Origin of the sequence: Pedobacter frigoris (assembly GCF_005116445.1) — a bacterium.
Taxonomy (GTDB): Bacteria; Bacteroidota; Bacteroidia; order Sphingobacteriales; family Sphingobacteriaceae; genus Pedobacter; species Pedobacter frigoris.
In genome coordinates, this window is sequence record NZ_SWBQ01000004.1 from 1 (window position 1) to 115,343 (window position 115,343).

103 protein-coding genes, 1 tRNA gene and 1 pseudogene (1 of these 105 running past the window's edge) are annotated in these 115,343 nt (G+C 41.0%); 39 read left to right on the forward strand and 66 right to left on the reverse strand.

What is annotated here, in order from left to right:
- A partial coding sequence (locus FA047_RS20690; protein ID WP_205943315.1) for a hypothetical protein occupies positions 1-316 on the forward strand: 316 nt, incomplete at its 5' end.
- A 107-nt stretch (positions 317-423) separates the two neighbouring features.
- Here the strand turns inward: FA047_RS20690 and FA047_RS13765 are convergent.
- The 4 genes and pseudogenes from FA047_RS13765 to FA047_RS20695 form a co-directional block, all read right to left on the reverse strand.
- Complete coding sequence (locus FA047_RS13765; protein ID WP_205943316.1) at positions 424-1,167, reverse strand: LytR/AlgR family response regulator transcription factor; 744 nt, start codon at positions 1,165-1,167, stop codon at positions 424-426.
- On the reverse strand, positions 1,164-2,870 hold the full coding sequence (locus FA047_RS13770; RefSeq protein ID WP_169304413.1) for a sensor histidine kinase: 1,707 nt from the start codon (positions 2,868-2,870) through the stop codon (positions 1,164-1,166). The genes FA047_RS13765 and FA047_RS13770 overlap by 4 nt, the downstream gene beginning before the upstream one ends.
- A gap of 56 nt (positions 2,871-2,926) precedes the next feature.
- A complete protein-coding gene (locus FA047_RS13775; protein WP_136836664.1) occupies positions 2,927-4,093 on the reverse strand; it encodes a TlpA family protein disulfide reductase in 1,167 nt (388 codons plus the stop codon).
- A gap of 102 nt (positions 4,094-4,195) precedes the next feature.
- Positions 4,196-4,405: pseudogene (locus FA047_RS20695) on the reverse strand (HigA family addiction module antitoxin); the annotation flags it as partial.
- Positions 4,406-4,516: 111 nt separating this feature from the next.
- Here FA047_RS20695 and FA047_RS13785 point away from each other — a divergent pair.
- Positions 4,517-5,080, forward strand: coding sequence for a thiamine pyrophosphokinase (locus FA047_RS13785; protein ID WP_136836665.1), 564 nt, complete (start codon positions 4,517-4,519; stop codon positions 5,078-5,080).
- Complete coding sequence (locus FA047_RS13790; RefSeq protein WP_136836666.1) at positions 5,077-5,571, forward strand: GNAT family N-acetyltransferase; 495 nt, start codon at positions 5,077-5,079, stop codon at positions 5,569-5,571. The genes FA047_RS13785 and FA047_RS13790 overlap by 4 nt, the downstream gene beginning before the upstream one ends.
- Before the next feature lie 2 nt (positions 5,572-5,573).
- On the opposite strand, the gene FA047_RS13795 is transcribed toward FA047_RS13790, so the two are convergent.
- Together FA047_RS13795 and FA047_RS13800 are read right to left on the reverse strand one after the other, a co-directional pair.
- Entirely contained in the window at positions 5,574-6,524 is a 951-nt protein-coding gene (locus tag FA047_RS13795) for a M20/M25/M40 family metallo-hydrolase (RefSeq protein ID WP_136836667.1), read from the reverse strand.
- A 5-nt stretch (positions 6,525-6,529) separates the two neighbouring features.
- On the reverse strand, positions 6,530-7,615 hold the full coding sequence (locus FA047_RS13800; protein ID WP_136836668.1) for a DUF4407 domain-containing protein: 1,086 nt from the start codon (positions 7,613-7,615) through the stop codon (positions 6,530-6,532).
- A gap of 246 nt (positions 7,616-7,861) precedes the next feature.
- Here FA047_RS13800 and FA047_RS13805 point away from each other — a divergent pair, with 246 nt between their 5' ends.
- Both FA047_RS13805 and FA047_RS13810 read left to right on the forward strand, forming a co-directional pair.
- Positions 7,862-8,179 (forward strand): rhodanese-like domain-containing protein, encoded by a 318-nt coding sequence (locus FA047_RS13805; protein WP_136837104.1) that lies wholly within the window; start codon positions 7,862-7,864, stop codon positions 8,177-8,179.
- Between the two features lie 2 nt (positions 8,180-8,181).
- Positions 8,182-8,370 (forward strand): DUF6358 family protein, encoded by a 189-nt coding sequence (locus FA047_RS13810; RefSeq protein WP_136836669.1) that lies wholly within the window; start codon positions 8,182-8,184, stop codon positions 8,368-8,370.
- Here the strand turns inward: FA047_RS13810 and FA047_RS13815 are convergent.
- Entirely contained in the window at positions 8,357-9,394 is a 1,038-nt protein-coding gene (locus FA047_RS13815; protein ID WP_136836670.1) for a dipeptide epimerase, read from the reverse strand. The two genes, FA047_RS13810 and FA047_RS13815, sit on opposite strands and share 14 nt — an antisense overlap.
- Positions 9,395-9,472: 78 nt before the next feature.
- On the opposite strand from FA047_RS13815, the gene FA047_RS13820 reads away from it, so the two are divergent.
- Complete coding sequence (locus tag FA047_RS13820) at positions 9,473-10,441, forward strand: hypothetical protein (protein ID WP_136836671.1); 969 nt, start codon at positions 9,473-9,475, stop codon at positions 10,439-10,441.
- On the opposite strand, the gene FA047_RS13825 is transcribed toward FA047_RS13820, so the two are convergent.
- Genes FA047_RS13825 through FA047_RS13835 form a run of 3 tightly spaced genes read right to left on the reverse strand, consistent with a single transcriptional unit; the run spans position 10,438 to position 13,534 of the window.
- Positions 10,438-11,055 carry a rhomboid family intramembrane serine protease gene (locus tag FA047_RS13825; protein WP_136836672.1) on the reverse strand — a complete coding sequence of 206 codons (618 nt, stop codon included), beginning with the start codon at positions 11,053-11,055 and terminating at the stop codon, positions 10,438-10,440. The genes FA047_RS13820 and FA047_RS13825 overlap by 4 nt on opposite strands.
- 2 nt (positions 11,056-11,057) lie before the next feature.
- Positions 11,058-12,800, reverse strand: a complete 1,743-nt coding sequence (locus FA047_RS13830; protein ID WP_136836673.1) for a M14 family metallopeptidase — start codon at positions 12,798-12,800, stop codon at positions 11,058-11,060.
- A 20-nt stretch (positions 12,801-12,820) separates the two neighbouring features.
- Positions 12,821-13,534: an outer membrane beta-barrel protein gene (locus tag FA047_RS13835; RefSeq protein ID WP_136836674.1), complete on the reverse strand. Its 714-nt coding sequence runs from the start codon at positions 13,532-13,534 to the stop codon at positions 12,821-12,823.
- A gap of 67 nt (positions 13,535-13,601) precedes the next feature.
- On the opposite strand from FA047_RS13835, the gene pepT reads away from it, so the two are divergent.
- Positions 13,602-14,855: a peptidase T gene (pepT, locus tag FA047_RS13840; protein ID WP_136836675.1), complete on the forward strand. Its 1,254-nt coding sequence runs from the start codon at positions 13,602-13,604 to the stop codon at positions 14,853-14,855.
- A 27-nt stretch (positions 14,856-14,882) separates the two neighbouring features.
- Here the strand turns inward: pepT and FA047_RS13845 are convergent, their stop codons facing one another.
- The 8 genes from FA047_RS13845 to FA047_RS13880 form a co-directional block, all read right to left on the reverse strand.
- Complete coding sequence (locus FA047_RS13845; protein ID WP_136836676.1) at positions 14,883-15,572, reverse strand: class I SAM-dependent methyltransferase; 690 nt, start codon at positions 15,570-15,572, stop codon at positions 14,883-14,885.
- Positions 15,573-15,590: 18 nt separating this feature from the next.
- On the reverse strand, positions 15,591-16,988 hold the full coding sequence (locus tag FA047_RS13850) for an MBL fold metallo-hydrolase RNA specificity domain-containing protein (RefSeq protein WP_136836677.1): 1,398 nt from the start codon (positions 16,986-16,988) through the stop codon (positions 15,591-15,593).
- 6 nt (positions 16,989-16,994) lie between these two features.
- Positions 16,995-17,201, reverse strand: a complete 207-nt coding sequence (locus FA047_RS13855; RefSeq protein ID WP_136836678.1) for a YtxH domain-containing protein — start codon at positions 17,199-17,201, stop codon at positions 16,995-16,997.
- 663 nt (positions 17,202-17,864) lie between these two features.
- On the reverse strand, positions 17,865-18,761 hold the full coding sequence (locus FA047_RS13860; protein WP_136836679.1) for a BT_3044 domain-containing protein: 897 nt from the start codon (positions 18,759-18,761) through the stop codon (positions 17,865-17,867).
- A 23-nt stretch (positions 18,762-18,784) separates the two neighbouring features.
- A complete protein-coding gene (locus FA047_RS13865; RefSeq protein WP_136836680.1) occupies positions 18,785-20,806 on the reverse strand; it encodes a RagB/SusD family nutrient uptake outer membrane protein in 2,022 nt (673 codons plus the stop codon).
- 106 nt (positions 20,807-20,912) lie between these two features.
- Complete coding sequence (locus FA047_RS13870) at positions 20,913-24,038, reverse strand: SusC/RagA family TonB-linked outer membrane protein (RefSeq protein WP_136836681.1); 3,126 nt, start codon at positions 24,036-24,038, stop codon at positions 20,913-20,915.
- Positions 24,039-24,052: 14 nt separating this feature from the next.
- Entirely contained in the window at positions 24,053-25,369 is a 1,317-nt protein-coding gene (locus tag FA047_RS13875; protein ID WP_225872737.1) for an IPT/TIG domain-containing protein, read from the reverse strand.
- 59 nt (positions 25,370-25,428) lie between these two features.
- Complete coding sequence (locus FA047_RS13880; RefSeq protein ID WP_136836683.1) at positions 25,429-27,009, reverse strand: calcineurin-like phosphoesterase C-terminal domain-containing protein; 1,581 nt, start codon at positions 27,007-27,009, stop codon at positions 25,429-25,431.
- Between the two features lie 172 nt (positions 27,010-27,181).
- On the opposite strand from FA047_RS13880, the gene FA047_RS13885 reads away from it, so the two are divergent.
- A complete protein-coding gene (locus tag FA047_RS13885; RefSeq protein WP_169304415.1) occupies positions 27,182-28,006 on the forward strand; it encodes a glycerophosphodiester phosphodiesterase in 825 nt (274 codons plus the stop codon).
- Between the two features lie 40 nt (positions 28,007-28,046).
- Here FA047_RS13885 and FA047_RS13890 read toward each other — a convergent pair whose 3' ends face one another.
- The 5 genes from FA047_RS13890 to FA047_RS13910 all read right to left on the reverse strand — a co-directional run bounded on the left by FA047_RS13890 (position 28,047) and on the right by FA047_RS13910 (position 34,036).
- Complete coding sequence (locus FA047_RS13890) at positions 28,047-28,637, reverse strand: hypothetical protein (protein WP_136836685.1); 591 nt, start codon at positions 28,635-28,637, stop codon at positions 28,047-28,049.
- A gap of 119 nt (positions 28,638-28,756) precedes the next feature.
- Positions 28,757-29,575 (reverse strand): HNH endonuclease family protein, encoded by an 819-nt coding sequence (locus FA047_RS13895; protein ID WP_136836686.1) that lies wholly within the window; start codon positions 29,573-29,575, stop codon positions 28,757-28,759.
- Positions 29,575-31,140, reverse strand: coding sequence for an AAA family ATPase (locus tag FA047_RS13900; RefSeq protein WP_136836687.1), 1,566 nt, complete (start codon positions 31,138-31,140; stop codon positions 29,575-29,577). Before FA047_RS13900 ends, FA047_RS13895 begins: the two co-directional genes overlap by 1 nt.
- Positions 31,130-32,638: a restriction endonuclease subunit S gene (locus tag FA047_RS13905; RefSeq protein ID WP_136836688.1), complete on the reverse strand. Its 1,509-nt coding sequence runs from the start codon at positions 32,636-32,638 to the stop codon at positions 31,130-31,132. The genes FA047_RS13900 and FA047_RS13905 overlap by 11 nt, the downstream gene beginning before the upstream one ends.
- A gap of 3 nt (positions 32,639-32,641) precedes the next feature.
- On the reverse strand, positions 32,642-34,036 hold the full coding sequence (locus FA047_RS13910; protein ID WP_136836689.1) for a class I SAM-dependent DNA methyltransferase: 1,395 nt from the start codon (positions 34,034-34,036) through the stop codon (positions 32,642-32,644).
- 150 nt (positions 34,037-34,186) lie between these two features.
- Here FA047_RS13910 and FA047_RS13915 point away from each other — a divergent pair, with 150 nt between their 5' ends.
- Positions 34,187-35,749, forward strand: coding sequence for a recombinase family protein (locus FA047_RS13915; RefSeq protein ID WP_136836690.1), 1,563 nt, complete (start codon positions 34,187-34,189; stop codon positions 35,747-35,749).
- 359 nt (positions 35,750-36,108) lie between these two features.
- Here the strand turns inward: FA047_RS13915 and FA047_RS13920 are convergent.
- Both FA047_RS13920 and metG read right to left on the reverse strand, forming a co-directional pair.
- Positions 36,109-36,180 (reverse strand) — tRNA-Arg (locus tag FA047_RS13920).
- A gap of 72 nt (positions 36,181-36,252) precedes the next feature.
- Positions 36,253-38,361, reverse strand: coding sequence for a methionine--tRNA ligase (gene metG / locus FA047_RS13925; RefSeq protein ID WP_136836691.1), 2,109 nt, complete (start codon positions 38,359-38,361; stop codon positions 36,253-36,255).
- Positions 38,362-38,401: 40 nt separating this feature from the next.
- On the opposite strand from metG, the gene FA047_RS13930 reads away from it, so the two are divergent.
- Positions 38,402-39,256, forward strand: a complete 855-nt coding sequence (locus tag FA047_RS13930; RefSeq protein WP_136836692.1) for a S66 peptidase family protein — start codon at positions 38,402-38,404, stop codon at positions 39,254-39,256.
- Positions 39,257-39,315: 59 nt separating this feature from the next.
- Here FA047_RS13930 and FA047_RS13935 read toward each other — a convergent pair whose 3' ends face one another.
- The 6 genes from FA047_RS13935 to FA047_RS13960 all read right to left on the reverse strand — a co-directional run bounded on the left by FA047_RS13935 (position 39,316) and on the right by FA047_RS13960 (position 52,689).
- The gene (locus tag FA047_RS13935) at positions 39,316-39,831 is read right to left on the reverse strand and encodes a hypothetical protein (RefSeq protein WP_136836693.1); all 516 of its coding nucleotides are present in this window, start codon (positions 39,829-39,831) and stop codon (positions 39,316-39,318) included.
- Between the two features lie 12 nt (positions 39,832-39,843).
- Positions 39,844-41,457, reverse strand: a complete 1,614-nt coding sequence (locus FA047_RS13940; protein WP_136836694.1) for a SusD/RagB family nutrient-binding outer membrane lipoprotein — start codon at positions 41,455-41,457, stop codon at positions 39,844-39,846.
- A 27-nt stretch (positions 41,458-41,484) separates the two neighbouring features.
- On the reverse strand, positions 41,485-44,724 hold the full coding sequence (locus tag FA047_RS13945; protein ID WP_136836695.1) for a SusC/RagA family TonB-linked outer membrane protein: 3,240 nt from the start codon (positions 44,722-44,724) through the stop codon (positions 41,485-41,487).
- A 528-nt stretch (positions 44,725-45,252) separates the two neighbouring features.
- On the reverse strand, positions 45,253-46,758 hold the full coding sequence (locus FA047_RS13950; protein ID WP_136836696.1) for a SusD/RagB family nutrient-binding outer membrane lipoprotein: 1,506 nt from the start codon (positions 46,756-46,758) through the stop codon (positions 45,253-45,255).
- 11 nt (positions 46,759-46,769) lie between these two features.
- Entirely contained in the window at positions 46,770-49,889 is a 3,120-nt protein-coding gene (locus FA047_RS13955) for a SusC/RagA family TonB-linked outer membrane protein (RefSeq protein ID WP_136836697.1), read from the reverse strand.
- A 322-nt stretch (positions 49,890-50,211) separates the two neighbouring features.
- On the reverse strand, positions 50,212-52,689 hold the full coding sequence (locus FA047_RS13960; protein WP_225872738.1) for a M14 metallopeptidase family protein: 2,478 nt from the start codon (positions 52,687-52,689) through the stop codon (positions 50,212-50,214).
- A gap of 90 nt (positions 52,690-52,779) precedes the next feature.
- Between FA047_RS13960 and FA047_RS13965 the strand changes: the two genes are divergently transcribed.
- Positions 52,780-54,081, forward strand: coding sequence for a UDP-N-acetylmuramoyl-tripeptide--D-alanyl-D-alanine ligase (locus tag FA047_RS13965; protein ID WP_136836698.1), 1,302 nt, complete (start codon positions 52,780-52,782; stop codon positions 54,079-54,081).
- Here the strand turns inward: FA047_RS13965 and FA047_RS13970 are convergent.
- The 3 genes from FA047_RS13970 to FA047_RS13980 are packed head-to-tail and all read right to left on the reverse strand — an operon-like array spanning position 54,064 to position 57,141.
- A complete protein-coding gene (locus tag FA047_RS13970) occupies positions 54,064-54,540 on the reverse strand; it encodes a gliding motility lipoprotein GldH (RefSeq protein WP_136836699.1) in 477 nt (158 codons plus the stop codon). The two genes, FA047_RS13965 and FA047_RS13970, sit on opposite strands and share 18 nt — an antisense overlap.
- Entirely contained in the window at positions 54,527-55,990 is a 1,464-nt protein-coding gene (locus FA047_RS13975) for a PSP1 domain-containing protein (RefSeq protein ID WP_136836700.1), read from the reverse strand. The genes FA047_RS13970 and FA047_RS13975 overlap by 14 nt, the downstream gene beginning before the upstream one ends.
- A 2-nt stretch (positions 55,991-55,992) precedes the next feature.
- Positions 55,993-57,141 (reverse strand): DNA polymerase III subunit, encoded by a 1,149-nt coding sequence (locus FA047_RS13980; protein ID WP_136836701.1) that lies wholly within the window; start codon positions 57,139-57,141, stop codon positions 55,993-55,995.
- 403 nt (positions 57,142-57,544) lie between these two features.
- Here FA047_RS13980 and ruvX point away from each other — a divergent pair, with 403 nt between their 5' ends.
- The 9 genes from ruvX to FA047_RS14025 all read left to right on the forward strand — a co-directional run bounded on the left by ruvX (position 57,545) and on the right by FA047_RS14025 (position 65,503).
- Positions 57,545-57,964 carry a Holliday junction resolvase RuvX gene (gene ruvX, locus FA047_RS13985; RefSeq protein WP_136836702.1) on the forward strand — a complete coding sequence of 140 codons (420 nt, stop codon included), beginning with the start codon at positions 57,545-57,547 and terminating at the stop codon, positions 57,962-57,964.
- Positions 57,965-57,968: 4 nt separating this feature from the next.
- A complete protein-coding gene (locus FA047_RS13990; RefSeq protein WP_136836703.1) occupies positions 57,969-58,604 on the forward strand; it encodes an O-methyltransferase in 636 nt (211 codons plus the stop codon).
- Between the two features lie 3 nt (positions 58,605-58,607).
- Complete coding sequence (locus tag FA047_RS21055) at positions 58,608-59,288, forward strand: glucosaminidase domain and LysM peptidoglycan-binding domain-containing protein (protein ID WP_136836704.1); 681 nt, start codon at positions 58,608-58,610, stop codon at positions 59,286-59,288.
- Entirely contained in the window at positions 59,288-60,199 is a 912-nt protein-coding gene (locus tag FA047_RS14000) for a glucosaminidase domain-containing protein (RefSeq protein WP_136836705.1), read from the forward strand. Before FA047_RS21055 ends, FA047_RS14000 begins: the two co-directional genes overlap by 1 nt.
- A gap of 92 nt (positions 60,200-60,291) precedes the next feature.
- The gene (locus FA047_RS14005) at positions 60,292-61,002 is read left to right on the forward strand and encodes a hypothetical protein (protein WP_225872739.1); all 711 of its coding nucleotides are present in this window, start codon (positions 60,292-60,294) and stop codon (positions 61,000-61,002) included.
- Positions 60,999-61,334 carry a hypothetical protein gene (locus tag FA047_RS14010; protein WP_136836707.1) on the forward strand — a complete coding sequence of 112 codons (336 nt, stop codon included), beginning with the start codon at positions 60,999-61,001 and terminating at the stop codon, positions 61,332-61,334. Before FA047_RS14005 ends, FA047_RS14010 begins: the two co-directional genes overlap by 4 nt.
- Positions 61,335-61,406: 72 nt before the next feature.
- Positions 61,407-62,435 carry a DUF3078 domain-containing protein gene (locus FA047_RS14015; protein WP_136836708.1) on the forward strand — a complete coding sequence of 343 codons (1,029 nt, stop codon included), beginning with the start codon at positions 61,407-61,409 and terminating at the stop codon, positions 62,433-62,435.
- A gap of 115 nt (positions 62,436-62,550) precedes the next feature.
- Positions 62,551-63,891: a signal recognition particle protein gene (gene ffh, locus FA047_RS14020; protein WP_136836709.1), complete on the forward strand. Its 1,341-nt coding sequence runs from the start codon at positions 62,551-62,553 to the stop codon at positions 63,889-63,891.
- A gap of 73 nt (positions 63,892-63,964) precedes the next feature.
- Positions 63,965-65,503: a YifB family Mg chelatase-like AAA ATPase gene (locus FA047_RS14025; RefSeq protein ID WP_136836710.1), complete on the forward strand. Its 1,539-nt coding sequence runs from the start codon at positions 63,965-63,967 to the stop codon at positions 65,501-65,503.
- 3 nt (positions 65,504-65,506) lie between these two features.
- Here the strand turns inward: FA047_RS14025 and FA047_RS14030 are convergent, their stop codons facing one another.
- The 8 genes from FA047_RS14030 to htpG form a co-directional block, all read right to left on the reverse strand.
- Positions 65,507-65,770, reverse strand: a complete 264-nt coding sequence (locus FA047_RS14030; protein ID WP_136836711.1) for a hypothetical protein — start codon at positions 65,768-65,770, stop codon at positions 65,507-65,509.
- A gap of 38 nt (positions 65,771-65,808) precedes the next feature.
- A complete protein-coding gene (locus FA047_RS14035) occupies positions 65,809-67,041 on the reverse strand; it encodes a hypothetical protein (RefSeq protein WP_136836712.1) in 1,233 nt (410 codons plus the stop codon).
- On the reverse strand, positions 67,028-67,597 hold the full coding sequence (locus tag FA047_RS14040) for an RNA polymerase sigma factor (RefSeq protein ID WP_136836713.1): 570 nt from the start codon (positions 67,595-67,597) through the stop codon (positions 67,028-67,030). Before FA047_RS14040 ends, FA047_RS14035 begins: the two co-directional genes overlap by 14 nt.
- Before the next feature lie 58 nt (positions 67,598-67,655).
- Positions 67,656-68,342, reverse strand: coding sequence for a DUF4397 domain-containing protein (locus FA047_RS14045; RefSeq protein WP_136836714.1), 687 nt, complete (start codon positions 68,340-68,342; stop codon positions 67,656-67,658).
- Positions 68,343-68,459: 117 nt separating this feature from the next.
- A complete protein-coding gene (locus tag FA047_RS14050) occupies positions 68,460-69,179 on the reverse strand; it encodes a hypothetical protein (protein WP_136836715.1) in 720 nt (239 codons plus the stop codon).
- Between the two features lie 21 nt (positions 69,180-69,200).
- On the reverse strand, positions 69,201-70,112 hold the full coding sequence (locus FA047_RS14055) for a tetratricopeptide repeat protein (protein ID WP_136836716.1): 912 nt from the start codon (positions 70,110-70,112) through the stop codon (positions 69,201-69,203).
- A 144-nt stretch (positions 70,113-70,256) separates the two neighbouring features.
- Entirely contained in the window at positions 70,257-71,849 is a 1,593-nt protein-coding gene (locus FA047_RS14060) for a hypothetical protein (protein WP_136836717.1), read from the reverse strand.
- Positions 71,850-72,031: 182 nt separating this feature from the next.
- Entirely contained in the window at positions 72,032-73,921 is a 1,890-nt protein-coding gene (htpG, locus tag FA047_RS14065) for a molecular chaperone HtpG (protein WP_205943317.1), read from the reverse strand.
- Between the two features lie 141 nt (positions 73,922-74,062).
- On the opposite strand from htpG, the gene FA047_RS14070 reads away from it, so the two are divergent.
- The 5 genes from FA047_RS14070 to def all read left to right on the forward strand — a co-directional run bounded on the left by FA047_RS14070 (position 74,063) and on the right by def (position 78,601).
- Complete coding sequence (locus tag FA047_RS14070; protein WP_136836718.1) at positions 74,063-75,043, forward strand: DUF2157 domain-containing protein; 981 nt, start codon at positions 74,063-74,065, stop codon at positions 75,041-75,043.
- Positions 75,040-76,206, forward strand: coding sequence for a hypothetical protein (locus tag FA047_RS14075; protein WP_136836719.1), 1,167 nt, complete (start codon positions 75,040-75,042; stop codon positions 76,204-76,206). Before FA047_RS14070 ends, FA047_RS14075 begins: the two co-directional genes overlap by 4 nt.
- Positions 76,207-76,264: 58 nt before the next feature.
- Positions 76,265-76,696, forward strand: a complete 432-nt coding sequence (locus FA047_RS14080; RefSeq protein ID WP_136836720.1) for a hypothetical protein — start codon at positions 76,265-76,267, stop codon at positions 76,694-76,696.
- Between the two features lie 35 nt (positions 76,697-76,731).
- On the forward strand, positions 76,732-77,961 hold the full coding sequence (locus FA047_RS14085) for a M16 family metallopeptidase (RefSeq protein WP_136836721.1): 1,230 nt from the start codon (positions 76,732-76,734) through the stop codon (positions 77,959-77,961).
- A gap of 85 nt (positions 77,962-78,046) precedes the next feature.
- Positions 78,047-78,601 (forward strand): peptide deformylase, encoded by a 555-nt coding sequence (gene def / locus FA047_RS14090; protein WP_136836722.1) that lies wholly within the window; start codon positions 78,047-78,049, stop codon positions 78,599-78,601.
- On the opposite strand, the gene FA047_RS14095 is transcribed toward def, so the two are convergent.
- Genes FA047_RS14095 through FA047_RS14105 form a run of 3 tightly spaced genes read right to left on the reverse strand, consistent with a single transcriptional unit; the run spans position 78,598 to position 80,651 of the window.
- Entirely contained in the window at positions 78,598-79,239 is a 642-nt protein-coding gene (locus FA047_RS14095) for a hypothetical protein (RefSeq protein WP_136836723.1), read from the reverse strand. The two genes, def and FA047_RS14095, sit on opposite strands and share 4 nt — an antisense overlap.
- 55 nt (positions 79,240-79,294) lie before the next feature.
- Entirely contained in the window at positions 79,295-79,540 is a 246-nt protein-coding gene (locus FA047_RS14100; protein ID WP_136836724.1) for a NifU family protein, read from the reverse strand.
- 34 nt (positions 79,541-79,574) lie between these two features.
- A complete protein-coding gene (locus tag FA047_RS14105) occupies positions 79,575-80,651 on the reverse strand; it encodes an Mrp/NBP35 family ATP-binding protein (RefSeq protein ID WP_205943318.1) in 1,077 nt (358 codons plus the stop codon).
- A gap of 204 nt (positions 80,652-80,855) precedes the next feature.
- Here FA047_RS14105 and FA047_RS14110 point away from each other — a divergent pair, with 204 nt between their 5' ends.
- Genes FA047_RS14110 through FA047_RS14120 form a run of 3 tightly spaced genes read left to right on the forward strand, consistent with a single transcriptional unit; the run spans position 80,856 to position 84,233 of the window.
- Positions 80,856-82,955, forward strand: a complete 2,100-nt coding sequence (locus FA047_RS14110) for a biosynthetic peptidoglycan transglycosylase (protein ID WP_225872740.1) — start codon at positions 80,856-80,858, stop codon at positions 82,953-82,955.
- Between the two features lie 9 nt (positions 82,956-82,964).
- On the forward strand, positions 82,965-83,522 hold the full coding sequence (gene hpt / locus FA047_RS14115; RefSeq protein WP_136836726.1) for a hypoxanthine phosphoribosyltransferase: 558 nt from the start codon (positions 82,965-82,967) through the stop codon (positions 83,520-83,522).
- Between the two features lie 51 nt (positions 83,523-83,573).
- On the forward strand, positions 83,574-84,233 hold the full coding sequence (locus tag FA047_RS14120) for a phosphatidylserine decarboxylase family protein (RefSeq protein ID WP_136836727.1): 660 nt from the start codon (positions 83,574-83,576) through the stop codon (positions 84,231-84,233).
- A 70-nt stretch (positions 84,234-84,303) separates the two neighbouring features.
- Here FA047_RS14120 and FA047_RS14125 read toward each other — a convergent pair whose 3' ends face one another.
- From FA047_RS14125 to FA047_RS14145, 5 genes are all read right to left on the reverse strand, one after another.
- Entirely contained in the window at positions 84,304-85,404 is a 1,101-nt protein-coding gene (locus FA047_RS14125; RefSeq protein ID WP_225872741.1) for a mechanosensitive ion channel family protein, read from the reverse strand.
- A gap of 2 nt (positions 85,405-85,406) precedes the next feature.
- Positions 85,407-86,633, reverse strand: a complete 1,227-nt coding sequence (locus FA047_RS14130) for a Glu/Leu/Phe/Val dehydrogenase dimerization domain-containing protein (protein ID WP_136836729.1) — start codon at positions 86,631-86,633, stop codon at positions 85,407-85,409.
- Positions 86,634-86,902: 269 nt separating this feature from the next.
- A complete protein-coding gene (gene rplS / locus FA047_RS14135; protein ID WP_131593363.1) occupies positions 86,903-87,250 on the reverse strand; it encodes a 50S ribosomal protein L19 in 348 nt (115 codons plus the stop codon).
- A gap of 130 nt (positions 87,251-87,380) precedes the next feature.
- The gene (locus FA047_RS14140; RefSeq protein ID WP_136836730.1) at positions 87,381-87,674 is read right to left on the reverse strand and encodes a hypothetical protein; all 294 of its coding nucleotides are present in this window, start codon (positions 87,672-87,674) and stop codon (positions 87,381-87,383) included.
- A 1-nt stretch (position 87,675) separates the two neighbouring features.
- Complete coding sequence (locus FA047_RS14145) at positions 87,676-87,999, reverse strand: hypothetical protein (protein WP_136836731.1); 324 nt, start codon at positions 87,997-87,999, stop codon at positions 87,676-87,678.
- A 125-nt stretch (positions 88,000-88,124) separates the two neighbouring features.
- Between FA047_RS14145 and FA047_RS14150 the strand changes: the two genes are divergently transcribed.
- Positions 88,125-88,478, forward strand: coding sequence for a hypothetical protein (locus FA047_RS14150; protein ID WP_136836732.1), 354 nt, complete (start codon positions 88,125-88,127; stop codon positions 88,476-88,478).
- On the opposite strand, the gene trmD is transcribed toward FA047_RS14150, so the two are convergent.
- The 3 genes from trmD to FA047_RS14165 form a co-directional block, all read right to left on the reverse strand.
- Positions 88,479-89,156 carry a tRNA (guanosine(37)-N1)-methyltransferase TrmD gene (gene trmD / locus FA047_RS14155; protein ID WP_136836733.1) on the reverse strand — a complete coding sequence of 226 codons (678 nt, stop codon included), beginning with the start codon at positions 89,154-89,156 and terminating at the stop codon, positions 88,479-88,481.
- A 15-nt stretch (positions 89,157-89,171) separates the two neighbouring features.
- On the reverse strand, positions 89,172-89,699 hold the full coding sequence (gene rimM, locus FA047_RS14160; protein ID WP_136836734.1) for a ribosome maturation factor RimM: 528 nt from the start codon (positions 89,697-89,699) through the stop codon (positions 89,172-89,174).
- 84 nt (positions 89,700-89,783) lie between these two features.
- Positions 89,784-90,392 (reverse strand): 30S ribosomal protein S16, encoded by a 609-nt coding sequence (locus tag FA047_RS14165; protein ID WP_136836735.1) that lies wholly within the window; start codon positions 90,390-90,392, stop codon positions 89,784-89,786.
- Positions 90,393-90,598: 206 nt separating this feature from the next.
- On the opposite strand from FA047_RS14165, the gene FA047_RS14170 reads away from it, so the two are divergent.
- Positions 90,599-90,919 (forward strand): YbjQ family protein, encoded by a 321-nt coding sequence (locus FA047_RS14170; RefSeq protein WP_069378284.1) that lies wholly within the window; start codon positions 90,599-90,601, stop codon positions 90,917-90,919.
- A gap of 30 nt (positions 90,920-90,949) precedes the next feature.
- Here the strand turns inward: FA047_RS14170 and pfkA are convergent, their stop codons facing one another.
- The 3 genes from pfkA to FA047_RS14185 all read right to left on the reverse strand — a co-directional run bounded on the left by pfkA (position 90,950) and on the right by FA047_RS14185 (position 93,321).
- On the reverse strand, positions 90,950-91,933 hold the full coding sequence (pfkA, locus tag FA047_RS14175) for a 6-phosphofructokinase (protein ID WP_136836736.1): 984 nt from the start codon (positions 91,931-91,933) through the stop codon (positions 90,950-90,952).
- A 165-nt stretch (positions 91,934-92,098) separates the two neighbouring features.
- The gene (locus FA047_RS14180; protein WP_136836737.1) at positions 92,099-92,545 is read right to left on the reverse strand and encodes a protein-disulfide reductase DsbD domain-containing protein; all 447 of its coding nucleotides are present in this window, start codon (positions 92,543-92,545) and stop codon (positions 92,099-92,101) included.
- A complete protein-coding gene (locus tag FA047_RS14185) occupies positions 92,542-93,321 on the reverse strand; it encodes a biotin--[acetyl-CoA-carboxylase] ligase (protein WP_136836738.1) in 780 nt (259 codons plus the stop codon). Before FA047_RS14185 ends, FA047_RS14180 begins: the two co-directional genes overlap by 4 nt.
- A 41-nt stretch (positions 93,322-93,362) precedes the next feature.
- Here FA047_RS14185 and rsfS point away from each other — a divergent pair, with 41 nt between their 5' ends.
- From rsfS to FA047_RS14205, 4 genes are all read left to right on the forward strand, one after another.
- Entirely contained in the window at positions 93,363-93,737 is a 375-nt protein-coding gene (gene rsfS, locus FA047_RS14190) for a ribosome silencing factor (RefSeq protein WP_136836739.1), read from the forward strand.
- Between the two features lie 29 nt (positions 93,738-93,766).
- Positions 93,767-95,857 (forward strand): ATP-dependent zinc metalloprotease FtsH, encoded by a 2,091-nt coding sequence (ftsH, locus tag FA047_RS14195; protein WP_136836740.1) that lies wholly within the window; start codon positions 93,767-93,769, stop codon positions 95,855-95,857.
- Between the two features lie 61 nt (positions 95,858-95,918).
- Positions 95,919-96,563, forward strand: a complete 645-nt coding sequence (locus FA047_RS14200) for a LutC/YkgG family protein (RefSeq protein WP_136836741.1) — start codon at positions 95,919-95,921, stop codon at positions 96,561-96,563.
- A 65-nt stretch (positions 96,564-96,628) separates the two neighbouring features.
- On the forward strand, positions 96,629-97,711 hold the full coding sequence (locus tag FA047_RS14205) for a 3-oxoacyl-ACP synthase III family protein (protein WP_136836742.1): 1,083 nt from the start codon (positions 96,629-96,631) through the stop codon (positions 97,709-97,711).
- 3 nt (positions 97,712-97,714) lie between these two features.
- Here the strand turns inward: FA047_RS14205 and FA047_RS14210 are convergent, their stop codons facing one another.
- The 5 genes from FA047_RS14210 to FA047_RS14230 form a co-directional block, all read right to left on the reverse strand.
- Positions 97,715-99,205, reverse strand: coding sequence for a tetratricopeptide repeat protein (locus tag FA047_RS14210; protein ID WP_136836743.1), 1,491 nt, complete (start codon positions 99,203-99,205; stop codon positions 97,715-97,717).
- 154 nt (positions 99,206-99,359) lie between these two features.
- Positions 99,360-100,103, reverse strand: coding sequence for a zinc ribbon domain-containing protein (locus FA047_RS14215; RefSeq protein WP_136836744.1), 744 nt, complete (start codon positions 100,101-100,103; stop codon positions 99,360-99,362).
- On the reverse strand, positions 100,103-101,200 hold the full coding sequence (locus FA047_RS14220; RefSeq protein ID WP_136836745.1) for a Nif3-like dinuclear metal center hexameric protein: 1,098 nt from the start codon (positions 101,198-101,200) through the stop codon (positions 100,103-100,105). The genes FA047_RS14215 and FA047_RS14220 overlap by 1 nt, the downstream gene beginning before the upstream one ends.
- Positions 101,201-101,220: 20 nt before the next feature.
- Positions 101,221-101,580: a TM2 domain-containing protein gene (locus tag FA047_RS14225; RefSeq protein ID WP_136836746.1), complete on the reverse strand. Its 360-nt coding sequence runs from the start codon at positions 101,578-101,580 to the stop codon at positions 101,221-101,223.
- Positions 101,573-101,893, reverse strand: a complete 321-nt coding sequence (locus tag FA047_RS14230) for a DUF2752 domain-containing protein (protein ID WP_136836747.1) — start codon at positions 101,891-101,893, stop codon at positions 101,573-101,575. Before FA047_RS14230 ends, FA047_RS14225 begins: the two co-directional genes overlap by 8 nt.
- Before the next feature lie 68 nt (positions 101,894-101,961).
- Between FA047_RS14230 and mfd the strand changes: the two genes are divergently transcribed.
- Together mfd and FA047_RS14240 are read left to right on the forward strand one after the other, a co-directional pair.
- A complete protein-coding gene (gene mfd / locus FA047_RS14235; RefSeq protein ID WP_136836748.1) occupies positions 101,962-105,318 on the forward strand; it encodes a transcription-repair coupling factor in 3,357 nt (1,118 codons plus the stop codon).
- Positions 105,315-105,530, forward strand: a complete 216-nt coding sequence (locus tag FA047_RS14240; RefSeq protein ID WP_136836749.1) for a DUF3820 family protein — start codon at positions 105,315-105,317, stop codon at positions 105,528-105,530. Before mfd ends, FA047_RS14240 begins: the two co-directional genes overlap by 4 nt.
- Before the next feature lie 18 nt (positions 105,531-105,548).
- Here the strand turns inward: FA047_RS14240 and ccsB are convergent, their stop codons facing one another.
- The 3 genes from ccsB to FA047_RS14255 all read right to left on the reverse strand — a co-directional run bounded on the left by ccsB (position 105,549) and on the right by FA047_RS14255 (position 110,841).
- Positions 105,549-108,821 (reverse strand): c-type cytochrome biogenesis protein CcsB, encoded by a 3,273-nt coding sequence (gene ccsB, locus FA047_RS14245; RefSeq protein WP_225872742.1) that lies wholly within the window; start codon positions 108,819-108,821, stop codon positions 105,549-105,551.
- Between the two features lie 320 nt (positions 108,822-109,141).
- Positions 109,142-109,951, reverse strand: a complete 810-nt coding sequence (locus FA047_RS14250) for a phosphatidate cytidylyltransferase (RefSeq protein ID WP_136836750.1) — start codon at positions 109,949-109,951, stop codon at positions 109,142-109,144.
- Complete coding sequence (locus FA047_RS14255) at positions 109,948-110,841, reverse strand: CPBP family intramembrane glutamic endopeptidase (RefSeq protein ID WP_136836751.1); 894 nt, start codon at positions 110,839-110,841, stop codon at positions 109,948-109,950. Before FA047_RS14255 ends, FA047_RS14250 begins: the two co-directional genes overlap by 4 nt.
- A 52-nt stretch (positions 110,842-110,893) precedes the next feature.
- On the opposite strand from FA047_RS14255, the gene dusB reads away from it, so the two are divergent.
- Positions 110,894-111,901, forward strand: a complete 1,008-nt coding sequence (dusB, locus tag FA047_RS14260) for a tRNA dihydrouridine synthase DusB (protein WP_136836752.1) — start codon at positions 110,894-110,896, stop codon at positions 111,899-111,901.
- Between the two features lie 33 nt (positions 111,902-111,934).
- Positions 111,935-112,321 carry a Co2+/Mg2+ efflux protein ApaG gene (apaG, locus tag FA047_RS14265; protein ID WP_136836753.1) on the forward strand — a complete coding sequence of 129 codons (387 nt, stop codon included), beginning with the start codon at positions 111,935-111,937 and terminating at the stop codon, positions 112,319-112,321.
- Positions 112,322-112,330: 9 nt separating this feature from the next.
- Here apaG and FA047_RS14270 read toward each other — a convergent pair whose 3' ends face one another.
- The gene (locus FA047_RS14270) at positions 112,331-113,026 is read right to left on the reverse strand and encodes a zinc metallopeptidase (protein WP_136836754.1); all 696 of its coding nucleotides are present in this window, start codon (positions 113,024-113,026) and stop codon (positions 112,331-112,333) included.
- Between the two features lie 226 nt (positions 113,027-113,252).
- Here FA047_RS14270 and FA047_RS14275 point away from each other — a divergent pair, with 226 nt between their 5' ends.
- On the forward strand, positions 113,253-114,548 hold the full coding sequence (locus tag FA047_RS14275; RefSeq protein ID WP_136836755.1) for a DNA recombination protein RmuC: 1,296 nt from the start codon (positions 113,253-113,255) through the stop codon (positions 114,546-114,548).
- 136 nt (positions 114,549-114,684) lie between these two features.
- Here FA047_RS14275 and thiL read toward each other — a convergent pair whose 3' ends face one another.
- Positions 114,685-115,343 carry the 3' portion of a thiamine-phosphate kinase gene (thiL, locus tag FA047_RS14280; RefSeq protein ID WP_136836756.1) on the reverse strand. The gene runs 382 nt beyond the window's last position, so the window shows 659 of its 1,041 coding nt (coding positions 383-1,041); its start codon lies off the right edge, out of view; its stop codon occupies positions 114,685-114,687.

Sequence of the window (115,343 nt, forward strand, 5' to 3'; positions counted from 1 at the left end):
GCAATCAGTCTTCTTCAGTTTATCCTGGTCGTTTCGTCCAGATTCAGTTTCTAAAAACTTATTGTTTCAATCTTGTGTATTCCGTTACCAAACTCCGTTTGGTAACTCCCGTTCTGTTTGGGATTGCAAAGGTAGAAATCTTTTTATTATTGTCAAGCTTTTTTTAAAACTTTTTTTCTTTTTGTTTTTCATGCTTTTCAAAGCAACAACCGCCGAAGCAGACCCAAAAACAAAAGAGACATTTCCTATCTCAACAACCTTTCAAAAACCAGCCTTTCGACTGTCGCTCTTCCTCCGAAGCGGGGTGCAAAAGTAGGAAAAAATATCCCCTCTCCAAACAATCCGCAACATTTATTTTCATAAATTTCTTAATCACCTGTAAAACAAGGAGAAAAATTGACGCCACGGTTTAAGAATCCAAACCTATAGTTCTTTTAGCAAATGTTTCCTCTGCCTGCTCACCGGGATACTCATCCTGTTGGCCATTATCAAATAACCACCATCCGCTTTTTTAAATGAATCAATATGGGTGCTATTGATCAGCCAGGACTGATGGATCCGGATAAAACCATAGACTGAAAGAACCTGCTCATATTCAGAAATGGGTTTCGAGACAACAATAGGCTTATTCTCTCCGTTGATGTAAAAACTGGTGTAAGTATTGTCGGCGCCGCAGCAGACGATATTTTCTATCAGCACATACCTTATCTCATGCTGATCGGGCAAGGCTATTCTTTTCTGTGTGTTGTCCCGCTGGTGTCTATACGACTGCAACAGCATCGCAAGCTGCTCGGCCTGGGAACTTTTCTGCTGACCAACTTTGTGAACTGCAGCGATCAGTTCTTCCGGCATCACCGGCTTTAGCAGGTAGTCTGTCGCAGAAAATTTGATGGCCTGTATCCCGTATTCGTCGTGTGCGGTAACGAATATAACATGCGCTTTATGCTCTGGCAGCTGTTTCAGCAGATCAAATCCGGTTTCCTGCTGCATCTTGATATCCAGGAAAAGAATGTCAACAACATGATCGGCCAGAAATTCCAGCGCCTGTTTTACCGAATTTGCACTGCCGGTAATGGTCAGATACGGACAATAGTTGCCCAACAACTGTGATAGCGTTTCGACAGCATTTTGTTCGTCATCCAGGATAAAACAGCAAAGATTATTCATGAAAGCCAGTTTTGAAGCGTAAATCTAGTCATTGTTCCTGTTCCTTCCTTATAGTTTATCTGCATATCAATGGACATCATTTCAAGTTTATCATTATATACCGCCATACGTTTTCTGATTAAAGACAAGCCATGGCCTTCATGTACCGCAGCACTGTCCCAACTGGCGTTACCATTGTCAGCAATATCAACATACAGCGTGTTGTCCTCATTAAAGACCCTGATGTAAATCACCGGCGATGCTAAATCCCGGTTAAAGGCATGCCGAATACTGTTCTCCAGTACTGGCTGCAACAACAGAGGAGGAAAGTCAATCATTGAAGCCTGGATTTCCGGTGCAATCTCAATCGAATAAGAAAAATCCATTCTCTCCTGTTCCAGCTTTAAATAATCCGTTTCCAGCGCGAGTTCCTCATGTAATGATATAAACTCCTTCCTGCCGTTGTTCATCACATCCCTCATAAATCCGGCAACATTTCCAATGTAAGCGTTTACCCGCTCAGGGTCACGACTATTGAATGTACCCTGAATCGCATTCAGTGAGTTGAAGAGAAAATGGGGGTTAAGTTGCCCACTCAGCAATAAAAGCCGGGCCTCCGTATCCTCGCTCTTACGTTTCAGCGCCGCGAGCTTCCTCTTACTCCTCCTGTCCCGCAGATAAAACCATAGTCCACCGACAGCAACTAAAAGCAGACTAATCACCGCCACCTTTCTCCAGGGCATTTGAAATGGCCGCTGTTTTACGCGCATTGTTATCTTATGTACCGTCTCAGGCTGACTACTGTACCTAAGGTAGATGTCCTGTGTTTTCCCTTCCGGCAACTCTGCACCAAAAATGATATAAGCTGAGTTCTCACCATTTAATCCTTCTATCGACTTCCATTGGTCAGAATTTTTTTCAAAAGCGTACTGAAGTTCATCATTCCCCAGCTCGCCAAATCTTAAGATGCCGATAGTACCGTAGTCCTTTTCAAAAATATTGGATTTACGTCCCTGCTCCGTTTTAGGTATACCTGAATTTATATTTAAAATATTTTGTAAATTGATGCTAAAATCCTCACTCTCCATCGGCAATTCATAAAACACGAAATTAGTGGCCTTATCTTCTACACGGATAACGGTAATGGTCTTCACAATTTTTTTAGTTTCAATGGCCCTAACGGTAACCTCCACGGTGTCGTTGATGTGAAGGTTGAAGGTCCCTGCATGGAAGCTGGGCATATCTATTGAGTAATCTTTATCTTCCTGAAGCTCAAGAATCGGAATCCAGGATTGAATAGTCTTGCCATTCTGTTTTGCAGAAAATTCAAGCTTCCGGTAATCCGTTCCTCCATACGAATGAAAATATCGGACTCTCTTTCCTTTTTCCATCAAAAAATTTGGGAGGAACGTGATCCCAATCAGCCCGGCCGATATCAGGTGTTTAGCATTCCTAAATTTACCAAAAGCTGGATCGCTATCATTTCGCCCACAACAAAACCTTTGCGGCGTAAATCCGGACCCGGTCATTACATAACTAAAATCAGGTTCGGCATCAACTGCGAAATCTACCTGACAGCTATCGCAGATTTTTCCCGCCACCCGTTTCTTCAGTGAAATGTTCGAAAAACCACGATCCAGATATTGACCCTTTCGCTTCTGTCTGCCAGAGACGCTTTGGTAGACCACACAGATCAATAGAAGAAGGACGATGCTTTTTGACATTTTACAATTGCGGGAAAAGGTCGGCAAGATCGAAAAATATATGTGAAAACCGTATTTCATCGTCTGCTAAAATTAGGTTGTGATTTCAGTTCTTTTCTGATCGCCTGCTCCAGCTTTTGCTCCGTGTCCTCACCTTCCCCGATCTCCACCAGTTTTACCTGCCCATCCCTGCCAATAATCATCGTAGTAGGAAAAGCATATAGCTTATAATTAGTCATCATTGATCCCGCCATGTAATATTGCGAAAAGAGGATTTTCCTTTCCTTTAAGAATTTCCTGATCTCTCTGGCCGAGGTATCACGCACATTGATCCCAACGATGGCAACATCTTCATTTTTAAATTTCTCCTGCAGCCGCTGGATCTTGGGAATCAGAACCTTGCATGGCATGCAGGAAAGATACCAGAAATCCAGCAATACAACCTTGCCTTTGAATACTTCATGCGACACTGGTCTTCCGTTTCTCACATTCACTGCAGAAAACTTAGGGGCAAAGCTTCCTGGCTTTAAAGTTTCATAGTTGTTTTTATCCAGTTCCTTTTCCACCGGCCCGGAGAGGAATGCCGAAGCGACAGAGGCCTCGGCATCGGATGTAGGGATGGACAGGGAAAAATCATAGATATCCACAGCCTCCTTTCCACTTTCCAGCTTTTTGGAATACATCAGTCTTCTCACCGGCAAAAGGTTTTTCTTGTCGATCCAATACCGGTTGTAGTATCGCTTGCTGATCAGATCTATCGTTCCGTAATCAATTTTTTTCCTGACTATATCTATAATATAAAACTTTTCCTTTTCAGGCCCGGACACAAACCTGATCGAGTCATCATGCTTACTCAGAAGGGGACGCTCCTTACCGAGGATGTTATAAGGATTAAAAGGGGCGAGGTCATGGCTGTCCCACTTGGTAGTATAAGTAGCCGTTGCTTGCGGAAACTTCTTTTTATATAAGGTATCATTACGCACAAGCCATACCGAAAGGTCTTCGAAGTAGATAAGCCAGTCTCTGTTTTTGCTTATAGTTCCGTTGACCTCCGACCTCACCACTCTGGGCCATCCATCCCTGATCATGGTATCGAGTTTAGTCATCCGATAATTAATCGGTTTTATCCTGGCCAGTCTGTCGTAAGATCTCTGAAGGATCCCCAGAGCAGCAGTATCAATGGATTGTGCGGAGCAATAACACGCCGATATAATAATGGACAAAAGAATAACTGTTTTTTTCATTTCTATCTGTTTTTTGATCAAAAATGAAGAGCAGAATCCTTAGCTCATTACCAAAACCTGAATTCGGCATCCTTTTCTTTGAATATGTCGGTCGGCATCCAGTTACAGAACAGCAGCTTCCCAGAAAACACGAATACTCGTGGTATCCACTTTCTTTATGGTCTGGAAAAGATCATAATTATCCTGTACCTGTAGCCAGAACTCGGCAGTAGTATTGCTAAATCCTGTAGACAATTTTATAGCCATCTCCGGAGTTACAGACTGTTTAGCATTAATTATTGCCGATAAAGTTTTCCTTGTAGTCCCTAAACCGACAGCTACTTCTCAACAGTAAGCTTCCTCCCTGTCGCTTCAATAATGCCATCATTTGTTTCTCTGATCAATTCTCCCGTGATTATAATTTAGGTCCTTATATTTGCAGGTATGTCGTCACATCATATCGTTAGAGAAAGGCAGGAGCCAGCACTTTACATTCATCACCTGGGTGATTTTAATGAAGAATACCTGGGTCAGCTATTGGAATGGAGTCCTACGCTGATTGTCAATGCTGCTGTTTATGAAAAGATAGTCAGTCTTGGCCTTAAGGTAGATGCCGTTGTCACCACGACAGACGAGGACTTCTTTCAGGAGAACATCAGGATCATCAAAACAGAGAAAGACGAACTGGACGCCGTACTAGATTTTCTGATCGGCGAAAAATACCCTGCTGTAAATGTCATTGACCTGAAAAGCAATTTACGGGAAATGGGGGATTATGTCGCAGCAATCAATATCGTAGTATTTACGGAAACTGAAAAAGCATATGCAATAAAGCCTGGGTTTAAAATATGGAAGCCCAAGGGCAGAATATTCAACATTGAGGTGGTTTCTTATTTTGAAACGAGCAACCTGATGCAGAATGAGCATGAAGAGTTTGTGGTCGTCAATGATGGGTTTGTGGAATTTAACTTCACAACTCCTTATTTATTTATAAGTGAAAGGTTATGATCGTCTTAAGAAGAGCCAAAGAAGCTGACATTGCGAGTATCCAGGATTTAGCCAACCGTACCTGGAGGGTTACCTACGCTGAATATTTGTCTGCCGAACAGATTGACTACATGCTCAGGAAAATGTATAGTACCGAAGAACTGCTGTCCCAATTGCAGCAGGGTCATACTTTTTTAGTAGCACGGGAAGGAGAGGATGATCTTGGCTTTGCCGGATTCTCTTTAACTGATCCTGAAAACAAGCTTTATAAACTGCATAAACTTTACGTACTTCCTGAGACCCATGGAAAAGGCGTCGGTAAGCTACTGATCAATGAGGTCATCAATTTAATAAAGGACAAAGGGGCAAGGGCGGTGCAGCTTAATGTAAACAGGAATAATAAAGCGGCTGATTTTTATAAAAAGGCCGGCTTTGAAATAAAAGAAACCGTCGACCTGGATATCGGCGACGGTTTCTATATGAATGATTACGTAATGGAGAAATCCCTGTAGTCTTATTCTACAAGTCTGGGAATCCTGGTCGGAGTATCTGTACCCTTCACAATAGAAATGGCACTTTTTGCAATTGCTTTAATGGTAGATAGAATATTATCAGCATCCAGCGTGCTATACTCATCTTTAATCGTGTGGTAGAATTTATCTGTATCTATCTGATCTGTACTTATGGTATGCGCCGGGACTCCCAGTGCAGCTAAAGTTGCATTGTCACTTCTATAGAACAGGTTTTGCCTTGGGTATGGATCTGGATGAAAAGTGAACTCGGTACCGGCAAGGTTCTTTTGCAGTATTTTGCCAAAATCAGATTTGTCAAAGCCAGTAATGAATGCGGTGTTCTTGCCAAACTTACTTTCCTTACCGATCATCTCGATATTGAACATCGCCACCACATGATCTGGATTTAGCTGTTTTGAAAAGTGCCTGCTCCCGAAGCCACCGATTTCTTCGGCTGTAAAGGCAACGAATATCAGCGTGCGCTCATTGTTTTTTAGCTTCTTATAATATTTGGCAAGGGCAATCATGGCCGTAACACCAGAAGCGTCATCATCAGCACCATTGGCTATGCTGTCCTGTCCATCCCCTTTTATAATTCCAAGATGATCATAATGTCCGGAAAAAACCACCAACTCAGCCGATTTTGATTTTCCGGGGATCACCCCCACCACGTTAAACAGTGGTCTTTTGTCTGTCGAGTCTTTAAAGAAGGTTTGCCTGTAGCTATCCGCTCCATTCAGGGGCTGTAACCCTATTTCTTTAAACTGCGCTTCTATAAAGGTAGCCGCCCTGTCAATCCCGGGGGTAAAAGTTCCCCTGCCTTCCATCTCGTCACTGCTCAGTGTTTTGATCAGGTTATCTACATATTCTTTGGTAATGATCTTGTTGATGTCCTGAGCAAATGTTTGCTGTGTAATGAGTAATGCCAGTAAGGTATAAAAGATTCGTTTCATAAATATTAGCTGTTTCTTAGTTGACTTTTTCTTTTTTCTATTGCTGTAGACACCCGCGTGTCGTGTACTTCATCAATTACGGTGACCTCGAAGTCCCTGTCCTTATCGGATTCATGGACTTGTGCAGTCTCAATGTTTTCTATAGATTTGTCATAGGGCCCCCGGCTGCTCATCAGCTTGACAAATACAGGGAGACATTCAAAGAAAACAAAAAGTAGTCCAATAAAAGTAATGGCGAGCGAAGTATTTAAATCCCGTTTTCCGTTGGAGGTAAAGCTCAATTGCCCAAGTGCCCAGTTCCTGTCGGCGAAGCCGGCGATGCTTGTCAGACTATCCAGCTCTTTAGTGGTGTATAGCTTTTCTGTCATGAGGCCGTCAAACTGCTTTCTCCCGTCGACAAAACCTTCCAGCTTTCTGATTTCGGCAGAGAGGGTATCCAGTTGCTGCTGGCGTTGTTGCAACTCCACTTCTTTTCTTTTGGCATATGGACCATAACCCATGATGCCGGAGGTTTCAGTGGTTTTATTGCCAAAGATTTCAAAGTTCAGTTTCTGACGGTCGGCCTTAATACCGGAGTGCATGGAATCCCGCCGTGCTTTTGTTTCATTCAGTTTGCCGATCTCAATCTTGTATTTATTGTCGAAAGCAGCATTCAGGGTATCAATCTTTGAGCGCTGGTTGTTGAGATAGCTTACTTTCAGCCGCTCCTTAATTTCTTTATCAAATATCTTCAGCTCAAGTGGTCGGGATATGACAATCCCTATCATGATGGCCAGCAAAATCCGTGGCGTTGCCTGCCATACCTGTTTGGTGGTCGATGCGCTTTTATTGATGCTGGATACAATGTACCGGTCCATATTAAAAATAGCAAGACCCCAGATTAGGCCAAACAGCAAGGCAAAAACAACAGCCATTGCATCTCCCTTAAATACAAAGTACATGGCATAACCACCGGATAACGCAGCGAACAATCCGGTAAAAAATATGGTAGCCCCAATGCCAATGTATTTATTGTGCTCTGTGGGATGTTTTTCCAGAGTAGAGATGTGTGCACCGGAACAAAACCAAAAGAAACGTGATATAGCATTCATGATATGATCAAAGTTAATAAAGAATACTATTTAAACGCCCGAGGTATTAAGTTGTTACAGGATTTTTTGTGATTTACTTTAGTTTATGTTATGTTTTCTAGCCCCATCGTCATCCTGAATTTATTTCAGGATCTTAATGCGACCGCTATTACATCGATGTATGGGCGGAGATCCTGAAATAAATTCAGGATGACGACTGCTTTAAATAAGCAATTTAATTATCTTTGAAAAAACTTATAGGATATGATTAAGGAAATAACTGTTGAAGAGCTGAAGGAAAAAATAGACAATAAAGAAGATTTTCAGCTGATTGATGTGAGAGAAACATTTGAGTATGAAACCTCAAATCTTGATGGTCTTAATATCCCTTTAGGCGGCATTTTAATTGAAGCAGATCAGATTGCTACAGATAAGCCGGTTATCATTCATTGCAGAAGCGGCAAGAGAAGTGCTGCTGCAGTAATGCAATTGGAGCAACAATTAGGATTGACTAATTTATACAACCTTAAAGGTGGGATTCTTGCATGGCAGGAAGCTTTTGATCCAAATATGCCGGTTTACTAAGCATGGGAAAAAAGATCGCATTAAACGTTTTTTATAACCTGGGTATCATCGTTTCTATTTTCGGAATGGTATGGGCTTATAACAACACGAAATATTTGGTGATTGCACTATTTGTTGCTACAGCTGCATTTTTTGCTTATCAGAAAATACAGCTGATCAAGGAAATGCGTAATTCACTTAAGAAGAAGTAAACAGCGTAGCTGGCACTTCTTCCAAACCTAATCCGGGCAGGTCATTTAACTGATACCTGCCCGCATTTATTTCAGGGGCTTTAAAAGGATTGTTTTTGGTGAGCCATGGACCGTCCAGGTCCGACCAGTTGCACAGGGGCGCCAGTGCAATACCAGCCAGTGTAGCACAGGAGGTCTCACTCATACAGCCAATCAGGACCTTCATGCCGGATGCGCGGGCTTTTAGGATCATCCGGTGCGCTTCATACATTCCCCCGCTTTTCATCAGCTTTACATTAATGCCATGATAGGCTCCTTTTACGGCATCAATCTCTGCCAGCCTTTGTACGGCTTCATCTGCTAATATCGGAATCGGACTCCTCCCGGTCAGCCAGGCATTTCCTTCAATATCATTTTTATCCATGGGTTGCTCAATCAACAGCGCACCCTGATCATGCAGCCAGTAAATCATGTCAATTGCCTGGGCTTTGTCTGTCCATCCCTGATTGGCGTCGATATATAAGGGCAGGCTACTCACGCTCCTAATGGTATTGATCAGTTCTTTATCATTGTCCCTCCCCAGTTTTATTTTGAGCACTTTAAATCCCGTCGCATCTGCAACTTTCTCGCGGATCACTTCCGGGGTGTCAATTCCAATGGTATAGGAGGTCAGGGGCATTTTTAGCGGATCTGCACCGTAGATCTGGTAACAGGGGCTACCTGTGATTTTCCCTTTAAGGTCATTCAGGGCTATATCTATAGCCGCTTTTATGGCGGGCTGACCTTTATCTATGCCATCCAGGTAAGCAATGATGGTTTCAAAATCAAAAGGGAAAATGAACCGTTTCCAGTCTACTTTATTCAAAAAAGCAATAGCAGTTTCTACGGTTTCCCCCATATAAGGTACCATGGAAGCTTCGCCGTAGCCCTCAATATTTTCGTAGGTCAGCCTGATCAGCATGACCGGTGTGCTTGTTCTTGAAAATTTTGCAATGGCAAAAGGGTGTTTCAGTTCCAGCTGATATGAGGTATAGGCTAACTGCATTGTAGATGTGCTTTGCTAATGTAAAATAATAGGCGTTGAAGCGAATGTAAAAATAATATGCCTAATTTGTGCCACAGTATGAATAGCACAATATACCAACCCTTTAAAAACTTTGATTTCAAGTACAAAAACTGCTTTTTAAGCGGAGATATCTTTAGTACGCCTGTGGTAGAAACTACAATATTGCCGCAATGGCTCTTAAAGGTTGCCAATTTTACGGGGAATGAACAGATTAAACTGCTGGATGAAAGTGTGCGTGCTTACAATACATTAAAGGTTCCCTGCAATACAGAGGTACTTACGCATTTTATTGAGCCCCTGGAAGAGAAGATCGCAGGTGCTTTTGCAGGAGGGTATGTGCCAGTCGCAAAACTGGATCAGAAAGACCTGTTCAATTGGATCGGCAAATTTATGTACAGCCTGATCTATATAGAAATGAATGCCGCAGTTCGCCTTCAGCAGCTGAGTGCCGACGGGGTAAATATGTCGCAGGGCTTAATGCATAAGTTTGGCAACCTGCACACCATGATCCAGGGTATTTACCTGGATGTTGTGTTTGAAGATTTTACTCCATGGTCAATTGTTGTGGTCCCATTGAAGGAAAAAGACACTCCTTTTAGTTTCAGGGATGAGATCAATACCATGACCTTTTCTATGAAATTAAATGACTTCGGAATCATTGCCTGTTTGCAAGACAATGGCACAAACAAGAAATACCACGGGGAACTCATCAGTCAGATTGAAGGGACTGAATTGTCGGCCGAACAGTTTGAGGAATTATGCGCCAGGTTTTATTATTCTGCCTACTTGTTTAACCGCTTGCCGGAATATGCCATCCTTCCGGTAGAAGGTTCTATATATATAGATGCCATGCCCCTTAGGGGCACTTTAAATAAAGCACTGTTTGATCATTGGCAACATAAGACCTACGCACAGGTGCTGCAGGACTTCTGGAAACCATGGGGGCATACCTTGTTTGAGATCATCAAAGATCCCACAAAACCAATGAGTTATTTTGAGCCTGCTGCTTTGCCTGAAACCAATTAACCAATCTTGGCCATAATCTGTGCAAGGAAATTAGGGATCACTCCTGGAACAATTAACACAGTAACAACTAATCCTGTTAATGCGCCGAAAAAGTGTGCGTCATGATTGATGTTATCTCCCGATTGCTTTGCGGCATACACACAGTAGATCAGGTAAAGGGGACCAAATACAATAGCCCAGATCGGGAGCGGTATTGGCATAATGTACATGGTTATAAAAGGATCGAGCAGGATAGCGCTAAACAATACAGCACTGATGGCTCCTGATGCACCAAGGCTGTTATACCAGAGATCATTTTTGTGTTTAAAAATGGTAGGTATGTCACTCAGAATAAGACCTGCAAAATAAATTATTGCGAACGGGACTGAACCAATCCTTGCTTCCAGTGCAAATCCGAAAGAGAAAAAAGTAATCATATTGAAAATCAGGTGCATCCAATCGGCATGGATCAGTCCGCTTGTGATTAGTGTATATATTTTATGCCTGCGGTAAACACTATAAGGGTGCAGCATAAACTTCCCATACAATCCATGGTCATTAAAAGCATAGATACTGGTCACAATTGTAAATACAAATATCAGGGAGGCAACGGGCGTGTAAATTAAATATTCCATGCTTATTTAAGGGTTAATTTAGTGTCGGTTAGTAATCTGGCAACTGGGTATCTCAAGTGCGTTTTTTCGTAATAATCAGAATTTTTATAGACAAATTCAAGCTGGGCATCAGCATTTTCACGAAGTTCAGGGTTTTTAGCCTTTGCCTCCTCTAGTTTTTCTCTAAGTCCGGGAGTCTTTTTCAATAACTCTGCTGCGGTATCTTCAAATACATAGGCAGAAAAATGCTCTTTCATTCCAAGGATTCCATCAAAGAAATTCCAGTTAAAAAATGAATCCATTGCCTGAGGTTCTAATGTTTCGACAATGTAGCGATTTACGGGCTGGTTTACATATACCAGGTAGTCTCCTTCATAAAACTGCAGCTTTTGTTTCACCGGATTTAGCTTTACCGCAGAGTGCAGGTAGTGTCCCTCGAATGGCTTGCTCATGGTTTTGTAATCGGCAATATAGTAGGACTCTGCTTCTATTAGTGCGTCTTTTTGCAATTCTAAGACTTTAACATTGTTTAATTTTAAAAGGCCGATGACCTTGTCCCATGCTTTTGGGATGATGTAGGCAACGGGTTTATCTACTATGACTGAAGGCTCAAATTTATTCCACTGCTTAATAAGTTTCGTATATGGCGCATTTTTGTCGTAGTATAAACGATCAAGGCCGCTGACTTCGCTGGGTTTATATTTTGCTGCGTAACCTTTGAACTCCAGTTCATCAGAAATCTTGTCATTTAATTTCCACTCTAAGGCAAACTTCTGCTGGCGGGCGGTTTCTTCATCCGCCTTGCGTTTGTTTTCGCCTATTACCTTAGCGTCGCGTACCACCACATCAATATAGATCTGCAATAATTTGTAGGTGGCATCCACCCTTTTATCGTAATCCTTTAGCATGTGGGTTTCGGGCATGAAGCCAATCGTATTGTGCAATGTCGTATAACCCGTCGAGTAACGCGGAGATTCCAGAAACCCGGTGATGCCGGCATCGGGTGTTTCCTCTACAGAGTTTACATAAGGGATCATCTCGTAACCGCTCTTTTTCATCTGGTCATATAAGGACGGTATCATAGTACCTGTCATGTAGTTCGACAATATAGGATTCAGCTTGTCTTTCTGTGTAGGAATCAGCGTCATTACATATTGGTAGTCTGCCCCGTTGCTGGTGTGGGTATCTACAAAAACCTCAGGCTGCCAGGTATTAAATATTTCCTGAAAAGTCCTCGAGTTCCTGCTGTCTGTTTTGATAAAGTCTCTGTTAAGGTCGTAATTTTTGCTGTTTCCTCTAAAACCATAGGCAACAGGTCCGTTCTGATTGGCCCTTGAAGTGCCTGTTCTGTTGAAACTCCCGTCTATATTATAAACGGGGATGATGCAAATCACAACATCTTTGGACAAACGATCTGACTTTAACAGATCTCTTGCCAACATCATGCTCGCATCGATGCCTTCCGGCTCACCGGGATGAATCCCGTTATTGATCAGCAAAACTCTTTTATTTGCCTTTCTTATAACCAACGGATCAAAAGTTTTATCCTTTGACAGCACCAGCACATGCAGCGGTCTCCCAAAATCTGTACTTCCGTAACTCAGCAATTTAGCCTGTGGGTAGGTTGCCGACAGCGTCTTATAATGTTTGATCGCCTCCTCATAGGTAGCAGTTTCTTTTTTACCGCTTAACTCATATGGTGTCTGTTGTGCTGAAGTATTCATGGTAATGAAGAGAAATAATAAGAGTAGATAGCCGTATTTCATGGTTTGAGATTGGAACAAAATCAATATAGTGATTTGGAAGACAGGCCTATAAAACCAAAGTTATACCTTAAGCCAATGGAAAAATAGGTATAAATATCTGGGTTGCCGTTTTTAAAAATAATGGGCGAATCGTCGTATCCATCCAGACCTTCACCAAGGGTAACATTTGTCTGGTAGTTGATATTGATACCAAACCGGGGTCTTTGCGCAAAATCAGGAAAGTAAAAATTAATTCCCACATTTAAAGGTACCATCAGGTCATTAGAGGAGTTCTTTCCAGGAAATACATAGGGATTCCCGGAATTGACAGTGCTGGGCTTGACGGTTACACGGTTTACGTTATTGTGCACTATTCCGGCACCGGCACCCACGTAAAACCACTTTACCGCTCTTGCAAAACTGCTCCTGTCGTAATCAATTAAAGCGCCCAGGTATATTTTCCCATTGATACTTGCAGCCTTATATTTATTGATGAACTCTCTTTCATGGGGATCAGTCTGAACGTCTCCTCCCCTGATCTGGCCCATTTGCAATTCCCCCCCGAGGCTTAAAAATGGGGTAAAAAAATAATCAGCAGTTCCATAGCCTGCAAAATCATAACCATGCTTCTTCACATCAGTAAAAGATTGAGTTGGCCCATATCCGGCACCGAGGCTGAGCTTGTAAAAATTAGACTGTGCATCTGCATTTAAACAAATTAATAAGGAGAGAAATGAGATAAAGGTAATTTTCATTGGTATAAATTGGCTGGAGTGGTCTAAATGATAATCTTATATATAACTTTGTTTTTTTAATATGAGTATGCTAAATTATCAAAATAAAAACAAAACACTTCAAAGCCGTTTTACAAAGTATGTGCAGATAGATACACAATCTGATCCGCTATCGAAAACGATACCATCAACGGCTAAGCAAAAGGACCTTGGAAAAGTATTGGTAGCTGACCTTTTGGAAATAGGAATTGCTGATGCACATCTTGATGAATATGGTTATGTATATGCGACCATCCCTTCCAATACAGATAAAAAAGTACCTGTAATCTGCTTTTGCTCGCATATGGATACTTCGCCTGACTGTACTGGTAAGGATGTAAAACCAATTATCCATACGAATTATCAGGGACAGGATCTGGTGCTGCCGGATGATCATGCTATTGTATTAAAAATGTCTGAACATCCGGATCTTAAAGATCAGATCGGCAATGACATCATCACGGCAAGCGGAACCACCTTGCTGGGTGCGGATAATAAAGCTGGTGTTGCGGAGATCATGGAAGCTGCAGCTTTCATGGTACAAAACCCGGAAATTAAGCATGGAACTATTAAAATTCTTTTTACCCCTGATGAAGAGATCGGCCGTGGGGTAGATAAGGCGGATCTTCAAAAATTGGGCGCCGATTTCGGCTATACCATAGACGGTGAAACGCTGGGTTCTATAGAAGATGAGACTTTCTCAGCTGATGGTGCCGTGCTTACAATCAATGGTGTAAGTGCGCATCCGGGATTTGCCAAAGGTAAAATGGAAAGCGCCATCAAAATATTATCGGATGTAATTGCTGCATTGCCTGCCGACTGCCTTTCTCCAGAATCAACGGAATTAAAAGAAGGTTTTATTCATCCGGTGAGCATCAGCGGAAATGTAGAACAGGCGGAAGCACGTTTTATCCTTCGCGCGTTCAATGATGAAGAGCTTCAGGCCAATGGGGAACTGCTGGATGCAACGGTTCAAAATATCATTGAGGATTTCCCTAATTCTACCTACGAACTAAAGATTACAGAACAATACCGCAATATGAAAAAGGTATTGGATCAGTATCCTGACATCGTTGCGAATGGTATAGAGGCGATAAAAAGAGCCGGGATTACACCAAAACAACAAAGTATCAGAGGAGGTACAGATGGTTCACGCCTCTCTTTTATGGGCCTTCCCTGCCCGAATATCTTTGCCGGAGAACATGCTTTTCATGGTAAACAGGAATGGGCATCTGTTCAGGATATGGAAAAGGCAGTGCAGACCATTGTTAACATTGCTCTAGTCTGGGAAGAGAAAGCATAGAGAACACTTTTATGTTATCTGGCGAGGCTAAGCAATTTGCGTAAGCCTCGCCAGGTATTGATCAGCATCATCTACAAAAATGATTTCTGTATGCCATCCCTGCTTTTTAGCGACATCTATCAGGGTTTTCTGGTCGACATAGATCCACTTGAACCAGTTCCCTTTAATGCTTTTATATTCATATCTGAAGCTTACTTCTCCATAATAACCATTTAACGGAAAGGCTACTTCCTGGTAGAGGTAAGAAAGATCTGAACTGTCGAATACAAGTTGGCCACCAGGATTTAATAATCCTTTTACATGCTTAAAGAAAGATTTCAGGCCCGGAATCGACCCCGTAAGCCCAATCCCGTTCATCATAAATAATAAGGTGTCGTAAGTAGCGTCTTTATAGGTAAGAATATTTCCTTCAATGGCTTGCTTTAGTCCACGCTGCTTCATGATGGTTACTGCAGGAACAGAAATATCCATCCCCGTTACATCAAATCCACGGTTTTGTAAGACCAATGCATGGCTGCCTACTCCTGCGCCGACATCCAGTATTTTTCCTTTGCAAAGTTCGAGGGCTTTCAGTTCCAGTTCGGGCATTTCACCTTCATCCCTAAAGTAGATGTCCACAGGCATCTCCTCTGGTTCATCGTAAGAATTGTGTACCCATAAGGTCTCAGCAGGTGGTTTTGTATATTGATCCTTTAAAGCTTCACCGAAAACATCCATGCCGCAAAATTAAAAAAATTACAGCTCAAATTCCTGGTGATATTGCGGAATCTCTACATTTCTAAAACCCTGAGCGGCCAAGCGCTGCGCAAAATTTTGCTGCACATCAAACTCCCCGTGAACTAAAAATAGCTGCTTTACTTTGGAAGCATCCTGACCGGCAAGAAATTGCAATAGGTCCTCGTAATCTCCATGTGCGCTCATTGATTTGATAGCGCGTACTTCTGCAGCCACATCATACTCCTGTCCAAATAACCATACTCGCTTCTGCCCTGCAATCAATCTGCCTGCCAGGGAGCCCGGACTGGCATAGCCTACCATTAAAATGGTATTCTTCCTGTCGCTGATGTTATTCCGTATGTGATGTCTCACTCTTCCGCCTTCAGCCATACCGGATGAAGAGATAATTACACAAGGTTGCAGGTCGCTATTCAGCGCTTTAGATTCAGCCACACTCTCAATAAACCTCAACCCTTTAAAACCAAAGATGTCACGGTCTACTTTCATCACTTCTTTTACCCCGTTGTTATAAACTTCAGGATGATCCTTCAATACCTCCGTTGCTTCCAGAGAAAGCGGACTGTCTACATAGTAGGGGATGGCAGGAAGTTTTCCTTTTAGTTCCAGCCCGTTTAAGGCGTAGAGTAACTCCTGGGTACGACCAACACTGAATGCTGGAATGATGACTTTCCCTTTTTTATCTAAACAGGTATGTGATATGACCTGCAATAACATTTCTTCTATAGGGTCTAGATCCGCATGCAAAGAATCGCCATAGGTGGATTCCATGATGATGTAATCAGCCTGAGGGAAAGTCTGCGGACTCTTCAATAACAAATCCCCATATCTTCCTACATCGCCACTAAAGGTAATGCGGGTTTCTTTTCCATCTTCATTTATTTTCAGATGAACTACAGCACTCCCAACAATATGCCCGGCATCTGTAAAACACAGGGTTACATTCGGATCGATAGTAAAATCCTGCTCATAAGGGATGGTTTTAAACTGACTCAGGGTTTGAGTTACGTCCTCGTCAGTATAGAGTGGCATTTCCTGATCCTCTACCCGCTTAATTTTCCGGTTTGTATATTCTGCATCCTGCATTTGAATCTTAGCCGAATCCATCAGGAGGATCCTTGCCAGATCTTTTGTGGCCGGAGTACAATATATATCACCCCCGAAGCCTTCTGAAACCAGGCGGGGCAATAGTCCGCAGTGATCTATATGGGCATGTGAAAGGACAAGATAATTCACCCTTGAGGGTTCAAACCCAAAGTGCTCGTTTAAATTGTCTGTCACATCTCCCATGCCCTGAAACAGGCCACAATCCAATAAAATCTGAGTACCGTTATTTAGCGCAATCAGGTGTTTACTACCGGTTACAGCACGTGCTGCACCATGAAAAGCAATCTTCATTCAGTATTAGACCCTTACTTTAGCTATCGTATCTTTTACCCTGTCGGTAACATCCGCAAGTGTATCTTTAGAAGAATCGATCAGGTCACAGAACCAATCTGCTACCTTATCTTTCATATCTCCGCTTTTATCTGATGACAATATCAATGCTACTGCTGCGCCAAGAGCTGCTCCTGCCAATACGCCAGCTATAATTTTCGTTTCTTTCTTCATGATCTTTTTGTTTTATGAAAGGTAAACAAAAATGAGGCCTAAATAGTTTTTTGTTTTATCCTCCGCCTTTGAGCTTGTCCTGTATATCCTCACGCCCTATTTTTTTTGCTTTTTTACCAGATTTTGATATCTGAAGCGGTAAGAGAATGAAAGAATTGCCCTTATGCTGTCCAGACAGATACTTTTTTTAATATTCCATTTTATGGCCTGCTTTTCAAACTAAGTCGGAGCGCCCCCATTCTTGAAATACCGTGAACGCCCGACAAGAAGTCAATCATATAATCTGGTGTTGACTCTCTTTTTATGAGGGCTGTTTGTGTAGCGCGGCGAAGCACGAGTTTTCTCCCCCATGCATCGGGCATTGAATCCAGCTTAATATTCTCACCAAGCTGATCCCGAATTTTTTGATATTTGGGAAAACCACAATCTTCCTTGACTTCATAATGGGGTAATATTATATCCAAGTATAACTAAGACTTATAGAAAGATATATTAAAGGATAAGAAAGTCAACACAATAATAAGGTTGATAAACATAAAAAAGGCTTTAAACAAATCTAAAGGCTTTTTTATTCTGTGGTCCCCAAGATATAGAACTCGAACACTTTCCTAGCTGACTTGAACGTAAGTCTGCAGCTATGTTTGAACCGTATGGTTGAATAAATTAGCGATTGATCTCGATCCGTAGCTCTTCTTGCATACGTCGCGTAGTACCATTAACTACATACTCATACGATAATAAAAAAACATTGAATTTCCGACCAAAAGATTCCTCTACCCTGAAGACATTGGGATATCTTGTATCACCGTCCAATTGCTTCAACACGATATCCTTGTATGGCTTAATAGTGATTTTGTTATCAGCCCCCACTTCCAGTACAATGGAGTTCTTATTGATATGAGTCACATTACTTTCAAATGACTCCGTCCCGGCGATTACCCGGACACTATTACCCGTGAGGGGGAACAATTTCTTATTACCCGCTGTTACCATATCGTTTGCCAATCCAGTCATAGAGTAAAAGGTGTTTTCTGCCTGAGATGCATAATCGTTCTTGATGAGTACCTGATAGAGGAGCGTATTTTTCTTCGAATTTATTTCAATCCCAGAGACATCTGTAGCTTTTAATTCGATAAAATAAGTCGAATCCGGCGACAAACCATCCGGGCGTATCTTAACCATCGTACGTCCAGTACGTTCTCCAGCCTTGATCAGGATTTTATAATCCAGGATTTCATATTTATCCTTAGACAAGAGCTTTGCATACAAGTTCTTATCGGCATCAAAAAGCGACCTATTGTAAAAATCTAGCTGAGCGTCATCTTCTTCCAATTGGATAACCATGTCCTTTGTCGGCGAATGTGTCCCCCCAGCAGAAGCAGCAATATATCCTGTTACCTCCTTGCCTGTCAGGGGAACGATTTCCTGAAAAGTATTGTAATAGCTGCTACTGATCAAAGCAACCTCATTTTTGTACATTTCCTTTTCAAATATTTCGTTGTCTTTGCAGGACGAGAGCGCCGTAGCGAGTGCCAGCATCGTTATATACCTTCGTTTCATGTTTTCTATTTTTATCGTTTAACCTAATAGCCCGGATTCTGATCCAGAGAAGGTAATCTTCTCATTTCGGCGCGTGGTATGGGTACAAAAGCTAACTTTTTGTGGACTACCCGCGTCATAAATGATGATGTCCCTGGGATAACGCGTTGGTAATACGTTTCCTTAGTAGCGCCATCCGGATTCATACCGCGTATAGGCTCGCGTTCCGTTTCTTCATAGATTCCCCAACGGCGCACGTCATAAAAACGTCTATTTTCCCACAACAGCTCTACCATACGTTCACGTTCAATCTGTTTTTGAACTTCTGTGGTGCTATTGAGTTGGCTTGCCTTTAATCCTGGTAAGCCTGCACGATAGCGCACCAGATTAAAAGCACCTTTTATCTCTTCCGGATTTCGGGACACGGTATATTGCTGATCTCCCAGTTGTACAGTATGACTTCCAGTCAAATTATTAAGTGCTTCAGCATACGACAAGAGTATCTCTGCATAACGGATGATGGAATAAGATTTTTTCATGTGGCGGGCACCTGTACCCAGAAAAGCATCCATTGGGTGATTATATTTTTTGATGACGTAACCTGTGATCGGATAGTTAGGCGAAGCCGCAGTCACCCCTCCACGACCATCAGGCCCCTGGTAGTAGTACTTGGCTGTATAATTATTGACCGAGGTACTAGACTGTGCCTGCCATACCGCTTCGTTGAACCCAATGGAGGCGTAGAAGCGCATCTCGCGGTTAGCATACATTTTATATACGCCGGAATTGAGCGGGTATCCCGAAAAATTCCGAGGTTGAGTAGTATAGCCCGTTTCCGAATAATATCCGTTGGCAGCAGCTTCTTCTTTACTACGACCATCGTCCATCAGATAAGCATCAACCACTTTCTGCGTTACGCAGAAACGACCCCATCCACCCAGGGACGGTGGCATAGATCCTTGACTAATGGTTGTTTTCAGATACTCTGTATATCTGCCCCAGATGATCTCTTTATTAATTTCCGCAACAGCTTCGCCGTTAAAGATATCCGAATAGGATCTTAATGGGTCAATCCCTCCTGCTCCATCAGGATAATTACCGTAAAAATTAGGATCTGAGGTAACTCCCTGAGGAAGCGCAGGAGTTTTATCATCCCTCAATACGGTATGTAACCTATACACCCCAAGATCCATCACACGCTTTGCCGCGGCAGCCGCCACGGCCCATCTTGCTTCGTTATACTGCTGCGACACGTAATGTACATTGTCAGTCTTACGTTTCCAGTTACCAAAATAAGAACTGGCTACCGGCCCGCCATTAAACATCGGACTTGCATGGATCAGCCGCAGGCGTGCTATTAAAGCAAATGCAGCTCCTTTAGCAGGGCGGCCAAAATCCAGGATAGGCACTTCTCTAGGGAGTAACTGTGCTGCTTTTTCAAACTCTGCGCAGGTGTAATCCATCGTCTCGTCGTAGGTAGCTCTCGGCCGATCGTAATATTCGATGGTTTCGTTGGTATTCACAACCTCATCGCCCAGTAGTATTGCAGGGCCGTAATCTACCAATATATTGTAGTAAGCGTAAGCACGGATAAAGCGCGTGTATCCTTCAATCCTAAGGCGATCAAAATTGGTCATCCCCTTGGGACGATCAAGGTTTTGCAGGATACCGTTGCATTTACGAATGATCTTGTAGTAGTTTCCCCATTGATTTAAGTTAGGGTTGCTGTCTCCGAAGAAATCCGAAGAGATACGTCCCGTGGCAAAGTCCATCCCATAATACACATTACTTGACCCACCTCCGGTAAGCCCGTTCAAGCCTTCATCGGTAGCCATAGGGCCCGGAGTATAACCCAGCCGGATGGTATTTGATTCATCCGGAAACATGGCTGCTGCACCCCACATATAGGCCTCCATATTCCGAGGGTTGGCAAAAGCTGAATCGATGTTAAATTCATCGTCAAAATATTCGTCGATATTCAGATATTTCTTACAGGATGATGCCATTACAATCAACTGGATCATGAAGGCGACTAGGACTATTCTTTTTATGATTGATGTTTTCATCAGTATAAAATTTGTTTTTTTAATTGTTAATGAGCTATCATGAGTTTATTCATTTGCTTTGTGAGTGTAAACTCATGATGGTTCATATCATTAATTTGTATCTGCATTAAAAATTGACGTACAATTGAAATGAATATGTGGACGGTATTGGGTATTTGCGCCCATTCCAGGCGGCTTGTTCCGGGTCAAAAATTTTAACCTTATCCCATACATATAGATTGTTACCTACAAGTTGCAGATCCAGAGAGGAAACACCGATACGTTTCAGAAATACAGGGTTAATACTATAATTCAGTGTGATTTCCTCGAGACGTATGTAACGCGCATCTCCTTGCCAGAAAGTTGACAGCTGACTATTGTTGCTATTATTACCGTATTGCAAGCGGGGAAAGCGGGCATTGGGGTTTTCGGCCAATGCAGGATCTATACCGTTGGCTATAGCATAATCCATAGGGATCCATCGGTTTTTCGGATCCGATGCCAGGGAAAGTACATTACCTAATTCGCCTTCAAAGAATGGCATAAAGCCCATTCCGTTAGCCTTTGTTACCTCATTTACCGTTGTTGGTTGCCCCACATAGAAGAAGGATGTTTTCCCCGTTCCTTTGAATAATACGCCTAATGTTAATTTTTTGTAGCGGAACTCCCCACCCAGACCGAACATTGTCAAGGGATAGTTGCTATGTGTAAGCGGTACCATATCCAGTTTATCGATCATACCGTCTCCGTTTACATCCTTATATTTGATATCTCCAGGCAACACCTCTCCAAAAGTCTGCTGAGGGCTATATTTGATGTCATCTTCGTCTTTAAACAATCCCATAGCCTGATAACCCCGTATAGAATTATATGGGAAGCCATTATACTCCAGATAAGAATACTCCAGATAAGCTTGCTCCCAGTTCTGTACAACATTTTTAGAGTAGGTAAAATTACCTCTCAAGGTGAAACCTAAGTCTTTGGACAGATTGGTGGTATAACTTATACTTCCATCAATTCCGGAACTCTTCATGCGGCCCACATTGGCGAAGGGATTAGATATAACGCCCACATATTCCGGAACCTGTACCCGCTGTTGAAAAATACCGTTACGTTGATCTTTGAAAATGTCTACGACAAAATCTACCTTATTGTTAAAAAGCTTGCCTTCAATCCCTAAATTGGATTTAACAGCTTTTTCCCAGGCCAGGTTATCTGCCCCAATCCGTGTTTCACTAATCGTCTCGATACCGGGTACACCCCATACAGTACCATTACCCTGGTTTACCTTGGTTAGGTAAGGGAAGCGAATACTCGAAATCCTATCATTACCCACTGTACCATAGGAAGCTCTGATTTTAAAATAATTAAGCCAGGGCGCTGCTTCTTTTACAAATTTATACCCTGTAGGTACCCAGCCCAGAGCTATCGATGGGAAAAAACCATATTGTCTGCCGGGTTGAAAATTTTCTGAACCGGTATAACCAAAATTGACATCTAACAGGTAAGTATCCCGAAAACCATAGGTCAGCCTGCTTGATACCCCTTGATAGCGTAATGGGATAGCATTCATGTTACTGGTTGCATCCTCGGTATCTTTAGCATCACTGATGTAATAATAAACCAATGCGGATGTCCGGTGATCGGTACCGTATATCTTATCATAATTGATGACAGACTCAAAGTGGTATTTACGGTACTGTCGAGTAGCTTTGGTGTAACTTGCTTTTTGCTCTTGTACCGTCTGCTGCATAATAAGCGAGCCATCATAGGCCCGGCCTAAGGCATTATAAAGCGACGGTTGTACACGCCTGCGCTCGTTGAAATAACTATGTATATCGTAAGCTCCCTGAATGCGGAATTTAAGTCCATCCAATACCTGGGAAAGATCCTGATTGAGGGCCAATGTTGTTTTGCCTTTATATACCTCATCTGCCGCTTTACCCGTGCGGTTGATCATGACATAGGGCGATGACCGATCTCCATCTCCAAGACCTGGAAGCATACCATTGGAATATCGGGTAGGTATGGTCAGCGGAGTAAGTCTTGACTGCGCACCCCATATGTAGTCGGTATTTGCTAATCCCGGCTGATTCAGCTTAGATAAAAATCCATCCGATCCCAGGAAAACTTTGGTAGTTTTGGTCAGATTGACGTCCAGGTTGATCCTATAATTGTAAGTATTAAAACCCACGTTAGAGCTGTATACACTATTCTTGTCTACTTTATAAGCTGCACTTTCATTTTTGCCGCCAAGGCTCAGGAAATAACGTGCTACTTCAGATCCTCCACGACCACTCATATAATAGCTCTGGCGCCAGGAATTTTTATTGAGGATTTCGTCTTGCCAATCTACATCGGGATACATATCCAGATCCAGACCATCACGGATGATGCCCATCTCCGTCTGGTTGTACAAAGGGCTCTGGCCACGGACAACACTTGCCTCGTTTGCCAATAATGCGTAATCATGCGCACGTAAATATTCCGGCAAACGGTTGAGATGAGATAGGGTTGTATTGGCGCGCGCAGTAATTTGAATGCGATCCACCAGACCACGCTTGGTGGTAACCAACACTACACCATTAGCTCCCCTAACTCCATATACTGCGGTGGCTGATGCATCCTTGAGGATCGAGAAACTTTCAACATCCGCTGCGTCAATGGTATTAAGGTCGCCTTCTAAACCATCGATGAGCACTAAGGCACTGCTGTTAGCGCCAAATGTGCCGATACCACGTATCCAGAACTCAGAAATATTCTTGCCTGGTTCACCACTACCTAGTCTGGATATAACACCAGCGGCCCTTCCCCCAAGTAGGTTTGCAATCGATGGTGCCGGAGATTGAAGTTCCTTCACATCTACGGTGGTGATGGCTCCTACTGAACTTATTTTCCGTTGTACATTTCCCAGACCTACGATCATAACTTCATCCATGCTATTCGCATTTTCGAGGAGCTGGATCGTTAAACTGTTGTTTGATTTAATAGCCAGGTGTTCAACAGGGTTAAAACCTATATAACTAAAAACCACTTTATCGCCATAAACACCTTTAATATTAAATTTTCCGTCGCCATTTGTTGATGTACCGATAGAGGGTTTGTCTTTAACGTATACAGATACGGCTGGAATCGGCTTATTTTCCTTATCCACTACGGTACCCGAAATGGTTAAGTCTTTCACTTGTTGTGCAAACGTCGGCTTGAGCAATAAGCACAATGACAGCATACACATAATCTGAACGAACTTCATTTTAAATAGATTTATTACTCAATAACTAATTTGCGTATTCGTGCATTACTCCAGTCGGCGATGTAGATATCACCTTGCTCATTCACAGCCACTCCCCAAGGTTGGTTAAACAGCGACTCTACCGGCCCGCCATCTTTATAACCGGGAGTGCCGGGTTGGCCTGCTACCGTCGTTACTATATTATCAGCCGATACCATACGAATACAATGGTTATCATAGTCAGCAACAAACATGTTTCCTTTATTGTCAAACTTAATATCTTTCGGGAAGTTAAATAGCGCATCAGCCAGTGGCCCATCACGAAAACCACTACCACCAGGTGCATTGAGTCGTTTAAAACCACCCGTTCCATTAGGATCACGAAGATCCAGGACCGAAATACCTTGTCTGAATCCGGTCGGTGTAGCATTAGAATGGAGGGTGATATACAGGAGCCAGGGCTTTGCTGGATTAATTGCCTGACCATATTGCGAGCCATAAGGTCCCTGGTGAACAATTTTTGCCTCTAATGTCTCAGGATTTATTTTAGCAATCTTTCCATCACGATACCTAGTATAGAGATGCCCGTCATAAGGGCAATAAGTCACAAAATTTTTGTACAAATCGGCAGCAACTATCGAGTTCAAATCTGCTGTGGAGTATTTAACATTACGTTGACGGGGATACCAGGCTTCACGCGGATCGAACGTGAAAATTACTTCCTTGGTAGATTCGTGAGCAGCCGTCAGCATGCCAGAGACTCGATCCACGGTTAGGCCGTTGGCAAATAAGATACGACCGGTCAAGATTGATTCGATCAGTGGGGTCACTATGTTTTGGCGCTCATTTATTCTGGCTACTCCAAACGTAGCGGGATTACCACCATCCCGCCAAGACATAAATATATTGCCTTCGGCATCCAGTTCCAGGTATTTACCATACACTTCCGCCTCGGAGAGCGTTCCCGGCTTAAAGTTTTTTTGCCCGTTGCCGGTAACTGTGCTTACCTGCGCTTGAATATGGTATTCAAACTTATCTTTATAGACAACAGAATCTGCACCTATAACGACAGAAATTTGTGGCATATCACCCGGCAGGCGGGGTACGATGGCGTAAATCCGATCTCCACTGGTTGAGATAACTGTCGCTTTTGCATTATTGAAATAAACCTTGACTTTACCTGGATCAGTTCCAAAATTTTCCCCGTCCAAAAGTATCTTATCTCTGGCTCCTCCCTCATTGGGATAAAAAGATTTAAGCACTATCGGTTTTGAAGCGTCATGGTTTTTATTTGGGCCTTCTTTTTCGCTCTTACAAGAGAAAAAGCAAAATGAACTGATGCATACCCACAAGAAGGTAACAACACACTTTCGGTGATTTTTCATTTAAAAGAAATTTAATTTGGGGTTTACTATTTTACCGGTTCCTCTACTTTAAAGGATTGTTCCTCTGTAAATACATTGCCAAACATATCGGTTGCTCTGACTTCAATTTTATGAGGCCCTGCCGGCAGGGTGCGTGCCGGGATACTTCCGCTCCATAAGTGGGTACTTTCTACGGCATTAGATGGCCTGCGACCACGCAATAATTGCTCTGTAAGATCCCATTTTTGTAATTTCGACAGAAACGAGGGGTCTGTATCTTTAACATAGACCATTGGCAACCACTTACCCTTGTTGATACGGTACTCAACTTTATTGCCCTCCGCTCCCATAAAAAAGTTAGCAAAGATTTCTGCGCTCGTGTTTCTGCCTCTTGCAACTACTTTCGGACTAAATATCTGGATCTGATATCCTTTCGGTTTTCCTGCAACCTTGTAGTCAATTTTGTACTGATTGTTATCGATTGTCAGAAACGCATAGCCTTTGGGAGTGCCGTCTCTCATGGTTGAAGCAGGTACACCTTGTTCGTTAAATTCACCAGAATACCAATCGCCCGATGTTGTTCCGGCATTGTACTCATGATGCGGCTTTTCCTGATGCCAGCCCTCTTCTTTACCATAAAAATTGTGTCGTTGTAAATGCGTGTGTGCAGATATGGATAAGGTGTTCGGATAATCTTTCAAGATATCAAACAAACGTTGCCGGTCTTCTTTTCTAAATGGATCGCCACTCTCTATCATTAATGGAATGTGAAATGCCAGTACAATCAATTTATCCTTACCAATAAACTTCAGCTCATTTTCGACAAAATCAAGTTGATCCTTTCTAAATCCACCCCAATAACTCTTTCCGTCACGCGGGTCAGGGTAAATGATATCATCCAGTACAATGAAATGGGCATTCCCATAATTAAAAGAGTAATTAGCAGGACCAAAATTCTTTTCATAGGTCTCATCGGCTAAAGAATCTGTTGTCGCATCGTAGTTCATGTCGTGGTTGCCTATTAAATTGTACCATGGAATTCCCACATTGCTCACAGCCTTAATATAAGGGTTATGAAGTCCCAGGTTGTCACCTACCAGGTCGCCCAGGCTCAAACCAAATCCAACATTTTTAATCCCTTTCACTTCATCGACAATCCCCTTCGTGAAATAATTTACTTCCTCTAAGGTATACGCCTGCGGGTCGCCAAAAATCAGTGCGGTAAAAGTGCTTGGCTCATCATAGGGAGTCAAGGGAAAATCAACTGATTTGGGCAATTTCCCCGTCGGCTCCGATCCTTTATATTTAAAATGCACGGGCGAACCAAGGGGTTTATGTATATAATAGTAAGTCGGCTGATTCAGTTCATTTACAGGCACACGATAACCGCTTGGCTTAATAACAAACAATATATTATCGTTCCCTACAGGCAACTGATAATATCCTTTGTTGTCTGTCTGTACAACATCCACTCCATTGCTAACTGATACTCCGGCCAGGCCCTTTTCTTTAGACTCTTTTTTACTGTTTCCGTTTGCATCTTCGTAAACATATCCTTTGGCGGTAGTTTGAGCCGAGACCTGGGAACCTATAAAAAGGCCGATTAAAACTAGTAAAATTGTTTTCATATCTTATTTTTTCAATGCCCAAAATTAATTCTATGCTATTAGCATAATATTAACAAACAGTTACTAAAGTGCGTTTTTCAGAAAAATGGTCGTTCGTCACCTTTGGTGACTTATGCTGGCATTACCCTTCCTTTAGAACATGATAATTAACACAAAACCCTTAAATTTGGAGATGAACATTTTAAGATCCCTGTCTTTGCTACTTTTTTTAACTGCGATAACCCTATCCACCGTGGCACAGCAAACAAAGCCGGTAAAAGGCGTGACTGCACATAGAGGATTCTCCGCTGCACATCCTGAAAATACCTTAACTGCATTCCAGGCCGGCATTGACGCTGGGGCAGACTGGATTGAATTAGACATCCATAAAACCCTCGACGGAAAAATTGTAGTCAGTCATGATGTATCCACTGCCCGCGCAGCAGATAAAAACCTTGTTATTGCCCAGTCTAGTTACCGTAAACTGCAAAAACTTGACGTAGCTACCGCATTTCGTAAATCAAAAGGCCTAAGTTTAAAAGCATGTCCTGCTGAAAAAATGCCTTTGCTGGAAGAAGCAATTCAATTGATCCTCAAAAACAATGCAGTTAAACTTTCCATTCAGCCAAAGGCCGATTGCGTAGCTGAGGCCATCAGCATTGTAAAAAAAATGGGTGCAGGCTATCGGGTAGGATTTAATGATGCCAGTCTACAATACATGTCCCAGGTCAAAACGCTTGCGCCTGATATTCCGGTTTTCTGGGACCGGGGGCCGGATACTGATATCAGCCAGGATATCATAACCGCAAAAGAAAAGGGATTCGAAACACTGGTGATCAACTACAAAGGCCTCACTCCTGAAAAAGTCCGGTTGGTTAAGACCGCCGGTCTAGAGGTAGGAACCTGGACAGTCAATGATAGAGAGACCCTGATAAAGATGATCCAGCTTGGACTCGACAGGATTTATACAGACGATCCGGCATTGCTCATCCTTTTGTACAAAACCACCGTTAAATAAAGAAAACTTCCAGATTTTCATCTAAAGGCTTCTGTTAAGATCATTCAGAAAAACTCACACTCCTTGGCAATGGCGAGAGGTTGTCTGATGGCGTACCTTCAATTTTATTTCCAATTAATTCTAGCTTGACGATATTACGTGCTTCATCTAACTGGCTTATTACATTCAAGGTTCCAATTCTAAGGTCGCCATTTAAATTAAGGATGCTATAATCTACTGATGACATCTGATTAACGGATTGCTTTCCAAAGTTTAAGTATTTCTCAATAGCTGAATATGTATTATTAGCGAATAAGGCCGTGAACATAGAAAAAGGGCTTGTTACTTTAGTGTTATTGTAGGAAAAAACATATTGCCTGGTAATCTTACCGTCTTTGGAATTTGATAAACTAAATTTTTGATAATTCCCGTTATTAACCTCGTAAGTTATCACAGAATAAATAGAACCATTTCCCGCTAGATCTATCTTTACCAGATAGCCGGCATTATCGTAGCTATATTTCTCTGTATTAACAAACGTCATACCTTGCTGAACCTGAGAAGAGGTATGTAAAACGACCCTTCCTTTATCATCAAGCTCATAAGAATCATTGACACAAAAAAGCCAGCGCTTGTGTCTAAACGCTGGCAAAAGTTGTGGTCTTGCCCGAACAAATGTCGAACTCTTTTGTCGAAGATTTAAGAAAACTAGATGAATTATTTGCTCTTTGATTGTCGATTGGCAATCAAAAAATATATGAAGAGACAAAATTATGACCGAGCTAAATATCCCAATTGTGCGTTTTCACAGGATGCAATAGCAACTGCAGATAATTCTTGGTCAGCACTTAATAACTCTCTTAGTTCGTTTTTTAAACTTTTTAAAAGCGTTTTGTCAGATGCGCCGAAATCTGCTTTGTTTTTAATATTGTCAATTCGATTAATTAAGGTTTGGCATCTTTTATAAATTCTAGCTCTTTCCTCCTCCAATGGTAAATGATTTAGATTATATAGCCAAATTGAAACTCTTACCCTTTCCATTTCTTTTGGATTTGTAGTATTTGCTAGGACTTTTCCTGTGTCGTCAAAAGTTATTAAATTGGGATCATCTGGGTCTGTAGGATCAAGCAACATAATGTCTTCGTCTGCTAACCTACCTTTGTTTATCGCAATTGCACTACCCACGAAAAGAGGAAAATACGAGCCTTTACCGCCTATTTTAGTTTTATTCCTGTATTTGTCCCTTCGTTTTTGATTTGAGTATGTGGAAGAAAGTCTAAAATTTTCATGATCATACGCTAACCACCAATATCCATCCCTCTTTGAATCGTCCTCATTTAAGGCTTCGTTTTTGGGACGGAAATGATCAACATCCCTATCGGACATTATCTCTCTAGCTTCTGAGTACCAGCATTTACCATTGGATAATTCCGACAATGGAATCAACAATTCTTGCCAGATAGGGTTTTCTTTCAGAATTTTAATTCGTTCCTGACTATTCTGTGCGTTTTGCATTTTTGCTTTGAGCAAATTAGCTTTATCAATCCAACCTTCTGGGGGTTGAAGCTTATTTAAATCTATATATCGCATCAGCCTTCTTCTTTTAAAATTTCGGCTAATAATTCAGCCATAATTTTATTTTGCTTTTCCCTCCCAATTTTATCAATTGGGGGCTTTCGTAGCTCTGGATTTCTTATTGTGGCTTCAATAAATTTTTGGTATAGCGGATCTCTTTGGTACCTCGAAAATCCCAACTCTTCTAACTGTTCCTCTAATTTTTTTAGGGTGATCATTTCGTCATCTGATAAACCTGAATCTTTCATTTTAACTTGTAAGATTCTTTTTTGATTTAATTTATCTAAAGTTGGTTGATCAAGGATACTTGGCAAACCAAATAGCTCACTTGTCAGTATTCCTGCGACTCCCAAACCAATAGGATCAACATCAGGAATATCTACGGATGTTTTACCATTTTTATCAGAAGAGAACACCCGGATTTGATTACGCTCCAAACTTCCTATCACTAATGGGTCGTGTGTCGTTAAAATAATTTGGGTCTTATGATCATCATTTCCAACGACCTTTTTTAGGAATTCCAAATACTTCCATTTCCATAAAGGATTAAGATGAGTGTCTGGTTCGTCAAGCAAAATTAAAGATTCCTCATCGCGCGTAAACTTCAATAGCCCTAAGACGGCTAAGAGTTGCTGCTCACCTTCACTCAATTCCCTATAACTGATATCTTTTTTAACATTTTTCTTCTTTACTCGAACTCGTATATCCTCAACTAAATCAGAAATATAGGTGCTTTCCAATGCATTAAAAAATGGTATTCTCCCCGTCCAGGACTTTGCAAGCTTTTGCAATTTTTCTTTGTTACTTAGATATAGATATAACCTATCTTGCTTTTCATTGCTTTTATAGCTCACTTCAACTGTCTCGGAATTTGAAATTGGAGCTAGAGATAAGTCCAAAAGTGAATCTAAAAATTCTTTAACAATACCAGTAGCCCCCCAAAAATTAAAATTTTCATTTTTTAACTTAGACCATACTGGCTTCCTTAATACAAACATTGCAGAATGAAAACCTTCAATACCTAAAATTTCATTTAAAAATTCTTTGGACTGAGCTTCAATTTCCAAAAACGAATAAAACGCCAATAAGACAAAATTGGAGTGAATATTTTCAGCATAGAATAGCCTCCTTATTTCAGTAATATCAAGAATTATTGCTTTAGGATCTATAATAGTTAAATAGTATCTTTTTAAGTGTTCTGTGAAGTTATCCTTTAATTTGTCACTAATACCAGAATAATAAGTAAACACATGTTTTGGTAGGTAGATATCTTTATTGGCAAAAAAATCTTTGGTTTTTATAATTTGTCCATTCAAGGATATTTCATACTTAGTATTTTGATTCTTTACATGAATATTATTGCCACGTAATTCGTATTTAATATCATAATCGAATTTTCTATTAGGATGCGCCCTTTCTAGATCTAAGTATTTAAAAATTTGAATGATTGCCTCGAGAAGATTGGACTTCCCTGTCGCATTCTGACCCAAGAGAATAGTGTACAACTCAGTTTGATCAAAAACTATTGTTATTTGTTCAAGATTTTTAAACGCTTTAATATAGAGACTATCAATTCTCATTATGAAGATTTATATAATAATCATTTCCTTCACGGATTTCTACCACCTTTTTTTCAATTTCGATTAAAATTTTTAGCGTGGCATAAAATCCATCTATATCTTTTGCATGAACGCTCTCCTCCCATAAATGCTTTACTAGCATAGGTTTTCCGGCCTCGCTAAGAATCTCCATAATAGTTTTACCGTTGGTTTTCATCCTTGTCATGATTTTCCTCTGTAATTTATTATTTTCCAACCTATTAATAGAATATTCTGCAATTTCTAGTTTAATTTTATTTAATAAAACATCCACCTCCTCATCCTTCGTATTATTTGTTTTCAGTTGTCCTAAATAAGCTTTTTGAAGCATCTTATGAAATACTGACTGCATTTGAAAGATTATGTTTTCAGATTCGATCTTTACTTTTTCAAGTGTTTCTAATACTATTTGGGCTTCAATTTGCTGATTTTCGCTAAGAAAAGGAAAATCTATCTTGGCTAAATTATCAAAATATAGCCTAGATCTAACACTACCTTGAGTGTTATTTTTAATCTCAGAGAGTCCTAATGGTGACTTCAAGTATTTCAATAATAATATTGGCGAAATTGTATGATTTATTTTAAATACAATATAGTCTGGGCTTGTTAAAGCCACGTCTTGACCTTCCCAAATTGCTATAGAACCTATGTCAACCCTCATAGGATTATATATAAAATCTCCAGGATTAACCACTTTATACTTCTCAAAGGTTGTTTTACCACCTATCCTTAAATTTGTAATTCCGGATTCATTTGAAACACCAATTAATCTTTTATCATGCCAATTCTTTCCAATAGGTATTCTTTGCTCCGAACAGAAAGATCCAATTTTTCGCGTTGTCAGCTCCCCCTTTTCATTCGAAGTGAATTTTCTGAATGCCTTAGTTATTAATTCCTGAATTTCGCAATGCTTGATTTCGAAATTCACGAGTGTTTTATTTAAATTTTCAATAATTGAAATTATTCTTTTTTGCTCGTTATACGGTGCAACAGGAATTAAGGTGTTTTTTGCAAAACTTGCATTAATGCCACCTTGTGCAGAACCTTTGAAGTTCTTAAGAATTCTGCTTTGGCCAGCTTGACTCCATAAAAACCAAAATAAGTATTTTGGAATTACAAATTTAGAAGGCCTGCATATAAAAACATGCTCATTTATATAAGCTTCGTCAAAAGGAAAGTTTTTTTCAACTATAGCGATTTTTCCCGTCGTTGCACCATCCTTCACAATTAATATGTCGTCGACACTAACTTTTCCATTTATCATTTTCCTCGAAAACTCCTTCGAGATAAATTTGATATTCTGAAATTTAAATCCACCTTTACTATTTAGGTGTTCCGCTCCGATGCTTGGAATACCATCTTTTATATTCTTAACGCCTCCAATAGGTCTTGATCCGGACTCAAGAGATAAGAGTAACTCCAATAAATTTACTTCAGTCCATCCTTTTGACGTCACTTGACTTTTTTTTTCAGACATCATTCCCTATTTTTCAATTTGCGATAGAACATCTTCTAAATCTAAAAGCATTCCCTTTATTTTATTGATGGCCTCTGTAACAATTTCTTCGGAGCTAATTTCTTCAAAATTGTTTTCGCTGGATTTATCGATTAACCATGTAAAATCTAATCTATAGTTCTGTTCTTTAATTTCTTTGATTGAGAACTTTCGAAATCTTCCATCAATGCCTTGGCCTTTTCTTGGACTCAACCCATTAGGATCTTGGCCATAATTTGCCTCAAATTCATCAAAATGTGATCGGTTAAGAGGCCTGTCAATCTTCGTTATACCTTCAATATTATTGCGAGCATCAAAGATCCAGACATTTTCGGTTGGCAGCCCTTTTTGTAAGAAAATCACATTTGCTTTAACGCCTTGAGCATAAGGTGTAAACGTACCATTGGGCAATCTCAATATAGTATGAACGTTGCAAAACTTCATAGCATGGCGCCATAATTCGATTGCCTTATCTTCAAATAATACATTATCTGGCAATACGATTGCTGCTCTTCCTTTATCCTCCAGCGAACTTATGACATGTTGAACAAAATTTAATTGCTTATTGCTCGTTTTTACAAGGAAGTCACTCCGGTCTGGTAATTGATTTGAACCTTTTGAACCAAATGGAGGATTTGTCAATATGCAGGAGAATCGCTCATCCGAAAGTGGCTCATAAATTGTGTCGCCTAACCTTATATTCGGTTCAATACCATGTAAATATAAATTCATTTGCGCCATTCTTCTTGGTCTTACAACCAATTCTTGCCCAAAATACGTCTTTGCAAAAACCTTTTCTTTTTGAACTTTGCTTAGTTTTAAAGAACTATTTTTCTTCCACCATTCAAAACTAGAAATTATGAATCCTGCGGTGCCGCAGGCCACATCAGAAATCTTAAAATTTGGGCTTTCCAGTGGATCTGGCTTCATAACCCTTATAATTGCTTCAATTAAGGGTCTTGGCGTGAAATATTGGCCAGCTCCCTTTTTGCTTTCATTTGCTGCTTTCTCCAAAAGCCCTTCAAACATAGCTCCTAAGACGTCCTTGTCAAATTCCGACCAATTTACTTCATCAATTAGATTTAATAATTTCTTTAGGCTACTGGCATTTCTAATTTTAGCCATTGGCTGGCTAAATATATCCCCCAAGATGCTCTTCTCTCTGCTTAATTCTGATAAAATCGAATTGTACCTTTTAAGTAAATCTTCTTCTTCGTAGATAATCAAATCGTTCCAGGAACAACCTTTCGGAATTTCTATTTCTCTTTCATCTGCAATCTTCAAAAATAATAAATAGGTCAATTCCTCTATATAATCTATATAATCAACACCTTCATGTCGCAATGTGTGACAAAAATTCCAAAACTTATTTACCAAATCCATCTTTTAGGGTTAAAACAAACAAAAATTAAACGCCTTTATCGGTAAAGATAAAGATTGAAAAGGTTATTTGCTAAATAACAATAGTAACCAGCTCCAATTCAAGGTTATGGAAAATAACCTTTAGTAGCATCTTTCCTTAAACACTTAGCCATGCAAACTGCATGTCTTTATATCAGGGTCAGCACGGACGAACAAGCTCAAAAAGGCTTCTCCCAAAGAAGTCAGGAAGAACGTCTGCTCAAATATTGTCTTTTGTGCAATATCCAGGTCGCCGAAACCATTTTCGAAGATTTTTCCGCCAAGACCTTTAACAGGCCACAGTGGACAAAGTTGATCGCAAAATGGCGCAACAATAAATCAGGTTCGCCAAATATGGTACTATTTACCAGATGGGACAGATTCAGCAGGAACATTGCTGATGCTTGTCTGATGATTGGAAAGTTACAGAAATTATCCGTTCAGCCGCAAGCCATAGAACAGATGCTGGATTTCACCATCCCGGAACATAAGATTATGCTTGCAGTTTATCTTGCAGCAGCGGAAGTTGAAAATGACCACATAGCGCTGAATATAAGCCTGGGAATGCACAAAGCACGAGAAGAAGGACGGTGGCCTGGCAGGGCACCAATTGGCTACTCAAACAGGGTAACAGTTATGGGTGACAAATACATCACTCCACGTGAACCGGAGTCTATAATTATTAAAAGAGCTTTTGAAACTATAGCCGCTAACACATTTAGTACCCACTATATCTATCAGCAAGCAGTCCTTCAAGGGCTGAAATGCAGCAGAAGTCATTTCTGGGAACTGATCAGAAATCCTGTCTACTGTGGACGTGTACTGGTCCCGCAATTCGGCAAAGAAAAACAGCATACGGTCAAAGGAGCCCACGAAAAACTAATTTCTGTTGCATTGTTTGAGCAGGCCCAGAATATCCTCAATGCAAAGGGAAGAGCAAAAAGGCCCAGGGCCGAAGTCCCTGATCAAATACCATTGCGAGGATTTCTTTCGTGCCCTATATGTCATAAAACACTTACGGGCAGTGCTTCCCAGGGGCATACCAAACGATATTTTTATTATCACTGTTCGGGCAAATGTCGTTTTCGCGCAAGGGCGGATTTCGTGAACGAAAAATTCCAATCGTTATTGGGAAGACTCAAGGCAAAAGATCAGTACATAGGCCTGTACAGAAAGATCGTGGAAGATATCCATCATGAGATAACCCTAAAGAATTCTGCCGACCAAACCAGAATTTCCAAAAGCATAGAGACGGCAATAGAGCGTACCATAAAGGCAAAAGACTTGCTATATCGGGGAGACATAGACTTTGATGACTTTACGCTAATAAAAGAAAGCTGTAGCAAAAGGATTAACGACGGTTGTAATGAGTTACAAGAGTGCGCTACATTATCCGCAGAGACTAATAAGAATATTAATGAGCATGTTAATCTACTCTCCAGAATAAATGAACTATATGATTCTTCCGATGTGTTGGGTAAGCGCCAACTATTACAACTGTTTCTTCCAGAAAAAATCACACTGGACAAAGAACATTTTAAACTGATTTCTACTGAGGCTGTACATACAATCTATAGCCTTAAGAGTATTCCCAATAGATCTTTGGTTGACAAAATAGATCTGGAAATTCCTGCGGAGTATATCAATCAATATTTGAAAATTCTTCAGTCGGCAAGGAGTTCGATAAATTCTTAAAAAGTGTTGGATATCATCCACTTTTTAAGAAAGCTAGCATTATTTACCGTACTGCGCTAAAAAATATTGCATCTGAATTTAGTATTACCCTGTAATTCAGAAACTTTTAAAAAAGTTCGATTCCGGGATGGATATCTAGGCAAGAAGTAGGCCAAAAAAGCAAAAGAAAACAGTATAATAAATTGATTATAAGATAATTATAGTCATAATATTGTGTTCGACAGAAATTATTGCGAAAATGAAACTTCGCAAACAGCAATATATAACCATCAATCTGAAGTCGATATAACAACCTGATATTAAGATAATTGCCTCAATAAAAACGGCGAAATAAATATTGCATTATTTCGCCGTTTTAGTGGTCTCGACGGGAATCGAACCCATATCTAAAGTTTAGGAAACTTCTATTCTATCCGTTGAACTACGAAACCAGGGTCTTACCATATAAGACGGTCGCAAATATAATACTTTCCAGTAATTATTCCCGTCTCATACCAAATTATCTATTTGATCACACTGCCATTCTGATGGCTCTGTACCGGAGCCACAAAAGCCAGTTTACCATCTGCATCCTCAGACATCAGGATCATTCCCTGCGACAAAATTCCTTTGATTTCACGTGGAGCCAGGTTAACGATCAAACTCACCTGCTGACCGATAATTGCCTCCGGCTTATAATATTCTGCGATACCAGATACAACCGTTCTCTGATCAATACCTGTATCCAAAGTCAGCTTAAGCAGCTTCTTAGTTTTCTCCACCTTTTCTGCCGCTACAATTGTCGCCACCCGGATATCAATAGCTCCAAATTGCTCAAACTGAATGTTATCCTTTACGGGAGCAGCTACAGCAGTGGCAGAAATATTGTCCGCCTTACTTTGGTTTAATTTATCTATCTGTGCCTGAACAGCCTCATCTTCTATCTTCTCAAAAAGCAATACAGGCTCGTTTAACTGATGCCCTCTATGCAGCAGGTTCATCTTTCCGGCATCCTCCCATAAATAACCTCCGTAGTTGAGCATCTTCATCAATTTATCTGCGGTAAAAGGCAGGAAAGGTTCTATTAAGATTTCAATTGTCGCGGCTATTTGTAAACTGATGTTCAAGATGGTACGCACGCGATCTTCATCTGTTTTAATCACCTTCCAGGGCTCAGTATCAGCCAGGTATTTATTCCCCAAACGGGCAACATTCATTACCTCTGCAAGGGCTTCTCTAAAACGATAATTTTCTATAGAAGCACTAACCTTCGCCGGAAACGCTGCAAGATCATCTATTACCTGCTGGTCTTCAGCAGTTAGGTTCATACACATCGGTACTTTTCCACCAAAATATTTATGCGTAAGTACTACAACACGGTTGATAAAATTACCTAATACTGCTGCCAGCTCATTGTTGTTTCTGGCTTGAAAATCCTTCCAGGTAAAGTCATTGTCTTTAGTCTCCGGAGCTGTCGCTGTCAAGACATATCGCAGCACATCCTGCTTGTCTTTGAATTCAACCAGGTACTCATTAAGCCATACAGCCCAGTTTTTTGAAGTAGAGATCTTCTGCCCTTCCAGGTTTAAAAACTCATTAGCAGGTACATTATCAGCAAGAATATAATCGCCATGAGCCATCAGCATCGCAGGAAAAATAATGCAATGGAAAACGATATTATCCTTTCCTATAAAGTGAACCAATTTCGTCGCCTCATCCTTCCAGTATTCCTCCCAGTTTCCTTTCTCAACTTCGCCCTGATTGATGTAATATTCTTCGGCTTTTGGATTCCAAACGTCTAACCTGGCATATTCAAAAAGTTCCTTAGTTGCCGAGATATACCCTATAGGTGCATCAAACCAAACATAAAGCACTTTTCCATCCGCACCTTTAACCGGCACCTTAACTCCCCAGTCCAGGTCACGTGTCATTGCCCTTGGCTGCAAGCCTGCGTTCAACCAGCTCTGACATTGCCCATAAACATTAGGTTTCCACTCCTTATGTTCTTCAATGTAAGTTCTCAAACGTTCCTCATACTGATCCAGAGGCAGAAACCAGTTCTTTGTTTCTTTCCTCACCGGGGGCTCGCCTGATAGCGTAGATTTAGGGTTGATCAGATCGGTAGCATTCAGCGTACTTCCACAGCTTTCACACTGATCTCCGTAAGCATTTTCATTTCCGCATTTAGGACAGGTTCCTGTAATGTACCTGTCTGCCAAAAAAGTTTGTGCCGTTTCATCATAATATTGCTCCGTTACCTCCTCGGTAAAAACTCCTTTTTCGTAAAGTGTTTTAAAAAAGTCTGAAGCCGTCTGGTGATGGGTCAACGAGGACGTCCTGTGATAAATGTCAAAAGAAACACCAAATTCTTTAAAAGAATCACCAATGATTTTATGGTATTTATCTACTACCACCTGCGGGGTTACACCTTCTTTTTTAGCTTTCAAGGTGATAGGCACCCCATTCTCATCAGATCCGCAAATAAACTTCACATCTCTTTTATTAGAGCGCAAATACCTCACATAAGTATCAGCAGGAAGGTAAACTCCAGCCAAATGCCCAATATGCACAGGTCCATTTGTATACGGCAATGCAGCCGTCACGGTATATCTTTTTATTTTACTGTTATCCAAAACTATTTTTATTATTTTGTCAAAGATAAGTGTTTTACCGATGATTAAACAGCCGCCATATTTAAAAAAAGGAGATAAAATTGCAATCGTTTGCCCGGCCAGCAGACTGCCAAAGAATATTGACAAAGCAATTTCCATCTTTCAGGAATGGGGCCTTGAGGTTGTTCTGGGCAAAACAGTAACGGCGGAGCACAACCAATTTGCGGGTGATGATGCTTTAAGGACCAAAGACCTTCAACAATATCTTGATGACCCTGAAATTAAAGCCATCATTGCTGGTCGCGGTGGTTATGGCATGATCAGAATCATTGACAACCTTGATTTCTCCACATTTGAGAAGAATCCCAAATGGATTGTTGGCTTTAGTGACATTACAGTGTTGTTATCACATATATATGCCAACTTTGGCATTCAATCTATACACGCACAGATGCCTTATACGTTTGAAGAGGCGACAACCGAATCCCTAACCTCTCTAAAAGCCGCCTTGTTTGGACAAGAAATCAAATACGATTACCAAACATACCCAAAAAATCGTCCCGGTAAAATGGAAGGAACTCTAATAGGAGGAAATCTGACTTTACTGGTGATGATGGTCGGTTCCAACTCAGATATTGATTATACAGACAAAATATTATTTATAGAAGATGTAGGTGAACGGCCTGCATCAATAGACCGCATGATGAGAATGCTAGACAGGGCAGGAAAGTTATCACAACTAAATGGCCTGATCGTCGGGGCATTCAATGAGCTTCCTGATGAAAAAATCCCTTTCGGGCAAACGCCAGAAGAGATCATCATGGAAGTAGTCCATAAATACAACTTCCCGGTGTGGTTTAATTTCCCTGTTGGTCATATTGATGGCAACAATGCCATGATAGTGGGGGAAAGATAAAAAAGTAAACGTCGACCTTCGGGTACGAAAGTCGACGTTTACAAGAAATACTATTGCCTTTAAGCCGCTACAGTATATGTCAGTGTAATTGCATAAGGTGCTGAATTCATAATTGCGGCCTGTTCGGAAATCACGGTACCACTATTTAAAGTAATTATGATCCGAAAAACAAACCTGTCTCCAACGGCCAAACCGCCTACTGTAAGACCATTAGATGCAAAAAGAGCAACCAGACTGTTCAGACTGGCATTATAGGTCTGAGGCCAGCTTGTTATGGTTGCAAACTGCTGTGTATAAACTGTAGTATTGGGCGCAGTGCTTTTCCTATAGTCAACCATTACAGCAATAGATTTTACATTGCCACTTTCAACTACTTTTAAAAGAAACTGATCAGCAGTTGCCGGAGCGGCTTTACTTAAGCTTCCACTGTTATATGGCGCAGCAGCTGTTCCGGTTGCAGCCGAACGTGTAAACTGAGCATTGGCCGAATTTTCAAATTCGGGGTAGCGGTTCTTTTTACAAGCCACCGTGCCTGTAATTAAACCTATGATGAGTAAGAATTTAAGGTATTTCATATGAGTGTGTGTTTAATTGGCCCAAAATATTTTTCCACTAGCGCCATATATATCAGGCTGACCAGGAAAATTAGGATTAGAAGTCTGTTCAGAACTAGGATAAGGCAGTCGGAAAGGAAATGTCCTTGTGCTCACCATCTCCGGATCAACTGCCCCGGTAGTATTTGGTATAGCAGGGAAACCAGTACGGCGGTAATCTGTATAAGCATCCATGCCGTATCCAAAACTGGCAATCCATTTTTGGGTCATAATGACATTCAACTTATCCGCAGTTGTTGGTGCTGCGTTGTAAGCAGCGATCACAGTAGTGATATAAGCATCCCTGACCAAATCTGTAATGCCAGGAACCGACTGTACAGAACCCGGCACCGCCGCCGCTTGCTTATTGATCTTCGTAAAATTATCTACGATTGCAGATCTCAGCAAATCAGTCACCACCCCTGTTGTTCCAAGAGTAAGCGCCGCCTCTGCCTGGATAAATTTAACCTGGTAAGTAGTTAAAACACGTACCGGCGCATCGCCCGGACCACTGGTCAAAGCTCCCGTGCCACCTGTTCCGTTGTCATAACGTCCACCTACAGGGAAAAGCCCCAGAAGCGATTGGAATGTACGCTGATCCTGGTTACGGTTCGGACCTTTAGAGGAAAATCTAACTGAAAGAAAACGTCCATCCCTGAAATCAACAGGATTGGTCGGGTTGCCCGTCGGCGTAAGCTGGTTGTAAATAAAGTAAGGCATCCGCGGATCATTAGAGTTTTTTAAAGTCGTATAAAAATAAGGACTCACAAAACTCTCACGCTGTCCAGTACCATAATTGGCAAAGAAACCTATGTTTCTATTCTCCGGTGATGCAGAAGTACCAAATTTAAGCTGAAAATCCTGATCATCTGTTGTAATTAAATTATTTCCGGCGATCAAAGCATTTATCTGAGCTTTCACATCACGTTTTAACCGGACCTGATTATATAACTTTAATTTAATACTATTTGCTAGTCTAATCCATTTTGTTCTGTCACCAGCATAAATAAGATCACTATTACCGTCAGGAGAAAGCGAAGAGGAAGCTGCACTTAAATTGGTAATGGCATTATCAAGCTGCACAAAAAGATCATCATAGATGGCAGTACTCGCATCATATTTTGGTGATAAATTATCGTTCCCTTTTAAGGCATCGAAATACGGGACGTCACCAAAAAGGTCAACCCAAAGACTAAATATATAAGCTTTTTGCACTTGGGCTACACCTACATAATGAGGCGCATTTTGTGCAGTACCCTTGTTGATTACGGTTTGCAAATCGTACAATACCCCCGGGAATACCCCGTAGCCACCTCCTGCGTAGCCCCAGGCGTTTTGAAAGTTTGTGCCGTCTACTATGTAGTCATTGACCCGTGTATTCACAATCTGGTGAACAAACGTAGAAGTTGCAGAGTTAATCCCGCCTACATTTTGGCACAAGTTGAATGTAAGCCCCCCTTCCGCAGCTGGTAAAATTTGAGTTAAAGGAAGATCAGTTGGATTGTTCGGATCTGTATTGATATCCAAAAAATTCTTCTGACAACTCCCCAAAATAACAGAGAAGCCAATTATTGCCAACCCTGTAAAGTATTTATATCTATTTTTCATGTTGTATCATTTTATATAATGAATTGATTAGAATGTCGCTTTCAGATTCAAACCAAATCTTCTTGTACTAGGCGCATTGGTATACTCAATACCCGATATATTTCTTGTATCGGCAGCACCATAAGTACTGGTTTCCGGATCAAAATTGGTCCCCTTAGGAAAATTTGGCGCATAGAAGTACAAATTACGTGCTGTAAGTGACACATTTAAAGAAGCAATTGGTGTTTTTTCAATCCATTTCTTTGGGATCACATAGCCTAATGAAATTTCCCTTAATCTGAAAACGCTGGCGTCAAAAACCAAAAGATCAGTCTGACCAGTTAACCCTGTTGTACTAAAATAGAGGTCATTTGTCGTAGTTTGAACCTGATTAGGGATTTTGTTGCCATTACCGTCCAGGATTGGCTGAAATGTCGTTGGATCACCATAGTATCCTTTAACGATTTTCGGCGTCAAGCGGTCTTCAGTATCGGTGGTTACCCCACGGCCCAATAACTGACCTACAGTACCTGAGTACAAGTCGCCCCCATGTCTGTAGTCGACCAGAACACCTAAACTTATACCTTTATAACTAAAAGTATTTGTTAAGCCTGTAATGAATTTCGGATTGGGATCTCCTATTTCCATAAGGGGAACTTTTATCATCAAACCAGTTATCCTGTTTATTAGCACGTTTCCTTCTGAATCTTTCGCAGTTTTGCTTCCTACCAGAATACCATATGGTCTTCCTGGTCTCAATACAACAGCTGGATCGCCAAAACCGGGAACTACCGAGAGCTCAGTCAACCCCCCAGTAAGACTTACAACTTTATTTCTGTTGGCAGAAAATACACCATACATATTCCAGGTAAAGCCGTCCGGATTTTTAAATGGGGTAAAATCTAAACCAAGCTCAAAGCCTTTATTGGTCATCTCACCGAAATTGGTCGTTTTTCCAGTAAATCCAGACGTTGAGGCCACTGTAATAAGTGCAATTTGATTCGTTGACTTTTTATTGTAATAAGTTGCGTCAATTCCGATCCTGTCGTTCAAAAACCTCAACTCCACACCAATTTCCTTCTCTGTTGTAAACTCTGGAGTAAGATTCGGTTCTCCCAATGAATTTCCCACGGTTCCCCCGGATGTGCCTAAAAATGGAAAGGTTAAGTTGCTGGCATTGTTACCCAAAACAGGATTTACTGTATAGGTAGGAATCAACTGATATGGACTAGCATCATTACCCACTTTAGCCCAGTTTGCCCTTAACTTTCCGTAAGACAGCCATGGGGCCTGCTCTTTAATCAGTTCGGAAAAAACAAATGAACCGTTCACTCCTGAATAGAAAAAGCTGCGGTTTGATTTTGGTAAGGTAGACGACCAATCGTTACGACCAGTTAAATTTAAAAACAAAAATGATTTATAATCGAACTGCAAATCAGCAAATGCACCGATCAGTCTTCGTTGTGTATAGTTACCGCCATTTGGCAACACAGTAGCCGTATTGTCAATGTCATCGATATCAAACACTACCATGTTGGTACCTACTACCGACTGACGTTTCCGGGTTTGCTGGTTCACGTTGTGACCTAAAATACCTCTAAACCCAATATCTTGCGTGAGTTGTCTGGTTACTGTTGCCAGGAAGGTAGATTCTATTTCCTGGTTATAAATGTCATCATTGTTGACTTCACCAATGCCGCTTGCACCAACTGAGCCTCTGCGGATTGTCCTGACACGAGTATCTGAAAACTGGTTCAAGCCAATCTTATAGTTCAGGTTCAACCAGCTGTTTACCTCGTAACCGGCACCAACATTTCCATAAATCCTGTTCACGTCACTTTTATAGGTATTGTTACGGATAGACCAGTAAGGGTTATCCACTCCCGCAACAGGGAACAATTGTCCCAATGTAACCGGATTTTGGTAAGGCATAGAGGTAAAATCAGACAAATTCCAGTTCCTGGCAAGGTACATGGTCCTTGCAAAGGCAGAAGCCTGACCCACCCCATTCTGTGCGCCAAGGATTAAACCATCCTGTTTGGAATTAACATAAGATAAAGTTCCCATAACAGTCAATTTATCGTTTAGCTTCATGTTTCCTCCAACATTCAGGGTTGAACGAACAAAATCCGAGAATTCTATCACCCCATTATTTTTACTTTTAGAGGCTGATACTGTAAAATTACCTTTTTCCCCTCCGCTGCTCATCTGGATCTGGTTTTCAAACACAGAACCTGTTTGGAAAAAATCTTTTACATTATCTGGATAAGCCTGATAAGGTACACGGGTTCCGGCCGGAAACTGCGGCAAAGCTGCATTCCCTGCATACCAGTGTGGAACAGTCCCATCTGCAGCAATTCCATTACCCTGAGGATAGATACTAGGCATATTAAAAGCCGGACCCCAGCTACCATTCGCATTAGAATAATTAAAATCACTACCAGCACCATATTTATTCTGATAATCCGGCAGGCTTGAAACATTTTCAAAGGCATAAGAACTAAGCAAAGAAACTTCAAAACCTTTCTTGCTTCCTCCTGCTTTACCTGTCTTGGTTGTAATCAAAATAACGCCGTTAGCAGCTCTTGAGCCATACAAAGCAGCAGCAGCAGCACTCTTGATCACAACAATGCTCTCAATATTATTAGGATCTAAATCCACCGCCCTGTTGGACACCGCATTGTTATTTACCAGCGTAGAAGATCCAGACTGATCGGAAGAGTTGTTAAAAGGAATACCATCTACAACCATCAAAGGTTTATTGTTCCCTAAAAATGAAGTATTACCACGAATTGTAATGTTGGTTGCACTACCTGGTACACCATTGGAGGCAATAATGTTTACACCGGCAACTTTTCCTGACAATGCCCTTAAGGGATCCGGCTCCGATTTCTGAGCCAACTGGTCGTTAGTTAATGTCGAAGCGGTATAACCAATCGCTTTGGTTTTCCGCTGAATTCCGAAAGCAGTAACAACCACCTCACTCAGTACTTTAGTGTCGGGCGTTAATGCTACGTTAACTATGTTGCTTTGCCCTACAGTTACGACTTCCTGGGTGTATCCCAAATAAGAAAATACGAGTTGAGCGCCTGATGGAACAGACAATGCGAATTTTCCATCTGCACTTGTTTGAGTGCCATTTTTAGTCCCCTGGACTATCACAGATACGCCAGGAAGAGGAAGACCATCGTCTTTTCCCGTAACCGTACCCGTAACTGTTCGATCTTGCGCCATAGCAGTACACGCCATTAACAGCAGGATGAACAAACTTTGTAAAAGTTTTTTCATAAAAATAAAATTTAGGTTAGTTAATAATAAATCAAATATAACGAATTTGATATGCTTGCATAATACCGTTTTTGCAAATCGTATATTGTGACATATTAATGACAATTAATACACAATAAACAACCCTCTAATAAAGAATATTATTTTTTATATCTCACAATACACAAACTATAATATCAAATTGACATAAACAGCAATATCGTTACAATACAAATATTGCATATATTGTAGACACAGATCTGACAAGAAATGAGCTAACAATTACCACTGGTCGATAAATCATCCCAAAAAAAGATCCCGACTCAAAGCCAAGGTTACTGAGTGCGGTTCCATCCGTCTGTTTAAATACTTGCTACCGAAGACAATCTTAAACTGAAAACTGCTAAGTGAAGGTTATTATAAGTTTGGTTAATAAAAAAAACCCGATCAATATGATTATATGATCGGGTTTTTGGAAGCTGCCCATAAAGGAGAAACTTTTTCTGTGCTTCGAAAATCTGTCTCCCTTTTGTCTGCTAATGAAGATGTCTATTTATCCCACCATACCGGAACAGACATTGCACCAACAGCATTCACAGGAATATCCGATGGAATATTAGATGCATTGTAAGATCTTTCTGACGAAGGATAAGGAAGTCTCAATGGAACAAACGGCAGGTAAGGAGAGATATCTAATGTTCCTCCCGGATATACTTCGTTGTTTATCGGCAGCACAGGGTATCCTGTTCTTCTATAATCATTGTATGCCTCAAACTGCAGATAATTAGCAATATACTTTTGAGTCATGATCCGATTATATGCTGTAGCCGAAGGTGTGACCAAAGTTAAGGCATTGGCAGTTAAATATGCCGCAGTCTCTGGAGTAATGGTTCCAACATTGTCAACTTCGATACCATATAACCTCATTGACGCCTTCATACCGTCTGTATAAGCAGCAATTACCGCTGCATTTACAGTTTTGTTTGCTTTCAAGAATTCTGCTTCCGCTCTTAGGAATGGAACTTCAGCATAAACCAAAAGGTTTAATTTAGCATTCTGAGCACTGTAAAATGATGCTATCGGCGAATAATTGGTGATGGCTGTAGGAGGAGCGTCATTCGTCACACCTACATACGTACCTGCATTCCCTCCTGTAGCAACCTTATCTACCTGGAAAGGCAGACGAGGATCACTAGTAGACTGTAGCAGGTTCAGATAGAAAATAGAAGGTTTAGTTGTCAAACTCCATTTACCATCAATTGCATACTGATACCATGGGTTATCAGAGTTGGCCGAAGCATAGTAAGTCATTGTTGGGGCTTCAGCAGCAGTTATCGCACCTGCATTTAATGCTGCAAGTGCCAAATCAGCTTGAGTAGTTGCACTATATCCCGGAGCATTTGACAACCTCATATGGAATCTTGCTTTTAAAGTACGGGCTAAGTGAACCCATTTTGTCATTACACCTCCATAAATGAAATCATCTGTGCCTGGTTGTAATCCTGTTCCTTTAGCTCCATCAACAATTGCCTGATCTAAAAGCGTCTGGATTTGTTTATAAATATCTTCCTGACTATCATATTTAGGTTTTACAACCCCATCGAATCCTTTAAAAGCATCCGAAAAAGGTGCTGAACCAAATGCATCTGTTACGTATGACATGTTCCAGGCCAAAACAATCTTAGCGATAGCTGCATAAGAAGGATTTCCATTGGTTTCTGCTTTTTTGATTAACTCTGTAGAAGTACTCATTACATCTGTGTAAGATGAATAGCGCCAGAAATTATCAACGTCATTTTCAGTCAGGTAATAATTTCCTTCATGAGGTCCGGCGGTTGCATAAGCCGTATGTTTTGTCCATAAACTTGACAAACGAACAGGATAACCTCCTGCAATTTCGAAACTAAATGTACCCAGAATTGCTGAAGTCATTAAGTTCTCTGTTACTTTAGTTGGTGCGTTAGGATCCTGATTTACATCCAGAAACTTCTTGCAGCCGAATGATGTTGCAAGAAATAGGAATAAAACTGGAACTGCGATATATATTCTTTTCATGATTCTGTTCTTTAAAATTTAACATTAAGTCCAAAGGTTACACCTTTAGTACCTGGAGTTACCGCATGATAAAATCCTTGCGCGTTACCATTTCCTAACAAACTTCCTTCCGGATCACCAAAACTGAAGTTAGATTTGATCCATAAGTTACGTCCTGTTACAGAGAAGCTAACCGCTTCAAAAGGAGTTTTTCCCAATAGCGACTGAGGAAGTGCGTAGCTAAGAGTAACTTCTCTCAATTTTGCAAAACCACCATCCTCAACTAAAGTTTCATAAGAAGTAGTATACCAGGTCTGGAAATAATCTTGATCCTGAAGCACTTTAGTTGTATTAGGAGCACCATCTGATATTCTCACACCTTCCCATAATCTTGTTGTATTCCTTTGTTCAGTAACCTTAGCAGTACCATAGAAGGTCGAATAGTACAAGTCAAAGTTCAGGATGTCTCCACCGTGTCTGATATCAAGCAATCCTGATAATGAAAGTCCTTTATAAGTGAAAGTACTTCTAAGACCACCTGTCCAGTCTGGAGTAACATTTCCAATCGGCCCCAAATCATCTGCAATAGTTGGTAGCCCGTCATCATCAATTAACAATTGACCTGCATCATTTCTTGCAAATCTTGTTCCCCAGATTACACCATATCCGTAGTCTTTATCTGCTCTGATCTGCGGGTTTTCAAATCCGGCAAGGAAAATGTTATCCACACCTTCAGCCAAAGACTTCAACTTATATTTGTTTTTAGCGAAGTTGAAAGACACATCCCATGCAAAATCCTGCGTTTTAATCGGTGTTGCAGAGACAATCAGCTCGATACCCTTATTAGAGATTTCACCTGCATTTATCGTTCTTTGAACATAGCCGGAAGAAGAAGCAATTTCCTGTTGGATAATCTGTCTGCGGCTGACTTTGTTATAAAATGACCCGTCAACACTCAAGCGGTTTTTGAAGAACTTCAACTCCAAACCTACCTCTTGCTCAGTAACCTTTTCAGGTGTAATTGTATTACTTGCTAATGAATTACTGGTCAAGAAACCATTGGTTCCATTATAAGGGAACGCAATATTTCCTCTTGTACCATCACTAGGATTAGCCAAAGTATAAGTTTGCTGTGTATAATATGCAGGTGCATCGTTACCAGCCTGAGCTATACCTAACCTTAATTTACCATAAGAGAAGTAATCACTTTTAGGAAGCAGTTCTGAAAACACAAAACTTCCTGACACTGATGGGTAGAAGAATGAATTCTCCCCAACCGGCAATGTCGAAGACCAGTCATTTCTAGCCGTTGCATTAATGAATAAATAGTTTTTATAATCAAAAGATACCGATGCATAAAGACCTAAACTTCTTCTCTTTTCATCATTCTGCAACGCTTCTGTAGTCTGGGCACTGGTAATATCATAGAATCCCGGGATACTAAGATCCAGTCCTCTGACAGTTCTTCTTGCAAATGTTCTTTGATTAACATTGAACCCGACAAATCCGGAAATGTTCATGTCTTCATTCAGCTTTCTATCGGCGTTTAACAATAAGTCATTGTTGATCTGACGGTAGTTGATCAAAGCATCAAACATTCTTCCTTTCGGAATACTGATGGTACCAATATTCACCTGCTCTTTCTGGTTGTCTGTATAAGTATCTAAACCGACACGGTTGGTCAGCTTCAACCAAGGTGTAAGTGTTAAGGTCGACTCATTGGAAACAACAAACCTGTCAACTTTACTTGGCATTGCGATATTGTCCAGCAACCAATAAGGGTTATTAAAGCCGGCAGCATTTGTCCATGATCTGTTTCCAGCCAGCCCATATTGTTCTTTACTGTCGAAACTTATCGGAGCAAAGTTCAGCGAGTATAAGTAGGAACGCTTAGTATTACCTTCCGGCATTCTGTTATTAGCAGAATTTGTATAGTTTATCGATGTACTTGAATTAAAATCCTTAGTCAGTTGACCAGTAAAATTAGCGGTAACGCTATTCCTCTTGTAGGTATTTGTCGGCACTACACCCTCCTGATTCAGATTGGAATAAGTAAGTATATATGAAGAACTTTCTCCACCGCCGCTTAAGGAAACAGAGTTATTCCATACTTTACCTGTTCTGTAAAAAGATTCCCTTGGATCAAGAACTTTAGGCATGCCTATCGCAGTGATTACAGCCTGACTTACACTATCCTTGTGTGGACCCCAACTGGCAGAAGACTGAGGTGCTCCACCTGCAGCTTCAGAGTAACCACCTAGTCCCGGAGGCAAACCATTTTTGTACAAACCAAGAGATCCCTGTAAATAAGAAGCCTGGTAACCTTTAGTAAATGCATCGTCCAATGCTAAGCTTGAAGAGAATGATACCCTCGGAATTTTACGCGTAGCATCTTTCTGGCCTCTTTTTGTAGTAATGATAATTACACCATTTGCACCTCTTGAACCATATAAAGCTGATCCCGCAGCTCCTTTAAGAATGTTTACAGTAGCAATAGTATTTGGATCAATATCCACAGCCCTGTTGCCGCCGGTTCCATTAAACAATACATCTTCAGTACTAGCTGAAATACCTCTGTTTACAGAGTTGTCCATTGGAATACCGTCAATGATGAATAGTGGCTGGTTTTCTCCGGTTAGTGAAGTAGTTCCTCTCAAAACAATCCTTGAAGAAGATCCTGCCTGACCACCAGAGTTATTGATCTGCGCACCGGCTACTTTACCAGCAAGCGCATTTACAATATTAACCTCTCTTGAGTTCACAATGTCATCTGCTTTAACCGTCTGAGTAGAATAACCCAACGTTTTCTTCTCTCTGGAAATACCTAAAGCCGTAACAACTACCTCTGAAAGAGTTTTGCTATCTGGCTCCAATGAGATTGTAACCACATTAGATGCCCCTACAGCTACTGTCTGAGGTAAATATCCTAAATAAGAAAAAGTCAATTGTGAACCTGATGGAACAGATAATACGAATTTTCCATCTGCACCTGTTTGAGTGCCATTTTTAGTACCCTGAACTAGAACGCTTACGCCCGGAAGAGGGAGTCCGTCATCCTTGCCCGTAACTGTTCCTGTAACTGTTCGATCTTGCGCCATAGCGGTGCCCGCCATAAACAGCAAAATGAACAAACTTTGTACAAGTCGTTTCATAAAAAATAAAATTTAGGTTAGTTAATAATGATCAAATATAAGCGAATTTGATATGCAAGCATAAGTCTTAGTCGATCGCTAATTTTAAATGACGATTAAATGACAAAGCAAAACAGATCAATATGTAATAAAATCATGTTTTTGCAGAATATTATTCTGATAAAATTAGAATTTACCACCTTTTCATCCGAAAAGATTCGAAATCAATGATCAAGACAAAATATTTAACATATTTTAACACTTCTAAGCACAAATATTAACCAAAAAACCCTTGGATTTCGATATTAATTAAGTATCTGTTAATGTGAGGCCTTCAAAGATGTTAGTTTATTAAGAAAACAACGTTCGCAAACATTTGTTTTCCGTTTTCCCAAAAAGACCTGAAAAGAATATTACTGCCAAGGTAAACCGCAGTTCCTTTACCTACTGATTGAACACCGAACAGCATACCGTTATCAAGCTTTTTTAATACTGATTTGCCAGCAATACCTGCCATATAACTATTTGATTTCAAAACACCTATATTCCATTCTTTCGGCAAAGGCTCGTATATTTTATCATCGGTTTTAAGTGCGTAATAATATTTCCCCAGACCTGCAGCCAGGGGGTGACTGACATCAAGATCTACCTTAAAAATAGCTCCGGGAATGGTCGTTGAAAGATCTTCTTGCCGGCGGTCGCCGTATCTGCGAAAATTATTAACCTTTAGTTCATTTTTTAATGAGTCCCTAACTTTTACGCTAAAAGGTTTTTTTTCTACAACGGAAGAGATTGCGTCTTCAAAAAGGATTATTTTACCTCCTATGTTTACCCAGCTGGCTAACTTTTCGTTAATATTGTCGGCGTAGGTACCATCAGGTAAAATCAACACATTAATTTTATTGATATCCAGTGTCGATATACTCTGTTCTCCAATCATCGTAACTGGATAATGCAGCTCCTGCTCAAAAAAATGCCAGATTTCTCCCACGCTTTGAGAGGAGATGCCAGCTCCGGCCACAACAGCAACTTTCGGAGTCGTTAAAACAGGATAAACAGCAGAACCAAAATCTTTTCCGCTTTCGACATAACCACTTGAAGCTGTATAGACAGCGCATTGCAGGTTCTTTTGTATTCCTGCTATTTTTGCAGACAGGTTCTTTACCGCCTTTTCATTCTCATTTCTATAAACCAATAATGAGCCGGGAGAAAACATCATGCCGTCGGACTTAAATCCTTCTTCAGCAGTCCTCACCCTTATGCCAGCTTTTTGCAATGCAATCAGCACCTGAACATCCGACAAAGCATTCCATGGAAATATCCAGGCATAAGGTTTATCGACTATCAAGGGCTTAAACTCCTCTTTTACAGACGCGTTATAGCTACCACTCACTGACTCTTTTACCCCGTAAGCCTTCAATCCGTATGCATATGGAAGTGCCCATGCAGTGATATCATAGGTATTTGAATCGTTAACTGTGGTCGATGGCTCAAATAACACACTTGCCAACACCGCTTTCGGCTGCTGCAAATTGACTACAAGATCATTCCTCTCGAGCTTAAAACCCTCCATTTTCTTGTTTTCATAATTAAAGCCCCTTAGCGATTTATCTCCCCCAAAGGCATATTCGATCCCATTGTCTTTTAAAAGCTGCGCGAGCTTGCCCAGCCGGCTCATATTCTCCGCCTTCACTACATAAGTTTTATAGGCTCCCGGAGGATCTGCAATTGACCGCTGAAAATACAACCTGAATTCATCTACCAGTTTGCCTGCATGCTGAGAAATGGTTTCTAAAGTCGTGATCCCGCTTCCATAATGATGGTCTATGCGGTCCTTCAGCGTAAGTGTATCCCCATCTATTGTTGCCACTGCGAGTCCCGCCCCAATTCCTCCCTGTTCATAGGTCATGCCGATAGCCCCGTTGTACAACGGATAGGTATCTCCATAGGAAGGATATAACAAATCAAATCTTTCCTTGGTAAAATATTGCCAGCCCTGCGCATCAAAATATTTAGCATTACTTCTGCCTACAATAACCTGAAATTCACGCTGCCATTTTGTGATGTCTTCATGGATAGGTTCTGCTGCAGGAGCAAAATAATAGGGTTCATTATAGTTCTGTTCATGAAAATCCACATGCACTTCCGGCATCCATTGCTGATAAAGGCTTAACCTTTGTTTGGTTTCCACCTGAGTCTGCCATGCCCAGTCGCGGTTCAGGTCAAAATAATAATGATTGTACCTGCCACTTGGCCAGGGCTCCTGATGTTCTCTTGCCATAGGATTAGGATTGGGCTTATGGCCGCTGACTTCATTGAAAAAATTCACGTAACGCTCCCGCCCATCCGGATTTAAACAGGGATCGATAATCACGACCGTGTTTTTCAACCAGTCCTGGACGTTCTTTGTCTTTCTTTCAACTAGTGTAAAGAGCATTTTCAGGGCAGTCTCAGTACAACTGGCCTCATTCCCATGCACATTATAACTAAGCCATACTATAGCCGGCTGATTTTTCAATACCGACGACTGCCCTTTGCTCAATCCTAAATTATTTTTTCTGATCGCTTCCAGATTGTCCATGTTTTCCTTTGAAGAGACAACCGCAACCAGCAATTCCCGCTGTTCGTAGGTCTTTCCATAAGTCTGTATGCGTATGCCATTATTCTTTCCCAGGTACTTACAGTAGGCCACAACATCATCATGTGCGGTAAACTTAGTCCCCAGCTCATAGCCCAAAAACTCATCCGGAGATTTCAATTGCGCACCCGCAACATTCAGCATCAGCATATAAAACAGAAAAGAAAGCAAAATGCGTCTCATAAATGGAGTTTAAGTCTACAAAATACTAAAGATTATTTTTTGTTTCTCTTTCATAACGTAATTTTACCCTATCATTCATTCATTTTTAATATGACGGCAATAGATTCTTTGTATCAGCACTACTTAAAACACCGTATTATTTGTACAGATACGAGGAACATTACCGACAATTGTCTGTTCTTCGCACTTAAGGGCGATAATTTCGACGCCAATACTTTTGCTGAAAAGGCACTGACCAGCGGAGCAGCTTATGCGATCATTGATAACCTGGCCTACAAAACCAGCAACCGCTGTATCCTGGTTCCCGATGTACTGAGCACACTGCAGGAACTCGCCGCCTACCACCGCTCAAAGCTGAACATTCCGGTAATCGGCCTCACCGGAAGCAATGGCAAAACCACCACAAAAGAACTCATCAATGCCGTTCTTTCGGAAAAATATAAAACTTTTGCGACCAAAGGCAACCTCAATAACCACATCGGAGTACCGCTTTCATTGCTTTCCCTCACTGAAGAGACTGAAATAGCAGTAATAGAAATGGGCGCCAATCACCAAAAAGAAATTGAATTCCTATGCAGTATGGCCCAGCCTACTCACGGACTGATCACTAATGTAGGCATGGCCCACCTCGACGGCTTTGGCGGATTTGAAGGGGTTAAAAAAGGTAAAGCAGAACTGTATGCTTACCTCAAACAGCATCTCGGATATGCCTTCATCTATAGGAACAGTCCTTATCTGTTGGAGATGAGCGCTACTGCTGACCTCGACAAGGTCGTTTATTATGGGGCAGCGCAAAGTGATTCGATATCAGGAAAACTAGCTAAAACCGATCCCTTTCTTGAAATTTCATGGAACAAAGACAGTTCCTCATATCAAACTACAACCAACCTGACCGGCTCCTACAATTTTGAAAACATTATGGCTGCCATAGCTGTGGGATCATTTTTTGAGGTAAGCCCCGAGCAAATCAACGAAGGCTTATCGGGTTACCAGCCGAAAAACAACCGCTCGCAGATCACAAAAACAGAGAACAACACCGTAGTATGCGACTTTTACAATGCGAATCCCAGCAGCATGTCCGCCGCACTTAAAAACATTTCATTGCTGAATGCACCTAAGAAAACAGTGATTATTGGCGATATGTTTGAGCTTGGCAATGAGTCTACCGAACAGCATAAAATCATTGCCGATGAAGCCGCGCAGTTGAATGTATGTACGCTTATCCTGATAGGAAAAGAGTTTTACGCCCTAAAAGACAAGTTAAACGCAAACTTTTTTAGTACGCCTGCAGAAGCTGCTGATTTCCTGAAAGCAAACGCGATCAAAGACAATCTGGTCCTTTTAAAAGGCTCCAGAGGAATGGCACTTGAACAGTTACTTCCCCTGCTCTGATACCTTTATCCCTACGTCGCTTATCTCTTTCAAAGGATTATCACGCATGTTTTGTTCTATTTCCAGTTCGTATTTACCCGGAGCGGCAAACTTATAGTTGGTCAGCAAAGGAAGCGTATAAGTAAACAAATTGCCCGATCCTGAACCGTTCCACTGCCCGTCAGGCTGTGCCAACCGGTATTCATACCGCTTGGTTTGTTTAGCAGAGCCCCCGCCTTTGATATGGAGCAGGACAAAAATATTCGAATACCTGTAATCTGCTGTATGACGAAGTTTAAAATAAATATTTAGCGGCTTATTACTGTCCTTTACGTCAATAACCGCCTTCACCTTATTCTCATAACTCCAGTTTCTCGCCGGCATACTCATGTTGCTGTCTACCAAAAAATTGGCATCACAACCACTGACAAAAAACACGATGACAGCAGAAAAAAACAATAAAAAGTTATATCTCGTCATTTTTAGGCTTATCCTTTGGCTTTTTTCTTCGGTTATTCCTGTTTTTATTTTTATTTGCAGCAGGTTGTCCTGTCGGATTAACTGCTCCTTCCACTGCAACAGCCGGTGCTTCTCCATTCTCTTTTTTAACAGCATCAGGTCTCGCTTGCTTGTTCTGCTGCCCCTGCTGTTTAGCCTGCTGAGGTGGCTTTGGTTCTTGCGTACCCTGCTTTTGCTGCGGGCCTTGCTTCGCTGGTTGCCCAGGCTTGGCCAACTGCTGAGGCTTCCCTTGTTTATCTCCTTTATTAGGGTTATTCCGGTTGTCGTTGCCTTTATTCCTGTTGTTATTTCTATTGTTTTTATTCCTCTGCTTATCATCCAGCCTGGTCAAACTATCCTGACCAACCACATTTTCATAATCATGTGCCTTTTCCACCACCGCCACAGGAGTAAGTTCCAATGCCTCTTCCTTTAAATTCACCGGCTTTTGACCACGCTTGTTCATGGCCATGATCTCTTTTACACGGTCAACCTTCAACGGGATCCAATCCTCTGTATTCGGATAAGCAAACCACATTACTTTCTTGAAAATGTCCGTCTTTTGATGACGTGCCACCCCTATTTCTGTCTGAAGACTTTCTATGCGATCAGGAATATCTTTCAACGCATCCAGATAAGTATCCAGCTCATAATTCAAGCAGCACTTCAGTTTACCACACTGACCCGCTAGTTTCAGCGTATTCAGGGAAAGGTTTTGATACCTCGCAGCAGCAGTAGAAACTGTTTTAAAGTTGGTAAGCCAGGTAGAACAACACAATTCACGGCCGCATGAGCCAATTCCACCCAGTCTTCCTGCTTCCTGACGCATCCCGATCTGACGCATTTCAATCCTGATGCGGAAAGTCTCTGCCATCTTTTTGATCAGTTCACGGAAATCGACCCTGCCTTCAGCAGTATAAAAAAATGTCGCTTTTGTTTTGTCTCCCTGGTAATCAACATCACTGATTTTCATAGACAAGCGCAGATCCAGTGCCAGTGTACGTGCTTTATGCATGGTTTCCCACTCTAAGCCCTTCGCAATTTTCCACTTTTCCACATCCGCTTCAGTAGCCTTACGGTATACCTTTCTCGTCACCTGATCAATCGGTGTTTTACGACGTTTCATCTGTATCCTTACCAGTTCTCCTGTCAAAGAAACATGGCCGATGTCGTATCCGCCAGTAGGGCCTTCCACAGCAATCAGCTCTCCTATCTCCAGGTAAATATTGTCGCTGTTCAGGAAAAATTCCTTCCTTGCTCCTTTGAATTTAACTTCGATTACCTGAAAAGGTGTATAATTAGATGGTGTATCTAAATTAGATAACCAATCGTAAACTTCCATTTTTCCGCAGCCACCAGTAAGGCATGATCCATTACTTTTGCATCCTGCGGGGGCGCAACCGCCTCCTGTAGAACAACTTCCACATCCCATAGTTAATTGTATATATATTGAGTCCCCGCAGGGAGCGTTTTAAACTTAATTATTTTTACTAGCTGTAAAGATACATCTAAAAACAGAATTTTAGGGTTCGCATTTCTTTCGATGTGATAATGAGCCTTTTCCAATTCTGAAATAATGGCATCCGCCATGTTTAAATCCAGTACATGCTTCGATAATTTCTTTGCGGTATCCAAAGCCGCCCCCGGCAACTTAACCAGTTCCTCTGCTCCGCTCAGCAGCAAACTGCATTCCCTCAGAAAGCTGATTCCATATTTCAGGAAGTTCTTCTGGTTTTCTCTTCCCCATCCGGAGATCTGCTCTACAAAACCTGTCAGGTCCAAAACCCTGTTCCCATAGCCCATCCTTAACCATTCTGCAAACTTATCTGCATTCTCATTTTGTGTATTTGCAGTCAGCTGTTTTGCTTCTATCAGGTTTCCATCTGCCAGGAAGCTGTATTCTGTGGCCTGATTCTCTGACAGCCCAAACTCATCCATCAGGTAGCTTTCGACCGTTGCATGTGAAAGCTTGGGGATTTTAACAATCTGGGTCCGCGATAATAAGGTAGAAAGTATCTGCTCCTGGTTATTGGCCACCAGGATAAAAAGTGTATTTGCAGGCGGTTCTTCTATGATTTTCAACAAGGAATTGCCCTCCTTATCCAGGTGTTCCGGCAGCCACATGATCAGCACCTTGGTGTCGGCTTCAAAAGCTTTATAACTTAATTTTTTGATGATATCATGACATTCGGCGATATTGATATTGGCCTGTTTGTTCTCCGCACTCAACTTCGAGCGCCAGATATCCATGTCAAAATACGAATCTTCGAGCAACATGCTCCTCCACTCTTCCAGCACGTCAACCGCAGTCTTTACGTCTTTAGACGCAAAAAAAGGATAAGAAAAATGCAGGTCAGGATGAATATATCTTTCGTATTTACGGCAGGAAGAACATTCGCCACAGCTGTCATCATTCTGTTTATCAAGGCAGTTGATATATTGGGCATAGGCAATTGCGAGAGGAAGTGCGCCACTACCGTCGCACGACAAAAACAACTGGGCATGACTGACCCTGTTCTCCGCAACTGTTTGTATCAGCTGCTGCTTTATACCTTCCTGGCCAATGATATTTTTAAACTGCATTTGGTGCAAAATAGTAAAATTTTAAGACATGTACTGTCCATCATGCTCAACACTCGGGCAATGAGGTCTGGCTGACTTTATTCTGCACTCGTATTACACCCAACTTTTACCCGAATTTCATACGGATGCTAAACGGGTTTGCTACGGGTTTTAGCCGTACCAAACCCGCTCCAAACCCGTAGCAAATCCGCTTGAAACCCGTACCAGACACGAACGCATCATTAGCGCACCTGCTTCGCTGATTAAGGCTTGCTTCGGGTCTGATTCGCAAAAGGGTACCTGTTTTCCGAAGCAATCTGCCATCAGTCTGCTACCAGTCCCCTATCAGTCGGGCACTAGCCTAATCCGAAACCTTTCTTATCTTTGCGCCTTATCATCGGCTTCCTTTAGCCTTTAGCAGTTTATGAGCAGGATTTTAGCTTTTGATTACGGCACTAAGAGAATCGGCCTTGCCGTTACGGACCCGATGCAGATCATCGCAACGGGACTGGACACCATTCATCCGAAGGACATCATGGAATTTTTAAAAAAATACCTTGTAGCGGAGGAAGTGGAGGCTTTCGTCTTTGGTGATCCTAAGCAGATGGATGGCTCCCCCTCTGATTCTGCCCAGCATGTAAAAGGCTTTGCCAGAACGTTAAAAAAAACATATCCGCATATCCCGCAGTACTGGATCGATGAGCGCTTTACTTCTAAACTGGCACACCAGACCATTATGCAAAGCGGGTTAAAAAAACAGGACCGCCAGAATAAGGAAAGGGTAGATACCATATCGGCAACCATCATACTGCAATATTTTATGGAGGAGCACCGTTTAACTTAAAATTATGAGCCTGATCAACGACGATTTACAACAATTGCTGCTTAGTTACTGCGAACCGGAAAGTGAGTTATTGCAAAAAATAGACCGGGAAACTAACCTCAAAGTACTGATGCCGAGAATGCTGTCAGGACATTATCAGGGCCGTGTGCTCAGTATGCTCAGTAAAATGATCAGTCCGCAAAGGGTTCTTGAAATAGGAACTTTCACCGGCTATGCGACGATTTGTCTTGCCGAAGGTCTTACGGAAAATGGATTGCTTTACACCCTGGATATTAATGAGGAACTGGAAGAAATGGTGAGAAACAATTTTGCTGAGTCTGACTATAATAAGCAGATTCGTTACATCCTGGGCGATGCCAGTCAGACACTCCAATCCCTGGACGAAACTTTTGACCTCGTATTTATAGATGCCGACAAGAAAAACAACGGCACTTATTACGATATGGTTTTTGACCGGGTGAGAAAAGGCGGGCTCATCATTGTGGATAATGTACTGTGGAGTGGAAAAGTACTCAACAACAGTCAGGATAAAGACACCCGGAATATCACTACATTTAATGATAAAATAGCGGCAGATGATCGCGTGGAAAAATTGATCCTGCCGGTGAGGGATGGTATATTTATCATCAGAAAAAAATAAAGTATGTTTAAAACGATATTGTCTGCCTGGCTGTGCATAATGCTGCTTTCTTTTGGTGCAAAAGCGCAAACGACGACAGATTACATTAGTGAATATGCTGGCTACGCACAAACGCTGATGCATGAGTATAAAATACCTGCCAGCGTAATTCTGGCTGTAGCCATTCATGAATCAGCTTCCGGAACCAGCAAGATAGCCCGCCACCTGAACAACCATTTCGGTATCAAAGGGCCCAACAGCAATACAGAAATCCGGTCATCCTACCGTGATTATCCTAGTGTTACCGAGTCTTACGATCACTTCCTCGATTTTCTTAAAAGCAGGGCATCATTCAGTCCGCTTTTTGAAAAATACGACCAGTATGATTATAAAAACTGGGCCAGGGGGATACAACGCGGGGGTTATGCGCACAGCAGAACCTGGGCCTCACAAATCATAGGCATCATCAAAAAAAATGAGCTTTTTCAGTACGATGAAAGGCCGGATGATTATATAGAGACCGTGATACCTGCGGCAAGACCGATAAGAAAATCAAGATCCTCCAGGGGGAAAACATATACAGTAAAAAGTGGCGACAACCTGAGTACCATTGCCAAAAACAAGGGAACTACGGCTGCTGCATTAATGAAGAAAAACGGGTTGAAAAGCGCTGCGCTGAAGCCCGGTCAAAAAATAAAAATCTGATGAACAAGAAATTACTTAGCCTTGCTATTATAGTCGCCCTTTTCTCCGCATGTAAAACCAAACAGTACAGCCGGAACAACAAACAGATAGAAAAAGCGGCCAATAAAGTCAATCCTGATTTCAAATCACAGACTACGCTGAGCTATATTGCTTCTTTTAAGGATGTAGCGATAGAGGAGATGAACAGGTACGGCATCCCGGCGAGTATCACCCTTGCCCAGGGCATCATTGAATCGGGCAGTGGGAATAGTAGCCTCGCCAGGTATGCAAATAATCATTTCGGCATCAAATGTACCTCCGACTGGAAAGGAAAGGGATATTATAAAGATGATGACAAGGCTGACGACTGTTTCCGGGTGTATAAAGATGCGAGGGAATCTTACAAAGACCACTCTGAATTTTTAAAGCGCAAGCGCTATAGCGCTTTGTTTGAGCTGGATAAAAATGATTACAAGAACTGGGCCCTCGGATTAAAACAGGCAGGATATGCGACCAATCCTAAATACCCGGACCTGCTGATCAACGTCATCGACAAGTACCAGCTTTATCAATATGACCAGGGTGAGTCTGAAAATGAGAAACTGAAGCGCGAGGACCGCGTCTTTACAGAGATCAATGCAAACATCCCTAAGGAACAGAAAAAGTTTACACCGGTAGCTACTCCTCCTTCCAAACAGGTGGTAAAAACTCCGGATACGTTGAGAATTCCGACACCCGACTTGAATAAAACGCCTGTTGCAGATTCTTCTGCGGCGCCTGTTTTTAAGCCAAGTTCATATACCGTGAAGCCGGGAGACACGCTTTATAACATCTCCAAGCGGTTCAATGTCCCGGTCGACGAGCTTAAATCAATAAATAACATTACGGACACTGGCATTAAAATTGGTCAAAAACTGATCTTAGTTAAATAATGTTAATGTATATTAACCACGTATAGTTATCTTGTAGTTTTGTATCTCCAATGAGATTTTTTAGCCTTGTAATACTCCTTTACTGCCTTTCTTTGAATCTGTACGCTCAGACCGGAACAGTACAGGGCTTTGTGGTGGATAAAGATTCCAAGTTGCGCCTCGCTAAAGTTTACATGTACAATGCCAGCAAAGACGAGGGAATATACAATACCCCTAAAGGTGAGTTTGCTTTGAAAGCATCCGTGGGTGATACGCTTTTTGCAATTTTACAGGGATATGCTGTAGATACATTGGTTTACAAAGGTCAGAAGTCTGTTTATTTTCAGCTGAAATCCCTGGGCATCAATCTCCGCGAAGTTTCCATTATCGGAAAAAAAATGACGCCTAAAGAGCAGTATGACAAGACCTTTAAAGAATATAAGTATGCGCTGGACAAGGGTAAAGCCAAGGATTTGCTAAATCTAGGCCTTGGAGGAGCCGGTTTGGGGATAGATGCCATTTATAACTTACTGAGCCGGGAAGGGAAAAATGCCCGGCGTTTGCAGAAAATTCTTGAGAGAGATTACCGGGAAGCGATTATAGACTACCGTTTCAAGCCGGATTATGTAAAATCAGTATTGCAGATCGGTGATTATGAAGCGGAAGATTTCATGAGCCAGTACCGCCCATCCTATGAGTTTACACTGTCGGCTTCCGACTATGCCTTTGTCGTATTTCTTAAGAACAGTTATGCGAGTTATAAGCGGAACCCCGAAGCTTTTAGGCTGCCTCCACTGCCGAAGATAAATATTGAAACGTTTTGAGGCCTTTATTCCTGATATTCCCAAAGCTCCCTGCAAGCGGGATGGCTATATTTCCTTTTATATTGATAAAGGACCGTCGTTTTAAACTCGATCCGATACTGGTAAATCATGAGCGGATCCATTTCAGACAGCAATTGGAACTGCTCATTCTGCCTTTCTTTCTGCTTTACTTTTTTCACTACCTGATCAACCTGCTGCGGTACAAAAACCATTACCTGGCGTATTTCAACATCTGCTTTGAAAAGGAGGCCTATACGCATGATAGAAATCTTGCTTATCTGACTGAAAGAAAGCTGTTTTCCTGGGTTCGTTTTCTTGGAAAAAAAGACTAATTGCCTGTTGCTTTTGTAATTAGTTTACCAATAAACTTTTAATAAGTCACATTTTTGTTTTTCTTTGTAATAATGAAGAGTTTTAATATCTGCCTCTTATTACTGTTTATCTCCTCATCAGGCCTGTTTGCTCAGGAAATTGATACGGTTCCCATCAACACAAAGGGACTGGAGATCAAGCTGAAACGTAGTCCCCTGCCCGCAAGGACAGGCGCGCTCGTGTTTAAACCCGTGCAAATTACACCTGTTGTTGTTTCCGAGAAAGTGAATTATTGGAAAACATCGACCTCGATTGGGATTGATGTGAATCAGGGGGCTTTTTCAAATAACTGGAAAGGTGGTGGTGTAAACTCCATGGCAGTTGGTGGACTGGTAAACTATAAAGCTGCTTACAGCAAGGATAGTTATAGCTACACCACGGAGTTAAGGATGGAATATGGCAAGATCAAAAACAAAGATCAGCTGCAAAAGAAAACCAAGGACAGGATTTTCTGGGATAATAAGGCCAACCTGCAACTTTCTAAAAGCTGGTTCTTCTTCGGATCTGTGACTTTTGAAACTCAGTTCGATAATGGTTTTGCGTATTACCGGGATAAAGAAAACAATGAGCAGAAGCAACTGATCTCCAAGTTCTTCTCGCCGGGCTATATCACAGAATCCATAGGTTTTGAATACAAACCGGTTAGTTATTTTTCGACCCGACTAGGTACGGGAACAGCGAAACAAACGTTCATCAACAGCATGGATGACCTCATCGCTGCCGAACTCGCGAGAAACCCGGCCAGTAAAAAAGGAGATTACTTTGGGGTGCCATCAAACAAAAAATTCAGAAATGAGCTGGCATTCCAGGTGACAAGTACTTTCGGTGAGAAACAGATTTTCACGAATGTATTCCTGTATGCCAGGTATAATATGTTTATCCCTTACGACAGGAAACTGGAACATATAGACCATCGCCTTGATGTGACGCTGAAATCGCGGATCAACAAGTTTATGAACGTGACACTCAATGGAGTAGGTTTATTTGACAAAGATTCCGACAAAGAAGTACAGGCTAGCCAGAATCTTTCATTAGGATTTGGCTTTACCTTCCCAAGATAAAGCAATATTTAATGTCGGCCCATTTGGCTGATTACTATAAAATATTAGCTTTGCTTTCCCTCAAAATTAATAACTTTGGGGCTCACAAAAATTTGAACACTAAGCATTAAAGAAAATGTTTGAGAATTTACAGGATAAGTTAGACCGTGCATTTAAAGTTTTAAAAGGACAAGGAAGCATTACAGAGATCAACGTGGCCGAAACCATGAAAGAAATCCGTAAGGCTTTACTGGATGCCGACGTAAATTATAAAACAGCAAAGAGTTTTACAGATGATGTTAAGGAAAAGGCTTTAGGTTTAAATGTACTTACGGCTGTTTCACCTGGTCAGTTGCTGACCAAGGTGATGAACGACGAGCTTACGGCCCTGATGGGTGGTGAGGTTACGGAGCTTGACCTTAAAAACAATCCTACTATCATATTAATCGCTGGTCTGAACGGTGCGGGTAAAACTACCTTTACAGGAAAGCTGGCCAACTTCCTGAAAAACAAGGGTAAAAAACCATTGCTGATTGCGGGTGACGTATACCGTCCTGCGGCGGTAGACCAATTGCAGATCTTAGGAGAGCAGATTGGCGTGCCTGTGTATACCAACAGGGATTCCAAAGATCCGGTAGGCATTGCCATGGAAGGTATTGCTGAGGGTAAAAAACAGAACAATAATGTAATCATTATAGATACGGCGGGTCGTCTGGCTATTGATGAACAGATGATGGACGAGATTGCTGCTGTAAAAGACAGCACTAAACCGCATGAAATCCTATTTGTGGTTGATGCCATGACCGGGCAGGATGCGGTGAACACAGCAAAAGCATTTAACGACAGGCTGGACTTTACCGGAGTTGTATTGACGAAATTAGACGGTGATACCCGTGGTGGTGCGGCTTTGTCTATTAAATCCGTTGTTAACAAGCCGATCAAATTCATCGGTACCGGTGAGAAAATGGATGCCCTGGATGTATTCTATCCGGAGAGGATGGCTTCACGTATTCTGGGTATGGGCGACGTGGTTTCCCTTGTTGAGCGTGCACAACAGCAGTTCGACGAGAAAGAAGCGGCTGAACTTCAGAAAAAGATCCGCAAGAACAAATTTGACTTCAATGACTTCTACAACCAGATTCAGCAGATCAAGAAAATGGGTAACATGAAGGATTTGATGGGCATGATTCCCGGTGTTGGTAAAATGATGAAAAACGTGGACATTGAAGACGATGCTTTTAAAAGTGTGGAAGCGGTAATCCAGTCGATGACCAAGTTTGAGCGTGAAAATCCGGATAGCATCCAGCAAAGCAGACGTCTGCGTATTGCTAAAGGATCGGGAACTTCTATAGAAGAGGTAACCAAACTGATCAAGCAATTTGAAGACATGCGTAAGGTGATGAAACAATTCTCGAATCCTGCGGCTGCAGCTAAGATGATGAAAAACATGCCTAAAATGCCTCAGGGAAGAATGTAAAAATAAACATTTGCTTTTTCAACCGCTCTGGTTTAAATCTGCATAATTTAGCGTGTACCATCACTCTTAATTTATGTTGATTAAAACGTATGGCAGTGCCGTTTTCGGAGTAAATGCACTCACTATAACAATTGAAGTAAGCATCAGTGCAGGAACAAGATACCATATTGTTGGCCTGCCTGATAACGCGATTAAAGAAAGCTTAAGGAGGATAGAAAGCGCGATCCAGTCTGCCGGTCTGAGAATGCCGAGGCAAAAGATTGTCATCAATCTCGCTCCTGCAGACATCCGTAAAGAAGGTTCTTCTTACGACCTACCCATTGCTATTGGCATTTTGGCGGCCTCAGGGCAACTGGAAGCTGATAAGATCGGCGACTTCTTCATCATGGGCGAACTGTCCTTAGATGGCGGATTACAGGCCATTAAAGGCGCCCTGCCGATTTCCATACAGGCGAGGCAAGCCGGATTTAAAGGGTTTATTCTGCCGCGCGACAATTCAAGAGAAGCGGCAATCGTAAATGATCTTACCATTTATGGAATGCGAAACCTCAGCGACGTGATCGGTTTTTTCAATGGAACCGAACAACCTGCGCCTGTGGTTGTAAACACTAGAGATGAATTTTTCAATAAGGTCAGCAGCTATGCGCATGATTTCTCTGATGTAAAGGGACAGGAGAACATAAAGCGCGCGCTGGAAATAGCTGCAGCGGGAGGACACAATTTAATATTGATCGGCCCGCCGGGAGCAGGAAAAACCATGCTTGCGAAAAGACTTCCTACTATCCTGCCTCCTTTGAGCCTTCAGGAAGCATTGGAAACCACCAAAATACATTCAGTAGCGGGAAAGCTAAATGCAGCTGATTCATTGATGACAGAACGGCCCTTTAGGAGCCCTCACCATACGATTTCAGACATCGCGCTTGTTGGCGGAGGAGCCAATCCGCAGCCCGGAGAAATCTCGCTTGCGCATAATGGCGTCCTCTTTCTGGATGAACTCCCTGAATTTAAACGCAGTGTACTGGAAGTAATGAGACAACCGCTGGAAGATAGAAATGTGGTAATCTCCCGCGCTAAGATCAGTGTAGAGTATCCTGCGAGTTTTATGCTCATCGCATCGATGAACCCTTGCCCTTGCGGGTTCTTTAATCACCCTGAAAAAGAGTGCACCTGTATGCCAGGAGTGGTTCAAAAATACCTCAGCAAAATTTCAGGGCCACTATTGGACCGGATAGACCTGCATGTTGAAGTAACCCCTGTAGATTTTGACGAGCTTACTTCCACAATTGAGACAGAGAAAAGCAGCTTTATCAGAGAAAGGGTAATCAGCGCCAGGCAAGTTCAGACAGAAAGGTTTAATGCGGACCAATCTATACATTACAATGCGCAGATGAGTCCAAATATGGTGCGCAACATTTGTAAGATTGAAGAATCCGGACAGGTATTGATTAAGAACGCGATGGAAAAGCTGGGCTTATCTGCCCGGGCATATGACCGGATTCTGAAGGTATCAAGAACCATTGCAGACCTGGCCGGAAGTAAAGATATCGCGCTGGAGCATCTGGCTGAAGCGATACATTACCGGAGCCTTGACCGCAGCAGCTGGTCTGGTTAAAGACTAATCTTCGTACAGCTCGTCATCCTCTTCTTCTTCCTCTTCCGGGACATAAGAAAGGATCGCGCCGCCTATACTATTGATTTCATTGTCGGTTTCAAATATTGGAGTTGCAGTTTCAGCATCCAGTTTTAACCATTGGGTATCGGTGTCCTTTTGGATGTGAAGGTATTCTTTTCCTTCTTTAAAAATTACATAAGTATCATTTCCTTCAGGGAAAACCGCATAGTCAATATTTCCTATAGTAATGTCGAATGGTTGTTGCATTGTAGTATCTATTTTATTTCGGTCTGCAATTTGCAGATTTAAAAATCAAATTTCAACCTTACACCTGTACCAAGCATCCGTAAATTTTCTTTTGTCACCTCTTTCATCGGCAATTTCATGAAAGGCTCGATGGAGACCGAGTTGTTTTTGGAGATTTTCTGCTTGTATCCTACAGAGAAATTATAAAAGCCAAGGTATCTTCCATTCTTAATTTCAGCTTCAACGGGGGCTTCCTCCACTACTTTTTCGCTTACGGCATACGCTTCCGACCGGGAAGAGCCATCAGAGGCAACGTATGAATTCTGAACAATTTTGTCCTCGAGATAAGTATTGTTTCTTTTTTGATCCAATACAGCAAAGGCCGAAACACCCACATTAGCATATACGTTCTTACTCACGTGGTATTTGATTTCCAATGGGATGTCGATACCAATTAGTTTCGCTTCGGTAGACTGTATGTCTTTTGTCTTGGCGATACCCATTGTTACCGGAGCAGATACATTTTTTGATGCCGCCATCTCATTGTAGGCTATACCCGAACTCAGAGAGATCTTGTCTGAAAGCGCATAGGCCATGCTTACGCCATACCCCATGTGGAGTTTTTTCGTGTTGCCAAAAGAGGGTGCCAAGACTAATCCCATCTCCCATTTGGCATTCCTTTTATTCAGATCTTTTGTGCTATTGTTAGCTGAAGCAATTGCTCCCTGCCTTAAAAAGGGGTCAGCTGAATTATTTTTAGTTTTCACCTGAGTATCATCCTTTATTGCCCCGACAGCTACAGGTGTATTATTTACAGGCTGATTCACAGGTTTATTAACCGCAATGGCAGATGCAGGGTCAATGTTAGAGATAGATATAGGGTCAGCCGCAGCTGAATTATTTTCCGATTTGGCGTTAGAAAACAGACTTGTTTTTGCCGGTTTTCTAACAATTACATCAGCATGCTCTGCTTTTACATTTTTAGTCACCACAGGGTTTTCAACCTCTTTTACTGCTGAAGGTATTTTGACAATAGCTGTTGTGCCATTCTTTTTTCCCTGTTCATGATCAGGATTCTTATTTACAAGCAAAAACAGTCCGGCGCAGATCAGCAGGACAGCGGCAGCACCGCTTAAGCTCCAGATCCACAACACCGGTCTTTTCCGATCTTCTTCATTATTAAATTTTTCCCATGCACCCGGAACATAAGCCTCCTCATGTCCGGCAAGACTTTGCCTGATGTGAGCAATCAGCTCATCCTCAGATGGGTCCATATGTTCAGTTGGTTGCATATGTGTTGGTTAAAGTTTTTGAATACAATTCTCTTAATTTATTTTTTGCTCTTGTCAGGTATACCCTGCTCGAGCTCTCCGGTATGTTCAGCATTTTTGATATTTCATCATGAGAAAACCCCTCAATTTCATACATGTTGAATATTAATTTATGTGTTTCGGGTAAAGCCTCCAATAACCTTAAGATATCCTGTACATTGAGTTGGGAAACGGCATTTACATTGGTTAAAGGCTGCTGATCTTCTGCAAGATCATCTACAGAGGTGTATACCTTTTTTGTCCTCAAGAAATCTATAGCAGTACGCGATGAAATTCTTGCAATCCAGCCTTTGAAAGCCTTTTGCAGTTCAGTATTATCCTTTGGAGCGTTAAACTGGGCAATGCCCTTAAATATCTTGATAAAGCTGTCATTTACCAGCTCTTCGGAGTCATTCCTGTCATTAACATAACGCAGAATTACGCCCATTAAATAGCCATAAAATGATTTATAGACCATTTCTTTACTCTTATTCTCATTTCTTAAACATCCCGCTATAGCGTCATCAAGTTTAATCATTCCTTCTTACTGCAAGAATAAAGGCCGGTTCATCCAAATAGAACCGGCCCGGGTTGTGCTACAGTTTGTGCTCTGAAACAACAACTCCAATTTTAGTATCATCCGTTGCGGCAACTAAGCCTTTTACCCAGATGGTATAAATTTTACCTGATTCTATTTTAACGTCCGCAATCGATGTTGCTAATGCACCTCCAGTTGTGTTTTTAACATTGAAGGTCACTTTGTCTGCAGCATCAATTGTTTCAAAGGTACTATACTCTTTAAATAACTTGTTAGTAAATAGGTCAGTATCTTTTCCTGCGATACTCAGATTTAGCGCCGGGGCATCCGGGCTCAGGTTGATAAAGCGCACTCTTGCCTTACTTGCGGCAGGTTTTGTAAGGTCGTCTTTTAGCAACAGGAATTTCAGGGCATCAAATTTATCGGCAACAAAAAGTGAATATCCTGTCTGAGGTTCAAACGTCAGTTTTTCAGTTACTACACTAGCCTCAGCACCTTTTTTCTTGATGGTTACCTGTCTCTCTCCCGAGTATACATTCAGGTATTCTATTTTATTACCAAATGCAAAATCAGCTTGATTGGCCTTGTTGGTACCAACATAAAAATCCAGTTTTTCAGTTGTTGGTGAAGCATGGTAAACACTTACTCCTGAGATCGGTTGAGGCGTATAATTATCGTCATCTTTTGAACATGATGCAAGTGCCATTGACAATGTAACGGCGGCAATTAAAGTCTTAATTTTCATGATAATCTTATTTGTACTTTTTTAAAGGTTATGAAACAATAGGTTAATGGCCATTAACTCTTTTTCCCTTTAAACGACATAAGATTTGAAAACGCTACAACACCATCAAATTTATGCTCACCACTTTAAAATTGAGGTATCCAAAATCACCCTAAAACAGATCAGCAGCTGATCTGTTCTGGACTCCTTTACATTAAAGCTATAATCAGATCCGGCTTCCGGGCTTACTACAACCGTACTTTCATCAACATATTTTGCTTTGGTTCCCATGAGGTATTGCACACCGATCCCTAATATGAGCAGATCGTCTACCACAAGGTGGTTCAACCCTGCGCCCATGCCATAATTAAAGGCTACATCGCTGAACCTGGTTTTTCTATAGCCGTGGTCGTTGGGGCCCGAATTCCAGGGATTTTTGCTGAGCACTTTATTTTTTATAGACTTTATGCCGCCGATTACCTCGAAGTAAGGGTTGAGCTCTGTCTCAGGAGTTCTGTTTTGATACCTGAATACCGCATTCCAATTATAGATATTGTTGGTAATGGTCAGCTTTTCCTCCATGCCCTCCACCCCAAAAGGACGTTCCTGCTTTATCTTCCCATACCTGAGCCATTGATATTGGGGGCCAATGAAAATATTAGAATTTTTTCCGAAAGCGCGGATCAGCATGCCCGCCCCCAGCCCTCCTGCTACGGCCTTTGTGTTTTTTCTGAACTGTCCCATTGGGATTCCGATATGAGGAACCCCAAGTTCAATAAATGAGCCGGTTTGGGCCATCCCGCCTAAAGAAAAGAACAACAGGATTAGGCTTAAATGATATTTTGTTTGTATTTGCATCGCTAGATAAAATGAGAGTAATTACTGGTTGACAAGTACTTTGAGTTTTTCTGATTTGACGAGATCTTTTAATGCCTGTTGTTTCTGAAGTGCATTCCCTTTCTCGCTAATGAGTCCCCGGTTTGTATAAAATTGCGCCTTATCCGGCGATAAAGAAATGGCTTTGCTGAGATCAGAAACAGCGCCGGACAAATCATTATTTGCAAATTTAATGAGGCCTCTTTCGTTAAAAAGAACAGCTACATCTGGATTAGTCGCATTTTTTACCAGGTATTCATCCAGCAGTTTAATGGCATCTACCGATTTGCCCTGAGCTAAAAGCAAGTTTGCTTTTCTGAAAATAATGGAGATTCCGTTTTTCGCGGCATAGTTGGTGATGTCTTTAAATATCTGAACTTTCGTTTCATCGCCATCTGCAGAATTATACCCGGCTTCTACTGCCGCTAATCTCTTTTTCAAGGTGGGGTAGATGGAATATTCTGCTTCCGTATCATTTGCTGGCTTATATTTACCGTCATCCAGTCTTTTTACAAAAAGCAAAGCATCTTCTAATGTACTTCCAGGGAGTTTACTCAAGACAAATCCACTAAAAAAATCAGCCCTCAGTTCGTTTTTTCTTCTCCATGGATTATCGAAGCTTTGGGTAGTATGTTCGAGCAACTGGTGTCCAATTTCATGGGCGATAACGCCATATGCAAACCACTTTTCTTGTGCGGCGGTTCCCTTCATTGAGTTGAAGAAAGCAGGATTGAAATAGATCCATTTCATGTTCATACGGTCAGTTAATGCTACAGCATTACAAACTGCATCGCAGCTTTTTATGGAATAGTTTAAAGAAAAATCCTCTTTTGCTTCTTTTTTAATGTAATCCATAATGCCATCAAATACCTGGTATGCACTGAGCGAAGCTGCGCTTGACTGTTTACTGTTCATCAGCGGGGAGTTTCCGCATTTACTTAGGATGTAATCCTTTTTAAAGAGCAATACAACGAGCATGCGTTGTCATCATCCGCTTGCGCAAATAGTCTTGTAGAGGCTAAAAGCAATAGCCCAAACAAATACATTTTTCTATTCATTTTATTTGGAGCTTAGGTTGTAAGTAAGAGAAAGAAAATAACCAAACCTGTCAAAGTCTGACACAGGCACGTCTGTAGGTGCCGTGCTTTTCACGATTATTTGTCCTTCCTGATATTTGTCACCGATCAGGCTTGTTTTCGTTAATGTAACCCCACCACTTAAAATAAAGCGCTGATTTTTGCCTGCTATCAGTGATGGCCCCAAATGAAAGTTAACTTTAGATGCATTTTTAATGCTAACACCAAAACTCAATGCCGGCTGAAGCTCTGTTCCTGACCTGGTATAAACATGCATTAATGCCCCTATAGATGGGAAGAACTTGTTTTTTGTATCATTTCTGGTGATCCTTGATTTGTCTGGCTCGCCATCTACATCGTCATACCTGTAAGTTTGGTCAATGAAACTGTTTCCTCCGAAATTGACAAAAAATCCGGAGCTAAAGTTGATTTTCAGCCCTTGTTTAGATCGTATTTTAATGACGTACGATTTGGCGACAGGACTGCACACAACGTCATTCTTAGGCTTTATGTGTATGATGAATTTTGTTTCGTCTACTTCCAGCTCTTGGGGGGTTATGTAAACCGTATAATTACTTTCATTGACATAATTATAGCTATCTGTCACTGATTTCAACGTGGTAGTCTCAAAATTTGTTATTTTCTTGTTGAGCGCAACGATGTCCGCATCCTTAAAGGCGGCCGTATAACCGGAGAGAATCACACGCAATGCTACAGCTTTATCTGTCATTTCCTTTTTTACTCCGGCATCAGATACCGCACCAGCTGTGGCATTTACTGATTTGATAAATTGATCAAGATCCGTAGTCAATGCCTTTAAACTGGCCTCAGCGTAATGAGTAGTAACCAATTGATATTCTTCCTGACTTTTATCATAAGTTACTTTAAGGTAGTTTTTGAGTATCCTGCCAATAGCTATCTGGTCTTTTGAGGTGAATTCAGCAAATGAATTTCCGCTAAGACCGAGCCTTTGGCTTGCGTTTCTGGCAACGAGGTAATCATAGGTTAGGTCCATTGTTTTGTCTCTGATCTTATCATAAGCGGTATTGCAGAGTAATTGCAAGTCGTTTAAGTTACTATAGAATAGTGTTGTTCTACTCAGTTCATTATAGTACTCCTTATAGAGTCCCAAGGATTTTAGTTTATCTACCCTGGTAAATAGAGCGAGGTATTCCTGATTAAGCTTGGTAAAATCAGCTTTACTAAGGGTTTTTCCTCTTATTGGGCTGATTCCGGCAATCACTTCATCATCTAAAAAAGTTCCGCTTTCCCCAGCCAATCCTGCCGCTGCATCATCTGCTTTTGGTAATTTGATGTCCGTAAACATGGCAAAAATCGCTGGTTGATCTGATTTAAAGTCAAATGTTTGTACATTATTGGTAATATCGACCAGCTTCTTATTGACATTGATAATCTTAATACCGACGAGATTTTTCGAAGATTCGATCGAATTATAGGTTATCGGAGAACTGGTGAGGTAGTTAATTTCTATGTACCTGATTGAATTTTGGTCTGATTGCGCGTAGCAAAACGTCACAGAGAGAAAAGAGAGGGCAATAAAGACGATTAATTTCATGATTAAAAATTATTGGTTATAATATATAGAGTTATTAATGGCAATATTTTTATACAAAGAACTCACGAAATTTAACTATTAAAACAATGCATGGCAATCCCCTAAAGTGGGTATTTTATATTTACATAAAAAAGCCCGCTGTACTTTCGAACAGCGGACTTCTTTATATAAGGATATTGCGCTTAGATTAGCGCAACGCTTCTGCTCACAAATTCAGTAAGCTCAGCTCCAGTCAGCATCCCCTGAGCCAGCAAAGCAAGATCAACGGCTTGTTTTGCCAATAAGGCCTGATCTTCTGATTTATCTGAGGCCAGGATCTTTCCAATCAGCTTGTGATTTCCGTTGATAGCTACTTTATAGCTATCAGGCATATTGCCGTAAAAGCCCATGCCGCCACCCATAGCTGCCATGTCTTTCATGCGACGCATAAACTCATCCATAGTTACAGTAACAGGCAGTTCTTCAGGGTTCAGTCCAACGATCTCCACATTATAACCTGGCCTGGTAATGGCCTTTTCAAAGATTTCCTTTACCTGCTTAGACTGGTCTTCTGAAAGTACTGATTCGTGGTTTTCATCTTTGTCGATCAGCTGACTTGCCACACTAGAATCCACTCGTTTTAATGAAGTCTTTTCCAGTTTCTGCTCCAGCTGACTTACAAAATGGTTATCGATAGGTGAATTCATCAGCAATACGTCGTAATCTTTCTTATTGGCCGACTGTATAAAACTGTCCTGTTTAGCAGGGTCATTGGCATAGATATACACCAACTGTCCGTTTTTATCTGTTTGAATATCTTTTATTTTGTCACGATATTCGTCAAGTGTGTAATGCTCCTCTTTAGTATTGGTAAGTAAGGCAAAATCTTTTGCTTTATCATAGAATTTCTCTTCGCTCACCATTCCGTATTTTACAAACAGACCGATATCTCCCCATTTCTCTTCATAGCTTTTACGGTCTTTGTTGAACAGCTCCTGCAATTTATCTGCAACCTTTTTTGTGATATAACTATTGATTTTTTTCACGTTGCTATCTGCCTGAAGGAAACTTCTCGAAACATTCAATGGAATATCCGGTGAATCAATCACACCGTGCAATAACATTAAAAATTCCGGTACGATGTCCTTTACCTCATCAGTAATGAACACCTGGCGTGAGAACAATTTGATTTTGTTGCGCTGGAATTCGTAATCATTTTTAAGCTTAGGGAAGTATAAAACTCCGGTAAGGTTAAATGGATAATCTACATTCAGATGGATCCAGAATAAAGGATCTTCTGAGAAAGGATACAATTGCTTATAGAATGAAAGGTAATCTTCGTCTGACAAATCTGCAGGTGCTTTTGTCCAGATTGGGTTAGTGGTATTGATGATGTTATCAACCTCAACACTTTTAGTTTTAGGTTTTCCCTCTTCATCCTCCCCATCAGGTTCCTGTTCAGTCTTGGTTCCAAACTTTATTGGCACCGGTAAAAATTTACCATACTTATCCAGAATTTCTTCCAGTTTATGGTTTTCCAGGAATTCCTCAGACTCCGCATTGATGTGTAAAATGATATCCGTTCCACGTGTGGTCTTGTTGCCGTCTGTAATTTCAAATGAAGTACTTCCGTCACATACCCAACGTGCAGGTTCTGCACCATCCTGGTAAGATAATGTCTGGATCTCTACAAGATCAGCCACCATGAAGGCCGAATAAAAGCCTAAACCGAACTTTCCGATGATTTCATTGGCATCTTTGGCATCTTTAAATTTCTCAACAAATTCACTTGCTCCAGAGAAAGCTACCTGGTTGATATATTTTTTAATCTCATCTGCAGTCATGCCCAAACCGTTATCGCTAATGGTAATCGTTTTGGCATCTTTATCTACCGCAACTTCAACTAATGGGTTGCCCAGCTCTCCGCTGTATTGTCCAAGCGCAGCAAGGCGCTTAATTTTTTGTACCGCATCAACGGCATTGGAAACGAGCTCTCTTAAAAAGATCTCATTGTCTGAATACAGGAATTTCTTGATGATTGGGAAAATGTTCTCCGTGTGAATGGATATGGTTCCTTTTTCTTCTATGCTCATATGTTAACTCATTTTTAAGTACATAGCCAAGCTATCAATGCCCATTCCAATTTGTTTTTGTTGTCAAATTGACAGACATGCAAATTTCTCCGTCTTCTTTTGTATACTTGAGTTATCCTATGATTAAAACGCAATCAAACTATGAATACGCAATACAGCAAAAGGCTGCTGGATGAAGGCCTCATCACACCTGAGTCTTATAAAAAGATAAGGCAAAAACAGTCAAACCTTTTGTTTTCCGTACACTGGGAAATAAAGACGGTTCTATACCTAGGCGTCATGTTGCTCAGCACAGGCCTGGGAATTCTGATTTATAAGAATATTGACACCATTGGGCACCAGGTTATCCTATTGATGATCGCTGCGATTTCCGCCGGTTGTTTCTTTTATTGTTTTAAACACAAAAAGCCTTTCAGCAAAGCGCAGGTAAAATCTCCGGGATCTCTTTTTGATTACATCCTGTTATTGGGATGTCTAAGCTTTTTAAGCTTCCTTGGATACCTACAAGTGCAATATGGTGTTTTCGGACAGAATTATGGCCTGGCGACTTTTATTCCTATGCTGGTACTGTTTTATGTAGCTTACGATTACGACCATCTGGGAATTTTGAGTCTGGCTATCACCAACCTTGCTTTGTGGCTGGGTGTAACCGTAACTCCTTTTTACCTGCTTTATAAAAATAACTTCGATAGTGAAAGAGTGATCTATACCTATTTCGGTATTGGCCTCCTGCTGATTGGTGCGGCCCATTTGTCAGAAAAATTTACTTTTAAAAAGCACTTTAGATTTACTTATCTACATTTTGGGGTGCATATGGCTTTCATCTCATTATTATCAGGGTATTTCTACAATTACGAACAACCGTTGTCAATAGTTTGGCTTTTTATGCTGTTCATTCTCGCCTTTTACTGCTACACTGACGCCGTGAAGCATAAATCTTTTTACTTTATACTTCTGGTGGTGCTCTATAGTTATATTGCTTTAAGTGTGGTGGTTGTGCGTGGCCTGATCACAATGGACAGCGAAGGCGCCCTTTATATTGTATTCCTATATTTTATTGTTTCAGCCATCGGAATGGTGCTGGTATTGATCAACCTCAACAAAAAATTTAAAGCAAAATGATCGCTTATCATAAAATCTGGCTATATAACCTGCTGGTTCAGGAGCAGGTTGAAAAAGAATACAGAACCGGCAATTTAACTGATGCGGAACTGAAAAATGTTATGGAAAAGTACCCTGTTGGATTTTACACCCCAAATGTATTTATCCGTGTGGGGCTGTTTCTGTTAACCTGTGTCATCATCTCATTTGCATATGGATTAGTTACCCTGATCCTGATCGACACTAAGCTAATTGTAAAGCCCGGATACTTTTTATTTCTTGGAGTTACGGTCTACATCGCACTTGAGTTTGTGATTAAAAACATGAACCACTTTAGATCAGGTGTAGACGACGCCCTGATCTGGATCTCTTCAGGATTGATCTTATCTGCTTTCTACCTCTATACAGATGCACAGGATATGAGGCAGCAGGACCTAGCTATCGCGGGCTTCATGGTTGTATTAGGTTGCTATTTCAGTCTCCGATTTGCAGATGTCTTAATGACTGCGGCCACATTTCTGTCGTTTATTGCATTTATATTTATCCTGTGGAACCAGATTCCGGGATGGGGACTGATCACAATGCCTTTTTTAATGATGGCGATAACCGCAGGAAGCTATCTGCTGTGCCGCTTCGGCAGGCATAAAGCAATAACCGTTCATTATTCCAATTGCCTGATAGCCCTGCAGGTACTGAGTTTACTCGTATTGTACCTTGCCGGCAATTACTTTATAGTGCAGACACTTGGCAGTGATATTGCATCTGATAAAACGCCACAGGTTCCTTTCGCTCCTTTCTTTTGGACATGGACCATTGTTCTTCCGTTTATATACATCGGCGCCGGAATTAAAAAGAAGGATGTAACACTGCTCAGGACAGGATTGCTTCTGGTGGCCGCAGCAGCATTCACCTTCCGTAATTACTACCATTTAATGCCGATAGAAGCTACATTAGCCCTTATAGGCGCTACATTGTTATTGGCGGCCTATGGCATCATGAAGTATTTAAAAACACCAAAGCATGGCTTCACCTATGAAATCGTTGACGAAGAAAACATAATGGATAAACTGAAAATAGAATCGCTGATTGTTTCTGAAACATTTTCAGGAACTCCGGCAGCAGCCGAAGGGACACGTTTTGGCGACGGTAATTTTGGTGGTGGAGGAACAAGCAGCAATTTTTAAATACACATATACACGCTAATTTTATTTTTCTAATATGAATTCCTCTAAACTAAAAACAATGCAGATTATGCATATTGCCTTCTGCATCGCAGTTTTCAACTTCGCCCTTGTTGCTTTTTTCCTGGTTAAAGACAGCATACATCTAAATCTTAGATTAGAGCAACCAACGCCTCTTTTTCCGATATTCCCTATAATTGCTGTGCTTGCTGTCTTTATAGGATCTTTTTTATTTAAAAAACAGCTTAACGGTGTAACAGATATACCTTCGGCAGATGATAAAATAGCAAAATACCAAACTGCATTTTTAATCCGTTCGGCTATTTTAGAAGGTGCCGCACTAATGAATACCGTTGCGTTTTTAATGACCTCCAATAGTGTGTTTTTGCTGGCCGCGGCTTTCCCTTTTTTATTTCTTTTAATAAGCAGGCCGGCAAAACAGCAAATCATCGATGAATTAAACCTGACCTATCCAGATACTGAAAAATTATAACCGCATGATATTTTTCTGTGTACCTTTGCCCGCTAATGGAATATAACGTTCATACTTTACCAAACGGCATCCGGCTACTCCATGTGCCTTCAGCATCTGCGATTTCTCATGCTTGTATCATTGTAAACAGCGGTTCAAGAGACGAAAAGGAGGATCAGGCTGGCCTGGCACATTTTATAGAACACCTGATTTTTAAGCGCACAGAAAAGCGTAACACCAACCAGATCTTAAACAGACTTGAAAGTGTTGGTGCCGATCTTAATGCCTATACAACCAAAGAGTACACATGCATTCATGCCTCGTTCCTTAATCCTTATCTTGACCGGACATTAGAACTGTTCAATGACATCGTATTTCACTCCATTTTTCCGGAGGACGAAATGGATAAAGAAAAAAGTGTGGTTCTGGATGAAATTGCTTCTTATCTTGACCAGCCCGAAGAGGCCATCTACGACGACTTTGAAGACCTCGTATTTGAAGGTCATGCTCTTGGAAGAAACATCCTGGGAACGACAGAAAGTGTTTCAGGAATCACAAAAAAGGACATCCTGCAATTCATAAAAAACAATTATCATACAGATCGCATTGTTATTGCTGTACTGGGGAACTATGGACTGAATAAGGTTGTAAAAATAGGAACAAAACACTATTCGGACATTCCGGCTAACCTGCATACCCCTTCAAGAATAGCTCCTGAAAAGGCTCCCATAGTCATAAAGACATTGAATAAGCCCATTCAGCAAGCCCATGCGGTCTTGGGGATGCAGGCGTACTCGCTTCATCATCCCTACAAAACGGGCTTATTGCTGTTGAATAACCTGCTTGGGGGTACAGGAATGAGCTCTATTTTGAACCTGCAGATTAGGGAGAAATATGGCATAGCTTACACCATAGAATCGGGTTATAGCCCATTAAGTGATACCGGCATTTTTACGCTATACTTTGGAACAGACAAAGAAAAGGTAGATAAAGCATGGTCTTTGATTTTTAAGGAATTCAGGAAAATAAAAGATCATCCGCTTACTGAGGTGCAATTACAAAAGGCTAAAAATAAGTTCATCGGGCAGATTGCCCTTGGCGAAGAGAACCGGATCGGTTTAATTATATCTATGGCTAAGAGCCTGATTGACTACGATAGAATTGACGACTTACAGACCGTTTTCAATAAAATACAGCAGGTGAGTACCACAGATATTGCCAATATTGCTAATGAAATGTTAGATGAAAGCAATTTGAGCGCCCTAACTTTTTATCCTTTAGGGTAATATTCGTACTTTTGTACTATGAAAGATCATGAGGTGAACAGCATTCATGATTGCTCAGCAACTATTAACAGCATAATTAATTCTGATGAAATTACCAATTGTAGCTTACGGGGACCCAGTTTTAAAGAAAGTGTGTACTCCTATTGAAAAGGATTACCCTAACTTACAAGTACTGATCACCAATATGTTTGAAACCATGTACCATGCCAGCGGTGTTGGTTTGGCGGCTCCTCAAATTGGGCTTCCAATCAGATTATTCATTGTTGACACTGGTGCGGATGATAAGAACCGCTATAAAAAGGTGTTCATCAACGCAGAAATCCTGGAAGAAACGGGAGAATTATGGGCTTTTAATGAAGGTTGCCTCAGCATTCCTGACATCAGGGAAGATGTAATGCGTAAGCCAAATGTGCTGATCAGTTATTATGATGAGAACTGGGAACTTCATGAAGAAGAAGTAACAGGAATGCCCGCACGCGTGATTCAACATGAGTATGACCATATAGAAGGTACATTATTCACGGATAAGCTAAGCCAGCTTCGTAAAACAATGCTAAAAAGTAAGCTGACTGCAATTTCCAAAGGGAATATCAAGGCGGATTATAAGATGCGTTTCCCTAATCAGAGCAAGAAACGTTAGTTCTCTGCACTGCGGCTCTGGTCGCCTTTGAAGATGTTCTGCATTAGTTTTCCCCATGCAAAAGGATTTAACAAGGGATTGGTCTGCACCATGTTTTTGTTTAAAGCCCTGTCGTGGTTAAACCTGAAATTTGTACCTGAGATTTCTCCTCCGTCTCTCGGCAGGGTCTGAATCATCCCTGTGAGGCTCTGTCTGGAAAGGTTTTTTGCTGCGATGGAATAATCATCATCTGCAACTTTCATTGCCATAAAAGCCCTTGTAAATTCTTCTACCGTAGCCCAGGGATACACCCTCACCATAGGCAGGTTTACGATCTCTGATTTCATCTTAATCATAGTCGTGAACTTAGTCTCATTGATTACTGCAGGAATCACAAAGACATAATCTCTGTAACCCACAGCAGTGTATAGAATGCTATCGCCTGTACGCGCTGTGAAAGAGAAAAACCCTTTATAATTCGCGGCATACTTCTGATTATTATTGTTGAGGTTAGTCACGGTTACATAAGGCACAACATTGCTGCTATCCACATCGGTAATGATTCCCGAAAACTGGATGAGTTTCTTTTCTTTAGTTATCTGCTGCGCAAATAATGAAGAAAAGAAAAGAAGCAATATAATGGTTAGCGTATACTTCATTATACAATAATAGCGCTATTTATAACAATTGACTTGTTAAATTGTGTTAAAAAGCCTATACTGGCTCGGCGAGGTTAACCGCAACAACTGAAGTGATTTCAGGAACAGCTTTCATGATGGCCTGTTCAATACCGGCTTTCATGGTCATAAAGCTCATTTTGCAAGATCCGCAATTGCCTAATAATTTTAATTTAACCACTTTGTCTTCCGTAATCTCTTCTATTGCAACGTCACCACCATCTGCGATTAAATAAGGGCGAATGGTTTCTAATGCCTGCTCAACTTGTTCTGTTAAATTCATTGGTTATATTTTAAAGTATAAAAATAGTAAAAATTTATGACTTAGCAGTTTGCGCATTACTAATCGCTATCTGCTGTGCTACTTTCCCGGCGATTTGTGCAAATGCGGCAGAGATGATATTGCTTGTATTTAAAGCAATTGGCTCACCTTTATCCCCCGCTTCTGAAATGCCCTGTACAATAGGGATCTCTCCTAAAAATGGCACATCAAACGAACTTGCAAGGGCTTTACCTCCATCCTTTCCAAACAAATAATATTTATTGTCAGGCAATTCTTCCGGAGTAAAGTAAGCCATATTTTCGATTACTCCTAAAACCGGGATATTGATTCCTGGCATTTTAAACATTGCCAGCCCCTTACGTGTATCTGCCAAAGCAACCTGCTGTGGTGTGGTAACAATCACAGCCCCGGTAATGGGGAAGCCCTGAGTGATGGTAATGTGGATATCTCCTGTTCCCGGAGGAAGATCTACGATCAGGTAATCCAATTCACCCCAGTCTGCATCATTAAATAATTGCTTCACCGCATTCGAAGCCATTGGTCCGCGCCATGGCACAGGCTGGTCGGGATCGGCAAAGAAACCGAGAGAAAGTAACTTTATGCCATACTTTTCTATTGGCAAAATCAATGTTCTTCCTTCTTCTGTTTCCCTTGCACTTGGTTTTGCACCTACCAGATCAAACATGGTTGGTACTGAAGGCCCGTAAATATCTGCATCTATCAGTCCTACCTTAGCGCCATCGGCGGCCAGCGAAACTGCAAGATTACTGGCAACAGTAGACTTGCCAACCCCTCCTTTTCCAGAAGACACCAGGATGATGTTTCGGATATCTTTCAATTGATTCGTATCCATAGGCTTTGTAACCCTGGCCGTGATATTGATCGTTATTTCTGCATCCCGACTGACAAAATGCTTTATTGCATTCAGGCAGGCATTTTTCAACATGTCCTTCATAGGGCATGCAGGGGTAGTTAATTCCAAGGTAAAGCTGATCTGCTGATCGGCTATTTTTAAATCCTTAATCATATTTAAAGTCACCAGATCTTTTTTAAGATCAGGGTCTTCAACATTTCGAAGGGCAGCTAGAACTTGTTCCGGACTAATAATCATTGCCCAAAATTAACAAAACAAGGCCACAATTAATTGACTTTAGGGTTTTTAAGTGTAATTTTAACACGAAATAAACATTTGCGTTTTACGTTTAGCATTAAATATCTAATTTACAGCATGCATCTTCCAAAAGTTAACATCCCTAAAAAATACCTAAAGATTGGAGCGTGGGTTTTAGGGGTCTTTATTCTGCTTTGTATTGTTATGGGATCTATCGCGTATGCCAAGAGGGAAGCGCTTTTGAAAAAAATGATGGCCAAGGCGATCGACAAAGCCGATAAAAGCTATGGCTTGGATGTAAAAATAGGTGAGGCCGGCTTTAGCGGCCTAAGTACGGTACACATGAAAAACATTTCTGTGGTGCCAAAAGACAGGGACACATTAACCACGATATCTGATATGATAGTGGGTGTGAAACTGTTCCCGCTGATTTTTGGCGATGTAAAACTTGCCCAGCTGATCCTCAATGACGGCAAAATAAATGTGGTGTTCAGGGATTCTTTGAGCAACCTGGATTTTATCCTCAAACGCAAAAAGAAAGACAATCAGGAAAAGAAAGATAAAGTAGACCTCGCCGATCTTGCACACAACTTGCTGAATCAGGTCCTTTATAAAATCCCGGATGACATGGAGGTTAAAAACCTCATGTTAGCCGTTAATGATAACGATACTGCCCATTTATCTTTTCTAACGACAACGGCGACCATTGATGGGGGCGACCTGCAATCTACGATTAAGGTAAATGACACCGAAGCAACATGGCATGTTAACGGCACCGTAAAACCTGGCAAAAAACAACTGGATGTTGTGTTATTTGCCGACAATAAAAAGGTTGAACTGGATTACCTGAACAATAAACTTCACGCGAAATTCAGCTTTGATACCGTCAGAACCGAAATGAAAAATGCAGATTACAGTGGTGATGATTTTAAGATCGAAGGCTCCTGGTCTGTAAAAAACCTACTCATTAATCACCCTAAAATTGCATCAAATGACATCATTGTCTCAGACGCGAAGATTGAGGCAAATATGCTTATAGGCCCAAATTATGTGGCACTGGATAGTAGCTCAACTGTATTTTTAAAAAATGCGAAGATTCATCCCTATCTAAAATATACCCTTTCTCCGAATAAAATATATGAAGTCAAGCTGCTTGCTCCAGAACAGGATGCACAGGAAGTACTGAATTCCTTTCCTCAGGGGCTATTTGAATCTCTTGAAGGACTTAAAGTAAGCGGAAAAGTAAGGTATGACCTCGCCTTTTATCTTGATTCCTCGCAACCAGACAGCGTTAAGTTTACTTCGGGTCTTACCCCTACAAACTTTAAGATCCTGAAATGGGGCAAAACCAATCTCCAAAAGATCAATAAAGAATTTGTGTATACTCCATACGAAAAAGGAAAGCCTGTAAGAAATATTGTCATAGGCCCCTCTAATCCCAATTATACACCTTTATCTGAAGTATCCAGCAACTTTAAAAATGCCATATTGACATCTGAAGATCCGTCCTTTTTCTCTCACAAAGGGTTTGTTCAGGAGTCCATAAGAAAATCTTTTGCAGTGAACTTTAAAGAAAAACGCTTTGTGCGTGGCGGAAGCACAATATCCATGCAGTTGGTGAAGAACGTTTTCCTGAGCCGGCAAAAAACACTTGCCCGCAAAGCGGAAGAGATTTTAATTGTCTGGCTGATAGAGAACAATCACCTGATTAGTAAGAACAGAATGCTGGAAGTCTACTTTAACATCATAGAGATGGGACAAAACGTATACGGGATTGGAGAAGCCACCCGCTACTATTTTGGAAAAAACCCTTATGAATTAAATATTGGTGAAGGTATTTTCCTGGCTAATATTGTTCCGAGACCAAAGATTGCGCTATATAAGTTCAGGGGTGACGGAGGGCTTAAAGATTACCTGTATCCTTATTTCAAATACATTGGCAACATTATGGCAAAGAGAGGACTTACTGGTCCGGATACGAGTGGGTATGGATTTTACAACGTCCATCTACGAGAGGGCCTGAGACAATACCTATTGCCTGATTCTACTTCGATTGATACGAATGCTTTTGACAGCGAAGACCCAATGCCTGTTATTGAAACTCAGGATCAGTCTAAGACACTGTTTGACCGTCTGTTTGGTGGTGGGTCTAAAAAGGACACGCTTTCCAAATCTCCTGTAAAAGTTGATACGGTGAAAAAGACGAGAAAAGAACTTAGGGAAGAGAAAAGAGAACAGCGCAGGAAAGAAAAAGAGCAGGAAAAATTGCAGGAAGCTCAGAAAAAGGAATCAGCCCAACCCTAATATAGATATATGCATAACATACAGGTAGCCGACAAAGCATTCGAATTGCTTCTTGAAAATGACAACATAGCAAAACGCACACGCCTGATTGGCATTCAAATCAATTTGGATTATGAAAATCGCTGCCCGATATTTATTGGCGTCTTAAACGGGAGCTTTTTATTTATGGCAGACCTGCTGAAAGAAATTAATATTTCCTGTGAAATTGGCTTCGTTAAAGTTTCTTCCTATAAAGGAACGGAGAGCAGCGGCACGATAAAACAAACCTTCGGACTACCAGAGGATCTGCATAATCGTGACGTCATTATTGTTGAAGATATCGTTGACACCGGTTTTACACTCAAATATATCCTCAGCGAAGTCTATAAACAAAATCCGGCATCTGTTAAAGTTTGCTCTCTTTTACTGAAGCCAACGGCACTGCAAACACCAATTGACGAGCTGGAATATGTTGGTTTTGAGATCGCTAATGAATTTGTAGTGGGCTACGGCTTAGACTATGATGGCCTGGGCAGAAATCTGATAGACATTTACAGGGCCAAAACTGTTGCGCCTAACTTACCTTAATCCGATATTTTTTTCACAATTTTGCACAAACATATTATACAATAAAAAACAATGACCATACACAAAGAAGGCTACACCACCATCGCATTATCCTTGCTTTTCATATTTATATTAAATGCAGTCATTGACTACAGATTTGCAGACATCACATGGCTAAAGTGGTTTGTATATATATTTTCTCTGGCTTTATTCATTATCGTACTGCAGTTTTTCAGGAACCCAAGACGTTCTTTTACCAATGGCGACAACCTCGTAATCTGTCCGGCTGACGGAAAAGTTGTTGTAATCGAAGAAACGGAAGAAGGGGAATACTTTAAAGATAAAAGACTTCAGGTGTCTATATTTATGTCGCCTATCAATGTTCACATCAACAGAAATCCGATTTCAGGAGTTGTTAAATTTTTCAAATACCACCCAGGGAAATACCTGGCCGCATGGAACCCTAAGTCATCAACAGAGAATGAGCGTACAACAGTGGTTGTAGAACATAAAAACGGCACTCCCGTATTATTCAGACAAATTGCTGGTGCGCTTGCGAGACGCATTGTTTGGTATGTTAAAGAAGGAGATGTTGTAGAACAGACAAAAGAATTTGGGTTTATTAAATTCGGTTCAAGGGTAGATGTTTTTTTACCTGTAGGCACAAAAGTAAATCTTGAGCTAAATCAGGTCGTAAAAGGCGGAATCACGGTACTTGCCGAACTGGCATAAAAACTATAAGAACTTCAATAAAAAAGACCTGTACAATAGTATAGATCTTTTTTATTGAAGTTAATGCTGACTAGTGTACTGATCGTTGCGTTGGATATGCAAATCCAGACCTGTACTGGTCTACAATCTCTATGAGCTTGAAATTGATCTCCTCCTTGATTTTAACATACTTTCTATGCTCCATGTTCACCACAAGATAGATCACCTGTATATTTAGTGCAGAATCGCCAAAATTGTCAAATGTAGCATAACCGTCCTTAGTTTCCGGATGTTTGCTTAAAAAGTCTTCGATAGCAGCAAGGATCGACTTTATATCTTCCGATTTGGTTTCGTAGGTTAAACCGATAAAGAAATTTACCCTTCTATAATTCCTTAAAGTAACATTTTCCAGTACACCATCAATCATAGCTCTATTGGGAATTACAATAGTTGTCTTATCTGGACTTACCAACCAGGTACTTCTGAACCCAACTTTCTCAATAGTTCCCTCTATTCCATCCACCTTTACCACATCTCCTACGGTAAATGGTTTATCCAGAAATATGGTGAAGGAACCAATAAGGTTCTCCAGGCTCTCCTTGGCAGCAAGAGCAATCGCAATACCTCCGATACCCAGCCCTGTTATTAGCGTAAGTACATTGATTTCAAATACAAATCCCAACAATACAAAAAAACCCAGAAAGCAGATCAGTGTTTTTGTAAGCTCCTTTAAAAAAGGCACCAGCTGATCGTCAGCTCTGTTGTTTGTTATAGTCGCCTTGTGCTTCAAAACAAATGCTATAAAATCTATGATTCTTAAAATGATCCAGAAAATGGAAAGTATAATCAGAAACAAGAAAATCTTATCTAAGCAATCACCTATGGTAATTTCAACTTTCGATTTAGAGCGGTGCCAAAGTACAATATTGAGCGGATGACTTAAATTATTAATGGCAAGATAAATAGTACAGAAAGTAATGAAAGATTCTATAGGCTTCAGCAGTAGAGCCACAAAAGTATCTACTTTAACTTCTTCTGCAAACTTTCTAAATATTTTAAACAAAGCCAAACTAACTAATCTGGAGACCAGCCTTTTAAAAAACAACCCCAGCAATATTACCACCACAAAAACGCAATATTGTTTAACTGTATTACCCCAGAAAATTTGTTTAAAAAACTGCTCGTCCATCATAATTATACCAATTGTTTAAGTGCTATTTCAAATGCTGTTTTAGATAATTGGGTTTTCTCTGTTGACTCATTATGAATTGATTTCATTGCATTATAAATTACCTGTGAAGCATCTGTAAATATAGCATCATCACTCATCTCTACATTTCTTTGCATCAAATAAGCAAAAACTCTTGCCATTCCGCAATTTGAAATGAAATCCGGAATAACTGCTACATGATTATCTGCATGCTCCATGATACTGCCGAAAAAGATCTCTTTATCGGCAAATGGAACATTTGCCCCACAAGCGATTACTTCCAGTCCTCCCTCGATCAGCTGGTCAACCTCAATTTGTTTTACCAATCGCGATGCTGCTGCCGGAACAAATATTTCAGCCCCGACATTCCATATTTCTTTATTTGCCTGTTCAAAAGAAATGAGGTCTGGAGAAACAAGTGTGTTGCCCACCCTGTTATTAAAAAGATCTATAATTTCCTGTGTACTAAATCCTTCTCTATTAATCAATGCCCCAACGCGGTCAATGATACCAACTACTTTTACTCCATTTTGCGCCAGATAATATCCTGCGGCAGCAGCAACATTTCCCCAACCCTGGATGATCGCTCTTTTGCCTGCCAGTTCACCTCCCCAGATTTTATAAAAGTGGCCTATCGATTCTGAAACGCCATATCCGGTAATCATATCCGCAACCTTATATTTTCTTTTGATATCAGGAGTGTAACTCAAATCTTCCAATACTTTTGAAACACCATAACGTAATTGTCCGATCTGATGTATACGCTCATTTTCCCTTGCCTGGTAATGACCATTGATAACGCCTTCCTGAGGATGCCACAAACCATAATTTTCTGTAATAGGGATTACTTCATGAATTTCATCAATATTCAAATCCCCTCCTGTTCCATAATAGCTTTTCAAGATAGGCATTACAGCCTTATACCACCTATCAAGCACCTGCTTCTTTCTTGGATCGGCAGGATCAAAATTTATTCCTGACTTTGCACCACCTATCGGCGGACCTGATACAGTAAATTTCACCTCCATGGTCTTTGCCAGGGATTCGACTTCTCTTTTGTCAAGGCCTTTTCGCATGCGCGTTCCTCCGCCTGCAGCACCACCGCGTAGCGAGTTGATCACTACCCAGCCTTCAGCTTCAGACTCTTTATCTTTCCACTCGAATACTATCTCAGGTCTTTTCTCCTCGAATTTTTTTAACAGTTCTTTCATTGATTATTATGTTGTTTCTAAGACAATTTCAACCGGTGTATACACACATCAGGGTGGTATAGTTCCTGGTGATTTCATCTAAATAAGTTAGTTGGCACAAACTTATGTAAATCCGGGGAGCATTTATGAACACAGCTCAAATTATTGTGGTTAAGCTACAGAATATATAAAACGCAGATTTACATGAAGTGGGTTGTGCTTTGAGATGAAAGCAAACAAAAAAACCTCCCCGATAATATCGGGAAGGCTAATATAATTTTTTAAAGAGATTAAACTCTCTTAGATTTGATACGAGCTGCTTTACCAGTTAATTCACGTAGATAGAATAATTTCGATCTGCGCACTTTACCGTGGCTATTAACTTCAATTTTAGCGATGTTTGGAGAATTGATCGGAAAAATACGTTCAACACCAACACCATTAGACATTTTACGAACGGTAAACGTTTCATTAGCACCAACGCTATTGCGTTGCAATACTACACCTTGGTAAATTTGAATACGTTCTTTATTACCTTCGCGAATTTTATAGTGAACACTCACTGTATCTCCTGATTTGAACGCAGGAAACTCATTTTTTGCGATTACCTGCTCTTCAACAAATTTTACTAAATCCATGATTTTAAGCTATTAAGCCGATTTTTTGTTCTTTAAAATCGGACTGCAATATTAGGAATTTTATTTTAGAAATAAAAGTGATTTTTATTTTTTTCCACATTCTTTAATATTTCCACAAAAAATCGCCGCTTCATTTCATTGTATCGCTGTCATGTAGCGGTTCTTTGATCAAAATATCCAAGCTTTTGCAATCCACAGAATAGTTCGCTAACTCGCCCATATTTAAGCCAAAAATGCATTCCAGTTTTCTCACCAACCCGTAAGGGATATCCGCTTTGTCATTCAATAACAGTTTTCTATAGTTATGAAAAGTATTAGATGCGATTTTCAATCTCTTGGGAATAATTTTTAACGCTGCTTTATAAGAAACATGGTTTAGTTTTCTCATTTCCTCATCGATTTTGTATTTCTTTTGATTTTCCATGTTATCTATTCATTGCTCTGCCAGAAAAATTATCCCGCTCCTTATTTAGTAGCTCTTTCAGCGTCTTTGACCTGACGATTTTATTTAGTAACTCGCCGGGCTTTAGATCAAATATTTTTTCAAACATAACCACCTTTTCATGAGGGATATCCTGACGATCCGCCAGCAGAATATTCCGATAATTATGAAAAGTATTCAGAGATATTCTCATGTACTTAGGAATAAGTCTAATAGCCGCTCTATAATCAGAAATAGGCAGCTTAAGCAGGTACTCATTGATCTTGTACTTCCTCGATGCATTGTCGCTTACAGCTAGTTTGTTCATACTCTATATGGTTAAATACTAAAATTTATGTATTTTTATCAAAATTATGCATCGGAATACATAATTTTTTATGGCAAAAATACTTAAAATTTTAAGCCAAGACCAAACTTATACCTAATTTTTTTATGCCTTTAAAAAATGTAGTCGATGGAATTCTTAAAGAAAAGAACAGACCAATGAGTTGGCTTGCAGACGAAATGAACAAAACTTTTGATGGGCTAAAACTTAGTTTACTCAGGGGATCAATTAAATACAACGATCTGATTTCCATGGCAAGGATACTACAGGTCTCTCCTTCGACATTTTTTGAATCAGAACCAATACCCTATAAGAACCCGAAGGGAAACGAAACATTGGCAGATACAAAAGAAGAGTATAATGACCTCAAAAACAGTTTAAAAAATTGCAAGGAAATGCTTTCTGCATTAAAAGATCAGCTAAAGGACAAAGAAAAGATCATATCACTTTTAAGCAAGTAATCAATCCTCCAATAAGTCTGGTCTACGCGTTTGGGTGCGTATCAGTGCTTGTTCATGACGCCATTCGTTAATTTTTGCCTCATGTCCACTTAACAAAACGTCCGGGACTTTGTGTCCATTCCAATCGGCGGGACGTGTATAAATAGGAGCATCCAGCAGTTCGCCCTGGAAACTATCCGACAAGGCAGACGTTTCATCATTCAACACACCAGGTATCAATCTCGTAATTGCATCCACCAATACCGCGGCAGGAAGCTCTCCTCCAGACAAAACGTAATCACCTATGGAAATCTCTCTGGTTACATAAATATCTCTTATACGCTGATCTATCCCTTTATAGTGACCACAAAGAATCATGATATTGCCTTTACCGGATAACTCATTAGCTATTGTCTGATTAAACGTCTCCCCATCGGGGCTCATAAAAATGACTTCGTCATATTCACGCTCTGCCTTCAAGGCTTCTATACAACTAGAAAAAGGTGCGATAGACATTACCATACCACTACCGCCACCATATGGATAATCGTCTACGCTCTTTTGCTTATTAGTAGCATAGTCCCTTAAATTATGCACTACAATTTCAGCAATGCCTTTTTTTTGGGCTCTTTGTAAAATAGAATGAGCAAAAGGACTTTCTAATAGCCCTGGTAAAACAGTAATGATATCAAAACGCATGAAGCAAAGTTAAGATTAATTTGCAAGGTATATATCCAGCAACCCCTCAGGAAGATCTACAGTAAGGATTTGTTCCTCGTCGTCTATTTCGATAATGAAGTCATCATTTAATGGGAACATAATCTCCGTATCCTTATATAGAACTGTAGCTACAAACTGTTGAGGATACTCATGAACTTCTAAGATTTCTCCCAATGTCCCAAGCGTTTCGTCAACAGCAACAAATCCTTTTAAGTCTGTATAGAAAAAGTCATCTTCATCACGCACCGGTTTTTTGCTTAACGGCAGATAAATCTTCTTTTTTATTAAGGCCTGCGCTTTATCAATATGATCTATATCATCAAAATAGAAGTTTCCCGTATTATTGTTTTGCAACTTACACGATGAGACAAAAAATGGCACAAGTTTTCCATTGATATCAGCGAACACCACATCCAGCTCCAGCAATTCCGGTTCTTCGTACTCAAAGAAGATCTGTAGCTCTCCTTTTAAGCCCTTTGTTTTTGTAATGTATCCTATATAAAATGCTTCTTCTATTTTCATTTGATGGGTCTCGTTTAATAAAAAAAATAGCGAAGGATCATTTCAATGAAAGATCTTTCGCTATTTCTTAGAATAACAAAAAGGTTATGCTTTTTCTTCTTCGTTGCTTTCTTCAGCAGTAGGAGCTTCTTCTGTTGCAACCTCAACAGCAGGAGCTTCTTCCGTTGCAGTCTCAGCTACAGGAGCTTCTTCTGTCGTTTCTGCTACAACTTCCTCTTCAACCACTTCTTCTACCGGTGCATTTTTAATTGCAAGGGCCGCAGCGCGATCAGCATTTTTCTTAGCTTCAGCAGCTAAAGCAGCTTTTTTAACTTCATCTTTAGATTTAGTTAAGCCGTCTTTTTTGCCTTCAATTTTACCGTCTTTAGCGCTCAACCACTCAGCAAATTTAGCCTCTGCCTGTTCTGCTGTTAACGCTCCTTTTTTAACACCACCTTCTAAATGTTTTTTGTACAAAACACCTTTGTAAGAAAGGATAGCGCGACAAGTATCCGTAGGCTCAGCGCCTTTGTTTACCCAGTCTAAAGTTTTATCGAAGTTGATTTCAATAGTAGCAGGATTGGTATTTGGGTTATAAGAACCTAAACGCTCAATAAATTTACCATCTCTTGGTGAACGGGAATCCGCTACCACTACGTGGAAAAAAGGCTTACCTTTTTTACCGAATCTTTGCAATCTGATTTTAGTTGCCATTTCTTTTTTTAATTTATGTATTCAACATAGTTCCCGGAGCTTCGTGCTTGCGGGGCTGCAAAAATAAGTAAAATACTAATGATTAGCAAGATGCAATATTTTTAATTTCAACATGCCGATTCTTCGTCCAAAAACGAAAAAGCAGATCTGCAGTTTAGCTGTAACATTTATTCACAAACGGCATCAAAATAAAAAACCCGATTAAGATGTTAATTACAACAACAAATTCAATAGAAGGCAAAAAAGTAGTTAAATACATTGGCCTTGTAAGCGGCGAAACCATCATAGGCGCCAATATTTTTAAAGATCTTTTTGCCGGCATACGCGATATCGTTGGCGGACGTTCCGGATCTTATGAACAGGTATTGAGAGAAGGAAAAAATACCGCAATCAATGAAATGCAGCAATACGCCGCCGCAATGGGTGCGAATGCAATCATCGGAGTAGACCTGGATTATGAAACCGTTGGAAGTGGAGGCAGTATGCTTATGGTCGCCGCAACAGGAACAGCGGTTATTATAGAATAAAAAAAGCCAGGATTTGAATCCTGGCTTTTTTTATAGTGAAAGTATTTCTACAAGTTTTAACCAAACCGGACTTATTTCTTTAGCATCAATGTGCTTAATCGCATGATCGAAAGGCGTAAAAACAAGTTCTTTATTTACAAGACCAACCATTACGCCGGTTTTTCCCGCAAGCAAGCCTTCAACGGCAACAACACCTAACCTACTTGCCAACACCCTGTCCATGCAGCTGGGCTTTCCTCCCCGCTGAATATGTCCAAGTACGGATACCCTGATGTCATAGTTAGGGAATTTATTTTTCAACGCCTCTCCTACATTAAACGCTCCTCCAACTTCATCTCCTTCGGCTACAATAATTATTTTCGACGCTTTATCCTTACGTCCGGCTTCAAGTCTTGTGACCAGACCATCCACACCCATATTTGCTTCAGGAATCATAATTGCCTCCGCACCCACGCCGATACCACTTCTTAATGCAATAAGACCTGAATCCCTGCCCATCACCTCAACAATAAAAAGTCTGTCATGAGATTCCGCAGTATCCCTTATTTTATCAACCGCATTGATTACTGTATTGATGGCCGTATCATACCCTATTGTAAAATCTGTTCCTTCAAGATCATTATCAATTGTACCCGGCAATCCAATTACAGGGATATCAAATTCACTTGTAAATAAATTAGCTCCTGTAAAAGTTCCGTCTCCACCAATTACAATCAAGGCATCAATCCCTTGTTTCTTTAATTGTTCATGAGCCTGAATTCTTCCTTCTTTTGTTCGGAAACCGTCACTCCTTGCTGTTTTTAAAATCGTTCCGCCACGTTGAATAATATTTGCAACAGACTTTCTGTCCATTTCAATAAAATCGCCATGGATAAGTCCTTCATATCCTCTTAAAATGCCAGTAACCTGTAAATCATAGTAAATTGCTGCCCGAACCACCGCTCTGATAGCAGCATTCATACCGGGAGCATCGCCTCCAGATGTTAATACACCTATGTTTCTAATCTTATTCATTATTTTTTCTGACTGCCCATCAACCAATTTTATTACCTGACGGCCAGTATATGCTTATATAAATCTTTATTATGTTAAAACGATTAAGCGGATCACAATCCCCGCAGCCCAATATTACATAATATGGACGAGAATTTGGCTAATGTTTGTGATCTCTTTGTTAAACTACTTCACCGGGATGCTAAAGTTCACATCTTCCGCAGGGAGACATTGGGTATCATCACATACCATAAAAGTAACCTTGCCTTTAACAGCAGCCGTCGCTTTATTCAATTTTATCTTCTGCTGAAATACCACCTGATTCTCAAAATAACTAATATTCATTTTATAACTCTTATCGAAATAAGTAGTTGGCTTAGGCTCTGTTGTTTTTCCGTTCAAGGCAAAATCCTTAGATGGAGCAAAAGTAAAAACCGTAGCATCCGGCCCCCCTGGTGCCAAATGCTGCGAATAAATGTGCCAACCCTGATCTATCGTTGCTCTAATTTGCACGACCGCCTCGGTTTTACTTATTCGCTTTGCTTTGTAAGCCCAGCTCACCGGTTTAAGGATCTGCGCAGACGAGACTACGCCAACAATCATCAGGAAAAATAAGATGCTTAATTTTTTCATCGTGTGTTATTTAAAAATTCTATTTCTTTAAAGTTATAGCTTTTATTCCTTCCTTCAACCTCAATAATCAATTGTCCCGTCTCTGTTACATCCCTGATCCGACCTTTGAAAATAATTAGTCCCTCACGGTACGCCGCCTCTTCATTAAATCGGTACAAACCCTTTAAGTATTCCGTTAGTAAAGCGGTGTAATTACCAGACTTCAGTTTGAAATACTCTGCTTCTATACTGCCGCAAATCTGTCCCAGCAGATCAATCAGATTAACATCCGCTTGTAAAATTTTACACAAAGAAGTTGCTCTTTTTACCTGATCTGGATTAAATTCTTCTTGATTCACATTGATACCTATGCCAACAATGCTGCTTTTATAGCAGTTTCCCGAAAGGGTATTTTCGATCAATATACCCCCAAGCTTTCTGTCCCCGAAATAAATATCGTTAGGCCATTTCACCTTAATTCCTTGTGGCACAATTTGCTGCAAAGCTTTGCGGACACCTATGCTAACCGCTATATTTAACATAAATTGTTTATTTATGGGGAGAAATGCCGGCTTAAAAAAAATACTGAACGTGAGATTCAGACCCGCTGTTGCATGCCATGTGTTTTCCTGCTGCCCCCTGCCTGCAAATTGGTTATCTGCCATAATAACAGTTCCTTCTGGTAGTGGCTCGGATTTTGACACCATCTCCTTCAAAAAGTTATTAGTAGAATCAACCGCGGATAATCTGATAAGATTTTGACCAACAAATAATGTTGAAAAAGTGTTATTTTGCAAGTGTTGATTGTATATTTGTTTATCAAAATTAAAACATTTTAATGGTAAAAAAGAAAATCGTAAACCTTTCTACATACCTCTCAGAAATAGCCGTACATGGCATACAGGAAAAAAAAGGAAACGACATCGTACGCTTAGATTTAAGAGAACTCAACAGTTCTGTCTCCGATTTTTTCATCATTTGTAGCGCAAACTCTGCAACCCAGGTAAAGGCAATTGCAGATAGCGTAGAGGAAGAAATCTATAAGAAAACAAAAACCAATCCATGGCGTAAAGAAGGACAGGAAGTCGCAGACTGGATTATTCTTGATTATTTTGATATAGTTGTCCATATATTTAAAACTGAAAAGCGCGAATTCTACGGAATTGAAGACCTGTGGGGTGATGCCCTGGCAACATCCTATAGAAGCGCATAATCATTTTCACCTACATTTTTGATTTAACGATGAAAGAGAACCCAAATACAAAACCAAAACTGATTAAACGAATTCCGAATGTCCCCAAGAAGCCTCAAAAAGGTTCTAAATTCAATATCTTTTGGGTATACGCCGCTATTATTTTAGGTTTAATACTACTGCAGTTCATGTTTAGTGGTGAAACTGCTAAAACCGTATCATATCGCACATTTGAAACACAGATGTTATTACCGGGGGATGTGCAAAGACTTGTTGCTTATAAACATGAAGATTTGGTAAAGGTCGAGGTCTTTATTAAAAAGGATCGATTAGAAGACGCAAAGTATAAAGACTATAAGACTAAAAGCAATTTCGGCCCATCAACAGGTCCTCTTGTGTATTTCACATCAGGATCAATGGACGCTATGTATGCTCAATTAAAGGAGTCCCAGAAAGCACTTCCACCGCAACAACAGATCCTTCCTGAAATAGACAGTAAACAAAGCTCTGTACAATCTTGGCTTATCAGCTTTTTGGTACCTATTTTATTATTCGTCGCTTTCTGGATATTCATCATGCGCCGTATGGGCGGAGGTGCCGGTGGTGGTGGCGGACAAATCTTTAACATAGGGAAGTCTAAAGCGACACTTTTTGATAAAGAAAGCCAGGTTAATGTGACCTTTAATGATGTTGCCGGTCTTGAAGAAGCAAAACAAGAGGTTATGGAGATTGTCGATTTCCTTAAAAACCCTAAAAAATATACCAATCTTGGAGGTAAAATACCGAAAGGGGCATTACTTGTCGGTTCTCCTGGCACCGGTAAAACTCTTTTGGCTAAAGCCGTTGCCGGCGAAGCACAAGTGCCGTTCTTCTCTCTTTCGGGATCTGATTTCGTAGAGATGTTCGTCGGCGTGGGTGCATCACGTGTACGTGATTTATTTAAGCAGGCAAAAGACAAAGCACCATGTATTATCTTTATTGATGAGGTTGATGCAATCGGCCGTGCCCGTGGAAAAAACAGCATGATGGGCGGTAATGATGAGCGCGAGAATACGCTAAATCAACTATTGGTTGAAATGGATGGTTTTGGTACAGATTCTGGCATCATTATACTTGCGGCAACTAACCGTCCTGATGTTCTGGATACCGCTCTACTAAGACCAGGAAGGTTCGACAGACAGATTTCTATCGACAAACCGGATCTTGTAGGTCGTGAGCAAATCTTTAAAGTTCACCTTAAGCCCATCAAAACCTCATCTGAGGTTGATGCTAAAAAATTATCTGCTCAAACTCCAGGATTTGCCGGTGCTGAAATTGCCAACGTTTGTAATGAAGCCGCGCTTATTGCTGCAAGACGCAACAAAGAAAGCGTAGATATGCAGGATTTCCAGGATGCAGTGGACCGCGTTATCGGTGGTTTAGAGAAGAAAAACAAAATCATATCTCCTGAAGAGAAAAGAATAGTTGCCTATCATGAAGCAGGTCACGCAATCGCAGGATGGTTTCTTGAGCATGCGGATCCATTGGTTAAAGTGTCTATCGTACCGCGCGGGGTTGCCGCACTTGGTTATGCACAATACCTGCCTAAAGAGCAGTTCTTATATACTACGGAGCAGCTGACTGATGGCATGTGTATGACCATGGGTGGACGTGTTGCTGAAGACATTGTCTTTGGTAAAATTTCTACAGGCGCACAAAATGACCTTGAGCGCATTACTAAGTTGTCTTATGCAATGGTGACGATTTATGGTATGAACAGTACTATTGGAAACGTTTCATTCCACGATCCTCAAAATGAGTACAACTTCAATAAGCCTTATTCTGAGAAGACATCAGAAATGATCGATAATGAAGTGCGTATACTAATAGCAGACGTCTATACAAGAACGAAATCATTACTTACAGAAAAAAGAGATGGCCTAGAGAAACTGGCTCAAAAACTAATAGAAAAAGAAATTCTGTTTCAGGCAGATCTTGAAGAAATCCTGGGCAAACGTCCTTTTGATAACCGCACCACTTATGACGAATTTGTAAATGGTACAGGTGATCAAAAGCCGGCCGCAGAGGGGTTATTACATGACGGCGTTGGTGAAACAACTGATCCTGCTACTTCAATCACCCCGACAAATACAGAGTCTTAATAAATCATTTATGGGGCTGCCGCCTTACATACAAATCAGGCGGCAGCAAATCCATTCTCCTATGCAAGAAAATATCTCCTCAAAAGAGTTAATGCTAAAAAAAATAAGGAAAGCTCTTCTTGAAAAAAGAGACAATCCTTATCCAAATCTTGAAGATACCCCACTCTATTCTCCAACTGAAGAAATTCCTGAAGTACTGTTTGCTGAAGAACTGACTGCTGTTTCCGGTAATTTTATTTACTGTGAAAACGGAATTGAATTCATAGAGAATATTCTTCAGCTTGCAGATCGTTTTAAGTGGAGAAAAATCTATTGTTGGGAGCCTGAGCTGCAGGAGCTTCTTGCCGAATATGAATTCCCTTTCTATAAAACAGATAAAGACTTTGAACAGGCAGAAGTAGGAATTACCCTATGCGAAGCCTTAGTTGCCCGCAACGGCTCAGTAATGGTCTCCAATCAAAATGCCGCAGGACGCAGATTGAGCATCTTCCCTCATCACCACATTGTGATTGCAAGAACAGGGCAAATGGTAATGGATCTTAAAGATGCTTTTAAGTTGATCAAAGACAAATATGGCAGTCAGATTCCTTCCATGATCAGCACGATCACCGGACCGAGCAGAACTGCAGATATTGAAAAAACTTTAGTGCTTGGTGCGCACGGACCTAAGGAATTATTCGTATTTTTAATAGAAGATTTCTCTTAAGATTTTTATTTACCATAAAAATGTCCTAGTTTTATACTGTAGACTAAAACAGTCTACGGTTCAAAATGAGCAATAAAACAATTCTACACTCTGTTATCACAGGCACAGGAAGCTATATTCCTGAAAATATCATTTCTGGTGATTCATTCCTGAACGCTACATTCTATGACAATGGCCTACCTTTAAATAAGGACATGGCCGACGTAATCAGCAAATTTACTGAGATCACCGAGATCGAAGAACGCAGATATGTAGACCCCGATATTGTAAATAGTGATATTGCTACAATTGCTGCTCGAAGAGCCCTGGAAGATGCGGACGTGGATAAAGAAACGCTCGATCATATCATCTTTTGTCACAATTTTGGAGATGTCAGGCTCGGGAGCAATAGAATGGACATCCTGCCCGCTCTTGCCGCGAAAGTAAAACAAGCCTTGAGCATTGAAAACCCGGATTGCGTTGCTTATGACATTATTTTTGGTTGCCCTGGATGGGTTCAGGGAGCCATACAAGCAAATTATCTAATTCAGAGTGGTGATGCAAAAAAAGTTATGGTCATAGGCGCTGAAACCCTGTCCAGAATCATTGATGCGCATGATCGTGACAGCATGATATTCTCTGATGGAGCTGCTGCAGTTATTTTTGAAGCCAGGGAATCAGAACAGGACCTGGGCATTATAGCGCATAAAACACAAACTTTTGCGGTCAATTATGGCTCACTTCTGATCATGGGAAAAAGCAACAATCCTGCTGAAACCAATGGCAATGCCTACCTTAAGATGAATGGAAGAAAGCTCTACGAATTTGCAGTTACCAACGTACCGCAAGTAGTGAAAAAAGCAATAGATAAAGCCGGGATCAGCATTACAGATATAAAAACCGTGTTCATTCATCAGGCAAATGGAAAGATGGATAATGCCATTATGAAACGCCTTTTTAAACTTTATGATTTGGATACAGTCCCTGAAAATCTCGTGCCGATGACCATTTCATGGCTAGGAAATAGCTCTGTGGCCACTATACCGACCTTGTTGGACCTTGTACTGAAAGGCCAGGTTAAGGGATATAAAGTCAAAAAAGGTGAATATGCCGTTTTTGCGTCCGTAGGAGCCGGAATGCACATCAATGCATTCGTTTATCGATTCTAATTTTTATTTCATCCTGTTCAGCCCAGCTTTAGCCTGAGTTTCAATGCTGCTTTCATAATCGTGGTTTTTCATTTGGATTGCCAAGTTATAAGCTTGCCTCGCCTTCGCATAGTTTTTCTTATTCTCATAAATCTTTCCGATCTGCAATGCAGCATTAGCAGCAAAGTAATACCTTAGTCCCTTGCCAGAATTAATGGCATTTTGGTAATCAGACAAAGCCGCATCTTCCTTATTCAGTTCGTCATTTATTCTGCCTCTTCTATAGTAAAATTCTGTACGATCTCTTCCTGCACTGAAGCCCTCTGGTTTAGCATCCCAGAGCAGATCAAGCGCTTTATCATGATACCCCCCATCAAACAATAATCTTGCCTTTAAAAGGCTTTTATTAGGCATAGCCTCATTTGCCTCATTAAATGCCTGCTTGTCTTTTTCCTGGTAAGCATATCCATTGCTTTTAACTTTCGCCATAAACCCAGAATACGCCTCTGTATCGCCCTTCAACAAAGAAATCCAGCCCAGGTGCAGGTTGGCATCTTTAATATAATTGACGCCTTTATTCGTCCGCAAAAACCGACCAAAATCAGCAGAAGATGAATAATCCAGCTTATTAAGTTTTGCTGCCCCCTCCAGAAAATCCAGGTACGGGAAGGCCTGATAAGCTGGTCCCGTCGGTTTTCTTTCCAGAATAGAGATTGCTTCATCATTATGCCCGTTTTTAGCTGAGACCAATGCCTGAAGATATGTTTTCAATAAACTAGCATCCGAAATCCTGGCAGTATATTTCATTGTTTTGGCATAAGCCACGGGGCTGTGGGCAATGTCATTCAGTACAAATGCATAATAAAATACCACTTCTTCATAAAAAGGCTCAAATTTAGATGACGGAAGCCCATCTGCAAGTTTGTCGAGCATCACTATTCCAGTCTGGAGATTCCCTTTTATGCCAAGCGTAGCCAATGTGCTTTTTAAAATGCCATCAGGTAAATTTCCCAAAAAAGCATTAATGAGTCCCAATCCTTTCGCATTCAATTGAAAAGAAGGAAATTTTTTTTGGTTATCGAGCAATAAGCCATTTGCTTTCTTTATTTCCCTTGCCGCCGTAAAATACTCTCCGTACCGGCCTCTAATCAGCGCCCATTGCAAATTGATCTCGGCCTGTGCATATAAATAATATGGCGAACTGCTATCCCCTTCTTCTATCAGATCCAGCCGCTTTGATTTAGATTTTTCCAGCCGGTCAAACTCCTGTTTGCTTTCACTGGTCAATAAATAGAAGTAATCTGCATAATTTTCAAGCAATGGAACAATAGCATTTTTCGGATTGGTCTTTTTCTCTGCAGCGATGAGCTGCCTCGCAGTGCCAAGTTTCAGTTCAAATATGTTCTGATAAGCTTTTAAACAATTGGCATTGAAATCAAAATTAGCGGAAAGACTGAGCGGGAAAACCAAAAACATGGCAATCAGAAAAGACCTCAACGGCAAACTATTACTCATAAATCAAATTATTCGTCAATAAATAAATCATAACGCACACCCTTCAGGATATGTTTTAAGGATTGAACAAAATATTCCTCATTCACTACTCAAAATTAAACATAAAAAAAGGCCAGAAACAAGTTCTGACCTTTTTATTAATCTTTATACCTGACTAAGCTGGCTGTTCTTCCTGAGTCAATGCTTCATCAACAAGGATTCTTCCACAGTGCTCACATACGATGATTTTCTTGCGCTGACGGATATCCAACTGACGCTGAGGAGGAATCTGGTTGAAACAACCTGAGCAAGAATCACGGTCGATAGTTACCACCGCCAATCCGTTATTTGCATTTCCTCTTAATCTCTTATAAGCAACCAAAAGTCTGTCCTCAATTTGAGTCTCTGCCTTTTCTGATTTTTTATTTAAAGATTGTTCTTCCTTTTCAGTTTCTGCAGTAATCGTTTGAAGCTCACCTTTCTTAATATCAAGATCTTTTCTTCTTGATTCCAGATCAGCAAGAGCTTTTTCATAGATTTCAGTTTTCTGAGTAATATCAAAACCAAATTCTCTGATCTTCTTCTCACATACTTGAATTTCAAGAGTTTGGATTTCAACCTCTTTAGTTAAAGCATCATATTCACGATTATTTTTTACGTCTTTTAATTGAGTCTCGTATTTCTTGATCAAGTTCTGAGCTTCTTTGATCATATTTTTACGTGTTACAATGGCATCTTCGGTATCATCCAATTCGCCTTTGAATTTTTGTATACGTGTTTCAAGACCTGCAACTTCATCCTCTAAGTCAGCTACTTCCATTGGCAATTCACCACGAATCTGACGTATCTTATCAATCTTAGTATGCAGGGTTTGTAATTCGTATAAAGCTTTTAGCTTTTGCTCTACAGTTTGTTCCATTAAATGAAATAATTTATGGGGTTTGTGTTATGCTCCGTTAAACGGATTGCAAAGTTAGGAAATTTTTCTTGAATAATATCTATCAACAAATCAGATGTAAATTGTTCACTTTCAAAGTGTCCGATATCGGCGATCACTATTTTTTCTTCCGCGTCAAAAAACTCGTGGTATTTGAAATCGGCTGTTACAAAAGCATCGGCTCCCGCAGCTATCGCCTCTTTCAATAAAAAGCTTCCCGAGCCACCACAAACCGCTACTTTTTTTATCCTCCTCGGCAGTAGTTTAGTATGGCGGATCACACTGGTATCCATGCGTTCCTTCACCAGCCTCAAAAAATCCCGGCCATCCATCTCTTCGTCCAGCCAGCCTACCATTCCCGCACCTACCGTCTCCAGCTTATTTTCAAGCGGATAAACATCATACGCCACCTCTTCATAAGGATGATGCTCGAATAATGCCAGCAATACTTTGCGTTCATCCTGGGCCAGAAAAACAGTTTCTATCCGTACCTCCTGTTCATGATGCTGTACACCCTGCTCACCAACGAATGGGTTTGTATCTGCCGCAGCTTTGAAAGTTCCCGTCCCCTCGCCGTTGAAACTGCAATCGCTATAATTTCCAATACTGCCGGCGCCCGCATCAAACAATGCGCCTCTCACACCGGGAGCCAAAGCTGCCGGACAAAATGTCACCAGCTTTTTCATCAATCCTCTTTTAGGACTCAAAACTTTTGTCCCCTGTAATCCCAGACGGTCGCAAATCACACCATTAACCCCGTTTTTCACGTGATCAAGATTGGTATGAATGGCATATAGCGCAATGTTATTTTTGATCGCTTTTAGGACTACGCGCTCCACGTAAGTCTTTCCGGTGATCCTTTTGAGTCCTTTAAAAACAATTGGATGATGCGTGATGATCAGGTTACAACCATGCGTAATGGCCTCGTCAACAATAGCTTCCGTGCAATCCAGCGCAACCAGCGCGCCCTGAATTTCCTGGTTAACATTTCCGATGATCAATCCGGAATTGTCATAATCTTCCTGGTAATTTGAAGGGGCGTAATCTTCAAGGTACTTAATTAGCGATGATAATCTCATGCCATAAAAATAAGAAAATCCTATTGGATATTACCCATCTTTACCATTTGCAAACTTTCAAATACCATACGCTGATTGTATTCAAAAGCAAGCGTTTTGTGGTTTACCAAATCTATGATTGTACCGATAAAACATAATCCAATGGTAAAGAAATACAAAACCCCCATACCGATCTGGTTTACCAGAAACCTCGGCAATCCCGGAACAAAAAACCCTAATATACAGTACAATACCATATCATCCGGATTCCTTCTTTTGCTTCCGTAGATCATCAAAAATCCCCTTAGTTGTTGTTCACTAAATCCTGTAGTTGCGCTTTGCAAGTACGAATATTCTTGGGGTGTGATACCCGGCAATGTCATAAATGGTGAATCAAACATATCTTTCCTCCTTATAATTTACTTTATTTCCTCTATTCAATTTTATCAAAATCACTATTCTATACAAAATGATCAGCAGCGCCGGTAATCCAAACCAGTGATGCGCAAAGCTCTCTCGAAAATTGCCATGCAGCAACTGGGTAATCGCCCTTCCTATTCCACAGCCCGGACACCATTCAAAGCCCATATTTGCCAGCGGACAAAGTGTAAAATGATGCTCGTGCCCATGAACCTCCGGATTAGCAAATCCAAGCAATAAAAGAGCTGTTATCCAGAAAACGAGTTCTATCCACCCGGGCTTCTTGCTGTTCATTTTATTTTAGATTGATTAATACATCCTTTGTTACATTTAAAGCTCATCATAAATATTACATTTGTATTGTGAACATCCGCGACCTGATCAATCAATACAAAACAGATGAGCGCATTGTAGCATTGGCCAAAGCATTAAACGCCGCCAAAGGTAACAAACTTCAGCTAAAAGGCTTAGTTGGTTCCGCCGATGCAACAATTGCAATAGCTACATATTTCCTGCTCCACAAGCCCATTTTATTCGTCATGCCAGATAGGGAAGAGGCTTCTTATTTCCTTGCCGACCTGGAAAGTATCCTGGACAAGGAAGTCTTGCTATTCCCTTCTTCATTTCGTAAAGCTTTTGAATTCACCCAGGTAGACACGGCAAATGTACTTGCAAGGGCAGAAGTACTGAATGAACTCAACCATCATTCTGAATATGGAAAGATCGTTGTGACTTATCCAGAGGCGCTTGCTGAAAAGGTGATCAACCGCGAAATGCTAGAAAAAAACACCCTTGAGATCAGCATAGGGGCGAAGCTGGGCATCGACTTCATCAATGAATTCCTGATCGACTATGATTTTGACCGTACAGATTTTGTTTACGAACCCGGACAATTCTCCATCAGGGGTGGTATTGTAGATATTTTCTCTTTCTCACACGACCTGCCTTACCGAATTGAATTTTTTGGTGATGAAGTAGAGAGCATCCGCACCTTCGAAATTGAAAGCCAGCTTTCTGTAGATGATGTAAAAACACTGACCATCATTCCCAATGTACAGTCAAAATACCTGACAGAGAACAACATCAGCCTGCTTGATTACATAGAAAAAGACACACAACTCTGGTTCAAGGATGTAGAATTTACACTGGACATTGTCAAACGCGGTTATAAAAAGGCGGTTGAACTCTGGAAAGCACTTCCTGTGAAAGAAAAACAGGAAAACCCGGATTGGATAGACCCTAAATTTGCCTTTACAGATGAGAAGTTGATGGCAGATACTTTCCAGGATTTTACCCTCACAGAATTTGGAAAGCAGTTTTTCTATAAAACGGACCATGTCTTCATCTTTGAGACTCGTCCACAGCCCTCTTTCAATAAAGATTTTACTCTGCTGATCCACAACTTAAAAGAGAATGAAAAGCAAGGCATCCACAATTTCATTTTCAGTTCATCTACCAAACAAACCGAAAGGCTATATGCCATTCTCGATGACATAGATAAATCGGCCAAATTTGTGCCGATCAATATACCCCTGAGGGAAGGCTTCGTAGATGCGGCCCAAAACGTGGCGTTTTACACCGATCACCAGATCTTCGACCGTTTCTACAAATACAAACTAAAAAGGGGGTATCAGCGCAGTCAGGCAATCACACTCAAAGAGCTGAGAGACCTGAAGCCCGGTGATTTCGTAACCCATATAGACCACGGAATAGGCAAGTATGCCGGCCTTGAAAAGGTAGAGGTAAATGGCAAAACGCAAGAAATGATTCGCCTTGTGTATGCCGATAATGACCTGCTTTATGTAAACATCAATTCCCTGAATCGTATTGCAAAATACAGCGGAAAGGATGGCACAGCGCCTAAAATGAATAAACTAGGTACCGAAGCATGGGACAAACTCAAGAAAACCACCAAAAAAAAAGTTAAGGACATAGCCCGCGACCTCATCAAGCTTTATGCCCTGAGGAAAGCACAGGTAGGTACTGCTTTTGACCCAGACGGCTACCTGGAAACAGAATTGGAGGCTTCCTTCATTTATGAGGATACCCCGGACCAGGAAAAGGCGACCAGCGATGTAAAAAGGGATATGGAAGCCCCGCATCCAATGGATAGGCTAGTGTGTGGCGATGTCGGCTTTGGTAAAACAGAGATTGCCATCAGAGCAGCCTTCAAAGCAGTAGCCAATGGCAAACAGGCAGCGGTGCTTGTGCCAACAACCATCCTTGCCCTGCAGCATTTTAAGACATTTTCAGGCCGTTTAAAAGGCTTTCCGTGTAATGTTGACTACATTAACCGCTTCAAGACCAATAAGCAGATTAAAGACACCTTAGCCGCCGTAGCAGACGGCAAGGTAGATATCATTATAGGCACGCACCGCTTACTCAGCAAGGATGTCAAGTTCAAGGATCTTGGAATCATGATCATTGATGAGGAACAGAAGTTTGGGGTCACCTCCAAAGAAAAACTGAGAGCGCTAAGGGTGAATGTAGATACACTTACCCTCACGGCGACACCAATTCCACGTACCCTTCACTTCTCGTTGATGGGCGCCCGGGACTTGTCCATCATGAGTACTCCGCCTCCAAACAGGCAGGCTGTCAATACAGAACTTCACGTATTCAATGATAAACTGATCCAGGAATCTGTTCAATATGAACTGGACAGAGGAGGCCAGGTTTTCTTTATCCATAACCGGGTAAACGACCTTCCTCAATTGGGCGGACTGATCCAAAAGCTGGTTCCAAAAGCACGCATTGGTATTGCCCACGGACAACTGGACGGTGATCAGCTGGAAGACGTCATGCTCGATTTTATCAATGGAGAGAAAGATGTTTTGGTGGCCACGACAATTATCGAGGCCGGGCTGGACATTCCCAATGCCAACACCATCATCATCAATCACGCGCATATGTTTGGCCTAAGCGACCTGCACCAGATGCGTGGCAGGGTAGGCCGTTCCAATAAAAAAGCTTTTTGTTACCTGCTAAGTCCTCCCTTAAGCACGCTTACCTCAGAAGCGCGCAAACGCCTCAGCGCAATCGAAGAGTTTTCAGACCTCGGAAGCGGCTTTAATATCGCAATGAGAGATTTGGACATCCGCGGCAGTGGAAACCTCTTAGGAGCAGAGCAAAGTGGCTTTATTGCTGAAATAGGGTTCGAAATGTACCATAAGATCCTCGACGAGGCCATTCAGGAACTGAAAGATGACGAGTTTAAGGATTTGTTCAAAAATGAGCCCCTTCGTCCGTTTGTAAGCTTTACACAAATAGATACAGATCTGGAGCTATACATACCGGATGACTTTGTAACCAATATTACCGAAAGGTATAATCTGTATACTGAACTTTCAAAAATAGAAAACGAAACCGAGTTAAAGGTATTCGAGAAGTCTATGAAAGACCGTTTTGGGCCGGTGCCTAAGCCTGTAAAAACTATGCTAAATGTATTGCGTTTGCAATGGGTGGCAAAGAAACTGGCCTTCGAAAAAATAACCTTCAAAAAAGGTACTTTAAGGGGTTATTTCATCACCGACAAACAATCTGCTTTTTTCGATTCGGTAATGTTCAATAAAATATTGCACTTTGCACAGATACACCCAAGGCTTTGTAACTTAAAGGAAGTAAAAGACAGCTTGCGTATTGCATTTGACAACCTCAATTCAATAGATGAAGCGGTAGAAATGCTGGAGATGGTAGTCAATCAAAATCAAAACTCATGAACCCTCAACTATTAAAAGACTTGGTAACCATGCAAATGCCCTTTGGGAAATACAAAGGTCGCATTATATGTGACCTTCCCGAATCCTACCTGGTCTGGTTTCACCAGGAAGGCTGGCCTCCTGGTAAACTTGGAGAAATGATCGCCACCCTTTACGAAATTAAGCTCAATGGTCTTGAGTATTTGCTCCAGCCGTTAAGGAAATCCAAATAACCCAATCCTCATCCTGAGTTAAGCCCTCCGATTCGCATACCGGCGATACGAAATCACACCAAGCACCAGTACCACACCCACCGTGATATATACCCATGATGGAACAGGGATCGGATCACCTGCCGCGTACGAATGCAGTCCGGTCAGGTAATAGTTTACCCCAAAGTACGTCATGATGATGGTAGAAAAACTAACCAGCGAAAGCAGGTTAAACAGATACTTACTCTTTAATCCTGGGATCAGTCGCACGTGCAGCACAAATGCATAAATGATCACAGAGATAAAGGCCCAGGTTTCCTTGGGATCCCAGCTCCAGTACCTGCCCCAGCTTTCATTTGCCCAGATACCGCCCAAAAAGGTGCCGACGGTCAGTAAAAATAACCCTACCGTAAGCGACATCTCATTTACAATGCTCAGTTCAGTAACAGATGCTTTTACCTTTGCGCTGATCTTGTCATTGTCAATGATGTACAACACCAGCACTACAGTTCCCAATAAAGCACTAAGCCCAAAAAACCCATAACTGGAAGTGATGATCGCTACGTGAATCATCAGCCAATAAGATTTCAGCACCGGTACCAGAGGTGTAATTTGAGGGTTCATCTGAGATCCCCCATGTGCAAAACCCATCAGGATCACCGCAATCAGACATCCAGCGGCGGGGATAAAGGCATTTGCATTTCTATACATCAGCAAGCCCGATAATACGCCAATCCAGCTAATAAACAATACAGCCTCATAACCATTGCTCCAGGGTTCATGTCCTGAAATATACCACCTTACCCCAAGCCCGACAGCCTGAAGGAAAACCGCAATGGCGATCAGCCCCAGTACAAATGTCACTAGTCTATCCAGTACTTTACCATTTTTAAATAATTTAATAAAAGCAAGAGATAAGATCATGACGCCTAAAAGCGCATAGGCAATCATCAGGTTCAAAAACAAGTTCCAGGAGTTGTACCTGATCTCCCAGGCTATCTTAGCCGGCGAAGGAACCACTTGCTTTCCGTGCTTCAATTGCAACGATTTTAAATGCTCCAGTTTGGATACTGCCGAAGCCCAGTTACCGTTTTGCTGCGCCGCTACGACGCTGCTGAAATAAAGACCTACGGGGCTTGATATCGCGTCAGTTCCATTTGGGTTAAAAGGCATGGCAATCCAAGTGTTGTTAACATCTCCGGCTATTGGAAGTACCCTTAAGTACTGTCCTTCCAGCAGTTGCTGCATGGCATAAAGCTTATCGTTCAGCTCCAGCACTTCCTTGTCGTAAGTACCCTGATCTGCGGGCTTTTTTGCAAATGCCATTAGATAATCATCCTTTAAAATAAATTCTGCCGATCCATCTGTACTCAGCTTTAACAGGTTGACCATTGAGGTGTAACCATTTGCATCAGCTTGTACCCGTTTCAACAACTCAGGCCCACCCTTACCGCCAACCTTAATCAGCGGAACGTTTACCCAGCTAAAGGGCGAGGTCGCTGCCGAAAGGAAAAACTGGTTTGCAGTGAGGTTGTGAAACTTATCCTTACGAAACAGTTTTCTCAATACTTCTAGCGCCATCGTATTTACAGGCTCAATCCGCCCGTCGATATTCTGAACGAGCAGACTTCCGAACTGATCTGCGTGGTCTTTATCAATGGATACTGATGATGCAAATACAGCTCCATCCACTGTTTTGGTTTGCAGGACTTTTTTTACGTCAGCTTTATGGTCATGCTCCACTGCTGCTGCGGGTCCGTGATCGTGGTTGTGCTCTTCTCCGGGCTGGTGCATATGCTGACTGCCATCTGTTCCGTGCATGTCTATTTTCTGACTATATGCAGCACCAAATGGCATAAACAGCAGCAGCAGCAATACCTTAACAGATTTAGAAGATTTGGAGATTGCCTTTAATTGCTCATTGAGTTTGGAGAAATGAGTCCCCTTCCAAAATAAAGTCACAAACATTGCCAAAAACAACAGCGTATAACCCAGATAGGTAATATTTGCTCCCCATGCATCGTGATTTACCGACAGTATTGTTCCCAGTTCATCCGGATCAAAACTAGCCTGAAAGAAGCGATATCCGGAATGGTCCAGCACATGGTTCATAAAGATCTTATAGGGCCTTTCCGTGCCATCATTTTGAATAATTACATCCGATGAATAAGCGGACGGACTGCTGCTGCCCGGATATTTTTCCATTTTGAAGTCTACCAACTTCAGTGAAAAGGGGGCGGGATAAATTTTAGAACCATAGGCCATCGCGATCCGCAGTCCGCCTATCTCGCTTTGGTGCTGGAAGTTGGTCATGCCCTTTCCACCATAAAACGAGACAGTATCTATTGCCGTCGGCGTAGTCACCTCTACGGTCAACAGGTCGGGATCATGTTCGTGAGTTTTCTTATCGCCTTCAAAATGCATGATGTGCCCTGGGGTTGCCGGTTCAGGCACGACAAATGCTAAGTTGCCATAAGTGTACAGGCTTCTTAAATTAAAAGGCTGCGGCTGATCGTTTCCTGAAACCGTTTTACGTTCCTGGGTGGCCATGATCATGTAATTACCTTCATAGGGCGATGAGATCTGAAAGCTGCCGGAAGTATCGTCTATATTGATGGCACCCTGGGTAGGTTTATTATAGCTGAGTAAAAGGTTTTGCACGAGCTTCACGCTTCCCTCAGGTATGTATTTGTTCACCCTCGCGCCATTTTCCAACACCACCAAATGCAGGATCTTTTCCCCTCCTGCGGTTTTTATCAATGAATCCTGCGCCCTGGGATAAAAGTCTATCACTTTAAACTTAACCCGTTCGCCCTGAAAGTCGTATTGTTCTGATAATGTCTTTCTAAAAGGTTTAAGATAGCCCGGTATGCGGTTTGAGATCAAAGTAACCGGCAGATCATTATAAGCCAGGGCCTGTTCACCCTTGCCAATCTGCACTTTAAAAAATGTAGCATCCGAAATGATCTGATTGGTAGACTCTCCCTCCCTGATGGGCATAGATCCCTCAAAGCTCACATACCTGGTGATACAGCCTCCTATGAATATGATGATGAATGCCAGGTGAAAAACCAGCAGGGGTAATTTCTTGAGCTGATAAAGTCTGTAGCGGCCAATGTTGCCGATAAAATTGATTACCAGGATCAGCATGATCAGCTCAAACCACCAACAATTGTAGATTAATGCCTTCGCAACAGGAGTTCCATAGTCGTTTTCGACAAAGGTGCCCATTGCCATTGAGAATGCAAACAAAAGTAACATGGTCCCCATTAAGCGGGTAGAAAACAGGATTGAGCCTAACTTTTTGATCATAGCGGGCAAAGTTACATTCGCAACGATTCCAAAGAACATCTTTACTACACTAACTTTGTTACTTAAAGAAGAAATGACACAACAATAACATGTGCCAGCCTTCATATCAATGAAACCCGTCCCATCGCATTGCTCATGCAGCAGTATAACAAGCAGGTAAATAAGCGCTCTGGCCTTTACCTTCACTCTATTCAACTAAAGCCCTGCTTCGTATTATCTAAAGGGTTGCTGCGATTGGAAACGAACTAACCCTTAAGCAAATGTGCAGAAAGCCTTAAGCAGAAGCAAACGGAAACCTAAAAGAGCTTTAAATAAAGTCCTTATTTCAATAAAAGATAGAGATAAGCATAAACTACTGGCGCAGCTATTAAAAGTCCGTCAAAACGATCCAAAAAGCCACCATGGCCAGGAAGAAAAGTGCCAGAATCCTTTACATCCAGACTTCTTTTCAGCATGGATTCTACCAGATCTCCCAAAGTACCGAAGCCCACGATCAAAATAGCCATTCCACCAAATATAAGCGGATGGATTTCAGTGAAAAATAAGGAAATTAGGAAAGACACCAATAATGTAGTAAATATTCCGCCAAAGAAACCTTCCCATGACTTTTTAGGCGAATGGCGCTCAAACAAACGTCTTTTTCCGAATTTCACACCAAAAAGATATTGACCTGTATCGCTTGCCCAGAGCATGAGCAGGAAGGAGAGCGGCAGATGAAAGTTATATTCGCCTGCCTGTTGTATGAACCCGAGTGAATAAAAAAAGCAAAACGGAACGGTGACATACACAAAACCTACAAATGTGTAGGCAATATTGGAGAACGGGATTTTTTCTTTCTTATAGAGTTCACTGATGAATACTGAAAATATCAATGGGACGATCAGCAGCATAAACTTGTTTTCGAACTGCAGCAAATGATAGCCGGCAGTCATCAAAAAGATGAGTCCGGCGGCAAACAATGCAATATTCCTATGCGGACGAATACCCGCCGTCTTGATGATCCCAAAGAATTCAAATAAAGCAACCAGACTTAAGATCAAATAGAAAAAAGTAAAAGTATAAGGTCCCAAAAGAATGGAGCCCAACATTACTATAGTAAAAAAGAAAGCGGTTATAGCCCTTGTCTTCATTTTGTAGTTTGCTTTTTAAAATATTGAAATGCCAGAATGCTCAGTGCAAAACTGATCAGATAGCCATACCAGGCAAAATGCATTCCCTCTGCGTCGGACAAAGGTAGGTTGTTTTTTTTCATATACCATGCCACACATACGGCATAGGCGTTGTTCAAGAAATGTCCGAAAATGGCATACCATAAACTTCCACTCCAGAAATAAATATATCCAAATGCTGCACCCATTAAAAACCTGGGTAAAAACCCAAAAAACTGAATATGTATCGCGCTGAATATAAATGCTGAGCACCAAATGGCCACATGTGGGTTATTGAATATTTTAGTAAACGAACGCTGTATAGCTCCCCTGAACATCAGTTCTTCTGCCACAGCAGGAACAATAGCAATCATGACGATATTGATAACCAAATCCATGATTCCTTTCATGTCCAGCAGCAGTAAGGTAATCGCTGCTGTTTCATCTTCCTTATGTCTCATCCAATCTCCCAGCCATTTTAAATACCCGGGAAATGTCATTTTTTGGTTGATAGCGACAGTCCATTCCAGGAAAGGCATGGATACAATAATGATCAGCAAGACCATGGCAAGCCAGGAAACTTTCGGTGTGTCAAAACCGTAAAATTTCTTGATACTTCCTTTCTCTGTATAAGCTAGAAACAAAGCAGGAATCATAAATATACCTATTGAAGTGGCAATAAGCATGATTCTCATACTTCCTATATAATTTGAATTATCCGAATCCATCAGCGCTTCCAGGCCATAAATTCCTACTACTATAAGTGCGGCTATGATTGAAACCAGGAGCAAGCTACCCATTACATACATCACCAATCTGAGCAGCTGTACAATGCCACTATTTTCTTCGCGTTCCTGAGGGATGAAATCCATTTTTAATTAATTTGTACCTTTGTACTTTGAAATTTGGTTTGAAGATAGAAAAATGTCTGTAAAGATAGGAAATATAGATTTGGGTGAGTTCCCTTTGTTGCTTGCCCCAATGGAAGATGTGAGCGATCCTCCCTTCCGTTTTGTATGCAAGCAAAGTGGGGTAGACATGATGTATACCGAGTTTATTTCATCGGAAGGACTGATCCGTGATGCCGCGAAAAGCAGGGCAAAACTGGATATCTTTGAATATGAACGTCCTATCGGTATACAGATCTTTGGAAGTGAGATAGACCACATGCGTGAAGCAACAGAAATAGCTACACTGGCCGGTCCTGATCTGATGGACATCAATTACGGTTGCCCGGTTAAACAGGTTGCCTGTAAAGGTGCTGGTTCTGCTTTATTGCAGGATATCGATAAGATGGTTAAAATGACAGAAGCTGTGGTAAAAGCTACTCATCTTCCTGTAACTGTAAAAACCCGTCTGGGCTGGGATGACAATACCAAAAACGTAGAAGAAGTAGCTGAGAGACTGCAGGATATAGGCATACAGGCCTTAACCATTCATGGCAGGACCAGGGCTCAATTGTATAAAGGCGAAGCTGACTGGACCCTGATCAGGGAAATCAAAAGAAATCCACGCATTAAAATACCAATTTTTGGAAATGGCGATGTAGACAGCATTCAAAAAGCCGCAGACTGGAGGTTAGAATACGAAATCGATGGTATTATGATTGGCAGGGCTGCTATTGGATATCCATGGATTTTCAGGGAAATCAGGCACTTTTTCAATACAGGCAAAACACTGGCAGGTCCTACTATTCAGGAAAGGGTTTCAGTTTGCCGTACGCATTTTGAAAAATCAATTGCCTGGAAAGGACCAAGGGTGGGTATTTTTGAAATGAGAAGGCATTATGCCAATTATTTTAAGGGTTTACCTGATTTTAAACCTTATAGAATGCTGTTGGTCAAAGAAGAGAACATTGATACTATCCATAGTATACTGGACGAAGTGGCGCATAAATACCGCAACATTGAGCCTGTTGGCGAAATGGCTTGATTTTTGAAAAAACTTTTCTAAATTGGCATTGTAATGGTAACAGCAATCACAAACGGCATAAAAATATCAGTTGAAACAGCTTATCAGGATGATTTTTCAAATCATGATCAGCAGCGATTTACATTTGCGTACCGCATCAATATAGAAAACTTGTCTGATCATGTAATCCAATTGAAAAGACGTCAATGGTTTATATTTGATTCAAATGGTACACAACGAGAAGTAGAGGGAGAGGGTGTAGTTGGTGTTCAGCCCGTTATAGAGCCCGGATCTTATCATTCTTACGTGTCTGCATGTAATTTATCTACTGACATGGGTAGCATGAGCGGTAATTATTTAATGCAGCTCATGGTAGATAATACCGAATTTATCGTTGAAATACCGGAATTTGAACTGATCGTTCCTTACCGGTTAAACTAAAAATTATCCTTATCCTCTTTGTCTTCCAAATAATATTGAAAGGTAATAAATAAGATTGGTCATGGCACCAAGAGCCGCCACTACATAAGTCATCGCCGCCCACCAAAGTGCATCTTTAGCTTGTGTATGTTCTTCTGTGGTATATAGTATCCCTTTGTTATTTTTAAGCCACTGTAAGGCCCTTTTACTGGCATCAAATTCTACCGGAAGGGTGATGATACTAAATATGGTGATTAAAGCGAGTCCGGCTACTCCTATAGCCAATACGATGGGATTAAATGTAAAGGCGATCAGCAAAACCCCTATGATTAGTACCCATTGTAATAGGTTGGAAGTAATGCTTACTACCGGAACCATACTGCTCCTTAGATTTAACCAGGCATAGGAGCGGGCCTGCTGAAGGGCATGTCCGCATTCATGCGCAGCTACTGCTGCCGCGGCAACACTTCGCCCATAATAAACATCTGTACTCAAATTTACTGTTTTATCGGCAGGATTATAATGATCTGATAGCTGCCCGTCAGTGCTCATCACCCTCACATCGTATATTCCATTGTCCCGAAGCATTTTCTCTGCCACCTCTTTTCCTGAAAACCCCGAGTTCAATTGCATATGTGCATATTTCGAAAATTTACTTCTAAATCGCCATTGTACAAACATGCTTAATATCAGAACCGGGATAATTAAAATCAAATAAAGTCCCATTTTCGTAGTGTATGTTTTCCATCAATACTCATCGTCATTCTCTGTAACGATTACATTTTGTAAGAATCAAAAAGCGTTCCCGTTTTTCACCAATAAATCATAAAGACTTAAATTATATCTAAAAGGAAAATCATATAACTATTAAAGTTACAGTATACTTGTTTGGCGAAACCAGGTTAGGTTTGTAATATTATGTAAAATACCGATATTTGATAAAAATATTAGTATGGAAGGTATAATCATAGGTCTATTGATCATAATTTTAGTAGCAATAGTTATTTTCTTTTTTAGGAAGCCGGTTAGTAATTCTATAGCGCTGTTGCAGCTTAAAGAGGCCGAACATCAAAAAGCGCTGGACTACCTCAAAGAAGAAAAACTGAAGCTGGAAGATGAACTGGATGATCTCAGAATAAATTATATCAATGAGCACAGTAAAGCCATAAAGGCCGAAGAAACATTACTTGCCCAACGCGAGAAGCAACTGGAACAGGATAAATATATTGCTGAGTTACAGCAAAAGTTTAAAATGGAATTTGAAAATATTGCAAGTAAAGTACTGGATGAAAAAACCCTAAAATTTACTGAGCAAAATAAGGCCAATCTTGACGTAATATTAAACCCGCTTAAGGAAAATATCAAAGCTTTTGAAGAGAAAGTAGAAAAGGTATATAAATCTGAGTCTGATGAAAGAAATATACTCAAAGGGGTTATTTCCCAACTGATGGATCAGAGTAAACAGATCCAGGAGGATGCAAATAACCTGACCAAAGCACTTAAAGGAGACAGTAAAAAGCAGGGCAACTGGGGTGAGGTCATACTGGAACGAATATTGGAAAGATCGGGTCTGATCAAAGACCGGGAATATAGGATACAAACCAGTTTAAATGCTGCTGAAGGGAATAGGGTACAACCGGATGTGATTATTGATCTGCCGGATGACAAACATGTCATCATAGATGCTAAAGTTTCCCTTGTGGCTTATGAGCGTCTCGTTACCACTGATCAGGATGAAGAGCGTGAACTTTATTTAAAACAGCACATTATTTCTATCAAAACGCATATACAAGGTCTTTCCGGTAAGAATTATCATGATTTATACCAGATCAATTCTCCCGATTTTGTGCTGCTCTTTATTTCTATTGAATCTTCATTTGGAATTGCGGTTCAGCAAGATGCTGAGTTATTTAATTATGCCTGGGACAGGAAAGTAGTTATCGTAAGTCCTTCTACTTTATTAGCAACATTAAGAACCATTGCCAGCATCTGGAAGCAGGAAAGACAGAACAGAAATGTTTTGGAAATAGCAAGGTTAAGTGGTAGTATGTATGATAAATTTGTTGGCTTTTTAAGTGATATGGAAAGTATTGGCAAAAATATAAAACAAAGTCAGGATGCGTATGACAGGGCGTTAAATAAGCTGTCTACGGGAAGTGGAAATCTGTCCAATACTTCTGAAAAGATCAGGAAATTAGGTGCCAAAGCTACAAAGCAGATTGACACCAGATTTTTGGATAGTGAGTAATTGTAACATAATTTTATAACCTGCTGGTCATCGTATTCTTCGTCATCTCGAACATCGTGAGATATCTTCTAAACTATGTCTGAACAAGAGATTTCTCGTTACACTCGAGATGACGGGCGTAGTAAATACTTAAAAATTAGCCCTTAAATGCATTCCAGCCCTGAGCTTTTAACTCATGTACCACATCAGATTTGGAAACCATTTTACAGCCTGAATTTTTGTCTGTTATATGACCTATAATACTGATATCCACATCATTTTTCAATTTAGTATAATCAGCTTGTTTGATCGTAAATAACAGTTCATAATCTTCACCGCCACTCAAAGCACATATTGTAGGATCAAGTCCTAATTCCCTTGCCGTTTCGTAAGTAGTTGGATCAATAGGAATTTTCTCTTCATAAAGTGTACAGCCTTTTTCCGATTGTGTACAGATGTGCAATATTTCAGAAGCCAAACCATCAGAAACATCAATCATAGCAGTGGGCTTAATGTCCATTTGTGCCAATAAATCTACAATGTCCCTTCTTCCTTCGGGCTTTAACTGACGCTCTATGATGTAATCTTTTCCTTCCAGATCAGGCTGGATATTTGGGTTTTCCAGAAATACTAGTTTCTCTCTTTCCAGAATTTGAAGTCCAACATAAGCCCCTCCCAAATCTCCTGATACACAGATCAGATCACCTTCTTCAGCGCCATTTCTATAGCAAATGTCTTTCTTTTCAGCATAACCAATACTGGTTACACTAATTACAAGTCCTTGTTTACTGGTAGAGGTATCACCCCCAATCAGGT

Excerpts from the sequence above, each read along its gene's own strand:
- FA047_RS13765 (WP_205943316.1), bottom strand. The coding sequence starts at position 1,167 with ATGAATAATCTTTGCTGTTTTATCCTGGATGACGAACAAAATGCTGTC.
- FA047_RS13770 (WP_169304413.1), bottom strand. The coding sequence starts at position 2,870 with ATGTCAAAAAGCATCGTCCTTCTTCTATTGATCTGTGTGGTCTACCAA.
- FA047_RS13775 (WP_136836664.1), bottom strand. The coding sequence starts at position 4,093 with ATGAAAAAAACAGTTATTCTTTTGTCCATTATTATATCGGCGTGTTAT.
- FA047_RS13785 (WP_136836665.1), top strand. The coding sequence starts at position 4,517 with ATGTCGTCACATCATATCGTTAGAGAAAGGCAGGAGCCAGCACTTTAC.
- FA047_RS13790 (WP_136836666.1), top strand. The coding sequence starts at position 5,077 with ATGATCGTCTTAAGAAGAGCCAAAGAAGCTGACATTGCGAGTATCCAG.
- FA047_RS13795 (WP_136836667.1), bottom strand. The coding sequence starts at position 6,524 with ATGAAACGAATCTTTTATACCTTACTGGCATTACTCATTACACAGCAA.
- FA047_RS13800 (WP_136836668.1), bottom strand. The coding sequence starts at position 7,615 with ATGAATGCTATATCACGTTTCTTTTGGTTTTGTTCCGGTGCACACATC.
- FA047_RS13810 (WP_136836669.1), top strand. The coding sequence starts at position 8,182 with ATGGGAAAAAAGATCGCATTAAACGTTTTTTATAACCTGGGTATCATC.
- FA047_RS13815 (WP_136836670.1), bottom strand. The coding sequence starts at position 9,394 with ATGCAGTTAGCCTATACCTCATATCAGCTGGAACTGAAACACCCTTTT.
- FA047_RS13820 (WP_136836671.1), top strand. The coding sequence starts at position 9,473 with ATGAATAGCACAATATACCAACCCTTTAAAAACTTTGATTTCAAGTAC.
- FA047_RS13825 (WP_136836672.1), bottom strand. The coding sequence starts at position 11,055 with ATGGAATATTTAATTTACACGCCCGTTGCCTCCCTGATATTTGTATTT.
- FA047_RS13830 (WP_136836673.1), bottom strand. The coding sequence starts at position 12,800 with ATGAAATACGGCTATCTACTCTTATTATTTCTCTTCATTACCATGAAT.
- FA047_RS13835 (WP_136836674.1), bottom strand. The coding sequence starts at position 13,534 with ATGAAAATTACCTTTATCTCATTTCTCTCCTTATTAATTTGTTTAAAT.
- pepT (WP_136836675.1), top strand. The coding sequence starts at position 13,602 with ATGCTAAATTATCAAAATAAAAACAAAACACTTCAAAGCCGTTTTACA.
- FA047_RS13845 (WP_136836676.1), bottom strand. The coding sequence starts at position 15,572 with ATGGATGTTTTCGGTGAAGCTTTAAAGGATCAATATACAAAACCACCT.
- FA047_RS13850 (WP_136836677.1), bottom strand. The coding sequence starts at position 16,988 with ATGAAGATTGCTTTTCATGGTGCAGCACGTGCTGTAACCGGTAGTAAA.
- FA047_RS13855 (WP_136836678.1), bottom strand. The coding sequence starts at position 17,201 with ATGAAGAAAGAAACGAAAATTATAGCTGGCGTATTGGCAGGAGCAGCT.
- FA047_RS13860 (WP_136836679.1), bottom strand. The coding sequence starts at position 18,761 with ATGAAACGAAGGTATATAACGATGCTGGCACTCGCTACGGCGCTCTCG.
- FA047_RS13865 (WP_136836680.1), bottom strand. The coding sequence starts at position 20,806 with ATGAAAACATCAATCATAAAAAGAATAGTCCTAGTCGCCTTCATGATC.
- FA047_RS13870 (WP_136836681.1), bottom strand. The coding sequence starts at position 24,038 with ATGAAGTTCGTTCAGATTATGTGTATGCTGTCATTGTGCTTATTGCTC.
- FA047_RS13880 (WP_136836683.1), bottom strand. The coding sequence starts at position 27,009 with ATGAAAACAATTTTACTAGTTTTAATCGGCCTTTTTATAGGTTCCCAG.
- FA047_RS13885 (WP_169304415.1), top strand. The coding sequence starts at position 27,182 with ATGAACATTTTAAGATCCCTGTCTTTGCTACTTTTTTTAACTGCGATA.
- FA047_RS13895 (WP_136836686.1), bottom strand. The coding sequence starts at position 29,575 with ATGCGATATATAGATTTAAATAAGCTTCAACCCCCAGAAGGTTGGATT.
- FA047_RS13900 (WP_136836687.1), bottom strand. The coding sequence starts at position 31,140 with ATGAGAATTGATAGTCTCTATATTAAAGCGTTTAAAAATCTTGAACAA.
- FA047_RS13905 (WP_136836688.1), bottom strand. The coding sequence starts at position 32,638 with ATGATGTCTGAAAAAAAAAGTCAAGTGACGTCAAAAGGATGGACTGAA.
- FA047_RS13910 (WP_136836689.1), bottom strand. The coding sequence starts at position 34,036 with ATGGATTTGGTAAATAAGTTTTGGAATTTTTGTCACACATTGCGACAT.
- FA047_RS13915 (WP_136836690.1), top strand. The coding sequence starts at position 34,187 with ATGCAAACTGCATGTCTTTATATCAGGGTCAGCACGGACGAACAAGCT.
- FA047_RS13930 (WP_136836692.1), top strand. The coding sequence starts at position 38,402 with ATGATTAAACAGCCGCCATATTTAAAAAAAGGAGATAAAATTGCAATC.
- FA047_RS13935 (WP_136836693.1), bottom strand. The coding sequence starts at position 39,831 with ATGAAATACCTTAAATTCTTACTCATCATAGGTTTAATTACAGGCACG.
- FA047_RS13940 (WP_136836694.1), bottom strand. The coding sequence starts at position 41,457 with ATGAAAAATAGATATAAATACTTTACAGGGTTGGCAATAATTGGCTTC.
- FA047_RS13945 (WP_136836695.1), bottom strand. The coding sequence starts at position 44,724 with ATGAAAAAACTTTTACAAAGTTTGTTCATCCTGCTGTTAATGGCGTGT.
- FA047_RS13950 (WP_136836696.1), bottom strand. The coding sequence starts at position 46,758 with ATGAAAAGAATATATATCGCAGTTCCAGTTTTATTCCTATTTCTTGCA.
- FA047_RS13955 (WP_136836697.1), bottom strand. The coding sequence starts at position 49,889 with ATGAAACGACTTGTACAAAGTTTGTTCATTTTGCTGTTTATGGCGGGC.
- FA047_RS13960 (WP_225872738.1), bottom strand. The coding sequence starts at position 52,689 with ATGAGACGCATTTTGCTTTCTTTTCTGTTTTATATGCTGATGCTGAAT.
- FA047_RS13965 (WP_136836698.1), top strand. The coding sequence starts at position 52,780 with ATGACGGCAATAGATTCTTTGTATCAGCACTACTTAAAACACCGTATT.
- FA047_RS13970 (WP_136836699.1), bottom strand. The coding sequence starts at position 54,540 with ATGACGAGATATAACTTTTTATTGTTTTTTTCTGCTGTCATCGTGTTT.
- FA047_RS13975 (WP_136836700.1), bottom strand. The coding sequence starts at position 55,990 with ATGGGATGTGGAAGTTGTTCTACAGGAGGCGGTTGCGCCCCCGCAGGA.
- FA047_RS13980 (WP_136836701.1), bottom strand. The coding sequence starts at position 57,141 with ATGCAGTTTAAAAATATCATTGGCCAGGAAGGTATAAAGCAGCAGCTG.
- ruvX (WP_136836702.1), top strand. The coding sequence starts at position 57,545 with ATGAGCAGGATTTTAGCTTTTGATTACGGCACTAAGAGAATCGGCCTT.
- FA047_RS13990 (WP_136836703.1), top strand. The coding sequence starts at position 57,969 with ATGAGCCTGATCAACGACGATTTACAACAATTGCTGCTTAGTTACTGC.
- FA047_RS21055 (WP_136836704.1), top strand. The coding sequence starts at position 58,608 with ATGTTTAAAACGATATTGTCTGCCTGGCTGTGCATAATGCTGCTTTCT.
- FA047_RS14000 (WP_136836705.1), top strand. The coding sequence starts at position 59,288 with ATGAACAAGAAATTACTTAGCCTTGCTATTATAGTCGCCCTTTTCTCC.
- FA047_RS14015 (WP_136836708.1), top strand. The coding sequence starts at position 61,407 with ATGAAGAGTTTTAATATCTGCCTCTTATTACTGTTTATCTCCTCATCA.
- ffh (WP_136836709.1), top strand. The coding sequence starts at position 62,551 with ATGTTTGAGAATTTACAGGATAAGTTAGACCGTGCATTTAAAGTTTTA.
- FA047_RS14025 (WP_136836710.1), top strand. The coding sequence starts at position 63,965 with ATGTTGATTAAAACGTATGGCAGTGCCGTTTTCGGAGTAAATGCACTC.
- FA047_RS14030 (WP_136836711.1), bottom strand. The coding sequence starts at position 65,770 with ATGCAACAACCATTCGACATTACTATAGGAAATATTGACTATGCGGTT.
- FA047_RS14035 (WP_136836712.1), bottom strand. The coding sequence starts at position 67,041 with ATGCAACCAACTGAACATATGGACCCATCTGAGGATGAGCTGATTGCT.
- FA047_RS14040 (WP_136836713.1), bottom strand. The coding sequence starts at position 67,597 with ATGATTAAACTTGATGACGCTATAGCGGGATGTTTAAGAAATGAGAAT.
- FA047_RS14045 (WP_136836714.1), bottom strand. The coding sequence starts at position 68,342 with ATGAAAATTAAGACTTTAATTGCCGCCGTTACATTGTCAATGGCACTT.
- FA047_RS14050 (WP_136836715.1), bottom strand. The coding sequence starts at position 69,179 with ATGCAAATACAAACAAAATATCATTTAAGCCTAATCCTGTTGTTCTTT.
- FA047_RS14055 (WP_136836716.1), bottom strand. The coding sequence starts at position 70,112 with ATGAACAGTAAACAGTCAAGCGCAGCTTCGCTCAGTGCATACCAGGTA.
- FA047_RS14060 (WP_136836717.1), bottom strand. The coding sequence starts at position 71,849 with ATGAAATTAATCGTCTTTATTGCCCTCTCTTTTCTCTCTGTGACGTTT.
- htpG (WP_205943317.1), bottom strand. The coding sequence starts at position 73,921 with ATGAGCATAGAAGAAAAAGGAACCATATCCATTCACACGGAGAACATT.
- FA047_RS14070 (WP_136836718.1), top strand. The coding sequence starts at position 74,063 with ATGAATACGCAATACAGCAAAAGGCTGCTGGATGAAGGCCTCATCACA.
- FA047_RS14075 (WP_136836719.1), top strand. The coding sequence starts at position 75,040 with ATGATCGCTTATCATAAAATCTGGCTATATAACCTGCTGGTTCAGGAG.
- FA047_RS14080 (WP_136836720.1), top strand. The coding sequence starts at position 76,265 with ATGCAGATTATGCATATTGCCTTCTGCATCGCAGTTTTCAACTTCGCC.
- FA047_RS14085 (WP_136836721.1), top strand. The coding sequence starts at position 76,732 with ATGGAATATAACGTTCATACTTTACCAAACGGCATCCGGCTACTCCAT.
- def (WP_136836722.1), top strand. The coding sequence starts at position 78,047 with ATGAAATTACCAATTGTAGCTTACGGGGACCCAGTTTTAAAGAAAGTG.
- FA047_RS14095 (WP_136836723.1), bottom strand. The coding sequence starts at position 79,239 with ATGAAGTATACGCTAACCATTATATTGCTTCTTTTCTTTTCTTCATTA.
- FA047_RS14100 (WP_136836724.1), bottom strand. The coding sequence starts at position 79,540 with ATGAATTTAACAGAACAAGTTGAGCAGGCATTAGAAACCATTCGCCCT.
- FA047_RS14105 (WP_205943318.1), bottom strand. The coding sequence starts at position 80,651 with ATGATTATTAGTCCGGAACAAGTTCTAGCTGCCCTTCGAAATGTTGAA.
- FA047_RS14110 (WP_225872740.1), top strand. The coding sequence starts at position 80,856 with ATGGGATCTATCGCGTATGCCAAGAGGGAAGCGCTTTTGAAAAAAATG.
- hpt (WP_136836726.1), top strand. The coding sequence starts at position 82,965 with ATGCATAACATACAGGTAGCCGACAAAGCATTCGAATTGCTTCTTGAA.
- FA047_RS14120 (WP_136836727.1), top strand. The coding sequence starts at position 83,574 with ATGACCATACACAAAGAAGGCTACACCACCATCGCATTATCCTTGCTT.
- FA047_RS14125 (WP_225872741.1), bottom strand. The coding sequence starts at position 85,404 with ATGATGGACGAGCAGTTTTTTAAACAAATTTTCTGGGGTAATACAGTT.
- FA047_RS14130 (WP_136836729.1), bottom strand. The coding sequence starts at position 86,633 with ATGAAAGAACTGTTAAAAAAATTCGAGGAGAAAAGACCTGAGATAGTA.
- rplS (WP_131593363.1), bottom strand. The coding sequence starts at position 87,250 with ATGGATTTAGTAAAATTTGTTGAAGAGCAGGTAATCGCAAAAAATGAG.
- FA047_RS14140 (WP_136836730.1), bottom strand. The coding sequence starts at position 87,674 with ATGGAAAATCAAAAGAAATACAAAATCGATGAGGAAATGAGAAAACTA.
- FA047_RS14145 (WP_136836731.1), bottom strand. The coding sequence starts at position 87,999 with ATGAACAAACTAGCTGTAAGCGACAATGCATCGAGGAAGTACAAGATC.
- FA047_RS14150 (WP_136836732.1), top strand. The coding sequence starts at position 88,125 with ATGCCTTTAAAAAATGTAGTCGATGGAATTCTTAAAGAAAAGAACAGA.
- trmD (WP_136836733.1), bottom strand. The coding sequence starts at position 89,156 with ATGCGTTTTGATATCATTACTGTTTTACCAGGGCTATTAGAAAGTCCT.
- rimM (WP_136836734.1), bottom strand. The coding sequence starts at position 89,699 with ATGAAAATAGAAGAAGCATTTTATATAGGATACATTACAAAAACAAAG.
- FA047_RS14165 (WP_136836735.1), bottom strand. The coding sequence starts at position 90,392 with ATGGCAACTAAAATCAGATTGCAAAGATTCGGTAAAAAAGGTAAGCCT.
- FA047_RS14170 (WP_069378284.1), top strand. The coding sequence starts at position 90,599 with ATGTTAATTACAACAACAAATTCAATAGAAGGCAAAAAAGTAGTTAAA.
- pfkA (WP_136836736.1), bottom strand. The coding sequence starts at position 91,933 with ATGAATAAGATTAGAAACATAGGTGTATTAACATCTGGAGGCGATGCT.
- FA047_RS14180 (WP_136836737.1), bottom strand. The coding sequence starts at position 92,545 with ATGAAAAAATTAAGCATCTTATTTTTCCTGATGATTGTTGGCGTAGTC.
- rsfS (WP_136836739.1), top strand. The coding sequence starts at position 93,363 with ATGGTAAAAAAGAAAATCGTAAACCTTTCTACATACCTCTCAGAAATA.
- ftsH (WP_136836740.1), top strand. The coding sequence starts at position 93,767 with ATGAAAGAGAACCCAAATACAAAACCAAAACTGATTAAACGAATTCCG.
- FA047_RS14200 (WP_136836741.1), top strand. The coding sequence starts at position 95,919 with ATGCAAGAAAATATCTCCTCAAAAGAGTTAATGCTAAAAAAAATAAGG.
- FA047_RS14205 (WP_136836742.1), top strand. The coding sequence starts at position 96,629 with ATGAGCAATAAAACAATTCTACACTCTGTTATCACAGGCACAGGAAGC.
- FA047_RS14210 (WP_136836743.1), bottom strand. The coding sequence starts at position 99,205 with ATGAGTAATAGTTTGCCGTTGAGGTCTTTTCTGATTGCCATGTTTTTG.
- FA047_RS14215 (WP_136836744.1), bottom strand. The coding sequence starts at position 100,103 with ATGGAACAAACTGTAGAGCAAAAGCTAAAAGCTTTATACGAATTACAA.
- FA047_RS14220 (WP_136836745.1), bottom strand. The coding sequence starts at position 101,200 with ATGAGATTATCATCGCTAATTAAGTACCTTGAAGATTACGCCCCTTCA.
- FA047_RS14225 (WP_136836746.1), bottom strand. The coding sequence starts at position 101,580 with ATGTTTGATTCACCATTTATGACATTGCCGGGTATCACACCCCAAGAA.
- FA047_RS14230 (WP_136836747.1), bottom strand. The coding sequence starts at position 101,893 with ATGAACAGCAAGAAGCCCGGGTGGATAGAACTCGTTTTCTGGATAACA.
- FA047_RS14240 (WP_136836749.1), top strand. The coding sequence starts at position 105,315 with ATGAACCCTCAACTATTAAAAGACTTGGTAACCATGCAAATGCCCTTT.
- ccsB (WP_225872742.1), bottom strand. The coding sequence starts at position 108,821 with ATGATCAAAAAGTTAGGCTCAATCCTGTTTTCTACCCGCTTAATGGGG.
- FA047_RS14250 (WP_136836750.1), bottom strand. The coding sequence starts at position 109,951 with ATGAAGACAAGGGCTATAACCGCTTTCTTTTTTACTATAGTAATGTTG.
- FA047_RS14255 (WP_136836751.1), bottom strand. The coding sequence starts at position 110,841 with ATGGATTTCATCCCTCAGGAACGCGAAGAAAATAGTGGCATTGTACAG.
- dusB (WP_136836752.1), top strand. The coding sequence starts at position 110,894 with ATGTCTGTAAAGATAGGAAATATAGATTTGGGTGAGTTCCCTTTGTTG.
- apaG (WP_136836753.1), top strand. The coding sequence starts at position 111,935 with ATGGTAACAGCAATCACAAACGGCATAAAAATATCAGTTGAAACAGCT.
- FA047_RS14270 (WP_136836754.1), bottom strand. The coding sequence starts at position 113,026 with ATGGGACTTTATTTGATTTTAATTATCCCGGTTCTGATATTAAGCATG.
- FA047_RS14275 (WP_136836755.1), top strand. The coding sequence starts at position 113,253 with ATGGAAGGTATAATCATAGGTCTATTGATCATAATTTTAGTAGCAATA.